The following is a 115,343-nucleotide window of genomic DNA, read 5'->3' on the forward strand; positions in this document are numbered from 1 at the left end:
GCCGCGCATGCTCGTGTTCGGCGCGATCGACTTCGCCGCCGCGATGGCCCGGCTCGGCGCGTTCCTCGGCTACCGGGTCACCGTCTGCGACGCGCGACCGGTCTTCGCGACCCGCAGCCGTTTTCCGGAGGCGGACGAGGTCGTCGTCGCCTGGCCGCACAAGTACCTCGAAGGCGAAGCGTCCAAGCTCGACGAACGCACGGTGATCGCCGTTCTCACGCACGATCCGAAGTTCGACGTGCCGCTGCTGGAAGTCGCGTTGCGACTCAAGGTCGGCTACATCGGAGCGATGGGGTCCCGGCGCACGCACGAAGATCGGCTGGAACGGTTGCGGAAAGCGGGTCTGACCGAATCCGAACTTACGGCGTTGTCGTCGCCTATCGGGCTCGATCTCGGCGCCAGAACCCCGGAAGAGACCGCAGTTGCGATTGCCGCCGAGATCATCTCCTTGCGGTGGAAGGGAACCGGACGCCGCCTCACGGAGATCAACGTACCGATTCACCGGTGATCGGGTTGTTGGACCGGCAACACGGCGAAGGCCGGAGTGGCCCTCGCCACCTAAGCGCCGATCTTCTGGCGCCCCGATCTGTCGTATGCCTGTTCGTCCAGGTGGCCGCCGTGCTTGTGGTGCGTGGTCTTCACCCCGGCGTAGCGTGAGATACACGATCGCATGTGCGGGCGGCTTGCCGTCCGACCGCTCGTCCCGCACGCCCTCACTGCGGCATCGACTGAGCCCGCAGCACCTGGCCGACCACCCGACCAGGTGCGACAGCGACTGAGTAGTTACTTCGGTACGAGCCTTAACTCGCGAGATGCGCGAAGTACGATGATGAACGCTCGCCGCAGCCATCAGCGCACTCCGGCTTCCCAAGGAACGTGGGTCTACATCCCCTTCCACGGGGAACAGTTCCAGTGTGTAACTCCTCGAGTTTCCTTGCAGATTCGGAACCGCCAAATATCTTTGTAGTAGTTATGAGTAGAGCCTTTCACGATTGACCATGTTTCCGTTCTTGAATCATCATTATAGAAGTGAACATGAATAAAGACATCTTGATTATCGTTGCTGCCGTCCCACACCCAAACCCAGCTAGGAGAACCATTACCCGGATTATTGTCAACTTCAGCTTGATCGCCGCTCCAGCTGATGGACTTCCTCCAAACAGCCGATGCCGGAGGGGTAGCAATGCCAGCCGTTGCGATGGCCAATGCGAGCGCGATTGCGAATCGAGCCGCCTTCTTGACACTCAGTATCGTCGACCTCCTCATTCAAGCCCGAACAAACCTCGGGACTCCCGATAGAGCCTGCCCAAATAGGCCACTATTCAACTCCAGCAGCACAGCATCGACACCCAAAAGAAACACAACATAGGTGTTCTTTGGGAACGCGCAATAATACGATACCCAACGGCCGCGTCAATCCACACTAGGAGTGTCCGGCCGGGCACACACTCTTGCCCTTCTACTTCTGACACGGCCATTCGATCAGACCGAAGTTGCGATTGCGGCCGAGATCATCTTCTTGCGGCAGAAGCGAACCGGACGCCGGCTGACTGACCACGACGTGCCGATTCATCGTTGATCGGGTTGTTGAACTCGTAAACAGGCAGGAGGCTGGACTGGCTCTCGACACACAGCGCATCCTCTGGGACGGTTCATGCACATCTCGGTCTCGTCGACGGAGTGACTCACGCCGACGAGGCCGAACCCTTTGGGGTGTCACAACTCTGCGCCGGACCGTTGATCTACGATGATCGTGCACGAATGCTGTACCTGATCTTCGCCCGACTCGCTGCCTGGCTGATCCTGCTCGCCGGGCCTCCGCAACCATGGACGTCGAAATGCTGGCGCCCCGACATGAAGTCGCCGTACCGCGCCGGACCACTCCCCGCCCGCGGCTGGACTGGACCGACCGTGCGGTGCTTGCCGCGCTGGAGCGACTGCTACCAGACTGGCCACGGGACCGCCGGCTGATAACACCAGACACCGTACTGCGGTGGCACCGAAACCTCGTCGCCAAATGGACTTGTCCGAACCCGACTGGCCGCTCGATCAACGCCTCGACGACAAAAATCACAACAGCGGACGCTGGTGACCAGAGCGCGAAAGTGACACGACAAACACGGCAACCCAGACGGGACTGATATCCCGATCAGGCTTTTACCGTTCCCGCCGGAAAGGCTGACAGCCGTCCACGGCAACAGCGTTCCCAGGCGAGTAGCCAAAGAGATCGCCGTGAGGCCCTTCTCCTCTTCCGGGGAGTGCTCACCGGACTGGTGCGGCCGCTTCGCGGCGCCGATCGGTTGCGCCGCCAGGAACCCAATTTACCGGCGGAGTCGATTTTGCTGTCTGCATCCATCGGGTCATGTGGATCATGCGGCGTCGGTGTGCCCGCACCGTTGCCGGCGCATAACCCCTGTACCCAACCACCCCGGTGAAACTCGCCGCGAACGGCGTCAGCGGCCCAGAGATCTCCAACCGCGCACTTGACCACATCATGATCTTTTCTCTTGTCTCTTCCGCAAGAGCCGGGGAAAGTCGCTGCAGGCGGCGAGGATCGCGCTGTGGTCGTGCAACAACAACGAAGGTGCCCTGCACCTCGGGAGCTACCTGGTCAGCCACGGCCGGAACGTGCGGGTGATGATCGACGGCCGACAGCCGGCGTCAGAAGATCTTCAACGACGGTTCCCTGCGGACGGCGTTCGGCGAGCATGTCGAGCGCGTTGTCACCTTGGTCGGAGAGCCGCATGACTTCTGCGAACTGGAAGAGTTGTTCGCCAATGAACTCTGGGCCCGCATCGCGAACGAACTCTGGCCTCGCGAGAACCGGACGCCGTGGACCGCTGCCGGTTTCGAGGCGCACCGCGGTGGCAAGTTCAGCGCGGACGTCCAGGAGATGCCGCAAACCCAGAGCCCGCAGGGGCAGGCGACAAGCCAGCCATGATGGTCGGCTTGGCGCTCTCCCTACGCGGCCCCGACGAGGTACCGCGCCAGCTCCGGGAGGTCTTCCAAGAGCTCTCCGAGTCAGCTGGCTAATATGCGCTTCCCAGCTCGCTCCTGAGAGTCGGATGGACCCCGCCGGCGCTCCAGCATCCGGCTTTTGCGCTGCTCATCGGTCGGAGGCTCTCACTGGTGTCATCCGGCGGGAAGCTTCCACCGCCGGTAGCGCTCCCGCTCGGCGACACCGCACCACCGGCACCCGTTCGGAGCAGTCAGATCCCAGCCACGACCACGCCCGCTACCTGTCATCGGCTCTCCCGAATCCGCTACGCATGTTGTATCGCGCACCACCGACATTTTCGCTCAACCGAGGTGAACCGGCAGCTCAACGACCTGTTCAACCTTGAGGAGTACGCTGCACCATCAGACTGTCGACTCCACCAACATCCGCAGCATCAGCTACGTCGCCACGTCCGCTGTCCTCGAGATGACTTTCAAGAACGGCCGCACCTATAAGTACGACGCCGTCCCGACCGAGGTTCACGTCGCGTTCCTCAACGCTGCCAGCAACGGCAGTTACCACCACGCGAACATCAAGGTCCGGTACCCGCATCGGCAGGTCGGCTGAGCGACAGAGATGCCGACAGTCTTCGGCGGAGTTTCGTGTTGAGGTTGAAGGAGTAGACGACGCCAGCTGGGTCATAGCGGAAGGTGTTGCCGGAAGTCGCTGCTCCCGCGGGAGTCTCCTCTACCTGAAGCGGCGACGCGTCCGCACGACTCAACCGAACCGCCGACGTCCTTGGCATCCAGGTTGGACAAAGTCCCGCGTTGACCGTGGCGCTAAAGGTGTTCGTGGAGCCAGACAGCTTCAGCTTCGTCGGCGTGTCGATGTCAGACGGCGGCCGAACAGGAACCGGGAGCCGGAGCCAGACCTGCTAGAAGCGCGACGTCACAACCAAGATTCCGTGTGACCGTTGGGCTGCCATCGGATCGCAACACCGTGTCGGAGTCTGTTTCGCCTGCGCCTGGCCCGACGCAATCCGCATACTCCTCACCGGCCCCAGCGGCAGCGTTCGCGCTGAAGTTGAGCTGGTCGTGACCGCCCTGGCGGCTGCTGCCCCGACGACCGGACTCAACTGCGTGGCCCGAGTTCGAACGCAGAAGATGCCTGCCGCACTGGCCACAGCCTCCGGCCCGGCGAGCCACCAGCAGCTGGACAGACTGACTTCTGCCACAGCCATGACGCTCCTGCGTGCCATCATGGCCGACGCTGGTGTCCTGTCCGCAGGCGATGAACTGCTGACCAGGCTGGAACATTCCGTGGCACGCCGTATCGCCCGTTTCAAGGACCCGACCAGCCACAGATCCTGCGGAGCCCTTCGCTACCTGGCACCACCTCCAGCAGCTGCGCGAGACCGCCGTCCTCCAACGACTGGCTCGCCATCGACCTTTTCTCCTGATCGCACTGCTTCGTCACCTGGGTGGTCGTACGCGGCCACACCGGCGGCATCGAGATCCCCCGCTTCAGGAACGAGCATCCGCGAAGTCTTTCGCCGACCACTGCGAACGCTGGAACCTGGTCCGAGACTCCTCAACGACGACACGGCCGCGTCGCCGGACTCCCTACTCTGCTCCACGCACAACGCGCCGCGCGCATCACACAACTGACCACCAAGCATGTGATCATCAGCCAGAACGGCGTGGAACTCTCGCTGGCCATCACACCGATCTGGCTACCTCCGATGGTCGGAGACCTGGTCCTGGAACTACTTGCAAGCAGCGATGTCGACCCGCACCTGACCACGAGACCTGGCTCTATCCCGTGCCACGACTCGGCCGGCCGCTCCCTGCACGCGAGCTGCCCGGCCGAGATGCCTGCGCTGTACTCGCCCAACTGCTCGGAATCAGCCTCAAGCAGGCCAGCCGCTGGCTACACGACGCCGGCAACACCTGCCTACGCAGCCGAACTCACCCACCGTCACCGGCCAAGCAGGTGGTTGTTGACGCGCTAGACCAACGTTCTGGACATTTGTCACGATCAGTGGAACCAAACGAGTTGACAGCGAGCGAACGCAAGCTTGCTGAGATCGGCTCGCGGCACACACCTCAACTAGCAATCAAGCTCATTGGACCAAATAGCGCAACAGGGCTTTTTGGGCACGAAAAATGGCAAGATCGGGCATGGCCAGCCGACATCGCGTGATGGTTAGATTCACCCCTACGTCTGAGCCTGGACGCTCCGACGCAAAAGTCGATTAACTCAGAACTGAGGATTACGGTGGCGTTCTCTGTCTTTGTTGTGGTAATCGGCCTCTTATTCATGGGCGGAGGTGCAGCAAAGCTTGCAGGAGTTGCGGTGATGCGCGGGGATGCCAAGCGCTTCGGCTTCAACTACAGCGTCTACCGACTCATCGGCGCTGCCGAGCTTGCCGGCGGGCTGGCATTGTGCGCCGCGCGTTTTGCTCAGCAGCCGCTACTCGGCATCAGCGCGGCTATTGGCTTGACCGCGCTGATGTTCGGCGCGGTTGCGGTGCACATCAAGGCCAAGGACGCTGTGGCCAAGGCGGTACCCGCTGGGGCCTTCGGGCTCGCCGCAGCGGCGATCGCATACTTCTTCGCAGCCAGCTGAAATGTCGTTGCTTCACGCGCGAGCCAGTAGCGGACCCGATGAGCTGGCGTTTTCTGACGAGCATGTTCGTGCCCTGGATCCGATCCACTTTGATCGGTTCCTTCCGGTCGTGTGGCGGGCTAACACTGCTGGCGATGTATCGACGCTGCTCGCATTGATCCGGGAGATCGCTCCCTCGATGGCGGATGTCGAGCGAATGTCCGTTCCGGAGACTCTTGCCACCATGCGCGATCTTGGCATCCTGCTCGGGTCGATAAAGCGGAACGGCACAGAGCCGCTATCTGAGTTCTCCGAACTAGAGGCAGTACTGCGACTGATCGCTCAGCGCAGTGGATTGATTCCTCGCGACACCATCCACCACTACATCAGGTGGAATCCGATGGGGCGTCGGGAGCGGATGTACACCGGCCTGCCGATGGAACGGTTGCTCATGGCGGCGGTGCGGATCAGCTTGCCACGTCTCAGTGACGCCGTCGACCTGTGTGCCGTGCTCGACTCCGCGGAACCGGGTGACCTCACCTTCGCCCTGGCCACCAACGAGCTCGCCGCTTTGGTCGGGTCCATGGAGGACTCGATCGATACGGTCCTCGCCAACGTCACACCGGAGTTCTTCGCCAAGACTATGCGACCGTTCTTCGAGGAGATCCGTGTCGGCGACGAGGTCTACCTCGGCCCAGCCGCAGCACATGTACCCCTGTCCATCGTGGACCTTCTGGTGTGGGCGTGCGATCGCGGCGGAGACGAATACCTCGAGTTCGCTGACGACTCCGTTGTGTACGGCTTGCAGCATTGGAAGCCGTTGCACGGAAAGTGGCGCCGTACTAAGTCGCTCGTTACGCGGGTGACCGACGAACTCCAGCGGTGCTCGGCGGAGGAAGCGCTCCCGCTAGCGATGTACGCGAGCGCGGAGGCGCTGTGTCGCACGGTGCGGTCACTCATGGTGTTCCGGGGCAAGCATCTCACCATCGCGAAGAAGGCGTATGCGACTGACGTCGGGCTGTACGAACTCGGCAGTGGCGGCGGGAGCGTGGCGATGCTTGAAGCGATCACCAACTCGACCAGGGCAATCTCGACGCTGCTTCGACGATCCGTCACCACGCATCTGAAGGACGTGAGCTGATGGCGAGAACGGTGATCGCTGGCGCCGGCATCGGTGGCCTTGTAGCAGCCTTGAGCCTGCACCACAGAGGAATCAACGACATCGTCGTACTGGAGGCGGCACAACACATCGAGCCACTCGGCGTAGGGCTGAACATCCTGCCCAACGCGGTACAGGTGCTACGTGATCTGAACGTGCTCGACCAGTTGCTCCCACAGGCGGTTCAGACTAGCGAACTACGCTACTACAACTGTCATGGCGATCTAATCTGGGCTGAACCCAGAGGCACCGCGGCCGGATACGTGGTTCCACAGCTTTCGATCCATCGTGGCGATCTGCACGGAGTTCTGCTGGCCACAGTCAGGGAACGGCTAGGTTATAAAGCCGTTGTCATCGGGGCGGCGATCACAGATGTTGTCGAAGACGAGGCTGGCGCACACGCACGAGTCGGACACGCCGACGGTACCTTCACCGCCTTCTATGGTGATCTCGTGATCGGTGCCGACGGCATCGATTCCGCGGTCCGCACGGCACTCTGGCCGGACCAAGGCGCACCAGCGCGCAACGGGGTCGTCATGTGGCGTGGAACATCGTGGACAGAACCGTTCCTTGACGGACGCACCATGATCGTCAGTGGCGATGACGTCCGGCGCATCGTGCTGTACCCGATTCGCACCGATGAGAAGTCCGGCCGTGTGATGGTGAACTGGGTTGCAGCTCAACCCTCGCTCGGAGGCACATCCCCTCGGACCGGAGGCCCCTCCGATGTCGGGCGTCTCTCGTCGTCCTTCGCAGTGTGGAACTTCGACTGGCTGGACATCTCGGCGATCATCGCCAAGTCCGAGCAGGTGCACGAGTATCCGATGCAGGACCGCGATCCATTGCCGAGGTGGACGTCTGGTCGGGTGACCTTGCTCGGCGATGCGGCTCACGCGATGTACCCGATGGGCTCCAACGGCGCGACCCAGGCTGTGATGGATGCCTGGGTTCTTGCGACGGCGTTGGCAGAGCACGACTCCCTTGATGGCGCACTGCTCGCCTACGAGACCGAGCGCAGGCCGATAACCACCGAACTGCAGATCAAGAACCGGAGTATGGGGCCGGAAGCAGTGATCACTGTGGCACACGAACGAGCACCACATGGCTTCGCCAACGTGAACGACGTGTTCACGCAGGGAGAGCTCGCTGCCATCTCACAGAAGTACGCACTGGCGGGGAACTTCGACGTCGACTCGGTGAACAGACGAACCGGCCCCGAGATCTCACCAGAAGCGAGGCGCACGAGATGAGCACCAAGATGCCAGAGCACGCGTCGAGTTGGGGCGGTGCCAGCGGGGATCAAGCGATCGCAGTAGTGGGGATGTCCTGCCGTTTCCCAGGCGCCAACAACGTAGCCGCACTGTGGCAGTTGCTGCGGGAGGGGATGGACGCCACCAGCGAAACACCTGCGGAGCGCTACGACGCGAAGGCGATGTACTCGCCGCGTCCTGCACCAGGGAAGGTGATCAGCTTCCGCTCTGGGTACGTCGATGGCATCGCCGATTTCGATGCGGAGTTCTTCGACATGTCGGAGAACGAAGCCCGCAGCCTCGATCCGCAGCAGCGGCTTCTGTTGATGACAGCGTGGGAGGCGTTTGAGGACGCGGGACAAGTGCCTTCCGCGCTCGCGGGCAGCCGAACGGGTGTCTACGTGGGCAGCATGCACCTCGACTACTGGGACCTCGTCGCCAAACGCGGTATCGAAGCGATCAACCCTAGTTCGGTCTACAACCAGCGGTCGGTGCTCTCGGGCCGCCTGTCCTACACGTTCGATCTCCGCGGGCCGAGCGTCACCCTGGATACGGCGTGCTCGTCGTCGCTCGTCGCCGTACATCTTGCTTGTCAGAGCTTGCGTCTGGGCGAGACGAACATCGCGCTGGCGGCCGGCGTGAATCTCAAGCTCATTCCGGACGAGGATGTGCTGCTCTCTCAGGTTCGGATGCTGGCGCCGGATGGCCGGTGCAAGTTCGGGGACGCGTCGGCGAACGGGTTCGCACCGTCGGACGGCGTCGGTGTGGTGGTCCTGAAACGGCTCGCCGACGCACTCGCCGACGGAGATCGGGTGCACGCCGTCGTTCTGGGAAGTGCGGTTACCAATGATGGTGCCAGCAGCGGGTCATTGCTGGCACCATCGGTCGAAGGGCACGTGCAGATGCTGCGGTGGGCCTATGAGAACGCCGGAGTGAGACCCGGTGAGGTCGACTTCGTCGAGGCACACGGCACAGGCACGCCCATGATTGATCCGATCGAGTTCGCTGGATTGAGCGAAGTGCTCGGTGAGGAACGCGACCAAGACAGGCCGCTCCTGGTCGGATCCGTCAAGTCGAACATCGGCCACACCGAAGGTGCGGCGGGCATCGCGGCATTGATCAAGACGGCGCTGTGCCTGCGGCACCGCCAAGTCGTACCGAGCCTGCATCACCACACCCCCAACCCAAAGGTGCCGTGGAGCGAACTGCCGGTGCGAGTGCCGACCGAACCGCACCCGATCGTGCCTGTTGGCCGGCTCGCCATCGCAGGCATTAGCGGTCAGGGAATCTCATCGGTCAACTGCCACCTCGTGGTGGGTGAGGCTGACCCCATGTGGCGACGCGCATCCAAAGCTCACGTCACCCGGACGCTGCCGTTCGCAGTGTCCGCGCGTACGCCCGCAGCACTGGACGACATGCTGCGGCGCTACATCACCTATCTCTCGCCAGGTGGTCAGGGGCGCCAGGAATCTCTCCTCGACGTGTGCTTCAGCGCAGCGACGAGCAGGGAGCACCACGCTCATCGCCTTGTTTTCGACGCCACTACTGCGGATGAACTCGTGGACAGGATGGAGCGACACCTCGCAGGTCAGGCCGATGTGGAGGCCGCGACGGTGACGGCTGCGGTGTACCGCGCGGGCGGTTCTCCCGACTGGGCAGAGGTGTTTGAAGGTGAAGGCCAAGTTGTGTCGTTGCCGCACTACTCCTGGCAGACAATCAACTACTGGCTTGATGACGTAGCGGTGACGTCATGACTCGCGCAGCGGTGCTTGCCGGACTGGGGGCGTGGGCCCCGCCCAATGAGGTGTCCAACGACGAGGTGGCGGGGCTGATCGGTCGCGATGACGAATGGATCCGCGCCCGGACAGGAATCGGCAGCAGGCGGAGGATCTCACCTGGTACATCCACGGGAACGTTGGCTGTTGCCGCAGGCCGGCGTGCGCTGCGTTCCGCCGGAGTCAGGACCGTCGACCACGTCGTTCTGGCAACCACCACTCCAGACCGGATCACTCCAGCCACCGCGCCAGCAATCGCATCCGCGCTGGGACTTTCTGCGCCCGCATTCGATCTCAACGCGGCGTGCACCGGTTTCGTATACGGTCTTGCCGTCGCGTCGAGCCTGATCATGGCCCGTACTGCGGAGAGTGTGCTGTTGATCGGCGCCGACACGCTTTCCTCGATCACTGACCCCACCGATCCGATGACCGCACCCTTACTCGCGGACGGCGCGGGCGCGGTCGTCCTGCGAGCGGGGCACGCGGAGGAACTCGGTGCTCTACACGCGTTCGACTTGCATAGCGAGGGTGAGCACCTCGGATTACTCAAAGCCGAGCACGGGGAATCCGTCGTGATGCAAGGCCGGCAAGTCTTCATGTCTGCCGTGCAGAACATGGCGGCGTCATCGGCAGCAGCTGTTGAGGCTGCCGGCTACGCACTGTCTTCTCTGGACCGAGTCATCGGGCACCAGGCGAACATCAGAATCCTCCAGGCCATCGCCGACCAGCTCGGACTGCCACCAGACCGGCTGGTGACGAACATCGAGCGGTTCGGCAACACCTCCGCCGCGTCAATCCCACTTGCGATGGCGGACGGTGTCACAGCGAGCCAGCTGCACCCTGGCGAGCTCGTTCTGGTAACCGCATTCGGTGCAGGTTTCACCTGGGGATCGACGACGCTGCGATGGCCCGAACTCGCAGTGGAGAAAGTCGACTGAAGTGATCATCGAGGAGTCACCATGAATGAGAAATTCCGCAGATTGACCAGGGTACTGGAGCGTTGGTCCAAAGTGGCGAGCGAAGACATCACACCGCAGTCAGAGATAGATGGCGGTCTGGACATCGACTCCATCACCCGACTGGAGCTGGTACTCGCCATGAACAAGGAGTTCGGGCACACCTTCGACGACGTCGACGTCCTCGACGCAAAGACCGTGTCCGACCTGCTGAAACTCGTCCCGACATCTGACTGAATCGCACCCCTATCGTCCGCAGCGACAAAGGCAGTACTTGGGTTCACGCTCGCACGCCTTGCCCAGACATCCGCCAGCGCGCGCATGTGCGAATCTGCTGAGACTCAGTCTCATCACCCCGGTAGAAGTGTGTTCTGAGCGACGCGATTCCCAGTCCCGGTCAACTCCTCCGCCGACGAATCCCTGCCACATGCTGCTCAGCGCGAAGAATCTCTGAGATAGGTATGCGAATGCCTACGAATGCCTGTTCACACCATTTTCCACCCGCACATGGAGATCGCAGATTGATTTCTGTGAGTTTCCTGAAGCTGCCGAGTCTCGGTCCGACTCGCTTCGCCCGCACCGTGTGTTGACGACTCAACTATCGCGGGATCAGCTTCGCTGACCGGCAAGGCGCTCAGGGATTCCGCGGACAGGACCGTGCGACCGGTGAGGCCCGATCCTGTGCCGCTCGAAAAGTCATCACCGCAGCGTGGCAGCGCATCTCTCTCAGGCTGAGAGCATGCTCGGGTGATCGTGTCCCTGCTGCACAAGGTGACTGGAAGGTGCTGTCCGCCGCGTCGGTGTTGCTCCGCGGTGAGGCAGCGAAGCATGCGGAGCTTCTCGTGCTGCGGCACGAGAAGCCCGTGCTTCGCCGGCAGTTGGCCGGCCCGGTCCGCTACGAGCCGGCGGACCGATTCTGGTTCGCCGCGCTATCCAAGCTGATACCTCCTTCGCGCTGGCGCGAGGTCTTCCCAGTCACGCCCGGCACGGTGCTCGGCTGGCATCGCAGGTTCATCGCCTGGGAGTGGGACTACACCGCGCGACGAACCGGACGCCCATCCACCCGTGCGGCGATCAAGGCGCTTGCGCTTCGGCTCGCAGCAGAGAACCCGCGGTGGGGGCATCGGCGGATCCAAGGCGAGCTGGCCCAGCTCGGTCACCGGATCGCCGCCTCGACGGTCTGGGAGATCTTGAACGCGGCCGGCATTGATCCTGCGCCACGTCGATCCGGCCCCACCTGGCGCGAGTTCCTCACCGCTCAAGCGGAGGGCATCATCGCTGCGAACTTCTTCCACATCGACACCGCGCTCGGCAAGCGCCTGTACGCGTTGGTGTTCCTAGAACACGGCACCAGACGCCTGCACATCACCAGCGTCACCACCCGTCCGACACAAGACTGGGCTGTTCAGCAAGCCAGGAACCTCGTCGCCGACCTCGGAACGCGGATTGAGTCACTGCACTTCCTGCTGCGCGACCGCGACGGCAAGTACAGCGAGGTGTTCGACGCCGTCTTCGAAGCCGACGAACTACGCGTGATCAAGAGCGCGCCGCAAACACCACGGATGAACGCCCACTGCGAACGCATCATCGGCACCATCCGGCACGAGATCCTCGACCACGTCCTCATCATGGGAGAAGCCCACGCACGTCAAGTCCTCGCAGCCTACGAGATCCACTACAACAAGCACCGACCCCACCAAGCGCGCGGCCAGCTACCGCCCGAGGCTCAAGAACAACCCGCCGCCGTGCACGACCTCAAGGCCAGCAGGCTGCTACGCACCCGACTCCTCGGCGGACTCATCAACGAGTACAGATACGCCGCGTGACGTGCAGCGATGACTTTTCGAGCGGCACAAGGTCGATACGGAGAGGTTCGAGCACGTTCACGACTTCGACGTGACCGCCTCCTGCACCGGTCGACCCATTACCAGTCACGGCCCGTTGACCGCAGATGAAGTCAGAACGGGACGGTTGACGCCAGCTCAGCGTCGTTCGGTTCACCCGTTCGTGGTGACCCCATTTGGCGTTAGTCAAAACGAAGGAGCCAGTGCCTCCTTTTTGGCTCCTTCGTCAGCCTGTTGATCATGAAATTGATGATCAATCGAAGATCGTTTCGGGCGCACGAAGAAGCCCGCCGACCTGGGCTTTCAACCCAGAATCAGCGGGCTGATTCAGACCGTCGGGACGACAGGATTTGAACCTGCGACCCCTTGACCCCCAGTCGTGAAACGACCGAGCGGCGTGCTCCGGCCTGTTCTTCCAGGTCAGCTTTCAGTGTGGCCAGCCGAGCAAAGGAGTCTCTGTGGCACAACAACTACCACCCGCATGCAACGTGGCTCCAGACGTCACCCGCAGAGGAAGTACGAGGAAAGCTTGTTGTCGTTCGACCTCGGCCTGGCCAGCGAGACCTTTGCGCCTCGGCGCACGATCCCGTTGAAGTCCTGCCAGCCGAACCCGTTGAGATCGGGATCCACGAACAGGTGCAGGTCCATGCCGGTGTTGTTGATGATCGAGGACACCCGGTCGTCCGCGCGTGGCGGCATCCGGCGGACGATCATCGTGTCGGACACGACCAACCGCCCGGTGTAGTCGGCTCCGTCGTAGAGGCAGTATTTGCCGTCTGGGCAGTTCGGCGTCGCAGCTGCGTTCGGCACCGTCGTGACGGCCACCCCGGCGGCCACGGCCGCAGCCACCACGATGAGGGTTTGTTGTTTCATCACAGCGCTTCCAATCCCTGATGGCTCAGCACGACAACCGGTCTCCTGGCCGGACGTCGAGGATTCCGGTGAACTCGCGGTAGACGCGCACGCGACTGGCCACCTGCGCCGGGTTGCCACCGTTGCACTCGAGAGCGCCGTTGATGCTGCGGATGGTCTCGCCAAAGCCACGACCGCGGACCATTGCCTCGTGCGGCGTCATGCTGCCCGGGCCGTTCTGAGTCATCCAGTACCAGAGCGCGGCGCGCCACGAGAGGGTCGCGTTGGTCTGCAGCAGGTTCGGACGGTGCAGGAGGTCGGCGCCCAGCGCGTCGCCTGCCGCCTGGTAGTTGTAGTTCCAGCTGAGCTGCAGTGGCCCGCGCCCGTGGTACGCGGCGGGACCTTCCGGGCAACCGAACGGGCGGGGTTCGCAGTAGTCACCTCCGGGATTCTGCTCGACCACGAACCGCAGGCCGCCGGTCTCGTGGCTGACGTTCGCCAGGAACGCCGCGAGCTCCTGCCTGCGCGCAGTTCTGTCGTCACCATTGGCGAACGCCGGAAACGTGTTCGTCGCCTGGCGCAGGCTCGCGAACGTGTAGAAGTCGTTGCGCTGAGGGAACATCCGGTCGAACTGGGCCGGCGTGACCATGAACCCGTCGGCCGACGCGGGTGGCGCGACGAGGGAAAAGACCGCCGCCAGCAACAATCCTGTGACACGGAACTTCAGTTGGCCCTCCCCTGTACGGATCGGTAGGCACGGCCCACCTCGTTGGGCGTCGTGCCCTGGTACAGACCGGTGCCGCCGCGGTCGGCCGGGAGCGCGAACCATGCGTAGCGCTCGACGAACGGCAGGCCGTGCATCATCTCCGCGGCGTCGCGGGCGAACGTCGCCAGCTGCCGTTGCGTCGGGTACCTCGGCACCGGTCCGGAGAAGTCGATCAACGCGAACTCGGTCACCCACAACGGTTTCCGATGCTTGTCGTGCGCCGATTTCAGGTAGCCGCGCAACTGGCCGACCGCGGCGGGTCCGAAGTCGGCGCCGTACCAGTGCAGCGGGATGAAGTCCACGCGGAGGTTCCGCGCGCGGGCTCCGGCGAGGAACCGGTCCAGCCAGCCGCCTTCCCGGTCCGCGCCACTCGCCACGGCGGGCGCGCCCAGGCGGTTGCCGGTCGAAGCCAGCCTCGGCCAGAGATCCAGCGCCCGTTCCACTGTCATGTCCGCCTGGCCCGGCAGGTCGGGCTCGTTGAAACCCAGCAGATGCCTGCCCTGCTCCGCCGCCTGGCGGAGCCGTTGCGGTGTCACGTGGTCCGGCCCCCAGATCGTCGGGACGAACTCCACGCCCGGCGGCGGGTCGATGTCACCCCTCGTCGAGTCCCAGTTGTGGAACCAGCCCGCACGCACGTCCTCCAACGCTGCCCTGATGCCGGGCATGTTCCACGTCGCCACCCCCTTCTTCCGCACCGGCGCCGCCTCGGCCGTTCCCAGCGGCAGCAACGGCGCCACCATCGCCGCGGACAGCACAGCACGACGGCTCGGTCCGCGTGTTCCCTTGTCTGACAAGGCTCCCCCAACTAGTGGAACGTCACGGTCAGTTTGTTGCAGTCGCGGCAGCTGAACATCGTGCGATTGCCCGGCTCGGTGTCGTGCTTCGACCAGCTGTACGCCTTCGGGCACGCCCTGGCGATCGCGTTGCTGTACGGCGTCTGCGCGTCCCGGTTGGGGTTGACGCACAACATCGGCTTGCCGGTTTCGGGGTGCCTGCGCAGGTTCGCGTCAGGACACGCGGGCAGTAGCGCTCCTGGACAACCGGCGGTACCGCAGAACTGGCCGTTGGGCGGCGGGCCGTTCGTGGGGTTGATCGTGATGGGGACGTTCACGCCGTTGACGTAGCTGACGTTGTACCAGGGCGCGGGCTCGTCACGCGGGGCGAAGGTGAACTCGGCCAGGCTGGCCGGCTGTTCACCGGTGGTGCAGTGGGACGGCCGCGCGCCGCAGTCCCCCACCAGGCAGTGGAACGTCGAGCCCGGTTCGCCCTTGCAGTGCTGACGGGCGAAGAACTTGCCGCTCCACTCGTTCTTCTGTCCGAGTGGGATGTGCACGCTGACAGACTCGCCCGCCTCGAGTTTCGGCAGTTCGCCGATCTTCACCGATCCCTCGTTCACGCCGCTGCCCACCCAGACCGGGCCGCCGGTCCGGTTGACCAGCTTCACGGTGTACGGCGGAGCGGCCGAGGCCGGTGCGGCGACGAGCGAGCCGGCCAGCGCCAGCAGCAGGACTATCCACAGTGGACGTAGTTGGGTTCTCACACCTCGAAAAGCTAATGAGGCCAACGTCGGCGGGGTACTGCGGTGCTACCCCAGCATTTGCCCGAGCGCCTGGTGGAACGCCTCGCGTTGATCCTTGTCCAGCGACGCGAGCATGCTCGCGTCCACCTTCTGGATGGCGGCCAGCAGGACCATCGCGGCGCCCTGCCCCTCCGCGGTCGCGCTCAGCAGCACCTGCCTGCGGTTGGTCTCGCTGCGTTCGCGGTCGCAGTAGCCGAGTGCGGCGAGCTGGTCAGCGAGGCGGCTCGCGGCCTGCTTGGTCATCTCGAGCCTGCGCGCCAGGTCACCGACGGTGCCCGCCTGGCGGGCCAGCTCGATCGTGAACCAGTAGGCGGTCGGCGGGATCGGCCGGTAGTCCTGCGCCTCCAGCGCGTCCTTCATCGCTTCGCGGTAGCGGCGCAGCACGACCGCCAGCCGCTCGGGCGTGGTCCTGGCACCGCGCTCACCCGTGACGACCTGCGCGTCCGGCGAACCGGCGAACGACCTGGGCTGCATGCCCAGACGATACCCACCAATCGAATAGTCCTACAATGAGACTGTCGCAAGTATTGACAGTCGCACAGTCGCCTCGTACGGTCCCGTCCGTGCTCCGTTACCGCGTGACAACCACGCAGGCACTGTGTGTGAGCGCTCTCGCGATCGTGCTGGCGTCAATGGCGCCGGTCAACGCGACAGCGATCACCGCTGTGCGCGTCGAATTACTCCGGCCGGCCAAGGTCGGCTGCATCAAGATCGTCACGGAGAAGCGGAAGAAACCTCCGCCGCGATGCCGTCCGTGCCCGAAGCCACGCATGGGGAACGCCAAGGCAGTCAACAAGAAGAAGAGGGTGCGACTGCCCAGGCGATGCGTGCCGGTGCCGAATCTCACCGCCCTGCCCGCTGGCGTCGAAAGCCCGCCGGTCCGCAGGCGCCAAGTGCCGACTTGGGGGACCTCAGCATGCGCACGATGCTTCGCCCTGATCGCCGCCGGACCGGCTGTCTCGCCTCGAAGGCCGTCCACCAGACGTTCGGCGGTGCGAACTTCCCCGAGGCCGCGCGTCTCGCCCACGCCGCGCTGGACGCCCGTTCGTGCCGCGATGACCCGGTCTGCGTCTGGCGCGCCATGATCGGTCTCATCGCCTCCGGCGACCTGATCACCGCGGGCGCACACGCGGGACGCCTGCTCGACGACGTGAACCCCGGCCTCGCCGATGAACGCCGCCGGCACACCATGCACGCACAGGTCCGCGGTCAGATCGCGCGGCTGTCCGGCGACCTGACCACGGCGCGTGTCGTGCTGGCGAGCACACCGCCGGCCACGAGTTCCCTGCGACTGCTCTCCGCCGCGCTGCTCGTCGAGGTACTGGTCGACGCGGGCGACGTGGACGAGGCCGAGAAAACGTTGCTGGCCAACGACTTCGATCACGAACTGCGCCAACCGTCGGCGATGCGCCCGATGCTGCTCGCCGCCCGAGCAGCGGTGCACCGCGCGAAAGGCCACCCGCTGGCCGCCTACCTCGACTACCTCATCTGCGGACAGGACTTCCTCGCCATGGGGGTGACGAGCACGGCAATCCTGCCGTGGCGAGGAAAAGCGGCACTCGCGGCACACGCCGCGCAACGCGTCGAGCTCGCCCAGCGACTCGCTGCGGCAGAACTGGCCGCCGCCCGCCGCTGGGGTGAACCCCGCGTCGTCGGCACCGCTCTGTCCACGCTCGGACGGGTGCGCGGTGACGACGGAACGGCACTGCTCGCCGACTCAGCCGACCTGCTGGCCGCAGCGGGCGCACAGCACGAGCTGGCCGCCACCCGGCTCGAACTGGGCCGCAGGCTGACTGCCCGCGGTGACATCACTGCGGCACGCGGCGAGTACGCCTCGGCACACACCTCCGCCACCCGCACCGAGAATCCCGCGCACCTGCGGCAGGCCGCCGAGGCGCTGGCACGGCTGGCCCCGGCGCCCGCACGGGCCTTGACCAGGCAGGAGGACCTGGTCGCCAGGCTCGCCGAAGCAGGGCTCAGCAACCGTGCCATCGCGCAACGCCTGTTCCTGACCGTCCACACCGTCGAGGCCCATCTGTCCAATGTGTACCGAAAGCTCGGCGCCAGTGGTCGCAAGGACCTCTCCGGAGCACTGCGTGCTCGATGAACGCACCGCGCGAGCGGTCCAGCTGACCAACCGGGGCGTGGACCGCGTCACGGCTGTCGCGCTCGCCAGAGATGTCCTGCGGTCGAATCCCTCGGCACGCGATACGCACCACTGCTTCCTCGTGCTGGCCCACGCCGGAGAGGTGGCCGAACCACCGACGCACCACACCGCCGCAGCACGCGCCTCCGCGTTGATCGATGCCGGACAACACGACGAGGCGCTGGAAGTGCTTCTCTCCCCCGACGAGTCCGCCGAACACTTCTTCGCCAGGGGCCGCCTCAACCAGGAACAGGGTCATCACGACCGCGCGTACGCGGACTTCACGGCCGCGGGCCGGGCCGCCGAGGCGAGCGGCGTCACCAATCCCGCGGTACTCCCCTGGCGCTCCGCCGCCGCCCTGAGCGCCCACGACGCGGGCAGACCCGTGGTGGCACGATCGCTGGCCGAGTCCGCACTGGTGGCTGCCCGCCGCTGGGGCGCGTCACCCGCGGTGGGCCGAGCGCTGCACGCGGTGGCACTGACCGGCGACCCGGCCCGCGCCGTCGACCGCCTCACCACAGCCGTCCACCTGCTCAGCGCATCAGGCGCCTGCGTGCTCCCTGCCCGCCACAGCCTCGCACAAGCGCTGGCCACCCAGGGCAGACATGCCGAAGCCGCCCGAACCTGCGCGACCACGCACACCATCGCACGACAACTCGGCAATCCACTGTGGATCCAGCGCACCAGCGAGCTCGGCGAACGGCTCGACCGGCTGAGCCTGCTCACCCCGCAGGAGTCGCGATCGGCCGTGCTGGCCTGCGCCATGAGCAACCGGGAGGTAGCCGCCGAGCTGGGCGTGACCACCAGGACCGTGGAGCTGCACCTGTCCCAGGTCTACCGCAAGCTGCACGTGAAAGGACGGCGTGAACTGAACCGGGTGATTCTCCGGCTCGGCGTCACGCCGCCCTGATCAACGATTTAGCCGCGCACGAACTTCCACTTGACGTTGATGACACCCTGACCAGGGTCGGCCAGCTTCCGGAACGCGGGCAGGCTCAGGTCGACGTGGTCGCGGCCGCAGCCCATGCACTTGTCCTTGACCTTGGCCCTGACCTTCTTGCCGTTGTGCGTCACCTCGACGAAGACGTTGCGGCACAACCGGTCGTTGTTGGGATTCGGTGCGGTCCAGAAGACCGGCGACACCGCGACCAGCACCTCGGTGCTCGCATCGATGTTCTGGCCGCACGCGCCGAGGCCTGCGTCGTCGTAGTAGGTCGCCTTGCCGTCGATCACTCTGCCGAACGGGATGGCGGCACTGGCATCCACCGTCGCCACCAACGAGATCGCCGTGGCCGCACCGAGAACGGTGAGGAACCTTCGCGTGATTGTCATGTCACCCAAGCTATTCACGCTCACCGCCTGCGCCCATCTCGGTGCTACCCCAGAGTTTTCCCTTATGCACCACTACATCCAGGACGTCCCTGCGGGGGAAGCGTGAACAGGGTCACCGAGTGCGCCGGCACAGTCGCGCCGAACGCTTCGGAGCCAACGGATCGGCATGACTCGGACATCCCCACCGCGTTGGGGTTCTCCCTCGTGTTCGCCGACGAGAACCGTTCCGGCGCCACCGTGCGCACGCTCGCGCGTCCGTTGCCGGAGAACCCCCGCAGCACCACCCTGGTGTCGATCGCGTCGCCCGCCACGGGAGAACGGTTCACCACCATCACGTGCACGGTGCCGTCCGGCGCCCGCGTGGCGGTCACGGCGAGCTTGCCGTACCCGTCGCGGCACCGGTCCTGCGGCGTCCCCTGCCCGTCGCACATCTCGGCGTCGTCCGGGTTGCGCTGCGGGTTGCCGGAAAGCGTCTGCCGCACCCGCACGCCAGCGGCGTCGAACATCGGCCGCACGGCCTCCCGGGCCCACGCCTCGGCGGAGTACACACGTCCACGGCCGAGCAACGTGTACATCCCGTCAGAACTCAGGTCGTTGCCCTCGATCCACGGCACACCCAGCTCCAGCCAGTCGGCCCACTGGCTCGCCATGTAGAGCGCGTGCGTCATCGAGTAGGTGTACTCGGGGTACACCCCGCCGCCGTCCGGTCCCCACAACGCACCGAACTCGGAGATCGTCAGGTAGGGGTTACCCGAGGCGTTCCGCCGGACCGAGTCGCGCAGGGCCACGAACTTCTGCCGTTCGTTCAGAGCACCCAGCACGTGCCAGTCGTGCCCCTCGACCTTCGAGTCCCAGTCCGCGGTGTTGCTCCCCCTGAAATGCGTGTACGGGTGCGTGGAGAGGCAGTCGTACCCGCTGCCCGGCGGAATCCCGTTGCCCTTCATGGCTTCGAACTTCGGCACGAACGCGGGCTTCCCCCACGACGCACACACCTCCAGGTCCGGATCGACCGCCCGCATCGCCTCACGAAACTGCACGTATCCCTTGTGGACGGACGTGTAGGACGCAACAACCGCCTGGCCCCTCGGCGGGATCATGCCGCGCTGACCATCGCCGAACGTCACCGAGCCGCGGAACTCGTCGAGCACGTACTGCCTGGCCTGTGGACCGCCCAGCGTCTCCGCGCGTTGCCACACCTCGCCGCCGACGCGCAGCTCGAAGTCGCCGGGCTCCGCGGTCGGGTAGTTGAGGTCGAACACCTGGTTCGCGGTGCCGTCGCTGGGCACGTCCGCGGTGCTGCCACCGCACGCCCCGCCGGGCGTGGACAGCCTGCCCAGCCGTTCGCCGGCAATCCGCCGGGCGCCGCCGCGGATGTACTGCTCGAGTGCCTCGTCCTCGTTCTGCGACATCCAGTACCGCTGACCGGGGTGGAAGTTCTCGTTGCCGAGCTCCCACCGCGTGACGCCGTAGGGCTGGCGGTGGCCGGCGGGCCGAAGCTCGGCCCAGTCCACGCCACCGTTGGGGTTGACGCCGTCACCGGCAGGGGTGTTCAGATACTCCACGAGGTCGGCGGCATCCGCCGCGGTGCCGATCGCCATCGGCACCATGATCTGCGCCTGCGCGCCGAGCGCCGCGGTGAACCGCATGTGCTCGTCGAGTCCGTACGACGGCAGCCTCGCGGACAGCACGTCGTCCGCGGGGTTGCCCAGGTCGCCGAGCTCGATCCGCCCGTCACGCTGGCAACGACGGCCAGCGCCGATCGTGCCCTTCCACTGCGTCGTGTTGGCAACCGTGCCGCCGGGCCAGCGCAGCACCTTCACGCCCGTTGACCGGGCCTTCTCCAGCGCATCGGGTACGGGCCGGTCGTTCGCCGGATCCCACGTGCCGTAGCCGTCGAACGGGTAGCGGTGGTTGACACCGAGAAACGCGCCGGGCACCGGTCCCTCGCTTTCCCCCGTGAACACGGTCAGCTCGGCCGTGCCCGCCGCGCTGCCAGGAACGCTGATGCACGTAGCCACCAGCGCGACCGCGAGTGCGTTGCGCAGTCTCATCTCAGCCTCCCTGCACGTGGGCCGCGGCCCAGCAGTTCTGCCGGCAGCCGGCCAGCTCCCGCAGTGGACCGGCCAGCTGCCCCACCCGCGGTTTGTTCGGATTGTTGTTTTCCTGCAACGGATCCACCTTGAGGTCGTAGTACTCCCTCTCCCCGTTCGAGTACTCGACGTACAGGTCGTTCACGGTGCGGAGCGCCTGGTATGACGGCGTGGCAGCAGCGAGGTCGTCGAAGTCGGGATCTGCCGCGGTTCCCTGTGGCCTGCGATGTTCGACGAGCGCGGTGTTGCGCCAGTTCGGCTGGTCCTGGTTCCGGATCAACGGCAGAAGGCTGCGCCCGTCGCGGTCAGCGGAGCCGGACCCGGCCATGTCGAGGAACGTCGCGAACAGGTCGACGTTCTGCACGATCTCGTTGCGCACGAAGTCACCGCTCCCCGTCCGACCTGGCCGCTTGACCAGAAGCGGCACGTTCACGTCGTGGTCGTACGCCGTGCCCTTGCCGCGGACCAGCCGGTGCTGGCCGAGGTGAAACCCGTTGTCCGAGGCGAAGACGATGAACGTCTCGTCCCGTTCCGCCGCAGTGAGCTTGGCCAGCACCCGGCCGACCATGTCATCGACCGACTGCACCATGCGAACGCGGTTGCGGAAGTCAGTCCGCAACTCGTCGACCACGTTGTCGCCCAACGGTGCGCGCCTCACCCAGCCCGGCTTGTCCGAGGTGTCCTCGTCGAACGACGACAACTCGCGCGCCACATCGATGGTCGGACATCCCGAACCACCGCAGTCGCCCTGCGGGAACTCGCCACCGGGCCGATCACGAGGTGCGGGAGGAAACCGGGGCTCAACCTGACCGGGCTGGTACGGCACGCGCTGGTGCGGCGCGAACGGCGCCACCTGCAAGAAGAACGGCCGGTTGGGGGCCTGCCGCCGCGACCGTTCGATGAAGTCCTCGGCCGTACGCGCCAGCCGGTCGGTCAGATAGGTGTCCGTGTCTCGCTCGAACCGCTTGATGCCCGTCTCACGCACGTAGTCGGTGATGCCGTAGTCGCGCTCGTTGTAACCGGCGCCTCCTACGACGTGCCACTCGTCCCACCCGACCGGCACCTTGAAGTTCTCACCGACCGGATACTCGTTGATGTACTTGCCCATGTACCCGGTGCGGTAGTTCTGCCGGTGCAGCGCGGGCGCGTACGCACGGCCCTCATGCCGTTCGAACGCCGGATACCCACCGTTGTCAGCACCCTCGTTCGTCAACACCCCGGTGTTGTGCGGGTGCTCACCGGTGAACATCGAGGCACGCGAAGGGCAACACAGCGAGTTCGACACGAAGTAGTTGGCGAATCGCGTCCCGTTGTCCGCCAACGACCTGGTGTTGTCCATGTACTTCAGCAGGTCCGACGACAGGTCGTCGACCAAGAAGAAGATGATGTTGGGCCGGGAGGCCTGTGCCTGCAGCGGCGCCGTCGCCGTGACCGTCCCGGCCAGCATCAGCAGCACCAAAAGGAACCGTCTCATACTCCCGGCACGCTAGTGACGCCGACCGATCCCGCACTACTTCGGTGCGACCCCAGGGTCAACTCCCGATCACGGGGCACACCGGCCGGCACCAACTCCACCGCATCACACTGTCAGGACTCAAGGTGTCCGGCGTCCGGGGACAGCCCCAGGACGGCCCATGGCGCACAGGAACAGCCTCTGCTCATCGCCGTGTCAGAGCTTTGTCAGCGCCATGTCCGAGCCTTGTCCAAAGGCACTGCGCTCGCGCTGTCCCCACTGCCAGAACAAAGGGAACGACCATGTCCAAAACAGACACTGCCGCGGCGCTCGCCGTGTCCACCTCCGGGGACGCCACCGCATTGACCGACCAACGGTGTGGCTGACCCGCTGTCCCCTGGCCGCAGGAAACGCACCTCCACGACAAGCCGCACGCACACGATTCCCGGCGCTGGACCGAGGCCGTGGCCGGGCTTTGACCGAACGGAAAGAAACACCGCATGAAGACGAAGATGAAGACCCAGGGCGCCATTGCGGCACTGGCGACCTTCGCTGTCCTGGGCTGCCTGACGTTGAGCGCGACGCAGGCTTCAGCCGTAGCCGCACGGGCGCTGCCGTCCCCGGCCGAAACCGCCGCCGCGCTGCCCGTCGTCAACATGGAAGCCACCGTCCTGGCCGCCCAGATCGATCCCCGGCGCGCCGACGACACGCTGACCCCGGGCGCCAAGGATTCCGTGCTGGCCGTCGAGCGGGCACTCCAGGCACGCAGTCTGCTGAACGCCCGCTGGGTCGACGGCTACTTCGGATCCACGACCATCACGGCGTACGCGGCCTACCAGCGTTCGCTCGGATACACCGGACTGGCCGCGAACGGGCTGCCCGGCGCGAGTTCGCTGGCCACGCTCGGGCAGGGCCGGTTCACCGTCTCCCACGTGATCAAACCAGGCCCGAAGGTTCAGCGTGACGGCTACGTCGTCGACACCCGCACCCAGGCGATGCTCACTGAGACCGAACGGCTGCTGGGGCGTCGCCTCGTGCTGTCGCAGGGCTCCTACAACCCCGGCGGCGACCCGACCTCCGCCGGCACCCACGACGGCGGCGGCGTCGTGGACATCAAGGTCGACGGCATGTCCGCCGACACCCGCACCGCCGTCGCCCGTGCGCTGCGGCAGGTCGGCTTCGCCGCCTGGGTCCGCAGCCCGGCCCAGGGCGACTGGCCGTGGCACATCCACGCTGTGGCGATCAACGACACCGACCAGGCCACCCAGGCCCAGAACCAGGTCGGTGACTACTACCTCGGCTTCAACGGCCTCGCCAACCACCGCCCCGACGACGGGCCCCGGATCCCGATCCGGACGTGGGAGGAATACCAGCGCACGCACTGACCAGAAGCCCAGACACCACCCCGATCATCGACTTCACGAATGATGCGACCGGTGCACTGCGAGAGCGTCGTGCCGACGCCCGCGGTGCGGGTGATCGCCGAGATCGTCTCGTGGAATCAATGCGGCCGCCGCCTGCGAGGCAGGGCGGCGGCCGGCCGGTAGTCCCACGTCTGAAGCCCGCCCGCCCCACGATGAACTCGACGGCAGGTCGCCCACCAGCGTGACGTTCGTCCTCCACCACGCCGGCCGACGCAACCGCACCAACCGCGGGGACGAACAGCGGCATGACGATCACCGCAGGCAGTCGCACTGGCGACGCAAGATGACGGACGCTCTCTGCGATCGACGACCCACTACTCGGAGCACTGGACCAGCTCCCGTTGATCATGCACATTTGACTTCCGGGAAGCGCGCGGCACCCGCATGAGCCTGTTTCCGCAGCAGGGTTTGCACCACCAGACATCGGATCGAGAGTCGGCACTCCACTGCGCCATCAGGCGATGCGGAGGAACCGGACGCCGAGGGCCACGAGAAGGGCGACGGCTCCTACCGCGAGCAGGGCCGCGGACAGGCCACCGAGGGCAGCGGCGAGAGCCAGCACGGCAAGCGGGCAGGCGAACTGGCCAATGAACACGGCAGAGGTCCAGATTCCCGTTCCCCTGCCGCGCTGTTCGAAAGTCAGGGAGCCCAGCGCCCAGGTGAGCAGCGCGGGGAGCATCAGGCCGTTGCCCAGTCCGGCGATCACGGCGCTGACGGCGGCGACCGGCACGGTGCCGGCGAGTGCGAGGCCGAGGATTCCGAGTCCGCAAAGGACGAACGCGGCCGGGACGGTGATCGCCGGACTGAAGCGGGCGGTGCGGGCGTACACGGCGGCGGCGATCGCGGTGGCCAGTGAGCCGATGGCGCTGACCGCGCCGATGGTGGCTGTGGACGTGACGCCGATGCGATCGAGCACATAGGACAGTTCGACGATGAGAACGTAGAACACGAGCCCGCCGACGAGGCTGACGCCGACCGGGACCAGCAGGGTCCGCCACGGCAGTGCGGGCAGCTTCGCTCGCGGCTGAGCAGGCGGCTGCCAGATGTGGCGGGCGGCCAGGAACGCGAGCGGCAGGCTGACCGCATAGAGCCAGAACGGGGTGCGCCACCCGGTCGCGCCGAGCAGTCCTCCCACGGCGAAGAACACCGTCGCCGCGACGGTGGTGTACACGACCTGGAGCCCGAAGTAGCGCTGCCGCTGGGCGCCGTGGAAGTAGTCGGCGAGCAGGGTCGTGCAGCAGGTCATGATCGCGGCCTCGGTGAGGCCGACCAGCACGCGGCTGGCGACGATGAGCGGCAGGGAAGCAAGCCACAGCGGCGCGGTGCCGACGACGGCGTAGACGAGCAGGGCGCCGACGAGCAGCCGCTTGCGCCCGAGGCGGTCGATGATGCGGCCGGCCAGGGGCGCGGTGAGGCCGATGACGAGGGCGGGCACGGTCAGCACGATCGGCGTGAGTGTGGCGACGCCGGGAGTGTCGGCGAAGGCGTTCTGGATGGCGGGGAGAACAGGTGCGAGCAGCACCGCGCCGAGCACCGACAGGCAGCTGGACAGCAGGAGCACCACAGCTTGGGCGGTACCGGCGGGTCTGCCGGTGTTCGGGTCCTGGACAGGCGCGGCGACGGGGTGCGCGGAAAGCGTGTGGTCAGACACGGGCATCTCCGGGGGTAGGCGCCGGTCCTCGATGACCTGCGTCACACCGAAGTGTCGGCAGCCGTGAACGGCCAGGGAAATCACTTCTGCCTAAGTGGACTATCCGTGCCGTCGATGTGGATCTCGTCGCCGATCATGACTGCGGTCGCGCGCACGAAAAGATCGCGCAGGTAACGATGTTCGGGGTCGTCGTCGTGCATCGGGTGCCACCACATGGCCTCCATCAGCGGGCTGACCTCGACCGGACACGGCAGCACGCGCACGCCGAGCTCGGCAGGGACGCGGTCCGCCAGACGCCGCTGGAGCAGGGCGACCCGGCCGGTGTCACGGACCAGACCCGGGACGGTCAGGAACGTCTCGGTGACCACCTGGATGCGCGGCTCGACACCTGACATCCGCATCTGCCGCACAGCGGGCGTGTACGCGGTGGGCCCGTGGTAGGTGACCACCCATGGCATGGTCGCCAGTTGCTCGACGGTGAGGGCATCGCCCACCTCGTCGTTGCCGGCCGCGACGAGGCACACCCACTCGTCGCGGTAGAGGTCGCGGTGGGGCAGGTCCTCGACGAACCCGTGCGGGATGATCATGAGATCCGTGCCGACCAGGGTTCTCGCGGCATCGTCGACCAGCGCAGTCGTGTTGGAGATCATCCGCAGCCTGGTCCGCGGCGCCTCCGCGGCGAGCAGCCCCGCCACCGCCGAACCGAGGGTCGCCACCGCGTAGTCGCTGATCACCACGGAGAACTCGCGGGTCGACGACGCCCGGTCGAAGTCCGGTTCGGCGGCGAACACCCGCTCCGCACCGGACAGCACCTCCCGCACACGTTCCTTGAGCTGGATGGCGAGCGGGGTGAGCCGGTACTGGTTGCCCGCCCGCGCGAGCAGGTCGTCGTGGAAGTGCCGGCGCAGACGAGCGAGCTGGGCCGACACCGCCGGCTGGCTGAGTCCCATCTGCTCGGCGGCACGGGTGACGCTTCGCTGCTGCAGCAGCGCGTCCAGCGCCACCAGCAGGTTCAGGTCCAGGCGCGCGAGGTTCACGACCACAACGGTATCAACGGCAGTGATACGCAGCATCAGTGAATTCGGCTTCCCTGATGTGCACGCTGACAGCGATCGTCTGGTCATGGACCGGAACGATCCCGAGGGCGCGATCGCGGCGGCGGCCAAGCGGTGCTCCAACTGGGGCCGCTGGAGCGCCGACGACGTCCTGGGCACCCTGAACTTCCTCACCGACGCCAAGCGCAGGGAAGGCGCGGCGCTCGTCCGCAGGGGTGCGAGTTTCTCGCTGGCCCAACAGTTCGACGCGAACGGCCCGCAGCGGGGCTGGCGGCGGCGCACCAACCCGGTGCACACCATGCTCGACACCGGCGTGGACGCCGAGCGCGGCACCCAGGGCTTCCCGCACGGCATCGGCGGCGCCGACGACGTGATCTTCATGCCGTTGCAGGCGTCGACGCAGTGGGACGGCCTCGGCCACATCTTCGACCACGGGCTGGCCTACAACGGCCGCCGTGCCGGTGACGTCGTGACCAGCGAGGGCGACCGGATCACCGGCATCGAGACCACGGCCGGGCTGATCGCGGGCCGCGGCGTGCTGCTGGACGTCGGCCGGGTGTTCGGCGTGAACGGTGAGCTGCCCGACGGCTTCGCCATCACCGCCGAGCACCTGGAAACCACGATCACCGCGCACGGGCCCAGCGCACGGGTCGGCCGGGGTGACCTCGTGCTGGTGCGGACGGGACGGCTGACCAGGGCCAGGCGGGAGGGCTGGGGCGACTACGCGGGCGGCGACTCTCCCGGCCTGTCCTTCACCACGCTGGACTGGTTGCACGGCAACGAGATCGCCGGGATCGCGACCGACACGTGGGGCCTCGAGGTGCGGCCCAACGAGTTCGAGGGCGCGTTCCAGCCGCTGCACCAGGTGGCGATCCCGCACATCGGCCTGTTCCTGGGCGAGATGTGGGACTTCGACGCGCTCGCGGCGGACTGCGCCACGGACGGCGTCCACGAGTTCTGGCTGACCGCCGCCCCGTTGCCCGTGACTGGCGCGGTCGGCGCCCCGGTCGCCCCCATCGCAGTCAAGTAGGTCGCAGTCAAGCAGACCGCACGGACGAAGGAGTCCTCATGCCCGCGGTGAACAACGTGCTCGTGATCGGCGGTGGTCTCGCCGGGACGGCCACGGCGATCCAGCTCGCACGCCACGGTGTGGCCGTCGATCTCATCGAGATCAAGCCCGACGTCGCCGCCATCGGTTCCGGGATCACGTTGCAGGGCAACGCCTTGCGCGAGTTGCGGCGGCTCGGGGTGTGGGAGCGGGTCAGCCGGGCGGGATACGCCTACGACAGCCTCGGCCTGCGCGCACCCGACCACGACGGCACCCTGCTCGTCGAGCTGCCGGACGTGCGCAGCGGTGGCCCCGACCTGCCGGCCACGATGGGCATGCCCCGCCCGCTGCTGGCGCGAATCCTGCTGGACCAGGCAGCCGCGAGCGGGGTGAAGACCCGTTTCGGGCTCACCGTGACCGGGCTGGAGCAGGACCGCACCGGCGTCGAAGTCACCCTCACCGACGGCTCGAAGAGCCGGTACGACCTCGTGGTCGGTGCGGACGGCATCCGTTCGGCGACCCGCCGGATGCTCGGCATCGAGCTGGAACCGAAGCCGACCGGCATGGGGATCTGGCGCGTGTTCGGCAACCGCCCGCCGAGCGTGACCCGCACCGACCTGTACTACGGCGGACCGTGCTACCTCGCCGGGTACACCCCGACCGGCGAGGACTCGCTCTACGCCTATGTCGTCGAGGACGCGGGTGACCACAGTGGACTGACACCGGAGCAACGGCTGGCGCGGGTGTGCGAGCTCGCCTCGGCCTACCACGGACCGTGGGACGACATCCGGTCCGCGCTCACCGATCCGAGCCGGGTGAACTACACCAACTTCGAGACCCACCTGCTGCCGGCACCGTGGCACCGCGGCCGAGTCGTGCTCATCGGTGACGCCGCCCACTCGTGCCCGCCCACCCTCGCGCAGGGCGGCGCCCAGGCACTGGAGGACGCGGCCGTGCTGACCGAGCTGCTGATCGAGGCCGATGCCTTGGACGACGACCTGTGGGATGCGTTCACCGCACGCCGCCACGACCGCGCCGCGGAGGTCGTGGCGGCGTCGAACCAGCTCGCCCAGTGGCTGTTCGACCGCGAGCAGGGTGACGCGCCCGGTCTCATCCGCCGCATCGCCGGCCTCGTGTCCAACCCCGCGTGAACGCACTGGAGGAATCACCGTGACCGACCGCCTGATCACCCACCTGAGGCACGTCGACCTCGCCGTGCCCGACCTTGCCCGCCAGCAGGACTTCTTCACCGGCGTCTGGGGGCTGGCCGCCGAGCACGGCGACACCGGCATCTCCTTCCTGGCAGCGGAAGGCTCGCCGGAGCAGTACGTGGTCCGGCTGCGCCAGGCCGCCGACAAGCGGATCGACCTGATCGCGTTCGGCGCCGCCAGCCCCTCCGACGTCGACACCCTCGCCGCACGACTGGCCGTCTCGGGCGTCACGCTCGTCAGCGAACCCGGCGTGCTGCAGACCCCCGGTGGCGGCTACGGGTTCCGGTTCTTCGACAACGAGGGCCGCACCATCGAGGTGAGCGCCGACGTCGCGATCCGCAGGCACCGCAAGGTCGAAGAGGGCGAGTCCGTCCCGGTGCGACTGTCGCATGTGGTCGTCAACTCCGCCGACCCGGAGGGGACCGTCGCGTTCTACGAGCGCCACCTGGGCTTCCGCCTGTCCGACACGCTGATGCACCCGCGGATGGGCGAGATGATGTGGTTCATGCGGGTGAACTCGTGGCACCACAGCATGGCCATCGCCCGCGGCCCGCACCCGTCGCTGCACCACGCGTCCTTCGAGCTGCGGGGCCTCGACGAGTACATGCGAGGCACCGGCCGTCTTCTGCGGGCCGGGGTGGAGAAGATCTGGGGTCCCGGCCGGCACCTGGCCGGCAACAACACCTTCAGCTACTTCCTCGACCCGCACGGCAACACCGTCGAGTACACGACCGAACTGGAACTGGTCGACGAGGACACCTGGCACCCGCACCTCTACGACTTCAGCCGGCCCGAGGTCTCCGACCAGTGGGGCACGGCCAACTCGATGAACGAGTTCGTCGCACAGAAGTCCTTCAACGACCCCGACAAGGGCCTGTTCGTCGCCCCGCCCGTGTGAGGACCCCCGATGCGTTTCGCCACCTACGAACTGGACGGCTCGGTGCACGCGGGCGTGGTCTCGGACGACGGCCTGCACACCCTGCCTTCCGGCACGACCGTCCTCGACCTCGTCCGCGCAGGACTACCGGCGGCACTGACCGCCGGCAGCGCCGCACTCACCGGCCCACCCACGCCCCTCGACCTCGCCCGGCTCCTGCCACCGCTGACACCGCCCACCATCCGGGACTTCGTGGCGTTCGAGGAGCACGTGGAAGGCGTCGTCGCCAGTGTGTCCGGCGGTTCCGGAGTACCTGCGGAGTGGTACGAAGCGCCGACGTTCTACTTCACCAACCCCTACGCGCTCATCGGCGCCCACGACGACGTCCCGGTACCACCCGGCTCGCGGCTGCTCGACTTCGAGCTGGAGGTGGCGGCGGTCGTCGGCCGCGACGGGTCTTCACTGACGCCCGCTCAGGCCAGTGACGCGATCTTCGGCTACACCGTGTTCAACGACTGGTCCGCCAGGGACCTGCAACGCCGCGAGATGAAGGTCGGCCTCGGCCCGGCCAAAGGAAAGGACTCCGCCACCACGCTCGGCCCGTGGCTCGTGACGGCCGACGAACTCGCGCCGTTCCACGACGAGGACGGGTTTCTCGCGCTGGACATGCGGGTTTCGGTCAACGGCGTCGAGGTCGGCCACGACCTGCTGTCGAACATGGGGTGGCCCTTCGCGGAACTGGTCTCCTACGCCTCCCGCGGCACGTGGGTCCGCGCCGGCGACGTGCTCGGGTCAGGCACCTGCGGCAACGGCGGCTGCCTCGCCGAGCTGTGGGGCAGGCGCGGTGAGCAGGACCCGCCGGCGCTGCGGCCAGGTGACGTCGTCGAGATGACCGTCGAGGGCATCGGGACCATCCGCAACCGGGTCGTTCCCGGGATCGAACTGCCCCCGGTCCGCGCTGCCCGTTCCCGGACGCGTGCCCGGTGACGGGCCGGGTGGCCGGGAAGGTCGTGCTCGTCACCGGGGCCGGTCGTGGACTGGGCGCGGCAGTGGCACGTCTGCTCGTCGCGGAGGGCGCCGAGGTGATCGGCGTCGACCTCGACACCTCCGACGAGTCCGATGTGGACTTTCACCGGCTCGACGTCACCGACCCGGACGGCTGGTCCGATCTCATCGCCCACGCCTCCCGGCGGTACGGGCGGATCGACGGCCTGGTCACCAGCGCGGGCATCACCCTGCGCCCGCGGCTGGCCGACCTCGATCCGGCGGACCTCGCCCGCGTCCACGCGATCAACGTCGGCGGCGTGCTGCTGGCCGTCCAGTCCGTGCTGCCGCTGATGAGCGCCGGCGGCTCGATCGTCACCCTCGGCTCGGCGGCGGCGCTGACCGGGCACTACCCGCTCGCCTACACCACCAGCAAGTGGGCCGTGCGAGGACTGACGAAGAGCGCCTGCCTGGAGCTCGGCGGTCGCGGCATCCGCGTGAACGCTGTCCATCCCGGCTACATCGAGACACCGATGACCGCGTCGGCGTCCCCCGCGTTCCGCGACGCCAACATCGCCGAGACACCGCTGGGCCGCACCGGATCCGCCGACGAGGTCGCACCACTGGTGGTGTTCCTGATCAGCGACGACGCCTCCTTCATCACCGGCGCCGAGATCCCCGTCGACGGCGGCCTGACCGCCCACGGCGGAGTGAAGTCGATCAGCGACGCCCTCCGCTCCTGACACCCGCGCGAAAGGATCGACCGTGTTCGAGTACTTCCCCGGCAACTACGTGTGGAATCTGAGCGTCGTGGCCACGCTCAACAGCGGCGGCCTGATCGACGAGGTCGACCGCGCCTGCCGGCCGATCCGCGAGGCCGCGCAACGCGGTGAGGACGCCGGCACCGCCGAGTTCCTCCAGGCGTGGACACAGCTGGCCGACTCCCTGGTCGGCCAGGCGGAGGCAGCCGAGAAGTCCGGCCGGACCCGCAACGCGGGCCGTCTCTGCACACGGGCGACGAACTACCTGGTGCAGGCCGAACGCATGCAAAGCGCGTCCTCCCCCGACCGCATCGCCACCTACGAGCGGTGTCTCGACCTCATGCAGAAGTCCTTCGCGCTGGCGGATCCCCGCACCAGCCGGGTCTCCATCCCCTTCGAGGGCACCACATTGCCCGCGTACTTCACCAAAGCACCCGCGGCCGACCACGGGCCGGCGCCCGTGATGATCATGTGGAACGGCCTGGACAGCACCAAGGAGCACATCTACCTGTCCGGGATCTCCGACGAGCTCGCCGCACGCGGCATCTCGACGCTCATGGTCGACACCCCCGGCTCCGGCGAGGCGCTGCGCCTGGGCGGCCTGACCTCACGGATCGAGACGGAGGCGTGGGCCGCCGCGTGCGTCGACCACCTGGAGACCCGCGACGACGTCGACCCGCGACGAATCGGCCTGGCCGGCTGGTCGCTCGGCGGGTACTACGCCCCACGAGCAGCCGCGTTCGAGAAGCGCCTGGCGCTCGTCGTCGCCTGGGGCGCCAACCACGACTGGGGCGCGGTGCAGCGCCGCCGCGTCGAACGCGAGGGCGAGCGGCCGGTCCCCCACTACTGGGAGCACGTCCTGTGGGTGTGGGGTTTCGACGACCTCGACTCCTTCCTCACCTACGCCGACGACGTGCGCCTCGACGGAGTCGCGGAGAAGATCACCGTGCCGTTCCTGATCTGCCACGGCGAGAACGACCGGCAGATCCCACTCGCCTACGCCCACCGCTCCTACGACCAGGCAATCAACAGCCCCAAACGTGAGCTGCGGATCTTCACCGCCGCCGAGGGTGGTGCGGAGCACATCGGACTGGACCACCTGCCCCACGTCCGGGACTTCGTCGCCGACTGGGTGGAGGAGACCTTCGCGAGCTTGCCGCCTCTCCCGGACTCTGTGAGCAGTGCTGGTCCATCGGAGACGTCACCCACCCCTCTTGCGCGGCTGGGTGAGCACCAGTAGCACCAGCTGCGTGCAGTCGGTGGTGCGAAGTCGCCCGAGTCGAGACTGAGAGACAACTCGTTCCCCGAGACCACGTGACGGGGTGAGGATCGGCGCTCAGGGAGTACCGCGAGCTCCCTGGCCGGTCCCCGGACTTCGCCGCGCGGGCAAAGGCTTTCAGCGCGAGTGTTCACGACATCACCGAACTGTCCGCGTGGATCAAGCGCGTACCACTCGCCCCCGGGCTGCGTACCACGACGCCGGCAGGAGGCCCGACATGACCCCTCCGGTGAATGTGTTACAACGCCCGGCAGGTGCCTTAACTCGCGTCTGCGGCCGGGTAAAGGGGTCTCTCGGACCGAACAACGCCTCGTTCTGGAGGCGGAACCCAAGCGAACAACGACCAATACCGGCGCAACTACCGGAGTAAAGGGATCGATGAGCGGCGTGCTCGACCCGGCAGAACTCGGCAAGATCACAAAAGAGGGCCTCCGCAGCGTCTGAGCTGCGAAGACCCTCTTGGCCGTCGGGACGACAGGATTTGAACCTGCGACCCCTTGACCCCAGCGATCGCCGGACGGCAGAAACACGACGTTCCACACGGTTGAGCGCAGTTGACGGTCGACAAGGTACGTCAACCGCCCTTCGCCGCAGACCCGAAGATCCACTCCTTGCCGGATCCGCCGCGTACTCGAGCCTGTCGGCTACCAGCTGTACCAAGAGCACGCCAGCCGGCCACCATTCCCGCGCACCAAGAACTTCGCCCTACCGGCAGCCGGCCACCAACTCAACCGCACATCGCCCGCTTCTGCATTGGAGAGCCAGCAAGCCGCACCAAACGGCTCCCAGTTCAGCGCCTCGCACTTCTCGACCGCATTGCGAACCGTCTCGGCCGGAGTCCCGGGCCATTCCTCGAAACCGTCGTCACCGATCTCGCCGGCGGCCATCAGACCTCCGAGCACCTGGTACTCGATCACCGCGATCGCGGTGGACCTGAAGTCGCCGCCGTCCTCGGCCGCAACCTCGCGCGCCCAGCCGATCACCGTGTCAGCAGCTCCGGCTCTCGGTCAGCAAGCCGTTGCCCGCCGACGAGTTCGCGGCCTGGTTGCGGGATCGGATGCTGAACGAGCTGACCGCGCCGACGCCCTGACCGATGTCGCGGCGACTGACTGCCGGGACCGGCGGACACCAGTCCCAGCAGCCGCTCACGAGCTACTCGTGAAGTGCCGACCGGACAACGCGACTCAACGCCGTCTTCGCCTCTTGACCGCCGTCCAGGTAGAAGTGGCCGCCGCGGAACCCGCGCACCACCGGAGGGCGTGGCGTGGACGCCTCCCAGCGTTCGACGGCATCCACGTCGAGGTGCTCGTCCTGGCGGCCGTACCAGACGTGGTAGTCGACGTCACCGTCCCACGGCGGAGCGACCACGTAAGTGTCCGCCAGGTGTAAGTCGTGGCCCAGCAACGTGATCGCGTGTTCACGCAGCTCGTCGTCCTCGAACAGCTCCGGCGGGCAGCCGCCGCGTGACTCCAGCTCCGCCAGCAGCTGGGCGCGTGACCGCACCACCAGCGGATCGGCCTCGGCGAGGGCGTCGGTCGGCGAGGTGAAGGCCGACACGACGACGGCGCGCACCAGTTTCCTTTGCTCCGCGGGCAACGAGCTCACCAGGCTGTGTGCGAGCAGGGCGCCGAGGCTGTGTCCGAACACGACGACCGGGCGGTCGACCACCGACACCACGGCGGGCAGCAAGTCATCCAGCGCGGCGCGGAAGTCGCCCGGTGGCGCGACTTCCGGCCGCATGCCGCGTCCGCTCAGCTCGAACAGCACGGGCTCGCACTCCTGCGGCAACGCCCTGGCGAGCGGCAGGTACGACATCGCCGACCCGCCGGCGTGGTGGAACATCAGCAACCTGACCTCGGCGCCTGGACGTTCGACGACGATGTGCGATCCGTTGAACCTCATGCGCTCATCCGGACAGGGAGCCTGGTGATGCCCTGGATGAAGTTCGACCGCAACCGCACGATGTCGCCCGCGAGCTCGAACCGCACGCCGCTGGTCGCGAGCCTGCGGAACAGCATCGGCAGCTCCACCTGCGCCACCACCGAGCCGATGCAGCGGTGGATGCCGACGCCGTAGGTGATGTGCCGGTTCGGGGAGCGGCGCACCAGGAACCTGTCGCCGTCCGGGAAGTGCCGCTCGTCCCGGTTCGCCGACACGTTCCACAACGTCACCGGTTCGCCCGCCCTGATGAGCTTTCCGCCGATCTCCACGTCGCGGGTCGGCACACGCAGCACGTAGGCGTTCGTGGTCGCCCAGCGCAGCACCTCGTTCACCGCGGAGTCGGTCAGGCCGGGGTCGTCGAGCAGCAGCGCGTGCTGGTCCGGGTTGTCGATCAACGCGAGCACGCCCGCGACCGCGCTGTAGGACGACGTCTCGTTGCCGCCGACGGCGACGTTCATGCAGTTGTAGAGGACGTCCTCGTCGGGCAGCCGGCGGCCGTTGACCTCGGCGGTGGCGAGGATCGACACCATGTCCTCGCCGGGATCGCGCCGCCTGGCCCGCAGGAGGTCGGAGAAGAACTCGAAGATCTCCGACTGGATCACCGCGAGCCGCAGGCGTTCGTCCTCGGACGTGTCGACCCAGTTCGGGTCGCGGAAGCCGATCATGCGCCTGGTCATGTCGATCAGCTCGTGCGCCTCGGCGTGCGAGATGCCGACCATGGCCATCAACGCCCCGGCGGGCAGCTCGGGGGCGATGTCGGTGGCGAAGTCGCAGCCGCCGTCGGCCAAAGCCTTGTCCACCGCGCGGTTCACCACCTCGGTGACCTGCTCGGCGACCTTGGCGACGAAGCCGGGGCCGAACACCTTGTGCATCAGCTGGCGCAGCATCCGGTGCCGCGGCGGGTCCGACGCCACCAGCATCCGGTTCGCCGCGGTGTCGACCGCGCCGCTGGAGAACGAGCCGCCCAGCATCGGGCCTCCCGCCGAGCTGAAGGTCGTGTGGTCCAGGTACGCGGCCGAGATGTCGTCGTAGCGGGTGAGCGCCCAGAACCCGCCGGGGTCGCGGAACACCGGCTCGTTCGCGCGCAGCCAGGCGAACATCTCGTGGTGGCGTTGTTCGACGAACGCGTCCACGTTCCTCAGGTCGATCGCCGGCGCGGTCATGCTGTCAGCTCCTCCATACGTGATCGGACCAGCGCCGCCAGTCCTGCCAGTTCACTGTTCGCCAGCACGTCCCGCGGTTGCAGCGGCACGCCGAGGTCCTTGCCGATGCGGCGCTGCACCCGGAAGGCGAGCAGCGAGTTGCCGCCGAGCGTGAAGAAGTCGTCGGCGACGCCGATGTCCTCCACCGCGAGCAGGTCCTCCCAGATCTCGGCGATCCGGCGTTCCACGTCGTCGCGCGGCCCGACCCGGTGCGCCGCCCGCCCGGCGTGCTTGACGACGAGCTCGCGCAGCTTGCCAACGTCGCGCTTGCCGTGGTCGGTGGCGGGGATCTCGGGCACGCTCACGAACGAGGTCGGCACCATGAAGTCCGGCATCCGCTCGGCGGCGTGCTGACGCAGTTCCTTCGGCGAGATCCGGTCATAGGGCACCACCAGCGCGACCAGGTGCTTGTCCTGGCCCTCGCCGCTGACGAGCACAGCGGCGTCGCGGACGTCGGGGTGCGATGCCACGATCCGCTCGGCTTCCAGCGGTTCCACCCGGTAGCCGCGGATCTTCACCTGGTCGTCCGCCCTGCCGACGAACTCCAGCACGCCGTCGGGCCGCCGCCGCGCCAGGTCACCGGTGGCGTACATCCTGCTGCCGTCACCGGCGAACGGGTCGGGCAGGAACCTCTGCGCGGTCAGTGCGGGCCTGCCGAGATAGCCGCGCGCCACCCCGGGACCGCCGATGTGCAGCTCGCCCACCTCACCGGGAGCGACCTCGGCCAGGTCCGACAGCACGTACACGGCGGACCCGGTCAGCGGCAGGCCGATCGGGACGGTGTCGGCGGGATCCGCGTCGACCCTGTGCGCGGTCACCGCCGTCGTGCCCTCGGTCGGCCCGTACAGGTTGTAGAACTCGCCTTCGAACGACCCGGAGAGCAGCTCCCGGCAGGCCGACGGGGAGAGGACGTCGCCGCCCGTGTGCAGCACTCGCAACGACGCGAACGCGTCGATGTCCTCGCGGACCACGTGGTTCACCGCCATCGTCGGCACGAGCATCGCGGTGATCCGGTTCCGGCGCAGCTCCCTGTGCACGTCGCCGCCCAGCAGATCGGGCATCGTCGGCAGCACCACGATCCGGGCGCCACCCGCGAACGCGCACCACGTCTCGAAGTGGAACGCGTCGAACGACAGGCTCGACACGTGGCCGACGCGGTCTGTCGGCAGCAACGGGGGCAGCGCGGGGTTGCGGGCGAAGTGCACGAGACCGCGGTGTTCCAGCACGATCGCCTTGGGCGTGCCGGAGGACCCCGAGGTGAACAGGACAGCGGCCGCATCGCCACCGCCGACCTCGACCGCGGGCCTCGGACCCGGAGCGACCTCGTCCATCACCAGGATCTTGTGTCCTGCCACCGCTTCCGCGTGCGAGACGTCGGTGACCACCACCTCCGCGCCGCTCGCGCTGATCATCAGGTCGCGCCGGGACTCCGGGTACCGGGTGTCGACCGGCACGTACGCCGCGCCCGCCTTGAGAACGCCGAGCAGCGCGGCGAACACCCGCACGCCCCGGCCGAGGTACAGCACCACCCGGTCCTCGTGGCCCACACCGATCTCCCGCAGGTCGCGCGCGACCCCGTCGGACAGCGCGTCCAGCTCGCGGTAGGTCAGCACGCCGGCGGAGTCGCTGACGGCCTCCCTGCCGCCGTGCCGCTCGACGGCGTCGCGGAACAACTCCACCAGCGTGTCCCCGCCCTGCGGTGCGGCGGACGGGAGAGCGTCCCACCGCGCGGCGATCTCGTCGATGCAGGCGTCGCTGTCGCCGGTGAAGCCGGTAGCCTGCCAGCCTCCCGGTATCGGCAGCCGATCCGGCCACAGGCTGAAGTGCTTGTGCGCGTTGGTGACCACTGAATACATCTGGAACCCCCCGAGGTTTCGGCCGTTAACTGTCCACAATGGACACAACGGGTGGTGGTCGTCGGTTAGTCTGCGGAGCAAGGGGCAAGTACAACGCAGGTGGGAGGGATCTTTCGTGATCACGGTCTGGTTGCCGGAACACGAGTCCGAGGAACTGATGGGCGGGCTGCCGGAAGGCGTCCGCGCCGACGTGTGGACCGGCGGCGCGTTGCCGTCCAGTCAGGGGGAAGTCGAGATCGTCATCCCGCCGTTCGACGTCGAGGAGGGCGGGCTCGCGGTGCTGTCCGATCTTCCGAGGCTGAAGCTCGTGCAGCTGGAATCCGTTGGTGTGGACTGGGTGCTGCCCTACCTCCCGGACGGGGTGGCGCTGTGCAACGCCCGCGGGGCGTACGACGCCGCCGTCGCCGAATGGGTCGTGGCGACCGTGCTCACGCGACTGCGCGAACTGCCCAGGTTCGCGCTGGCGCAGCAGGAAGGCCGGTGGGACTACGCCCATTCCGACTCCCTCGAGGGCAAGACGGTGCTCGTCGTCGGCTACGGCTCGATCGGCAGGACGCTGGCCGGCGTGCTGAAGGTGTTCGGCGCCAACGTGATCGGTGTCGCCAGCCGGGCGCGCGACGGTGTCCGCGGCGCCGACGAGCTGCCGGACCTGGTGCCGCAGGCTGACATCGTCGTGCTGCTCGCTCCCGCGACGGCGAGGACCAGGGGCATGGTCGACGCCGAGTTCCTCAAGCGGATGCACGACGGAGCCATGCTGGTGAACGCCGGGCGCGGTGCGCTCGTCGACACCGAGGCGCTGACGGCGGAGCTCAACAGCGGCAGGCTGTTCGCCGCGCTCGACGTGACGGATCCCGAGCCGTTGCCGGAGGGACACCCGTTGTGGTCCGCGCCCGGCCTCGTGCTCACCCCGCACGTCGCCGGGTCGAACGGCACGCCGATGGCCAAGGCGATGGCGCTGGCCAAGGCGCAGTTCGTCCGCTACGCCAACGGAGAACCGCTCGTCAACGTCATCGGGCCCGACGGTTACTAGAAGGTGGGGTGCCGGTGTTCGCCGGCACCCCGCTCCAGTCCTCACAGCCAGCCGGACCGCACGAGCTGCCACTGTCCGTCGACCAGCAGCGGAGCGTCGGGATCCGGTGACACGCCGAGTTCTCCCGCGCGCACCCGCTCGAGCAGCCGGCGCGTGGCGTCCACGATCTCCGGTGCCGCCCGGCGCAGCTCCGCCTCGTCGTCAGGTCCCGCCGTGTCCAAGGGGAACTGTGCGGACGTCAGCAGTTCGCCGAGGTTCGACAGCTTGGACTCGAGCCACGCCAACGGATCCGCGGACAACGCGCGTTCGAAGACCCGGTCGCCGGGGTCCCACCCGGTGAACACCGGGTGGTGGTGCGTGCGGTCGAAGGGCTTGCCGTCCACGTCCTCCAGGAAGTCCGCGCGCCAGATCGGCTGGTCGACCTCGATCGGCGTGGACGCGTAGATCGACTCCTTCAGCTCGCCGCGCTGGATCACCCGCAGCTCCAGGCGGACGCCGCGTTCCGCGCCCTCCTGGCCCTTGAGTGGGTCGGGGTCCACAAAGTACAGATCCCCCAGCACCACGCAGACCTTGTCGAACCCGAAGACGTACAGCATCAGATTCCTCTCCTGTCACAACGAACAACTCTGCCGCCGTGTCCGTGAACACGAACGGCACCAAACCGGTCACCCTCCGCTGCGATGCGCGCTAGGGTTGGGGGACAACGGGTTTCTGCCGACTGGGCAGTGCACGACCCATCTGGGGAACTGGGAGGCTGTTCATGACCGATGCCACCACCGAACCGAAAGCCCTTTCCGACGCACCGGTGGTGCTCGTCGTGGGCAGCGGTTTCCGGCCGTACCGCGAGTACATCCTGCGCTCCGCTTCGAGCCGGTACCGCCTGTGGCTCCTGGATTCCCGTGAGGCCACCTGGCAGCTCCAGTACGTCGTCGGAGCGACCAAGGTGGACACGAAGGACCCGCAGGCCCTGACCGCGGCGGCCCGCGAGGTGTGCGAAAAGCTGCCCGTGGCAGGCGTTTTCACCTACGACGAGTCGCAGGTCGTCTACTGCTCGCTGCTCGCGGAGGAGCTCGGTCTGCCCGGCAGTCCGCCGGACACGATCCGCGCCTGCCGGGACAAGGCGGCCACCCGCGCCCTGCTGGCCAAGGCCGGAGTGCCCCAGCCGCAGTCGCACACCGTTGACACGGTTGAGGAAGCGTGCGCGGCCGCTGACGTCATCGGCTACCCGGTCGTGGTCAAGGCCCGCAGCCTCGCCGGCAGCTACGGCGTCGTCCGCGCGGACGACCAGGCGGCCGTGCGGGCGGCGTTCGCGACCGCCGACGGCGCCGAGTTCTTCGGCCTGCAGCGGCACGAGACGGGCAGGGTCATGGTCGAGGAGTTCCTGACCGGACCGGAGATCAGCGTCGACTCCGTCATCTACAAGGGCGAGGTGATGACGACGGTCATCGCCCGCAAGCACGTCGGCATGGCGCCGTACTTCGAGGAGATCGGTCACGACGTGTCCGCGACCGACCCGCTGCTGTCCGATGTGGACCTTCTCGACCAGCTTCAACGCATTCACCAGACGCTCGGATTCTCCTACGGTGCGACGCACAGCGAGTTCATGCTGACCCCGGCCGGTCCCCGGCTCGTCGAGGTCAACGCGAGGCTCGGTGGCGAGCTCATCCCCTACCTCGGCCAGCTGGCACTGGGCACCGACCCCGTGCTCGCCGCGGTGCAGGTGTCGGTCGGCGAACGGCCTGACACCACCCCGACCGGCGGGAAGGCGGCCGGGGTGCGATTCCTCTACCCGTCCGCCCACGTCGAGACGGTCGAGGTCATCGTGCACGAGGACCGCTTCGGCCCGACCGTTCACGAGACCGGTGTGACCACCTCCGCCGGCGACCGGCTCGCACTTCCTCCCGTGGCGCACCTGAACCGCTACGGGCACGTCATCGCGCTGGGCGACGACCTGGAGCAGGTGGTGGCCGACCTCGCCGACGCCGAACAGCTCGTCGAGTTGGTGGCCACCCCCGTCACGCCGAACGACTGACCTCCGGCACCGCACTGGCCGCGCGGCGCAAGCCGATCCACAACACCGCGGCCAGCGCGGACGCCAGCAACGCCGGGGCGAAGCGGAAGACCTGCTCCGGCAACGCGACCGACCAGCCCAGCAGCAACGACGACAGCGACAGCGCGCCCAGGATGAACGCGCGCATCACCGCGTTCGTCCGGCCGGACACCTCGTCCGGGATCGCACGGAACCGGTACTCGTTCGTCGTCACGTTCATGCCGCCCTCCGCCGCCATCAGGAAGACGAAGCCGGCGATCACCACCGCCTGCACGGGAAGCAGCAGCAGAGCACAGGAAATCGCGCAGAGGGCGAACCACAACCCGATGCGCTTCTCCGGTGTCCTGTCGACCCACACGCGGTCGGCCAGCCACGCACCCAACGCGCTGCCCGCGGCGCCGGCCGCGATCACCAGCCCGGTCCACTTGCTCGACCAGCCCCACGTGCCCTGCACCAGCAGCACCATGACGATCGGTACCGCGCCCGCTCCCAGGTTGTGCATCGACAGCGCGAGCGTGAGCTTCGGGATGCCCGGAATCCGCTTGAAACTGCGGAAACCCTCGACCTGCATCCGGATGAAGCCCCGCTCGACCGGCGGTTGCGGACGCTTGGGCAGCATCAGCGCGACCACAGCGGTCAGCAGGAACGTCCCCGCGTCGATCCACAACGCCACGTACGGGCCCAGCGTCGCCAGCACCACGCCGGCGAGAGCGGGCCCGACGCACCGCGCGATCTCCGTGGTCGCCGCGTACTTGCTGTACGCCCATGTCACCCGATCGGATGGCACGAGCGTGGGCAGCAGGCCGAAGTCGCTGGTGAGGTTCGAGACCACGTTCGCGCAGCTGGCGAGCAGCAACGGCACGAACACCAGCGTGACCTGGCCCGCCATCAGCAGGAACGGGATCATCGCCACCAGGACCGCCTGCGCCAGTTCGGACGCGAGGAAGACCCGGCGGCGCTCGAAACCGTCGATCAGCGTGCCCAGCGCGGGGGAAAGCACGAACGGCAGGTACTGCACGCCCAGGCTCAGCGCGGCCAGCATCGACGATCCCGTGCCCGCGAGGATGGTCAGCGGGATCGCCAGGTGCAGGAACGTGGTGCCGAGCTCGGACGCGGCGGACGATCCGGTCAGCAGCCAGAACGTCCGCAGCGTCGCCGGGGGTTGCTGCTCGGCGGCGACCCCCCGCGACGCGTCCTCGGGTGCCCCCATCAGACCACGTGCTCCGCGATGATCCGCGCGCACTGCAGCGATTCCATGTGGCTGGTGTCGACCTCGACGTCGTAGACCACGCCCTTGTGCACGATCTCCGCCTGCGAGGCCGCCATGCCGACCACCCGGTCACCGCGGGAGATCTCCCGCGCCGCCGCGATCTCCGGCTCACACCGCACGCCGACCCACAGGACGTTCAGGCCCTCCAGGTTCTTGCGCGTGCGTTCCTGCGAAGCGGTACCGCTGAGGAACACGTCGTCGATGATCACGCGCGCACCGGCCCGCACCATCGCCGCGATGCCCTGCATCCACGCGTACTCCAGCTCGTGGAAGCCCTCGCCCAGCTCCACCTCGCCCTGCTGGCCGAACGCCACGCCCGAGCCGGAGTCCACCATGGACGGTGGCAGCCGGTCGATGAGGTCGTCGACGCCGAGGTTGATCCACGGGTTCGGCAGGACGTACTTGAGGCAGCGCGAGATCCCGGACTTGCCGGAGCTCGAACCGCCGTTGAGCACGATGACCTGAGTCGTCACTTGATCGGTTCGCCTTCCAGAGTGATCCGCTCCATCTTCCTGACGTGGGGCCAGTAGTCGGAGACGGCGTAGTGCTGAGTGGCCAGATTGTCCCAGATCGCCACGTCGCCCTCTTCCCACTGGAAGCGGCACTGGAACTCGGGACGCCACGCGGTCAGGTGCACCATGTCGAGGATCCTGCGGCTCTCCGCCTCGTCCAGGCCCTCGATGCGAACACCGGAGACCTTGTTGGAGAACAGGACCTTCTCGTCGGTGAACGGGTGGGTGAGCACGAGCGGGTGCGACTGCGCGGGGTACTTCTCGCGCATCCGGTTCAGACCCTCGTCGTCGTTCGCGAACGCCGGGAAGTAGATCTGCATCCAGTCGTGCACGACGCGCATCTCGTCGAGCTCGGAGCGGGTCGCCTCGCTGAGCGACCGGTACGCCGCGCCCATGTTCGACCAGAGCGTGTCACCACCGCGGGGCGGGATCTGCACGCCGCGCAGGATCGAGCCGAACGTCGGGACCTCGCGCCAGTTCAGGTCGCTGTGCCAGGCGTTCAGGTTCCCGGTGTGCTTCTCGTCGTGGTAGATCCCGGTGATCTCCGGGTACTCGTGGTAGGGCTGGAACGGCGAGATGCCGTGCACGACCGGGTCGTTCTCGGAGATGAACGGGTGCACCTCCGTGCGCCCGATCCGGCGGGCCACCTTCACGAACGTGTGCCGGTCCAGGTGCTGTCCCTTGAAGAAGACCACCTTGTGCTGCAACAGCAACTCGTTCACGAAGTCGCCGAGCGCGGGGTCTGCCGGGTCCAGCCGGAAGTCGTCGAGGACGACGCCGAGGTGCGTCCCCAAGCGCCTGCGTGCCACCATCAGTCTCCTGTCTTGGTTGTGATCGAGTAGCTCGTGGCGATCTTCGCCAGGTCTCGCTCCACCGACTCGGTGGTCTCGCCGGCCACGAAGAAGCGGCCGGCGGTGTTCCAGGTGTCGGGCGGGTCGTTGACGACCTCGCCGACCTCGGGCGTGACGGAGTGCACGACGCTCGCCGGCAGCTCGCCGAGCCCGTTGACCGCGGTCACCCGGCACGTGTCCGGTTCGTTGAGCGGCACGAACACCCAGCCGGACGCGCCGACGCCGGGGAAGTCCACCATCATCGGCGGAACCGTCAGCTCGGACGGCTCGCGCAGACACGCGAGCACCGCCTCCCTGGGCATGTCGACGCCGAACACCTCGCGCAGGTGCACAGGAACGCCGGCGCCGCCGAACCTGTTGCCGATCTCCAGGAAGACGAGCTCGTCGTCCGGCGTGTGGAACATCTCCAGGTGGAAAGCGCTGTCCACCAGTCCCAGCGCGGTGACCACGGATTGGGCGTAGTCGAACATCCGCCGCACCAGCGCCCGGTCGTCCGGCGTCGCGCACACCATCGGCGTGCGCTCGTGCTGGAACGCGTAGGCGGTGGTGACGTACCGGGTGGGGCAGTACCAGATCAGTTCGCCGTCGCGGACGACACCGTCGGAGTGGTAGATCCAGCCGTCGACGAACTCCTCGACCTCGTACCCCTCCTCGATGCCATCGGCCACCGCCAGCGCGAGCAGGTCCTCGGGGGCCTCGAGCACCCGCACGCCCATGCTCGCGCCCTGACTGCGCGGCTTGAGCACCAGGCGTCCCGGCACCGAGCGGGCGAACCGGCCCAGCTCGCCGAGCGAGGTCTCCGGTCCGACGGCGAGGTGCCGCGGTACGCGGACGCCCTGCTCGGCCAGGGCCTCTTTCATCCGCACCTTGTCCCGGCACAGCAACGCCGAGTGCGCGTTCGTGCCCTGGACGCCGAAGTGATCGCGCAATCGTGCCGCGGGCAACGTGGTGTGCTCGTAGAGGCCGATGATCGCGTCCGGCTTCCCGAACTCGTCGACGAGCTGCTGGACCAGGCCGCGCATGGTGTCGATGGCGCGGTCGTAGTTGTCCAGGTCGTCGTTGTCCGGCATGTCCAGCGTCTTGATGTCGGCGAACTTCGCCGCCACGGCCTCCGGCAGCCGTGCGGCACTGCCCTTCGGCATCACGACCGTGACGGTGTAGTTGTCGAAGTCGACCGCGTACGCCTCCGAGGCGTGGAATCCGACGCAGACGACGTGTTTCTTGGTCATGGCTTCAACTCGATCGTCTCGTGCAGGAACAGCCTTTTGGCCGTGCGCCCGCCTTCTCGGACATAGGCGACGAGCTTGTCGCTGTCGATCATCGCCGGGTGCTTCTCGTCGTACTCGACGCACATCACCGCGCCCAGCCACGGTTCCTGGCCCATCGCGTACACGTAGACCGAGTTCGCCCGCAGCGCGTCCACGATCGCCGCGCCCTGCTCGAAGTTGGAACCCTTGAGCCGGCGACCGGCGTCGACCTTGCGCTCCAGCCGTTCGGGGAACAGCGGTCCGTAGAGCCAGCTGACCGGGGCTCCGACGCTCTCCATGCCGATGAACACCGTGTCGACCTGGCCGACCGCCGCGGTCACCTGGGGGTAGAGCTGCGGTGAGACGTTGGTGGAGTCGGCGGCGAAGAGGACCCGCTTGCCGTCGAGGTCGAGCAGCCAGCCGCACTTGGTCCTGATGCGGATGTCCCCGTGCTCACCGAGGAACGGCAGTGCGGTGATCGTGCCGCCGGGCGTCTCGACGGACTCCAGGTCGTCCAGCTCGACCACGTCGTGGAAGCCGAGCACGCGCAGGATCCGCTTGAGGTCGGGATCGACCAGGCTGGAGTTCGCCGACTTCGCGATCAGCACGGTGCCGACCCGGTGCCTGATCTTCAGCAACGTCTCCAGGAGCATGTGGTCCTGGTGGTTGTGCGTGATCATCACGTAGTCGACGCGGTCGGGCAGGTCGTCGAACGTGAACCGGCCGTCGGCCTCGCTCGGGTAGCCGCTGTAGCTGATCACCGGGTCGACGACGAACGAGACGCCCTTGTGCCGCACGTAAACGCAGGCGTGGCCCACGTATTCCATGACGTCGTCGGCCGGTGGCTCCTGGGCGGCGTCCTCCTCGAAGAACGCCTTGAACACCTCGGCCCGCTCGCCCTCGATGCCGAGGTCCGCGGTGACGCGGTCCAGTTCCTCGCGCGTGAGTCCGCCGCGGAACACCACGTCCAGCAGCTCGGAGTCGAGCGGGACGGTGACCAGCACCTGCTCCGGCGTGTACTCCAGAACCGGCGTGGTGAGCGCGAACTTCCGGTCGTCCTCGGCGATCTCGGAGAAGCGGATCTGCTGCAGCGAGCGGTCGAAGTACGGCGAGGAGTACAGCAGCGGCTCGATGAAGCGGTAGTCCGGCGTCCGGTTGTCCCTGTTGTAGAACAGCTCCACCCTGCCGGCCAGTGGTTCTGGCAGCTGCTGGTACACCGACTCCATCGACGCGCCGGTCTGCTCCGGCAGGATCTTGAGCTCCAGCTCGTCGATCGCGTCCGCGAGCTCCAGCAAGGGCGCGTACTGCTCGCGCGTGGTCTCGAACCACTGCGCGACCTTCTCGTACGCGCCCTCGTGCTCCTCGATCACGAACGGGCCGCCCTGGAAGCGTGCCTGCCTGAGTGCCGTGCGGTGCGTCTCGGGGTTCGCGACGAACGACTCCGCGATCGTGCGGTAGTGGTTCTTGAGGTACTTGGCGAGGGTGTGCGGTGGCAGCAGGTACGACCAGGCGTACCACCCGGCGACCGACGGCTCCGCGATGACGTTCTTCTTGAGCGACAGCGTCACATCAGCCTCCGAGCTCGCAGACGTAGTACTGGAACAGGTGATCGCCGGAACGGGCCGTGGTCCGCAGCACGCGCAGTCCGGCATCGAGCAGGTCCGGCACGTCGAGCAGCACGGGGCTGTGACCCAGCAGCACCAGCACACCGCCCGGCCGCAGCGTGGTGACGAGCTTCGGCAGGATCTGCCGCGCCACCGCGGTGCTGACCACCTCGGAGTTCAAGAACCGGCTGAACAGGATGTCGACACTGCCGGGAGTGACCGCCGGGTGCATGGCGTCACCGTGGTGCACCTGCTCGAGGTGGGCGCTCGCGAACGAGACCATGTCCTTGCTGAGGTCCTGGCCGACCGTGCGGATGTGCTTCGGGTTCAGCGACGCGAAGTCCGCGAGGAACCGGCCGGTCGAGCACGCCGGGTCGTAGGCCAGGACGTCCTCGGTCAGGCCGGCGAACCGTTCCGCGAACAACTCGCGGGTGTAGCGGCGGATGTGCTCCTCCCCGATGCCGAGGAACTCCGCGCGTTCGGCGCTGACCTTCCAGCCGTCGGCGGGACTCGTCTTCTCCTTGCCGGGATCGCGTTGCTTGGCGAACGGGTGCACGATCTCGGTCGTCGGCGTGATCGCGTCGAACGCCGCCCTGCGCGCGTCCTCGTCCAGCGGCAGGAACACGATCCTGGCGTCGGAGTCGGACGTGCGGACCGTGTCCACCAGCCCGACGACGTTGAACCAGAACACCTTGCTGCAGAACACCCCCGGCATGTCGTGGTCGACGACCAGGTCGGAGATGGTCTTGCAGCCGGCGTAGGAGCGGCCGTCGGGCAGGCGGAACAGGAACAGCCGCTCCGGGTGCCCGGTCAGCTCCTCGCGCAGCACGAACGCGCCGCCCGGCTGTTCCCAGCGGGTGAAGTCACCGCGAATCAGCTCCGCCTTCGCCTTCGCCTCGGTGTCGACGAACTCGGGGTCGAGCGGTGCGCCCCGATCCCAGGTGAGCTCGGTGTCCACGGTCATTCGCCGATCCTTTGCCGAAGTTCGGAGATGATCTGCCTGCCGGGGGCCGGGACCGGGTGGGCCCAGCCGTCCTCGGTCAGCCAGAGCCGCAGTGCGGCGAGGATGCGGCTGTCCGCACCCCCCTCGGTCACGGTGGTCAGCCACTGCGCCGGCTCCACCACGTCGTCGACGCCGAGTTCCTCTCGCAGCGCGGCGAGGTCGTAGGTCCGGTGCACCAGAACGGTTTTCTCGCCCTCGGTGGTCGTCGCGTCCGCCGCGGTGAGTGCCGCGGTGACGACGTCGCGGACGTCGCAGACCGGCACGAGGCCGGACAGCCGTGGCAGCACGCCGTGTCGCTTCGACAGGCGCAGCAACCAGCTGAAGACGTCCTCGTCGAGGAACGCCTCGTCTGCCGCTGTGTGCCCGTAGACCAAGCCGACCCGCAACAGATCGGACGGGCAGGCGAGCTGCTCGACGTACGCCTCGGCGACGAACTTGGCCTGGGAGTAGGGATCCCCGACCGCGGCGAGCGCCTCCGCGGTGAACCGGACGAACTCCGCGCCCACCGACGCGGCGGACAGGAAGACGAACCTCCGTGCGCTCTGCGCGGCACGAACCAGGGCTCGCGTGGTCGCGACGCTGTTCGCGAGGTGGCGTTCCAGCGGCAGGACGTGGTTGACCTCGAAACCGCAGTGCACCACCGCGCCCCAGCCGTCCTGCGCGGAAAGCTCGTCGTAGCCGAGGAACCGCACGCCGGAGAAGTCCTCCCGCGCTCGTCCGAACCGGGCGAGGTGGCGTTCGACCAGCCGCTCCGGCCGGCTCCTGGTGACGACGGTGATCTCCCGGCCGGCGCCGAGAAGCCGGTCGAGCACGTGCCCGCCGATGAACCCGCCCGCGCCCGTGACGGTGATCGCGCCTTCGGTTGCGGTGGAAGGGATCGGGGCGAGATTCAGGCCGGCGAGGTCGGCAGAGGTCTTGGCGAACACCTCGTGCGCCGGTGAGGCCTGCGGCTCCGCGCCGCCCAGCGCGGCCAGGAAGCCCTCGATCGTGAAGTCGTAGTTGAGCTGGTCGAACGCTTCCTGCACCTCGTCCTCGCCGTAGCGGGCGGCGAGCTCGACCTGGATCTGCACGAGCGTGAACGACGAGGCACCCGCGTCGAACACCGACGTCGCCGGATCGATCTCCTCGCCCAGCAACCTGGTCACGATGCCGCGCACGAACTCCGGGTCGGGGCCCGTCGCATCCGGCGCCGCCGGCGTCGCTCGCGCCAGCTCGCGCACCGCCTCGCGGTCGGCCTTGCCGGACTCGGTGACGGGCAGGGAGTCGAGCCGCACCAGCACGTCCGGGACCTCCCACGCGGGGAGGACCTCGCGCAGCCGGGTGCGCAGCTCGGCCTCGGTGAAGTCGGCACAGGTGTGCGCGAGCACGAGCGAGGCGCCGTCGAGCACCATGGCGACCCGCGAGTCCAGCAGCCGCGACAACCGGCCTTCCAGGTCGGTGAGGCTGATCCGGTGGCCGAGCCGTTTGATCTGGTCATCGATGCGGCCGAGGTAGAAGACCTCGCCGTCGCGCACCTCGGCCTCGTCGCCGGTGTGGTAGGCGGGTTCGCCGTCGACCAGCGTGAACACCGCGTCCTCGCGGCCTTCGTACCCCAGCGCCACACCCGGGCCGACGAGCACCAGTTCGCCACGTCCGCTCGCGTGGTAGCCGGTGCCGTCGAAGGCCCGCGGGGTGTAGCCGTCGATCGGCTTGCCGACCGTGGTGGTGAAGCGGGTCATCTCCGCGACGGAGAAGCACACGGTGCCTTCGGTGGGACCGTAGGCGTTGAGCACCCTGCTGTGCCGCTCGGCCGCGCGGTACTCCACTTCGGACAGTGCCTCGCCGGCGAACACGACCGTGCGGATGCCTTGGCGTGCGTCGTCGTCGAGCCGGGCGTACACCGACGGCGGCAACGTGATCACGTCGCAGCCCTGCTCGCTCAGGTGCGTGCCGACCGCGTTGACCCACGAGCCGCCGTCCCATGCCGGCACGACCAGGGTGCCGCCCGCGTAGAGCGTCACGAGGATCTCGGCGATCGAGGCGTCGAACGACAGCGACGAGAACTGCAGCACGCGGGTGCCCTGCTCGATGCCGAACGCGCGGGTCTGCGCCTGGCACAGGTTCTCGATGCCGCGGTGGCCGACGTTGACGAGTTTGGGCAGGCCGCTCGATCCCGAGGTGAACACCGAGTAGGCGATCTCGTGAACCGGCCAGTCGCCCGGTTGCCCGGCAGGCAGCTCGCCGGGCGTGAGAACGGCGACGTCCTCCTTGCGCAGCACCGCGGCGATGGCGTCCGTGCAGCACAGGACCAGCGCGGGTTCGGCCAGCTCCAGTGCCTCACGCAGGCGTTCGCCCGGCTGGTTCGCGTTGACCGGCGTGTAGATCAGACCGGCGCGCATCACGGCGAGCGCCCAGATCAGCGCCTCCGCGGTGTGCTCGCCGGCGAGCACGACCCTGCCCTCGGGTGCAGCCGCGCGCAGCTGTGCGGCGCGGTCCGCGGTGACCCGGTCGAGGTCGGCGTAGGACCACGTCCGTCCGCCGGACTCGAGTGCGGGACGGTCCCCGCCGGCGCTGAGGTGACGGGCGACGATCGTGGCTAGACCCACGGTGGATCAGTCCTCCTTTCGCTGTGACGCCAGGCGCACTGGCCGGTCGGGGAAGGTCGTCAGCTCGTCCAGCACCTCGGCGTACTCGGCGAGGAGCCGTTGTGCGACAGGGCGGGTGAACACGTTCTCGCTGTAGGGCAGGACGATGACGAACTCGTCGCCCACCTCGTTGATCTCGATGGTCAGGTCGGCCTTCGCGGTGCCGTTGTCGACCAGCTCCGGTGTGCACTCCAGGCCGATGAGCCCCGCCTTGGGGCGCAACGGTCCCTGGTGCGCGAGCACGACCTGGACCAGTGGCTGGCCGGAGGCACCCGGTCGCGCGCCCATCGCGCGGACGATCTCGCCGAAGTCGACGTGCTGGTGTTCCAGCGCCTCCTGCGCGTGGTCGTCCACGTCCGCCAGCAGCTTCAGCGGGATCGGGTCCTCGCCGAACCGCACGCGCATCACGGCGGTGTTGGTGAAGAAGCCGATCACGTCGTCGGCCTCGGGGCAGGGACGGCCCGAGTACGGGGAGCCGATCAGCACGTCGCGTTGCCCGGTGTGGCGTGCGACCAGCACCGCGAGCGCGACCAGGCAGACGGCGAACGGGGTGGCGCCCGCGTCGCGGGCCAGCCGTTCGATCGCCCGGCGCCGCACGGGACCGGTCGCGTAGTCGAGCCGTTCGCCGCGGTGGTTGAAGGAGCCGAGCCGGGTGAACGGCACCTCCGTCGGGGCGCCGTCGAGCAGCTCCTTCCACCTGGCGAGGCCGGCGGTCAGCGCCGGGTGGTCGACGGTGGCGTGCTGCCAGGCGGCGTGGTCGCGCGGCCGCAACCTGTTCAGCGGCAACGGTTCCGGTGCTCGACCTGCACGGCGTGCGGCGTAGCAGTGGGCGAGGTCGGCGTCGATGACGTCGATCGACAGGCCGTCCGCGACGATGTGGTGCGTCACCAGCACGAGCACGTGCTCGTCCGGCCCGACGACGACCAGCACGGCCCTGAGCAGAGGGGCCAGGGCGAGGTCGACCGGCACCGCGCCCAGTTCTGCGGGGTCAGCCTCCCTCACGACGGACAGCTCGACCTCGGCGTGCTCGGCCACCTCGACGTACAACTGCCCGTCTGCCAAGTGGAAGCTGCTGCGGAACGCGTCGTGGCGGTCGGCGAGGTCCTGCACGGCCAGCCGCAACGCCGGCACGTCGAGACGTCCGCGCAGCCGCAGGGCGGAGGTCTCGTTGTAGGCGACCGACGCGGATTGCTTCATCTTGGCGAGCATCCAGAGCCGGCGCTGGTGCAGCGAGGCGGGATGGGTGGCCGGAGCGTCCACTCGGGACAGTGCGGTCAGGCCGGCGCGGTCGCTCGCCGCGATGAGGCCGGCGACGCCGGCGAGGGAGTGCTCGCCGAGCAGTTCCCGCGCGGTCAGCGCGACACCGAACTCGTCGCGGATCCTGGTGAGTGCGCGCACGGCCTGCAACGAGGTGCCGCCCAGCGCGCGGAACCCGTCCGCGGCGCCGATGTTGCCGACGCCGACCACCTGTTCCCAGATCCGCGCGAGCGCCGCCTGGGTGTCGTTCTCGACGCCGCCGGTGCCGCTGTGCGCCACCTCGTGCCTGGCCAGTGCCTTGAAGTCGACCTTGCCGTGCTGGTTGAGCGGCAGTCGTTCCAGCCGTACCACCGCGGACGGCACCATCACGGGCGGAAGGTTCGTGGCGAGCCGTTCGGGCAGCCCGGACTCCACGCCGGGATCGCCGCACACGAACGCGACGAGCCGGGCGTCCGGACCTTCTCCCGTCACGACCACCGCGCACGACCGCACACCGGGGTGCGCGGCCAGCACCGCCTCGATCTCGCCGCGCTCGACCCGCTGCCCGCGCACGTTGAGCTGGTCGTCGACCCGGCCGAGGAAGTCGAGGTTGCCGTCGGGGAGCACACGCACCCGGTCGCCGGTGCGGTAGAGCCGCGCGCCCTGCCTGTCGCTGAACGGGTCCGGCGGGAAGGCCTTCTCGGTCAGCTCCGGCAGGCCCCGGTAACCGCGGGCGATGCCGGTGCCGCCGACGTAGAGCTCACCGGGTTCGCCGGGCGCGACGGGCCGCATGTGCTCGTCGAGAACGTGGATCTCCCTGCCCGGCAGTGGCTTTCCGATGGGAGGTGCCTCGCCGGGCCTGCGCTCGTCGGACGCCGTCGCGGCGACGGTGACCTCGGTCGGGCCGTAGACGTTGACGAACCGCCTGCCCGCGCCCCAGCGTTCGGCGACGTGCGGCAGGCACACCTCGCCGATGTAGGTGAGTGTGTGCAGGCACGGGAGCGCTGGTTCCTCGATGAGTTCGGCGAGCAGCGCGGGCGGCAGCATGGCCGTGGTGATCCGGGCGTCGTGCATGAACTCCACCAGCGCCGGACCTGACGTGTCGACGTCAGCGGGCGGGATGACGACGGTGCCGCCGGACGCGAGCACGGCGAAGATGTCGAGGACCTGGATCTCCCAGGTGAGCGGGTAGAACTGCAGGAACCGCGTGCCGGGGCCCATGTTCAGGTACGGCGTGATGGCGCCGATCAGGTACACCGACGAGGCGTGCACGTGCATGACGCCCTTGGGACGTCCGGTCGTCCCGGAGGTGTAGGTGATGAACGCCAGTCGTTCGGGATCGGCGTCAGGATCCTCGAATGATCCACTGTGGACGGTCAGTTCCGCCGGCGAGACCAGCGGAATCTCGGTCGCGGGCACCGCCTGCCGCAACGACTCCGATACCACCACGAGTCCCGGTGTCGTGTCGTCGAGGATCAGGTTGAGCCGTGCCTCGGGGTACGTGGGATCGAGCGCGACGTAGCTGCCGCCCGCCTTGAGGATGCCGAGCAGCAGCACGACCATCGCGGCTGACCGCTCGACGCACAGGGCCACGAACACGCCCGGCTCGACACCGAGTGCCCGCAACCTGCCGGCGACGGCGTCGGACGCGCGCTCCAGCCCGGCGAAGTCCAGCTGCTCGGCGCCGTGCTCGACGGCGACGAGATGGGGACTCACCTGCGCTCGTGCGCTGACCAGACCGTGAACGGTCGAACCGGTCAAGGCTCGCTTCCTTCCCGAAAAGAATGCACACCAAATAGCCGGAATCACGCAATGCGCGCGTGAACCCGCTATGGCCAGCGATATGTGCGAAAACCCCAGTTCAGTGCCCGAAACAGAGCCGCGTGACGTACGGCTCCGCCCAAAGCGGATGGATCATCACAGTCCCCCTGTGAACAACGCGTGACATCCCCAGTAACGCTAATCGGCACGGACGCTCTCGCCTGCCGACGTCAGTCCACAGTAGCTCACATTCTGGCCCGTTGCGACCTGTTGCGTGAACTATGGGGCGTAGTTACGCTGGCGCCGCTCGACCCGTTGGGCGAGTCAGGGGACCTGGGGATCTTCAACATGCTTTCGGGGGGTTGTGCGCGTGTGTGCGCACCCAAGAGAACGCTCTCATGCACTTTCTGTTGGTCATCGACGCAGCTCAGAAGTGATCTGGGGTTCTTGATTCACTGAACTGGCGGCGTCGGTGCTATCCGCTGTGATAGTCAGTGGAGCAGCGATGCCCGATTCGGGTGATGACTTCGGGAAGCGTCATGAGTGAACGGGTGTGGTCGTCGCGCGACTGCTGACGTGCAGCCCGTTCACAATTGCCTGGGAATCTGTGAAACGTCGAACCTTCACGTTCCGTCAATGCTGCAGACTCAAGGAAAGGAATCAGGTTGCGATGGGCAGTGAGCCTGCCGGTGCCGACCCACGTCCGCTCGACGACGTGGCAATTCCGCTGACTGACTCCGAGCGCGAGGCGATTCGTGGAGGATTCGACCGATTCGCCCGCGCACGCGTGAACGCGGTTCTCGACAGCGAGGAACTGCTCGTCGACGCGGAACTGGCCGGCCGTGCGCTGCCCGACCGGGTGATCAGTGCGCTGCGCCATTTCCGCAGGTACGGCAACGGCGCGGGCGCGCTGCTGATCCGCAACGCGCCTGTCGACACCGATCTGCCCGCCACGCCGCAGGACGGCTACGTCGGGCACTGGAACGAGATCCCCGTCTCGACGTTCACGCAGCTGGCCGTGGCGTCGCAGGTCGGCGACGTGATCGCGTACGCGGACGAGAAGGACGGCAACCTGATCCAGGACGTCGTGCCGATCAAGGGCGCGCGGCAACGCCAGGAGAACTCCGGCACCGTCTACCTGGAGCTGCACACGGAGAACGGGTTCCACCCGCACAAACCGGACTTCATCACCTTGCTCTGCCTGCGGCCCGACCACGACCGGACCAGCCACACCGTGGTCGGCGGCGTGGCCGAGGTGCTGCCGAAGCTGTCCGAGTGGTGCGTGTCCGCTTTGCGTCGCAAGGAGTTCCGCCTGAGGGTGAGCAGCTCGTTCGGTGCGGGAGCCGACCTGGAGACACCGTCGGTCGCGGTGCTGTCCGGCCCCGTGGGAGCCCCGGAGTTCCTCGCCGACTTCCACACCATGGAGCCGCTGACCCCCGACGCGGCCGTCGCGCTGGACGAGCTGAAGCAGGCGCTGCTGACGTCGTTGCGGGGAGCCAAGCTCGACACCGGCGACCTGCTGGTGATCGACAACAGGACCGCCGTGCACGGCCGCACGCCGTTCGCCGCCCGCTACGACGAGACGGACCGCTGGTTGCGCCGCTGCTTCGCGGTGTCGGACCTCCGCCGCTCGCGCGGCATCCGCGCACCGGGCTCCCGCGTGTGCGAGCCGCTCACCGTTGTCGGGCTGTCCTGCACAGTCGCGGAGGAGCTGCGGTGCACCACTTCGTGACGAGCCTGCCGGAGCTGGTCGAGCGACCACCGCAGCACCTGCTGATGCTCTACTCCGGCGGTCTCGACGGCACGTTCCTGCTGCACCGACTGCAGGAGCTGAACGTCGAGGTCACCGCCCTGAACGTGCGGATCGGTGACGCCGAGCCCGCGGAGACCGCACGCCGCCAGGCGGAGCTGTTCGGCGCCCGGTTCGTCGACGTGGACGCGACCGGGGAGTTCTTCTCCGAGTTCCTGCCGGCCGCGATCCACGCGGACGCCTGCTACCAGAACGAGTTCCCGGTCAGTTCCACGCTCACCCGGCCGCTGATGGCCCGCACGGCGGTCCGGGTCGCGGCCGAGCTCGGTTGCGACATGATCGGCCACACCGCCACGTACATGCAGAACAGCTCGATCCGGTTGAGCGGTTCGATCGCCGCGCTCGCGCCGGAGATCGGCGTGGCGGCGCCGTTCCTCGGCTCGGACCTGCCTCGCGCGGACAAGCTCGCCGCGCTCGCCGGCACGGGTGTCACGTTCCCGGAGGGCATTCACAGCATCGACGCGAACCCGTGGGCCCGCGTGATCGAGTGCGGATCGCTGGAGAGCCCGGAGAACCGGCTCGACGAGACCGTGTTCCGGTGGACCCGAGCTGTCGGCGAGGCGCCGGACGAGCCGGTGGAGATCGCGCTGACGTTCGACACCGGCCTGCCCGTCGAGCTGGATGGCGACACGATCTCGTTGCAGGCACTGGTGGAACGGCTCAACGCTCTCGGCGGTGAGCACGCCGTCGGCCGGTCGTCCGGGCTGGAGGACACGCCGTTCGGCGTGAAGAACCACGAGATCCGCGAGGCACCGGCGGCAACGGTGATCATCAAGGCGCACCAGGTGCTCGCCAACGCCGTGCTCACTGGCGCCGAACACGCGGTGCGCGGCGGAATCGCCCGCGAGTGGACGAACGCCGCGGTGCACGGCGGCTGGTTCGGCAACATGGGGGAGAGCCTCGCGCGGTGCCTCGCCGACCTCGACCGCCCGCTGAACGGCACGGTGAAGCTCAAGCTGCACAAGGGATCCATCACCGTGCTGAGCGTCACCTCGCCGCACGGTCTCTACTACACGCGGCTCGGTGCGCAGTTCCACGAATCGATGAACGCCTACGCCTACTCGCCCTGGCTGACCCTCGCCACGTGGCCGGACCGTCTGCGACGAACTGAAACGGTGAAATGAGCAGCAAGCGGAAACTTGTTGACCTGTCCCACGTCGTGCGCCACGGCATGACCACCTACCCCGGGCTGCCGGGACCGGTGATCGAGGACCACATGTCCTTCGTGGACTCCCGGCCGAAGTACTCGCCCGGCACGGAGTTCCAGATCGGCCGCATCACGCTGGTGGCGAACACCGGCACGTACGTCGACGTGCCGTCGCACCGCTTCGACGGTGGCGCTGACCTGTCCGAGGTGCCGCTGTCGACGTTCGTGGACCTCGAAGGCGTTGTGGTGTCCGCGACCGGCAGGGCGGGAATCGGTCCCGAGGTGTTCGAGGGGATCGACGTGACGGACAAGGCCGTGCTGGTGCACACGGGCTGGGACCAGCACTGGGGCACTCCGGCCTACGGCGACGCCGGCCACCCGTTCCTGACGGCGGAGGCCACCGCGTGGCTGGCCGAACGGCGTCCGGCGATCGTCGGCATCGACTCGGTGAACATCGACGACATGGCGGACCTGGGCCGTCCCGCGCACACCGGGCTGCTGCACGCGGGAATCCCGTGCGTCGAGCACATGACGGGGCTGGAGCAGGTGGTGGGCACGCGGTTCCGCTTCCACGCCGCGCCGATCGCCGTCGCCGGCATGGGCACGTTCTCGGTCAGGGCCTACGCGCTCGTCGACGACCAGGGATGACCGACTCCACCACACGAAGGGCGTGAACCAATGGAAAAGCACCACCTCGATCCCCAGACCGTCAAGGAGATCGAAGCGCTCGTCGAGGAGATCGCCGCCCGTGTGACGAGCGTCCACGACGCCGAGTTCCACCGCGCAGCCGCTGTGCTCGCACACGAACTGCCCCGGCCGCTGCGGGAGGCGCTCGTCGACTTCCGCCTGCGTGAGCCGTCCGGCGCGTTGCTGGTCTCCGGTCTCCCTGTGGACGACGACCGGCTCGGGCCGACGCCGTCGCACTGGCACCAGCCCGCCGGCACGCCCTCACCGTCGTTGCGCGAGGAGATCGCGTTCGGTCTGCTGGCGCAGATCCTCGGCGACCCGTTCGGGTACGCGACCCTGCACAACGGGCTGTTGATGCACAACATCATCCCGATCAAGGGGTACGAGAAGGAGCAGATCGCGTTCGGCTCCGAGGAGACGCTGGAATGGCACACCGAGGAGGCCTTCCACGTCAACAGGTCCGCCTACACGGCGTTGATGTGCCTGCGCAACCCGTACGGCGCGCCCACGACCTACGCTGACGTGGCCGACCTGGAGATCTCGCCCGAGGACGCAGAGGTGTTGCGCGGCCCGTGGTTCGAGACGCGGCCGAGTGGTTCGCATTCGGCTCAGCGCAACAACTTCGCCGAGCTGGTGCTGGCGGAGGACCGCGAGCGCTGGGGCCGCAGCTTCGCCGAGACCGACGACATCCACCGCCACCCCGTGGTGCAACCGATCCTGTCCGGGCACGAGGACCAGCCCTACCTGTGCATCGACCCGGACTGCATGACCGCGGTGAACGACGAGGCCGCCGGGGCGCTGGAGCGGCTGTGCGCCGAGGTGAACCGCAAGATCCAGGACGTCACGCTGGCGCCGGGCGACCTGCTGTTCATGGACAACTACCGAGCGATCCACGGGCGCAAGCCGTTCAAGGCTCGCTTCGACGGTTCCGACCGCTGGCTCAAGCGCATGAACATCTCGCGAGATCTGCGGCCGTCCCGTGCCCGCCGGCTCTCGCCGGACAGCCGGATCATCTTCTAGTCGTCACCGCTGTGCAGCAACGGAAAGGCGTCCGCGACGGTCGCCACGACCAGGTCAGGCCGAGGCCCGTCGGCTGGCGTCGGCGCACCGTTGCAGACCCAGATCGTCCGCATGCCGGCGGCGGCGCCACCCGCGATGTCGTGCTTGAGCGAGTCACCGACCATCCAGGCGCCGCCGAGCACGGCCTCGGCCCTGTCCGCGACGAGGGTGAAGGCGGCGAGGTGGGGCTTGCGCTCCTCCTCGTCGTCGGCGTAGCAGACGGCGTCGAACAGGTCGAGCAGACCGTCCAGTTTGGGCAGTTGGTCGACCTCGGTGCCGTTGGTGAGCAGGGCGATGCGCCAACCACTGCGCCGCAACGCTTCCAGTCCCGCGATGGCGCCTTCGTACGGGCGGGCGAGCCGCGGCACCCGGTGGACGAAGATGCCGCGCAGCTCCTCCCACGTCTCCGGCAGGCCGAACTCGGCCACGATCTTGCCGAACGACTCGTGCGGCGGCGCCGGGCTCGCGGCTTCCGCCCGCAGGAACTCCAGCGCGCCGTCGCCGAGCCCGCGTTCCTCCACGAGCTCGGCGAACCACCTGTCGACCGCGGCGGTGCTGTCCACGAGAGTGTCGTCGAGGTCGAACACGACAAATCTGTTCACAACAAAGGAATCTATCCACAACCCGCCGCCGGGCGCAGCGGTTTGCGCCTACTCCCTGGCGCCGACAGGGGCGGGCAACGCGTCCAGTTCCGCCAGCTCGTCCGCAGTGAGCACGAGTTCGGCCGCCGCCGCGTTCTCCTTGAGATAGCGGTAGGTCTTCGTTCCGGGAATGGGGATCACGTGGTCTCCCTGGGCGAGCAGCCATGCCAGTGCGACCTGGGCGGACGTGCCGCCGTGCCGTTCACCGATCTTGCGGACCGTCTCGACCAGGTGGGCGTTCGCGTCCAGCGCGTCCTCGGCGAACCGCGGCATCTCGGCGCGGAAGTCTCCGTCGGCGAGGTCGGCGGGCTTGGCGTAGCGGCCGGCCAGCAGCCCGCCGCCGATCGGCGAGTGGCAGAGGAAGGCGATTCCCTCTGCCGCGCAATGGGGCACCACGTCGCCGAGGAACTCCCGGGTGAAGAGCGAGAGTTCGGACTGCACCGCAGCCACGGGGTGAATCGCCTGTGCGCGCTTGACCTCGTCGAGGGTCATCTCGGAAATGCCGATGGCCCTTGCCTTTCCGGCGGTGACCAGGTCAGCGAGCGCACCCCAGCTCTCCTCGACCGGCACCTCGGGATCGACCCGGTGCAGGAAGTAGACGTCGACGTGGTCGGCGCGCAGGCGGCGCAGGCTCGCGTCCAGTGCGGAGCGCAGGTACTCCGGGCGCCCGTTGAGCGTGAAGTCCGCGCCGTCGAACCGAACCCCGCCCTTGGTGGACAGCACGGCTTCGTCGCGCCGGCCTTGCAGCGCACGGCCGACGAGTTCTTCGTTGGTGAAAGGACCGTAGACGTCGGCCGTGTCGATGAGCGTGACGCCGAGGTCCAGCGCCTCGCGGATGACGCGAGCCGAGGTCTCGTCGTCGCGATTTCCCGGATCGTAGGCGAAGGACATGCCCATCGTGCCCAGCCCGATGCGGCCGCAAACCGGCCCACCGGCCCCCAAGGTAGTGGTAAGCATGACGTCATCCTAGGGGCCTGGCCCGGAACCTGGTCGGCTCTTTCGGCTGTCAAGAGGAACACCTTCCGTTTCCGTACACCGTCCAATCAGGACGATCGAAGCTGGGGATCTACTGTGACACTTCGCGCGATCGGCACACCCGCATGACCGCCACCTCCACGGGGCCTGCCGTCACGGCCGCCGAGGACCAGAAGCTCAAGCGGCACCTGGGATTCTGGAGCCTCACCGGGGTGGCGTTCGGCGGCATCATCGGCTCCGGCTGGCTCTTCGGCTCGTTCTACGGCGCGCAGGCGGCGGGCCCGGCCGCCGTGTTCTCCTGGATCATTGGCGGTGCAGCGCTCACGCTCGTCGCGCTCGTGCTCGTCGAACTCGGTGCGGGCTCACCGGAGGCGGGCGGCCTGGTGCGCTGGCCATTGCTGTCCAACGGACCGCTCGCGGGAACGCTGATCGGCTGGGCGATGCTGCTGGCGGTGTCGAGCACCCTGGCGGCGCAGGCATCCGCCATCATGCAGTACTCGAACCGGTACCTGCCCGGCGTGTTCGGCGAGGACGGGCTGACGCTGCGCGGCAAGGCGTTCGGCGCGGTCCTCCTGCTGGCGCTGGTGGTGCTGAACTGGTTCGGTGTCAGGCTCTTCGCCCGGTTGAACCTGCTCGTCACGTCCATCAAGGTGTTCGTGCCGGTGCTGACGATCGTGGCGTTGCTCCTGTCGAGCCTGAACCCCGGCAACATCGAGGCAGGCGGCGGGTTCGCGCCGTTCGGCTGGCCTGCCGTGCTGACCGCGATCGCGAGCGCGGGCATCATCTACGGCCTGGACGGCTTCGCGGCCCCGATCGAGCTCTCCGCGGAGGCCCGCAACCCGCGCCGCGACATCCCTCGCGCAGTCCTGACCGCCATCGGCCTGTCGATGCTGATGCACGTGGTGCTGCAGCTGACGTTCGTGCTGGCCGTCCCCACTGATCAGCTCGCCGGCGGCTGGCAGGGCCTGAACTTCAGCTCGCCGTTCGGTGAGCTCGCGATCCTGCTGAACCTCAGCTGGCTGGCCACCGTCGTCTACGCCGACGCGGTGTTCTCCCCGTCGGGCTCGACGTTCGTGATCGTCGCGGCCGGCGGCCGGGAAACCTACGCGGTGGCCAAGAACAAGGCCCTGCCACGGCGCTTCGCCCACGTGAGCGCACAGGCCGGTGTGCCGCGCAACGCCATGGCGCTGAACTTCGTGCTCGCGATGGTGTTCCTGCTGCCCTCGAGCGGCTGGCAGCAGATCATCGGCGTGGTCGGCGTGCTCGCGGTGCTGACCTACTCGTTGTGCACGGTGGCGGCGGGCACCTTCATGGTGGCCTCACCGGAGCGGTTGGCGGGGTGGGTGCGAGGGCTGCGCTGGATCGCGCCGACCGGGTTCATCGTGGGCTCCGAACTCATCTACTGGGGGTCGTGGCCGAACCTGCGGATCGCACTGCCGCTGCTGATGGTGGCGGCCGTGCTGTTCGCGGTGCTGCGCCGCCGCGACCTGGATCTGGCGGCCGAACTCCGCACCGGCACGTGGCTCATCTGCTACCTGGCGTGGCTGCTGGCGATCTCCGGTGTCGGCAGCTTCGGCGGTGCCGGGTGGATCGCCGCACCGTGGGACACCGTGCTGGTCGCGGTGGGCAGCCTGCTGACGTACCGGTGGGGAGTGCGGTCGGGCGTGGCGTACCTGCGCCGCTGACGTCGTGGCGGGTGCGTGGACCCCGCGCACCCGCGCCATGTGGTTCTAGCTGTTGTCGATCACCAGACTGGCGGGCGGCGGGACCGCACTTGGCGAAGCAGAGGCGCTGGCCTTCCGGTGACTCGTGGAACCACGACGTGGGTCACCGCGTCAGCATCCAGAGCGCGTGCCGCTCGAAAGTCATCACCGCAGCGCGGCAGCGCATCTCTCCCAGGCTGACAGCATGCTCAGGTGATCGTGTCCTTGCTGTACAAGGTGACTGGGAAGTTGCTGTCCGCCGCGTCGGTGCTGTTCCGCGGCGAGGTGGAGAAGGACGCGCAGCTTCTCGTGCAGCGGCACGAAAATGCCGTGCTCCGCCGACAGTTGACTGGCCAGATCCGTTACGAGCCAGCAGACCGATTCTGGTTTGCCACGCTATCCAGGCTGATACCTCGTTCGCGCTGGCGCGAGATCTTCCCAGTCACGCCCGGCACGGTGCTGGGCTGGCATCGCAGGTTCATCGCCTGGAAGTGGGACTACTCCGCACGACGACGCATCGGACGCCCGCCCACCCGAGCAGCGATCAAGGTACTTGTGCTCCGGCTCGCCAAACAGAATCCGCGGCAGGGGCATCGACGGATCCAAGGCGAGCTGGCCCGACTCGGCCACCCAATCGCCGCCTCAACCGTCTGGAAGATCTTGAACGCAGCGGACAGCGACCCAGCACCACGCCGATCCGGCCCGACCTGGCTCGAGTTCCTCGCCGCCCAGGCTGAGGGCATCATCGCGGCGGACTTCTTCCATGTCGACACCGCGCTCGGCAGACGCCTGTACGCGTTGGCGTTCCTAGAGCATGACACCAGGCGCCTGCACATCACCGGCGTCACCACCCACCCGACGGAGGCCTGGACCGTGCAACAGGCGAGGAACCTCTCCGACGGCCTTGGAACACGGATAGAGTCCCTGCGCTTCCTGTTGCGTGACTGCGACGACAAGTACGGCGAGGTGTTCGACACCGTCTTCGAAGCCGAGGAACTACGTGTGATCAAGAGTGCGCCGCGAGCACCCCGGATGAATGCCCACTGCGAACGCATCATCGGCACCATCCGGCGCGAGGTCCTCGACCACATCCTCATCACCGAAGAAGCCCATGCGCGTCAAGTTCTTGCCGCCTACGAAATCCACTACAACAAGCACCGGCCGCATCAGGCCCGCTGCCAGCTACCGCCCGAAGCTCAAGAGCAACCCGCCGCCGTACATGACCGCAAGACCCGCAAGCCGCTACGCACCCGGATCCTCGGGGGACTCATCAACGAATACAGACACGCCGCATGACGTGCAGCGATGACTTTTCGAGCGGCACACGAGTCGCCGGGTTCTCCGACTCCATGCCGTGACGACCTCACCACCATGCTGTACACGCCGGCGCAGGCCGCAGAGATGTTGTCCGTGAAGGAGAGCTGGCTACGCCGCAAAGCGGGCCGTCGCGCAATACCGTGCACGATCATCGGCAAGCATCTGCGGTTCTCGCTCGCGGACCTCAGAGGCATCGCCGACGGCGGTGCGCAGGCCGTGCATCCCGCACGAGGACGACCTCGTTCCCGCTGATCAGCGTCTTGAGGGCAAGCACGGAAGCGCTTGCCCTCTTGCGTACACAATGCGTCCATATGCCCGTCAAACGTTTGACGGGAGGAAAGATGGCCTGGGTAGAGAAACACGGCAAAGGCTGGCGCGTCCGCTACTGGAAAGACGACGGATCCCTCGGCTCCATCCCCGGCTTCCCCACCAAGAAGGCGGCCACAGACCACTCCGACACCATGGAGGCCGACCAACGCCGCGGCACCTGGATCGACCCCGCCGCCGGGAAACCTGTCCCTCGCGGAGTGGACCGTCGACTGGCTCGACGCACTCGACGTCTCACGCAATACCGAGACCCAGTACCGCAGCCTGCTCAACAATCACATCCTGCCCCGCTGGGGCGAGACCTCACTTGCAGATCGCGGTGGCCGCGTGGGCCAAGAAGGTCCGAGCATCCGGCTACGCCGCCACCACAGTGCAGACGATGATGAAGATCCTGTCGATGCTCCTCGCCGACGCCGCCGACGAGAAACTCATCGCCGCCAACCCCATACGACCCCGACGACGCGGCAGGCGTCAACGCACCAAGATGCGCGAGCGCATGTGGGCCACACCCGAAGAAGCGTTGCGTCTCGCAGACAACGCGGCACTACTTCTTGGCCCCTGGGCCGCGATCCTCATCGCCACGGCCGCGTGGACCGGAGCGCGATGGGGCGAACTCACCGGACTCCAACGCACCAACATCCACCTCGACGACGGATGCTTCGAGATCGACCCCGACATCGGCGCCCTGCACGAGATCAACGGCCACTTCGAACTCGGCCCACCCAAGACCGCCGAGTCCGCCCGCACGATCACCCTCCCGCCGTTCCTGATCGACCTGCTACGCGTCCTGCTCGACAGCCACGACCATCCACACGCGTTCGTCTCCGCCGAAGGCGAGTACCTGCGCCGTTCCAACTTCGGACGTCGCGCCATGCGCCCCGCTGCCGACGGCAACCTCAACCGCAAAGCCCCGCCCGTCTGGATTCAACCCGTCAAACCCGGCCTGACTTTCCACGGCCTGCGACACAGCCACAAGACCTGGATGATCGCCGAGGGCGTCCCCGAAATCGCCCAAGCCGCCCGCCTCGGCCACACCCTCGAAGACAAGATGCAGAAGGTCTAGTCACACATCGCCGCCGAAGTCGAACAACGCCTTCTCCATGGCCTGCAAGCCAGATGGACCGAAGCCATCACGAACGTTGACAGCGGTTGCTCAGCGCCAAGGTGGCGAACGACCGACTTCCATCCACCGCGTGATGGTCACGTGGACCGGCAAACGTAGCGAGGCCGGAGGCCGCTTTTGACGCGGTCAGGCAGCCGTCCACGTTGGGGAATAAGAATTAGTGCGGGACGATCGCGAACAACAGCCACCACTGGAGGTGATCTCCAGAGTGATGCTGACCTGCAGCCAGTAACGCAGCGCGCTGTGGATCCGACACTCCGTTGGCATTCGAACATCAGCTGCGAGGTGCGGATGACTGTCCAGTGGGGTGACGTGGCCGGATGGCTCCAAGGCCTCGGCTCGTTGTCCGCGCTGGGATTCGCTGCCGCTGCGGTGGTAGTCACCCGACGGACGTATCGGATCGAGTCGGAACGCGACCAGGTGAATGCGGCGGCGCGGGAAGCCCGGACAGCGTTCGACCGGCGGGCGCAGGCCGCGCTGGTGTCTGCATGGTGGGGGTCGAACGACGACGGGGTCTGGGGCGCGTTCGTGCGCAACGCGTCCGAGACGCCGGTGTACCAGGTGTACGTGACGGTCGTCGGGGCGGACGACAGGTCGGACGGGCACAAGTCCCACTATCTCGTCGTGCCGCCCGGCACGTCGACCTTCACGCCGATCAACGGTGACACCGTCGCGGCTCCCGCTCGCCGGGTGAAGGTGAGCTTCACCGACGCCGCAGGTGTGCGATGGCAGCGCAATCAGTACGGCCGATTGACCGAGCTGCAGTCGACGTTGTGCATCACCGCGGACCCCCCTCGCGTCGAGGCGCTGAGAGAGTTCAAGGACGACTTTCTGGCCAGCTACGGCGTCACCGTGGAATTCCGCATGAACCCGCCTGGCTATCTGCAGCGGGAGTTCGTGGCGGATATCGAGCGGAACCCAGGAACCGACGCCCTCATCTGTCCACACGACTGGCTCGGTGACCTGATCTCACGCGACCTGATCGAGCCGACGGTGCTCTCCGCCGAGCACCACGCCGCCTGCCCGGAATGGGCGCTCGAAGCACTCACCGTCGACGGCCGCCTCTACGGCTTGCCGACCACGATGGACACAGTGGCGCTGTTCCGCAACACCAGGCTCGCGCCGCAGCCTCCGGCAACGTTCGACCAGCTCATCGCGAGCGGACTGACCTTGCGGAACGCGGGGAGGGTGCGAGAGGTCTTCGCCGTCCGTGTCGGCGAGACAGGCGACCCGTTTCAGATCTGGCCGTTGTTCACCGGTGCCGGCGGATGTCTCTTCGGCCGTCACCGCGGTGGCGGCTGGGATCCGACTCGGATCGGTCTCGCCGCTCCAGGATCCGTGGCGGCCTTTGAAAGACTGCGAGAGCTCGGTGAGGCCGGCACGAAGATGCTACGACGGTCGATCGGCAAGGAGGAGGCACTGGAGCTGTTCGCGACCGGCCACACCCCATACCTGCTGTCCACTTCGGACGCTCTGAAGGTCCTCCGCGAGGCTGCGACCCCGTTCGCGATCAGTGCGGTGCCGCCGTTCGCCGATGGAGCAGAACCGGACCCGTTCACATTGGTGCATGGCCTCGTGATGACAAAGGCAGGCACCAGCAAGATCATCGCGCACGACCTGTTCGCAGACTATCTCACGCATGACCACGTGATCTCAGCACTGGCACAAGGTGTCATCGCACCAGCAGTGCTCCGAGGGTCGCCGGCGAAAGACCCAGACCTGCAGCAGTTCGTGACATTGTGCGAGGCTGGCACACCCATGCCCTCGTTTCCGCAGATGTACGAGACCTGGCGGATTCTCGCGGAAGCCGAGGTCGCCGTGATCGGCGGCGCCTCAGCGGAGGCGACAGCGAAGCACGCGGCGGCGAGGGTGTCGGCTCTCTTCTCCTGAGAGAAAGGCGATGTGGATGGCTGAACCGTGGTGGCGGGACGCAGTGGTGTACCAGGTGTATCCGCGCAGCTTCGCCGCATCGGGTTCGAGCGGAGAAGGTGACTTCCGGGGGATCCGGTCTCGCCTCGGCTACCTCGGCGATCTCGGTGTGACCGCGATCTGGCTCAACCCCTTCTACCCGTCACCGATGCGCGACAGCGGCTACGACGTGGCGGACTACTTCGACGTCGACCCGAGGTTCGGCACCCTGGAGGACTTCGACGCGCTGGTCGACGCCGCGCGAAACCTCGGCATCCGGGTGATCATCGACATCGTGCCGAACCACTGTTCCTCAGCACACCCGTGGTTCCAGGAGGCACTGGCTTCGCCACCCGGCGGCCCAGCACGGGACCGGTTCTTCTTCCGCGACCGGCCGAACAACTGGGAATCGCACTTCGGTGGCTCCGCGTGGACCCAGGTTCCGGACGGCCAGTGGTACCTGCACCTCTTCGACTCGTCCCAGCCCGACTTCGACTGGCGTCACCCGGACGTCGCCGCGATGTTCGAGCGCGTGCTTCGTTTCTGGCTGGACCGCGGTGTCGCGGCCATCCGGATCGACATGGCGAACACGCTCTACAAGGACGCAGGGCTTCCTGACCTCTCGGAGGATGCCGCCACACGGCCGTACTACCACCAGCCGGAGATCCACGCGCTCTATCGATCCTGGCGCGCGATTCTCGACTCGTATTCGGCAGAGGAGTTTCCAGGGCCTCGTGGCGCTGTTGCCGAGATCTGGTTCAACCACCCCGACGAGGTGGTGCCCTACCTGGCGGCGGAAGGGCTGCCACAGACATTCAACTTCAAGCTGATGCGCGTGCCCTGGGCCGCTCGCGAACTGCGCGAGGTGATCGACGAAGCCCTCGGCCTTGTGCGCGGCTCGACGAGTTCGATGCCCTGGGTCCTGGGAAACCATGACATCACCAGACTGGTCAGCAGGCTCGGCGTCGACCAGGACCTGATCCGGGTACCAACGGAGGACTGGCGTCGCGGCACCGCGTCCGTCGACGTGGCGCTGGGTACTCACCGGGCCCGCGCCGCGGCCCTGCTGCTCCTTGCGTTGCCCGGCAGTGCCTACCTCTACCAGGGCGACGAACTAGGCCTGCCGGAGCACTTCACGATCCCCGCCGATGAGCGCGAGGATCCGACGTTTCACCGCACCGATGGGGCGGCGGTCGGACGGGATGGCTGCCGAGCACCTCTCCCATGGTCCGGAAGTGCCGCACCGTTCGGGTTCACCGACCAAGCGGTCCGCACGTGGTTGCCGCAACCCGACTGGTCCGAGCTCACGGTCGAAAGGCAGTCTGCCGACCCCGGATCCATGCTCAACCTCTACCGAGCAGCGCTCCAGCTGCGACACGGGCATCCGGCGCTCGGTGACGGCGGCCTGGAGTGGCTCGACCTCGGCCAGAACGTACTCGCGTTCCAACGGGAACCAGGCTTCATGTTCATGCTGAACTTCGGCGACGCACCCGTTCTGTTGCCGTCGGAACGCCGCGTCGTACTGGCCAGCGGGCCCGTACTGGATGATGCTCTACCTGCCGACACCGCCGTGTGGCTTGATCTCGGCCTGCGGTAGCGCACGTCGCCAGCGTCCAAACGGCCTTCCATGCAGCGGGTGCGCTCGGCTTGCCGTTGCGCGTCCGCCGCGTGGAACCGTTCGGTCACCCGGACCGCGTCGGACTGGAGCAGATCTAGCTGCCGCACCAGTTCCGTGCCCGAATCGCAGGCGGTGACGTACCACCAGGACAGGTTCAGGTAGGTCTGCACGGACGACGGCAGATCGGTGCCGACGAGCCGGGTGACGGCGTGCAGGGCGCGCAGTTCGCGGGCCGGTCCAGCATGCCGCGCAGCACCTCGGCCACCTCCGCGAGCTTCGGGGCGACCTCGGCGGGCACCGGCCGCCGAAGCCGCGCACCCGCCGTAGTAGGCAACTCGTCCGAGTTCATCGGCCGAGGCGCTGGACCACTTGCGCCGGTCCCTCGCCCTGGCCGAACACGCCGATGATCGCGGCGGCCAAGCGCATACCCACTACGTCTTCACTTGGGTCTGGCAGCGTCTGGGCGATGACCAGCAGGCACTTGCTCATGCTCTCCAGGCCTTACAACTGTTCGAAGCCATCGACGATCCGGTGGGGAAAGCCGTTGCGCTCAACGCGACCGGCTGGCACCACGCCCGCCTCGGCAACTACGACCAAGCTCTTGGGTCTTGCGAACAAGCATTGACGCTGGCTCGTCAGCACGACAACGGCGACTGCGAGGCCGACGCTCTGAAGAGCTTGGGCTTTATCGCTCACCACACCGGCCGGAACGCTGATGCGGTTGGCTCATATCGCACAGAGTTACAGATCCGCCAGGACATCGGCGACATGTACGAGGAAGCCAATGCGCTGGATCACCTGGCACAGGCCCACGCCCTCTTGAGCCATCACCGCGACGCAACCCACCTCTGGCGACGAGCGGGTCTGCTGCCGAGCAGATCGGTGACGTCACCACTCAGGCACGCACGCAGCACGCGCTCGCGCAGGCTTGTGAGGCGCGAGGGGACGAAGAACAGGCAGCGGCCCACGCTATCGAATCGTTGCGGCTGCACAGGATGATCGACAACCCGGAGTGGGAAGCTCTCGCTCTGAACTCTGCCGGCTGGCGGATAGCGAAAATCGGGAAGTACGACGTCGCCGTCGAATACTGCCGCACTGCCCTCAAGTTGTACCGGCGGCACAGCAATGAACGCGGTGAGGCAACGACGTTGATGAGCCTTGGATACATCGCGCATCGCACGGGGAGCCAGAACGAGGCGGTTGCGCCCGCCACCGGCCCGAATGCGACAGCGCCCCGACAAGCAGATGCGCGTGCCCGCCCAGGCCCCACGATGCTGACGGGTCCGGCAGCTCGACCCAGTCCCACTGGGTCTCTTCGCCCGCCGGGTGGGTGATGATCGCTACGTCACGGCCATTCGTCACATGACACGGCTCGCAATGCGGGCGCAGCTGGTGACGGCGCAAAGCACGGGTGAATGTCGAGTAGCCGCCCTGGTAACCGAGTTCGCCGATCTCGTCGAGCAGCGTTGACGCCCACAAGTGCGGGTCGTCGGCCAGCCTGGCCCGGCAGTACTCGATGAACGGCTCGAACGGATCGGCCGCCGAGGACTTTCTTCGACCCGGGCATCACCTGACCGCTCAGATACCGGCGGATCGTCTTGCGGTCACGCCCGAGATGACGCGCGATCGCCGACACCGACCAGCCTTGAGCACGCAGAGCTTGAGCCTCCACGTCTTCCTCCAGCGAGAGCATCCACCCTCCAGGAACGGTCCACGGTGACCAACACCGAAACCGTCACCCGAAGGCATCTGACCAGCACAAACGACGCGCCGGAAGGACACCCCAACTGGGGACATTCAGAGAGCAGGACCGGCCCTATTCAGAGAGCGCCATCAGGCGGACGTCGGCGGGATCTGCGTCCTGCTCGATCACGATCAAACGTACGGTGAAACTCGGCCACCGCCGCGAGCATGTCAGGAGAGCGGCGCAAATGTGGGCGGTCCCTGCCAGGGGGTGTTCCTGCCGAGTGCGAACGTCCCTTCCTCGGTGGCCGCGTACTTGAGCAGCAGCGAGCTCAAAGAATGGCCGGCGTGCACCTTGTATCCGAGCACGTCCGGATCGGCTAGCACCGTTCCCCAGGTGTCGGGGTTCTCCTCGGAGGGCAACCAGCCGCAGGTCCAGCCGTCGGCTGTCCGTCCCCACGGGATCATGCCGTTCGGCTCGGGAAACACCTGCACGCACACCTGCGGCAGGCGCATCGGATTGCTCACCGCCTTGCGATAGGTCCGTTCGATCAGACCAGGTAGCTCCTCCGGCGCCACGATCATGATGTCGCAGAACGTCCCAGGCCCGTAGATTTCCATGAACGCGCGATAGTCGGCGGGCAACGCTCCACCGAGTTCTGCCTGCACGACCGCCCAGTCGATGGACCGTCTGGGTGCCGCGGGTGGCACAAGCGCCGTCAACGCCACGATCGCGTGGTGCGGGTGCTCGTCGGTGAAGCCTGGCTGACCCCAGCCAGGTACGGACGGAGCCGGCGCCGCCACCGATTCTTCCGGTGTTGGCTGGAAGAACGGCCCGCCACCGAGATCGATGTCGAACGGCGTGCCGTCGAATCGACCGGACACGATGTCGTCGAGGAAGGCGCAGACCGGGCCCTCGTAGCTCGTCCAGTGCTCGAACCGCTGATCTGCCACCACGATCGGCCATTTGTTCGGATCGTCGCCGTCGGTGAGCCAGAAGAACAGGTCGGCCCGATGCGAAACGCCCCACGGTAGGAGGCCGCCGGGTTCGGGGAAGATCGGGTGAGGGAACCGGGCAGGTTCCTTCTGACGCCAGCCGCGCATGTCTTCGAGACGGTATGCGTAGTAGCCGAGGTACTCGGTGGGCGGTGACTGCACCGCGCCGGGCCGGATGAGCCGGACGAACGCCTGGAAGCGGCCGTCCGGGAAGATCTCCACGAGGTGCTTGTAGTCGTCGGGCAGGGCCCGTCCGATGGACGACTCGACAGCCGCCCAGTCGAACTGGTTGACGGTGTTGTCCTCAAGGCCAAGGCGCGCGGCCAGGACACCCACAGTGCCCATGAGATGTTTCCCTCCACATGGTTCGACCCGGCCAACCTGCGGAGGTCAGGACCTGACCGCCGGGTGTGCCTCGGCTGGTCGACGAGGCAAACCCGGCAATCGACTATTTGTTCAGGACCATTTTTGGTCGATCACGCCACTGGCACTGTAGGCGTAGATGTGCACCGCTGCAGGGACGTACATGTTCGGACCGGTGTGCTGCAGATAGACAGGCGTTACCGCGTGATACACGGTTTCCCCTCCCCCTGATCCGTCGCGCGACCTCGTCCTCGACCTTGCGCATCTCGATGCGGTTGGCGTTGGGATGTAGTGGCACAAAATTCTCGGGCTTGGCGTTGTCGCCACCAAACATGCAGGCGACGAGGTGGCCGAGGTCCATGCCCGGCTTCCAGCCCGGCGGCGTGAAATAGGTTTCCTCGTCGGGTTGAATCCAGCCCTTCAAGCACGCCTCCGCACCCGTTGCGCGATCATGGTGATCCAGGTTGTGGTAGGTGATGAAGCCGACCGCGTTGGCGCTCGCCGCCGCGCAGTCCCGCTGGCCGCGAGCGGTATCGACGCTGCGCTCCTGCCACTGCGGGTCGGTCGACGACCATGTGAGCGTCGTGAGCAGCATGCCCACCCAGCCGGAACTGAGGGGACTCGAACCCTGACCCTCCTGCCAGTACTAGCCCAGCGGCGTAAATGTGATGGAGCCCGACCACGGATTGTCCCGCCCGAGGAAGTACCCGGCCCCACCAGATCTGGCATAGCCCACCAGCAAGGAACTGAACGACTTGTCCCAGGAATACTCGAATCCTTGCAGCGTGGGATCAGCGCACACAGTTCCCCACTTGTCGGGGTCGACGTCAGTCGGCGCCCAGCAACACGTCCACCCGTCGGCCGTCTCGCCCCACGGAATCATCCCGCCAGGCTCAGGATGCACAGGCGCGTCATACGGGAGACGCTCCGCATTGCTCGCCGCCTGCTCGTACTTGCGCCCGATCAACTCCGGCAGTTCAGCCGGAGCCGTGATCGTGATGTCGCAGAACACCCCGGCACCGTAGTGGTCGATGAACCACTGGTAGTCCGCGGGAAGCGGAAAGCCGATCATCCGTTCGATGTCGCCCCAGTCTGACGGCAGCGTGCTCAGTTCCGGCGACCCCAGCAGTTCGACAATGCCCTGGAAGTCGTTCGTCGGCAGATCCTGCCCCCAGCGCTGGTTCAGCCAGAACGTGGCTGGCTCGGGGGGCTTCGGGGCCTCCACCTGGAGTTCCTCGAACATGGCCTCGCCGGAGAGAGCGGCTCCAGACGGACCACCATCGAATCGGCCCGACACCACATCGTCGAGGAAGTCGCAGACAGGATGCTCGTACTTTACCCAGGATCCAAAATCTCTATCCGCTGCCACAACAGGCCAAGCGTTGGGATCAGCAAGCTCGGTCAGCCAGAAGAACAGATCGCTGTTGCGCGATGTGCCCCAGGGCAACAAACCGCCGGGTTCGGGGAAGATGGGAAACGGAAAGCGTGCGGGCTCGTCCTCCCGCCAGCGACGCATGTCCTCGAGGCGGTGAGTGTAGTAGCCGAGAAAGTCGGTCTTCGAGCCGTCAACGTCTCCTGGTCGAATGAGTTCGATAAACCCTTGGAACCATCCGGCAGGAAAGAGTTCCGCAAGGCGCTTGTAGTCGTCCGGCAGTTTCAAGCCCACGGAATGCTCGACAGCCACCCAGTCGAAGCTGTTGTTCGCTTCGACGTCAACACCAAGGCGGCTCGCCAGATCTTCGACGGACCCCATGAGTGACACTCTCCTCACCGTGCCGGCCTGGCAGCCAATCTACGTCATCGACGGTCTCGGGGCCAGGTGCGTCCCGACACGCAGCCGGGACGCACCTGGTTGAAGCCTGGAACAGGCTCAACTATTTGTTCGGCACATAATAGTTCCTACCCCCGTTTGTGCCGGCAACCCAGATGTTCACACCTTGCGGAATGTATCTCTTGTCGCCGGTGTGAAACAGATACACAGGCCTCACTGAATAGTAGATCCGCTCGCCGGCGTTCAGCCTGCGCGCCACCTCGTCCTCGACCGCTCTCATCGTCTTCTGGTTGGCATCCGGGTAGAGCGGAACAAAGTTCTCGGGAATGGTGTTGCTGCCACCGAACATCCGCGCGACCAGATGGCCGCGGTCCATCCCCGGCTTCCATCCCGGTGGAGTGTAATACGCGCTTTCGTCCATTTCCTGCACCCGCCCTTGCAGACAGGCCTCTGCACCTGTGGCACGCCCCTGTTGATCACGGTTCCAATAGATGATGTTCGCGACCTGGCTGCCGGGTGCCGCCATGCAGCCGCGCTCCCGCTCCTTCGCCTTCTCCGGGTTCGTTCGCGGATCTTGTGCCGAGTCACCAGAGGCGAGGAACAGGATCGACACCAGCGATCCTGCGACGCCGAGCAAGCCGCCCGCGATGACCGGAGGCGCAGCAGGCGGCGCTACAGGGGACACCACATATCCGGCCTGCGGTTCCAGTTGGCTTTGCTGAGCGCTGGCCTCCGCTTGGCGATCGGATGCCATCTGTTCGCTCAGCGCGTATGCCTGGTCGGTGGAGCACTCGGCCGAACAGACGTAGCGACATTCCGCGTCGGCGCAGAGCCCGTGACCATCTGCTTCAACGCCGGTGATGGGGTTCCCACCGGCGAAGGCGTATCGGTTGCCGGTGAACGTGTCCGTACCCAGGTTCATATCGGCGAGTGCGCCGTTGTACATGTCTCTGGTCGTAAACCGGTTGAGGCCGGGGTTGTAGTCGCGGAAGCCCATGTCGTACAAGCCAGAGGAGGGGGCGAAGCGTTTGCCGTTGTAGCGGTAGAAGTTGAACGGCTGCTTGCCCGGCTGCTGTACGTCTGGCTTGTCGATGCCGGTGAAAGCCTCCTTGTCATCGGAGCCGTAGGCGGTGTAGCCGTAGGTGGCCCGCGTGTCGCCGTTGTCCTTGGTCACCGTCTCGACGTCGGTATGCGGGTTGTAGCCGTAATACGAGTCCTCGGCCACCTCCGGGCCTGCGCCATCGGTGTCCTTCTTGATCTGCGCCAGGCGCTGCCCGAACGAGTCGTACTGGTATGTGCGCTGCAGCTGACCCGCGATGGTCTCGGAGACGACCTTGTCAGTGAGACCGAGGTAGGCGAAGTCGGTGGTCTCGCTGTTCTCGGTCTTGGCCGTAGTGCGGTCCAGCGGGTCGTAAGCGTAGGTGGTGGTCTCCAGACCACTTTGTCCCTGCTTGCGGTGCTCAATCGTGCGGTCGAAGCCGTCGTACTTGTACGACTCGATGATCTGCCCGGCCGCGGTCACCGTGTCGAGACGTCCGAACGGGTCGTAGTTGTAGGAAGCCGTGACTCCCGCGCTCGTCGCGGAAAGGAGCCGATTGCGGTCGTAATTGAACGAGGTCGCCTTGGCGTCAACGGCCTGGGAGACCACGTTGCTGTTGGCGTCGTGGACGTAGTCCTCGGTCTCCAACACCGCGCCGGCGGCCGACTTCTTGGTGACGTTGCGAATCCGGTCGAGCGGGTCGTAGGCGTACTCGCGCACCTCGTCCAGGTAGGCCGACGCGTTGTCCGCATTCTGGATCTTGGATGCGTCCTTGGTCCGGTGACCGTTGGGGCTGTAGTCGATCGTGTGCTGCGCCACCAGGGAGCCGCCCGCCTTCGACTCCACCTGGGAGGCCAGCGCCCCGTCCTGGTGATAGCCGTGGATCACCTTGTTCCCGTTGGATTTCGTCTCCTGCTTCACCTGACCGCGGTCGGTGTAGGTGTAGGAGGTGATCTTCGGCGTGCCACCGGTCTCGGTGTTCTTGACCTGCTCGATCTGGTCGAGCGGGTTGTAGGTGAACTCCGCTGACTGCTTGTCGTGACCGCGGGTGAGTGGTGCGCCGTTCTCGTTGTAGGAGAACGTGGTTGTGCCCTTGATCGCTGTGCCGAGTTTCTCGTCAACCTTGGTCAGCTGGTTCAACCCGTTGTAGGTCAACGCATACCCGTCGATCTTCGCGCCGGGTGAGGAGTCGGTGAGGCCGGTGAGGTTGCCGTTGACGTCATAGGCCTGACCGAACGTCTTGGACTCGGTGTCCGGCTCCGATGCGTTGTTGCGCACCAGCTTCACCGCGTCGGCGAGCACCGTGCCGTTCGCTTGGTCCGACAGGGTGATCTTGGCGGCGGTGCCTGCGGTGAAGTTGAAACTGCCGATGCTGACCCACTCGCCGCCGCGCTGCGTCTGGTTCACCGCTACCGTGGATGTGAACGTGCCTGTCTCCACCTTGTACGGCGCATTCGACGCCGCACCCGAGACACCCGACGGGTACTTGACAAACACCTCGTACGAGCCGTCCTGCGGGATCACCGGCTTCCACGAGAACGTGGTCGCCCCGCTGCCCTGCGCGGTGGAGCGATAGTCGTATCCCTGGAAGCCCTGGCCGGTGGTCGCCGTGGACCAGTTGCCCGCGAGCTCGATGAAACCGGTGTCGGAGTTGTCGGTCAGCGCGACGTGCAGGCCGACCGGGACACCACTGTCCGAACGCGACTTCAGCTTGCCGTCCGGGAAGTAGTCCCACGTCATCGTCCGGCCCGACGACCCGCCGGCGGACGTGAGTGTGCGCGAAGCCTGCTGGCCCAGCGGGCTGTAGTCATAGGTGGTGACGATGTCCCAAGGGTCGGTTGCGGTGCGGACCCAGCCGTTGTCAAAGTACGAGTACTTCGAGACGTTGCGGATCGCCTGGTTCTGCGACGGAGGGGCACTGACCTCCTTGATCCGGCCCACCGGGTCGTAGACGTAGGTGGTCTTGTCGGGCGTCTTGTACTGCACGTCGTCCTTGTCGAACGGCGTCAGCTTCTCGACTGGCCGGTTCAGCTTGTCGTACACCGTTTGCGCGACGAAGTCGTCCGCGTCGTCGGTGGTCTCCACACCGCGCGGGGTGATCACGCGGGTCTGGTTGCCCGCCTCGTCGTACTCGAACTTCGTCACCGTGGTGAAGCCGATCTTGTGCGGCACTTGTGCCTCGACCAGCTTCGACCGTTGGTCATACACCAGAGTCGTGGTGTTGTTCTCCTTGTCCCGCTTCGTGATGACGTTGCTGTCGCGGTCGTAGCCGACGTGCTCGACCTTGCCCGCGGCGTCGATGGTGTCCACCATGCGGTGGTTGAGGTCGTAGGTGGTCTTGGTGGTGAAGTCCGTGGTGTCCGTGGTGGCGTTCTTGCGTGGGTCCACCACGGTGACGACGTTGCCGACCCGGTCGTACTCGTAGGTGATCTTCTTGTTGTCCGTGTTCGTTGTCGCCGTCAGCTGGTAGATCTCGTCGTAGTCGTACCTCGTGACGTAGTCATTCGGGTCGCTCGTGGTGAGGTTGCCGAGTGGCTGCGTCTCGGTCTTGACGTTGCCGACCTTGTCGTAGGTGAAGCTGGACTTGCGCTCCGGCCCGCTCGGTGTGTCCTTCGGCGCGGTCGACTCGAGCACCTGGTCGGCGTTGTCGAACACTGCCGTGGTCACCGCAGCGTTCGGTGCCGTCGCCTGGGTGATGTTGTCGTTGGCGTCGTATACCGGCGCTGGGACGGTGATGAACTGGCCCGCCGCGTGATCCTTCGGCGTCTTCTGGTCGAGCGGTCGGCCGAAGACGTCGTAGTTGATCGTGGTGGTCTTTCCCAGCGCATCAGCTGAGGTGAGGACGTTGCCTCGCGCGTCATAGACGATGTTGGTCTCGTTGTTGTACGCGTCCTTCGTCTTCTTCGGATAGCCCGTCGGGTCGAATTCGGAGAACGTGGTGGTGTTCTCGTTGGCGTCCGTGGACGCCTGCAACTGCCCGAACGCGTCATAGGCGTAAACCGATTTGTAGTCGTCCGGCGACGGCGTCGGCACGCCCTTCGGGTCGGTGACCGACGTCAGGTTGCCCTTGGCGTCGTACCCGAATGCCCACGTGCGGCCCTCCGGCGACGTCTTCGATCCGAGCTCGGCGACATTGCCGTTGAGCGACGTCTGGTAGGTCATCGTCGAGGCCGGCCAGTTGTTCGCGACGGCCTCGGCATCGCGGTTCGTGGTGGGGTAGCCCGTCTTCGGGTCGTAGGTCCAGGTGGAGATCGCGCCGTTGTCGGCGGTCAGCTTGGTGACGTTGTTGTCGGCGTCCCATTCAAGCTGGGTGGTCTGGTTCTTAGCGTTCGTGGTGCGCAGCGGGCGTCCGTAGCCGTCCAAGCGGTACGTCGTCTGATGGTTCTCCGCGTCGGTGATGGTCGATTCCATCTCCGATCCAGCCTGGCCGTCCGGGTCTGCGTAGGCGAAGGACGTCGTGAAGTTGAGCCGATCTGTGATCGTCTGCAGCTTCCACTTGTCCTTCGGGTCCACCGGTGCCGTGTAGTACGCCAGGCTCGTGTCGTGGTTGCGTGGGTCGGTGACCTTGGCAAGCTTGACGTTCTTGTTGCCCTGTGTGGCGTCGTAGGTGAACTTGAACGTCTTCGGCTGGGTCGAGCCCGAGCCGTCGACGAACTGAGTCAGCAAACCCTTGTCGTCATAGGAGAACGTGACGGTGCGACCCGAGACGTCCTTGAGCGACTGGACGTTGTCGATGATCTTCGGGTTCTGGGTTTCGCCCTTCTCCCAGTAGTCCAGGGTCAGCGTCTGCCGGCCGGCAGGGTCGGTGACGTAGGCAAGGAACTTGCGCGGCTGGTTGTTGGACTTGCGCTCGGTGTAGGTGAACCCCTGCTCGTTGCCGTTGCGATCGCGGACCGCGGTCAGCCAGCCCTCGTCGTCGAACAGGAACTCCGTGCGGTCCGGACGCGTCATCTTCCAGCGCCGCGACTTCTCCGCCGCACCATCGCGCTGCACGTACAGGTGCACGCCCGCCGGCTTGTCGTACGTCCACTGCGCCGCGTCCGTGCTGTTGTGCTTGTTGAGCTCGAAGGTGTGCGACGTGCCGTCACCGTCCGGCAGCGTGATCCGCGACGGGTAGTCCTGCCCCTTCGGATGCAGCTCCAGGTACGCACCCAACCGCGTGAGCCCGGACGCGGCCAGCGACCAGCCCTGCCCCAGCGAGGTGGCCGAGGTGTCCATGCTGTTGTAGGTCAACCTGGTGAATGTGTTCAGGCCGCGACCGGGGTTGCTGAATGCGTCATACGACCAGACAGTGTTGCCGGCGAACTGGTTCACCAGCACGTTCGAGCCCGCACCGGTCGACTTCCCAGCAAAGGAGTAGAACTTCTCCAGCCCCAGTTGGTCGGAGGTCGGGTCCTCAACCGTGACGTTCTGCGGCAGCGCCGGGATCCCACCCGTCGCGGACAGCCAGGTGCCGGTGGTCTTGTTTCGCAGGTCCCAGCTCAGCACGAACTGCTCGCGCTTGTTCCCGGCCTCGGACTGGATCGGTGTCTTGACCTTCGCCGGCACGGTGACGCTGCCACCCGGCGGCACATCCGCCGGCAGCGCCGTTTCGAGGCGGTTGCCGCCGGTCGTGACGTCGGTGCCGTCGGGGAGGTTCCAGCGGTAGGACACGGCCTGGTCCGCGGCACGCCACGTCGACGTGGTCGAGTTCGTGACGGTGACCGGGATCGTGTACTCGTCACCGGGGATCATGCGGATCGACGGGGTGTCCGGCGCGTAGTAGGTCATCTCCGCGACAGGCTGCGTGTAGGTGACCGTCAGCTTGGGTCGCAGATGCGTTTCCGCCGCCTCGTCCGAGAGGAACAGCACCCGCTGCGTCGGGCCGGCCTCGTCGCGCAGCTTGACCGCGTAGCCGTAGTTGGTCGCCGGGTTGTCGACCCAACCCTGCGCGGTCGCGGTCAGGTCCCAGATGTGCCGGTTCGGGTCGTTGGTGATGCTGGAGACGTTGTCGGTCGCCGCTCCGAGGTCACCACCCGGCGCGGTCCAGGCCGTCGCCGTGGACGCGCGGTTCCAGGTGACCTGGTTCTCCACAAAGGACTTCGTCAGCGGATGACCGTCGAAGATCGCACCCGAGCCGACGGTGTAGAAGCCCCACAACGTCATCTCGGCGTTCGCGACCCGCGCACCGGCCGGCAATGCTGATAGGTCGCGGAACCGCACCGCCGCGCGGGTGGTGCCGTAGGTGCCGGAGCCCTTGCCGGCCATCAGCCACGGCTGACCGCCCAGCGTGTCCAGGTTCGTGTTCGGCTGCGTCGAGGACAACGTCGCGTCGTCCGCGCCGCCGCGCAGCACCTGGGTGATGAACCCCGCCTTGGGCAGCCGCACTAGCTGGGTCGGGCCGGGAATGACCTGCCCGTCTTGGGTTCTCACCGCGACCATGTAGTAGTAGGCGTTGCCGAACGGGTCCGGCGAGTCCGCCGGTGTCGGCCGCGCGGTCGTGTCGGTGAATGTGGTCGTGGCCGGCGCGAGAGGTGCGATCAGCGTCGACTCCGACGGCGTGAACGCCTGGGACACCGACCGGTGCACCTGGTACTCCACCGCGTTGTCGGCCGGGTTGCCCGGATCCGGGTCCGGGTAGGCGCCCCAGTTCAGCTCCGCGCCGGTCGCGTAGATCTTCGTCGGGGCCTGCAGGTCCGCGCTCGGCCTGCCGTAGGACAGGATCAGCTTCGGGGTGTTCTCGGTCTCGCCGTTGTAGGCGAACTCCGCGGCCTGGTAGATCGCACCGCCGCGGTTCAGCGTCTCGTCGGTCGACTTGACCATCAGGCCGAAGTTCGACGCGGAACCCGACACCCACTGCTGGGCGATGTTGCGCACATCCCACTCGTGCCAGACATTGCCGACGTTGGCCTGCTTCGTGGCCGTCGACAACCCGGCCTCGGCGAACGCGGTATTGATGCTGTTCCACGTCGCCGTGTCCTCTGACCACCCCTGCGTGACCCGCCGCACCTCGTGCATGTTGCTGTTCACGCCGGTCCACAGTTCGCTGTCGTAGTACAGACGCAGTTTCGCGCCCGTCAGTGCGGTACCCGACGGCACGACGGAGGTGTCGAACTTGATCAGCGTGCGAGCCTTGCCCCACGCATCCGCCCCCACCGACAACTGGTAGCTCGACCCGTCGTTGCGATCCGGGGAGTCCGACCAGATCTGCACGTCCTGACCGGTGATCGGTGTCGGGACCAGCTTGATCGTCGGGTCGATGGTGACCGGGTACTGCCGATCCTTCGACGCCAGCCAGCCCTGATCCGCCTTCACCGTGACCGTGATCTTCGAGCCGTGCTGCTCCACGGTCTGTGTGACCTTGTCGCTCCACGCCTTGCCGTGCGGCGACTTGCGGTCAGCCTTGCTGTCGAACATGAACGGCTTCGGCATCGTGAACACCGGCGGCGCATCCGGGTTGTCGAAGAACCCGATCACACCGTCCGCCAGTGCCCGCGCCGTCACACCCTCAAGATCCAGTGTGAACCGGTACGTCGCGTCCTTCGGCGCCTTCGCGAGAACGATGTTCTCCTTCAACGCCTCCCCCGTGACCTGGTAAACCAGGTCCGTGCCGTCGAACGCGCCGGGATAGGTGACCGTGCCCTTCTCAACCTTCGGCGAGATGCCCCGGACAACACCGTCGATGCCCAGCGCGATCCGCTTGCCCGCCACCTCGAACCGGGCCAGCTTGTCGGTCGACTCACCGAACAGACTCGTGAAACCGTTCGTGTCGTTGACGAACCGGTACCCGTCACGCGGCGTCTCGCGGATGGTCGAGTCGATGTCCTGCCACCGGCCCTGCGCATCCTTGAACACCGTCGGCCGCGGCGACACCTCCGCCTCGACCTGACCGTCCGACATCTGGAACAACCGCACCGACGGAGTCCGCCGCTCGACCAACTCCCGTACCCGCTTCGGCGGCTCGCGCCTCACCTGCTCCTGCTGCGATCTCGGTTCGGCCTCGGCTCTACCGCCGAACCATCCGGCAATCGACTGGAACAGTCCAGAAATGCCCAGCTCGGGCAACCGGCCAGGGCCGTTGATCGGCGGTCCCGCCGGGACTCCGACCAGAGCAAGAACCGTCAGGAAAAATAGAACCAGAAGTTTTTTGGGCAGGCTGAATCCACGCGGCGGTAGCACAAGACCCCCCAGTCTTCGGACACCGAGGGCCGTCACCCCGCAGTGATCAACTAACCGCCCGGTGTCACGCAGACAGGGACGCTAGCTAACGAACAACTCACACCACAGAGCCAAACGGAGGAATCACTGCCGCCGACCTGCCCACCACACACGTACAGTCAGGCCGCGCAAACGAAGCAATCGACACAGAGGCGCGACCCACACCGACCTGCCCTTCACGTAGTCAGCTGCGCACAAGATCATCTGAGACTCGCACCAGGGGATGATCACGAAGAATGGATCACCGTCCTGAACATGGTCGTAACTGGCCACGGACTGTAGATCTGCCCTGCGTTTGTTGTTCAATTTGAGAGACCAACCGTACGTCGAAGTTCGTATATGGGTGTTCGCGCAGAAGTCACTCAACCGGCCGGTTCTGCCGTGATTTTCGCGCGCCAAAGATCCATGCCGGCGGCCCGCCTCTGGCCATGTCGACGTCCGCACTGCGTTGTAAGGCTTGGACTTGATTGCAGCCACGTCACGCGGGGGACTGTAAAACGTTTGGCTCTGGCTCGTAGTCGGTGGTGACGTGGAGTGGCCGTCAGGGCAGGAGGATGCGGTGGCGGAGTAGGTTGAATCCGGCGCGTCCGTGCAGCTGTCTCATGATTCTCTTGGTGCGGGTGTTGACGCCTTCGGTGCGGCCGTTGTGGTAGGGCAAGGTGACGGCACCGTCCACAGCGGACCGGTCGATCTCGATGCCGTTGGTGAGACTGCGTAGATGCGGCAGATCGACGGCGCGAGCCTGCGCGATCCACTCGGTGAGCTTCACATCGTTACCCGCGGCCGGTTTCAGCAGAGCGGCGAAGCCGGATACCAGACTGGCGAGTGCGGTCATCTCTGGGCAGGCTGCGGCGATCTTCTCCAGCAGGGTCGTGTCCTTCGCGCGCAGGTTCGCAGGTTTGGTGAGCAGGAGGCTGCTGGCGTGACGGGAGGTCGTGACGGGGCGGTCGCCTTCGGCGCGGCCTTGGTTGAGGTAGCGGACCAGCAGGTTGGCGCTGCCGGTGTAGCCCAGTTCGCGAATCTCCGCGAGCAGGTGGGTGACCGGGACCGCGGGATCGGCCGCGCGGCGGGCACGCAGATGATCACGGTAGGGGTCGACCAGGGTCGGGCGGTAGGTCGGTGTGATGCGCAGGGCCTGAGGTTCGGGCATGCGTGCGTAGCGTTTGACCGTGTTCAGTGCCACGCCGAGGCGGCGGGAGCAGTCGAGCAGACCGACGCCTTGACCGAGGAGATCGTGGACCTTGTTCCAGCGTTCGCGCGTGGTCTGCTCGTGAACACCACCAGGGCGGGGCGGGTTGACGGTGGCCCAGCATCCGGCGTGCGCGCGGACCTCGAGCAGGACCTTGTCACAGAGATTGCGCCACAGGTGCCATCGGTCACTGACCTGCACCGCGTCGGGCAGAGCGCGGCGGACAGCTTCGGCGTAGGTGGCCGAGCCGTCCCGGCACACGACCTCGACACCGGGATGCTCGCGCAGCCACGACTCCAGGGTGGCCGCGTCGCGACCGGGCAGGACCGCGACACGTCGGCCGGTCTCAGCATCGATGATGATCGTGGCGTAGCGCTGGCGGCGACGCAGAGCGAAGTCGTCCACTCCGATCACCCGCGGAATCTCCAGCCGGGGCAGCGGCAGGCGCCGCAGACGGCGCACTGCGGTGCTGCGGGACACCGGCACAGCGAGCAGGCCGGCCAGGCGTGCCGCCGCCCGACCACATAACTCTTGCGCCACATGGGATATCTGCCGGACAAGCCGCACCGTGCGGCGCTGATGGCGTTCCAGCAGACCGGGAATCTGTTCCCGGAAAGTCTGCCGTCGACAACCAAGGGCCGGGCAGACCAGCCGCCGTACGCGCAGGCGGACGACGACCTGGCGGCCATCGACCGGCACATCCTTCACCGTCCGCTGGTGATACCCGTGCACCTTCGCCGTCTCGGTCCCGCAGACCGGGCACGACACGGCCGCAGCCCGAGTGCGGGCCGTGACCACCACGATGCCGCCGTCCTCCGACACGTTCTCGACAACCAACGCTGACAGTCCAGAGAACACTGTCCCCACAAGGGAATCGACAGTCATCACAAGATCATGATCGCGAACGGTTACTCGACGTCACCACCGACTACGGGCCAGAGCCGTTCGTTGTTTGACAGACCCTCACGCGGCGCCGCGCCAGTTGCTGTCGACGTCGACGGGTGCGTTGATGACGGCTTTGTCCCACCGTTCCTGCAGTCGTTGCAGCAGGCGTGCTTCGACGGTGGCGGCGACGTGGGAGTAAGTCTCCTGGACCTTGTCGGGCATGACGTGGCCGAGGCGGAGTGCTTGGGCGATTTCGGGGATGCCGTCGTCGATCATCCAGGTCTTGTGGCTGTGGCGGGTGCCGTGGAAGGTCAGGCCGGGTTTGACCGGGTGTAGCCGGATCCTGGGGTTGTCGACATGAAGGTTGCCGTCGGCAGCGGGGCGCTGAGCGCGGCGGGCGAAGTTGCTGCGCCGCAGGAGTCCGCCGTCGGGGCCGATGAAGACGTGCGGGTGTTTGTGTGTGGCGAGTTGGATGCGCAGCAGTCGGACGTTGAACGGGGCGAGGCTGATGGTGCGGGCGGAGGCCTCGGTTTTGGGCGGGCCGAGCCACAGCTTGCTGGAGGCGGATTCGTGCAGGGTGCCGGTGTCGGGGTCGATGGCGATGAAGCCGGTGTCGTCGTCGAACAGGTGCACGTTGTGCCGTTGCAGGCCGGTCAGTTCGCCCCAGCGGGCTCCGGTCCATCCGGCGATGGCCTCCGGGCGCCGAGCGCGCCGAGTTGCTGCGCTGTCTGCTGGAGATGAGCCCGGCAAGGGCCGACGCGCACCGCGAACTGGGCATCGCCAGCCGCACCGCGAGGAACCACGCGGACTCCGCGACCTTCTTCGCATCACCCGCACAGCACCACCTTCCGGCGGCGCGCGCAAGCCGCAGCAACGGACGCAAACTGCGCCAAAGCAAGCAGGGCGGGGTCTGCGACTCAAGCTTGTTGGCGGACGGCTACGTCCGTTCACGCCAATTCAGGCCTGTGCAGCAAGTTCACCCGTTCGTGGTGACCCCACTTGACGTTAGTCAAAACGAAGGAGGCAGCGGCTCCTTATTCACTCCTTCATTCTCCTGTTGATCATGAAAAAGATGATCAAGCGAAGATCGTTTCGCAGGCACGAAAAAGCCCGCCGACCTGGGCTTTCACCCAGAATCAGCGGGCTGATTCAGACCGTCGGGACGACAGGATTTGAACCTGCGACCCCTTGACCCCCAGTCAAGTGCGCTACCAAACTGCGCCACGTCCCGGCCACACTCCCGGTTCCCCGGCGTGCAGAAAGAATCCTACAACACCGCGGACAGAGATCAAAAACGGCCCCCGAAACAGGCCACGAGCTGCGGAAATACGGCGGGGACCCGAAGTTCGGGTCCCCGCGTCCCTCGGTCCGACCGATCCCCCGATCCTCGACCGACACCCAGAATCATGCGGTGGCGGCGTCTCGGGCGCCACCTCCGAAAGTCGAGTCTTGTCCGTCAACCTTCGACTTACCGGGCGGTAGGACGGCGCTGACGCTGAAGCCGCCGTCTGCGCGGTACGAGGTGGTGAGGGTGCCGCCGGCCAGGCGGACACGTTCTGACAGGCCGTGCAGGCCCGCGCCTCCTCGGTCGCCTAGGGACGGTAGGTCGCCTGGGCCGTTCACCACTGAGACTCGGACTGGTGAGGCTCGGTCCACGGTTACGGTGACTGCGGCGCCGGGGGCGTGTTTCGTCACGTTCGTGAGGGATTCCTGGACTACTCGGAACAGGGCTCTGGAGACGGCTGGGGAGAGTGGGGTGTCGCCTGTTTCCGAGAGCGTCACGGACACGCCGGCCACTCGGGCGCGGTCGATCAGTTCCTGCAGGGACGGGTACGAGGTGTCGGAGTTCAGGAGGCCCAGGGCCGCTCGCATCTCGGACAGTGATTCCTTTGCCAGGGCACGTAAACGCAGGGCGGTCTCACGGACCGCGGTGTCTGGGGCGGTGGCGGCTAGGGCTGCTGACTCCACGGCTATCAGGGTGGCGTGGTGGCCTACGGCGTCATGGATTTCGCGGGCTATTCGGGCTCGTTCCGCGGCACGGGCTGAGGTCTCCTGTGCTTCCAGTTCTGCGGCTCGGGCTCGGCGGGTTTCGTAGAGCGACTGGGTCAGTTCCTTGCGGGTGGTGATCAGTGCGCCCAGGGCTGTGGGGGCTGCGGCGAGGCCGAAGGCGAACGCGGTGGCCAGCAGCAGTGGGCCCAGGGGGATGGCCTGGGTCATGAGGACCGGGGCGATGGAGGCCACGGTCATCAGCAGGACCCAGAAGACCTGGATCGGGATCGACTTCTCCTTGCGGCCCAAGCGGTATTGGGCGACCAGTGCGGGGGCCCAGCCCAGGCCTCCGGCTACGGCGGGGACGCACAGGAGAGATGCCAGCCACGGCCAGCGCAGGCGTAGGGGCAGGAGTAGCGATGCGGCTATCGCGGTCCACAGTGACCATTCGAACGGGCGGTCCTGGGTCATCAGGACCACTCCCGTGGTGACGGCCACGGTGAGGATTTCGCGCAGGACTGGCTTCACCACACACCGACCTGGTGCGCGACGAGAGCCGCCTGCACCCGGTTCTCCACGCCCAGTTTGGTCAGGACGGTGGAGACGTAGCTCTTCACCGTCGCTTCGGACAGGCAGAGTTCTTCGGCGATCGAGTGGTTCGAACGGCCGCCCGCCACCAGTTCGAGGACCTGGCGTTCGCGGGCCGACAGGGAGTCGAGCTGACGGTTGGCGCGGAAGCCTCGCAGGCGGGGCAGGAGGCGGGCGGTGATGCGCGGGTCCAGGACGGCTCCGCCTGCCGCGAGGTCGATCACGGCGCGGACCAGGGCTTCCGGTTCTGCGTCTTTCAGCAGGAAACCCTGGGCGCCCAGGTCCAGGGCGGTCGCCACGTAGTCGTCCAGGTCGAACGTGGTCAGCACGGCTATCGCGGGCGGGGTGGCCCAGGTGCGCAGACGGCGGACCGCCTCCAGGCCGTCCACGCCCGGCATCTGGACGTCCACCAGCACCACGTCCGGTAGGTGGGCCAGGACCGCTTCGACGAGTTCGGCGCCGTCGGCTGCCTCGCCGACCACCTCGACCCGTCCGTCGGCCTCGAGGAGGACTTTCAGGCCCCGCCGCAGCAGGGCCTCGTCGTCGGCTAGCACCACGCGTACGGCCACTGACCCAACCAACCGCACCCCATGCCAAAGGGCAACCAGATCGGCCGGGTCGTCACCCGGAGAAACCTACTTCTTGCCGGCGCCGGCCTTCTTCTTCTCGCGCACGCGCACGGAGATGCGGACCGGGCTGCCCTCGAAGCCGAACTCCTCGCGGAGCCTGCGCTCGATGAACCGGCGGTACGAAGCCTCCAGGAAGCCCGTCGTGAACAGCACGAACGTCGGCGGGCGGGTCGAGGCCTGCGTCGCGAACAGCACCTTGGGCTGCTTGCCGCCGCGCACGGGCGGCGGGGTCGCGGCGATCAGCTCGGTCAGCCACTGGTTCAGGCGGCCCGTCGGAACGCGGGTGTCCCACGAGTTCAGCGCGGTGCGCAGGGCGGGGGCGAGCTTGTGCACGGCGCGGCCGGTCAGGGCCGAGATGTTGACCTTGTCCGCCCACGGCACGCGCACCAGGCCGCGTTCGAGCTCGCGGACCATCTCGGTGCGGCGGTCCTCGTCGACGAGGTCCCACTTGTTGAACGCCAGCACGCACGCGCGGCCCGACTCGACGACCATCGTCAGCACGCGCAGGTCCTGCTCCGCCAACGGCTCGTGCGCGTCCAGCAGCACGACCGCGACCTCGGCGGTCTCGATCGCGGACTTGGTGCGCAGCGAGGCGTAGTACTCGGCGCCACCGGAGAACTTCACCCGCTTGCGCAGGCCGGCGGTGTCGACGAAACGCCAGATCTCGCCGTCGAGCTCGACCAGCGAGTCGACCGGGTCGACGGTGGTGCCCGCGACCGAGTCGACGACCGAGCGGTTCTCGCCCGTCAGGCGGTTGAGCAGGGACGACTTGCCGACGTTCGGCTTGCCGACCAGCGCCACGCGCCGCGGTCCGCCGTTGCCCGCGCCGAAGTCGTCGCGCGGGGATTCCGGCAGCTTCGAGAGGATCACGTCGAGCATGTCGCCGGAGCCGCGGCCGTGCAGGCCGGACACCGCGATGGGCTCGCCCAGGCCGAGCGACCACAGCGACGCGACGTCGGCCATCAGCCTGTCGTCGTCCACCTTGGACGCGCAGAGGATCACGGGCTTCTTGGACCGGCGCAGGACCTTCGCGACGGCCTCCTCGGTCTGCGTCGCGCCCACCGACGCGTCCACGACCAGCAGGATCACGTCCGCGGTCGCCATCGCGAGCTCGGCCTGCGCGGCCACGGAGGCCTGAAGGCCGACCGCGTCCGGCTCCCAGCCGCCCGTGTCGACCACGGTGAACTTGCGGCCGTTCCACAGCGCGTCGTACGCGACCCGGTCGCGCGTCACGCCCGGCACGTCCTGCACCACGGCCTCTCGGCGGCCGATGATGCGGTTGACCAGCGTGGACTTGCCGACGTTCGGCCGTCCGACCACCGCGAGCACCGGTTGTGGCGGCGCGGCTTCCTCACCGTCTGAGCCGTCGAGGTCGCCGAAGGCTGACCAGTCGGCCTCGTCCTCCCAGGTGCCGTCCAGGTCCGTCATCGTCTTCCCTCACTCATACGAAGTCCATCAAGTTCGGCGACCAGTGTCGCCAGGCGATCACGCACCTGCTCGGTGGCAACGCCCAAAGCAGTCCGGCCCTTCCCCTCGGGAAGGTGGAACGGCTCACCGATCAGCACGTCGACCTCGGGGCGCCAGCCCTTGGCCTGGTAGGTCCCGCGGCAGGCGATCGGCAGCACCATCGCGCCGGACGTCTTGGCCAGCCACGCGGCGCCGTTCTGCGCGCTCGCCACGTCTCCCTCGCCGCGCGTGCCCTCGGGAAAGATCCCGATCACGCCGCCGGCCTTGAGCACGGACTGCGCGGTGACCAGTGCCGTGCGATCGGCTTCGCCCCGTTTGACGGGGATCTGACCGATCTTGCGCAGGAGATGGCCGACGACGCCCTTGAACATCTCCTGCTTGATCAGGAACGTCACGCGCCGGGGCAGCGCCCCGAACAGGATCGGCCCGTCAGACATCGAGCTGTGGTTGGCGACGACGACCACGCCGCCGCTCAAGGGTACGCGGTCGAGGCCGTGCACCCGAATCCGGAACTGCCAGGCGTAGGGAACGCGCCCGATCCAGCGTCCGAGGTCGAACAGCCAGGGCACCGTCCCCGCGGGAACGCTCACCCTGTCACCCGCAGCCCGCGGCCGTCCACGAGCTCCAGCAGCGCTCGGATGGTGCCCGCGAGGTCGAGGTCGGTGTTGTCGAGCTCCACCGCGTCGCCGGCCGCCTTCAACGGCGACACGGCGCGCGACGAGTCGTAGTTGTCGCGCCGCTGCACGTCGGCGAGCGCGGTGTCCACAGTGGACTTGCGCCCGGCGGCGGTGTCCTGTTTGGTCCTGCGCGCGGCTCGCGCGTCCGCCGACGCCGTCAGGTAGACCTTCAACGGGGCGTCCGGCGACACGACCGTGCCGATGTCGCGCCCCTCGACGACGATCCCGCCGACGTGGTCGACGGCGTCCGCGATGATCGCGCGCTGCTGGGCCACGAGCAGTTCCCGCACGTGCCGGGTCGCGGAGACGGGCGACACCGCCAGCGACACCTCGGGCCCGCGGATCTCGGCCGACACGTCGTCGCCGTCGAGCGTGATGCCCGGCCGCTGGGGGTCCGTGCCGACCACGAGCACGGCGTTGTCCGCGACCGCAGCGACCTTGACCTCGTCCTTCGGGTCGACGCCCGCGCGCAGCACCGCCAGCGCGATCGCCCGGTACATCGAACCGGTGTCGAGGTAGCGCGCGTCCAGCGCCGTCGCGACGCGCTTGGCCACGGTGGACTTGCCGGTGCCGGCCGGTCCGTCGAGAGCCACCACACCGCGCAACTGACCCTGGCCCACAGCAGCTCCCTCCGAGACACCCACGGTCCACATTGTGCCTGGTGCGGACGCTCACACCGCAGGCGGGACAGTCCACGACGGCTCCAGCGCGACAACCTCGCCCGTGACGCACCGGAGATCACTCGCCACCAGCGCGGGATCGCCCTCGAACAGCCGGACCTCGATCTCCCCGTAGGTGCCCCGCTGCGCGGCGGCCAGCGCGTCGTGCGGCCCCGCGAGGAACGCCGCGTGGTCGTCGGCCGAACGCCAGAACGCCACGACGTGCGCGATCCCCTGCTCACCCCATCCGCCGCGCTGGCCCAGGAACCCCGGCAGCCCCGCCAGCGCGCCCCAGCCCCGTTGCCCGCGATCGAACGCGGCCGGATCGGTCACCTCGCAGCGCACCCACTTGATCAGCACGGCTCGACGGTATCGATCGGTGGAATCCGCACAAGGCGCGCACGGTCCGCGCCGATCTGGTGGGCGCATCACCGACTTCATGGAGGACTCAGTGACCACCGCTGAACAGCACAGCGCCGTCGAGGCGTTGGTGCACCGCACGCTCGCCGCGCACAAGTCGATGTTTCTCGCCACGGCGGGTTCGGACGGCTCGTGGGTGAGCGGCGTCTACTTCGCCGAGGACGGGCCGCACACGCTCGTGCTCGTGCTGGAGGAGCGCGGCCGGACGCTCAAGGCGATCAAGGAGAACGCCGAGGTGGCGATGGTCGTGTCGACCGGGTCGCCGATGGAGCCGTTCCTGCAGGCCCGCGGCACGGCCGTGGTGGTCGACGGGGCCGAGGACGAGGCTGTGCGGCAGCGGCTCGTGGCGAAGGTGCCCGAGGTCGCGCCGTTCCTCGCCACGCCGATCCGCGCGGTGAAGATCTCCGTGCCGACGTGGCGCGTCACGGACATCCCCAACGGGTGGTTGCCCGGCAAGGACTTCAGCGCCTGAGGTCGCCGGCGTCCCGCTCGTCCGGGCGGGACGCCGCCAGCCGGTGGAACTCCTCCTCGGAGATCGGCAGGGTGCTCTTCCCGAGCAGCGCGTCGATTCGTTGCCAGCCGTCCGGAGTCCACCGCTCGTACTCCAGTTCGTACGGATTCGGCAGCTGCCTGACCAGGTAGAGGACGTTGCCGAAGTCGTAGACGTCGTCGTCGCTGTGGAAGACCGCCTGGTAGTCGTGCGGGCGGCCACGGAACCCGCGCGCCCTCCCCATCATCACGGCGACGTAGCGGCTCGTGCGGAACCCGCGCTCGCTGAACTCCGCCACCCACCAGCCCGGCTCCAATCGCCCGAGCACGTCGGAGGACTGCCAACCGAGGTCGTCGGTGGTCTCGTCGACCGATCCGGTGCGACGAACGAGCACATGACGGTAGAACCCGAGCTCCACGGTGAAGCCGAGCCAGACGTCGAAGTACCTGGTCTCGGCGCTCTCCCTCGCCCGGCTGATCCGTTCGACGTCCTCGCGGCCGACCGGCAACACGTGCTTGCGCCGCGGTTCCTCCCCCGGCACCCATGTCCCCTCGTGCAGGAACATCTCCCATTTCCCGCCGCCACTGGCGGGGCACCGGATCAGGGCGTGCGCGCGGTCGACGTCCACGACGTCGGCAAGCTCGTCGAACTCCGCGAAGTAGTAGTGGCCGTCCACCGGTTCGGCGTGCCGCCGTGCCGCCAGCAGAGCGACGACGCCGGCCGGCTCGCTGGGCGACGGCTGCGGCCGCTCCTGCTGCTGCTCGTCGGTGCGGCGCTTCAGGTACTCCACCTCGGCCGGGCTCGCCTCGCGGTAGTCGGCGTAGGAGTCGCGCTCCGATGACCTCGACAGGCCGATGCTCAACTCCCACCTGCCGTGGCCCTCGTACCGCTCCTCGCGGTACGCGCTGATGGAGCGGTGAAGCCCGGTGGCCCGGCCGATGTCGGACATGTGGCTCTGGCTCTCGAACAACGCGTAGTAGCGGTAGTCGGCCAGATAGGGCTCGAACACGCGATCACCCCCCAGTGATCGCTCGATCTTAGCGGGCGGAACCGGCGTTCGGAACGCACACTGGGCCCTCCGACCTGGAGGCATCCGATGACGCAGCTGCCCCAGCTCGACGCCCCGCTGTTCCTCACCGACGGCGGCGCCGAGACCACACTGATCTTCGACGACGGCATCGACCTGCCCGACTTCGCCGCGTTCCCGTTGCTCGACGATCCCGACGGCCACGCGACGCTCACCCGCTACTTCGAGCGCTACGCCGGCATCGCCGAACGCGACGGTGCGGGCATCGTCCTGGAGACCGCGACGTGGCGCGCCAATCCCGACTGGGCCGCACGACTCGGTTACGACGTGGAACAGCTCGCATCAGCCAACCGCAAGGGCGTCGACCTGCTTCTCGACGTGCGGCAGCGGTTCGCGATCCCGGTGGTCATCAGCGGCTGCGTCGGGCCTCGTGGTGACGCCTACCGGCCTGAGTCGATCATGACCAGGGAGGAGGCGCGCGACTACCACTCCACGCAGATCAGGACGTTCGCCGACACCCCGGCCGACCTCGTCACCGCCATGACGCTGACGAACGTCCCCGAGGCCACCGGCATCGTCGACGCCGCACGAGAAGCGAACGTGCCCGTGGTCATCTCGTTCACCGTCGAAACGGACGGCAGGCTGCCGAGCGGGGACGCGCTGGGCGACGCGATCGAGGCGGTCGACCGCGACACGAACGGCTACCCGGCCTACTACATGGTCAACTGCGCGCACCCGACCCACATCGCGCCCGCACTCGACCCCGAAGCCGCGTGGACGCACCGTCTCCAGGGCATCAGAGCCAACGCGTCGAAGCTCAGTCACGCCGAGCTGGACGAGGCCGAGGCACTGGACCGGGGCGATCCCGAAGAGCTCGCGGACGACTACCGGGCACTCAGAGCGCGCTTCCCCCGGCTGACGGTGCTGGGCGGCTGCTGCGGCACCGACCACCGGCACATCGACGCGATCAGCCGGGCGTTCAGTGGTTGAGGTCGGTCCGCAACGCCGCCGCCCCGCGCAGGTAGACGTGCTTGATCGACGACCGCGGCAGATCCGTCTCCACGTGCGCCAGCAACCGGATCACGCGCGGCATCGAACCGGGCACCGCGATCTCCGTCGCGGAGAGCAGTGGTACGTCGGAGAGTCCTGCCAGGCGTGCGGCGTAGGCGGGGAACTCCGACACGAGATCCGGGGTGGCGGTGAGCACCACGCTGATCAGGTCGTCGGCCGTCAACGCGTTGCACGACAACACCTCCCGCACGAGCTCGGCCGTCGCCTCCAGCAGCAGGTCGCGCGAGTCCGCGTCGATCTGCGTGGCTCCCCTGATCGCTCGTACCGCCATGAGAACGACCCTAGCAGCGTCCTCAGTGGACATCAGTGGTCCAGGACGATGTTGGGGAAGCGCAGGGTCAGGCCGAGCAGGTTCACGACGTAGGCGCCCCAGCCGCCGCCGAGCAGCACCAGCCGCCGCTGACCGAGCACGCCGGCCGTCTCGATCAGCACGTGCAGGCCGCTCGACCCGATGAACGTCAGGCCGCTGAAGTCGATCACGACGTCTCCCGCGCCGTCCCCGAACGAGCAGGCGAGGGCCAGCTCGGAGCGCAGCAGGTCGCTGGTGCTCAGGTCGACCTCGCCGGTGAGCGTCACCACCGCGCCGTGGCGACGTACCTCCAACAGGGCTGGCTGGGATTCCATCGTGGGTGCCTCACGGATCAGGAGACAGCAGATCGCGCACCGCCGCGAGCACACGCAGCGGGTGCGTTGGTTTCGGCAAATAAGCATCGGCGACGTGAGCGGCCGGCTCGATCGCCGAAACGGCTATCACCGGCACGCCGGACGTTCGTGCCGCCGCCGCGAACCTGGTCCCCTCACCATGAGACGTCAGCAGGTCCACGATCGCCAGTGCCGGTGGACTCTGAAGAGCCTCCTGCGCGGCAGGGACTGTCGTCACAAGCGTCACGTCATAACCCTCGGCGTGCAGGAACGCGGCCAGCGACTGGCCGGGGAACCGGTCGCCGTCCAGAAGCAGCACGCGCGGGCGCCCCGGAGGCGCGGGCAGGTCCGGGACGCCCGCACGCGACCAGACCCGCACGAGCGCTCGCACGACCGTGCCGGGCCAGGTCGGTTTGCCGGGCCGCACCTGCACCTCGTCGGCGATGCCGAACAGCAGCCGCAGCCCCAGCGGCCGGGCGGCGGTGCCGGCTTCGAGGTCGAACACGCCGTCGTCCTCGATGGTCAGCAGCACTGCGTGATCGCGCGGCTCCCACGTGACCCCGACGACGGACGCTCCAGAGCGCCGCACCGCGTTGTCCGCCGCCTCGGCCACCGCGAGCAGCACGTCACGCGCGTCGTCGCCGTGCAGCCCGGACTCGCCGGCGAGACCGCGTACGAAGGCCCGGATCTCCGGCAACGACCCTGGTGTCGCCGGAAACCACCGGGTCCGCGCGGTCATCACGCCGCGTGCGACGGGGCCGCCAGCAACGGCGTGATCAGCTCCCGCAACGTGGTCGCACGGCGTCTGCCCGCTTCGGCGTGCAACGGATCGAGCTTCTTGCGCGTGCGGGCGGACATCATGTCGCCGGTCTGCACCACGGCCAGTCCCGCCGTCACCGCCGCCTCGTCCGCGTCCCCTTCCAGGAGATGGTTGAGCGACAACGCGATCAGCGCGAACGTCCGGCTGCGCGCCATGTCGTCGCGATACCCCGTCACGGCCTGCCGCAACGATGTGATGGCCGGCCGTGCGAACCCACGGTCGACGGTGCTCGCGAGAGAGGTGTAAACGGCGCCGGTGATGCCCGCGAGGTCGTGCACGTCGAAGAACGCAGCCCACGGCGCGGCACGGTCAACGTCTGCCCGTGCGAACTCGTCGTGCGCACGCCCCAGCAACGCCAGCGCGGCCACCCGATCCCCCATCTCGGCGTAGCACCACGCCTGGTTCGCGGCCAGGATCGCCTTCGTGTGGTGGCTGTTCGCGACGATCCCCGCGAGCCGGAACATGCCGAGCGCTTCGGCGGGTCCACCGTGGTGCAGGTGGACCCGCCCCATCCGATAGCGGATGTTCGCCACCAGATCCTCGTCCTGGGCGAAGTCGAGGGCGAGAAGGAAGTGGCGGTGCGCGGACCCTCCGAGCCCGGCGTCGAAGGCGGTCCACCCGGCGAGCGCGTGCAGTTCCGCGATGGCGTCCCGGAAGTCGCGGCGAACGGCGGCACTGGCCGAGTGCGCGAAAGCCTTGTCACACCAGGACAACATCGCCTCCACCTGCGTGCGGCACGCCCCACCGCCGTAGCGGTAGTCGACCGCGCGCAACGCCGACGTCATCGCCCTCAGATGCCTGATGTGCACGAGTCCGATCTTGGCGTGGGGCGGCGGCAACGAGGGCGAGGCGTCGTCATGCATTGGACGATTTTCAACGCGTGTTTGATCGGTCACCAGGGCCGAACGAACCCGCCGGGCAGGGCCCTACGGTGACAGGTCGGCCAGCAGAAGTCCGCTCCGCGGCTTGGGGGTGAAATAGGTGCTCTTGCGCGGCATCTTGGTGCCCGCCAGCACCTCCCGCAGCGGCACGGGCGCGATCAGCAGCACCGCCTCGGCCTCCACGGACGGATCCACGACGGCCCGCACGCACGGACTCTCCGGGTCGAGCCCGAGCGCCTCGCCCAGCAGCACCGACTCGACGACGGCGTGGTCGATCCCTTGCCCCGCAGGCAGTTCGACCCGCAGCACCGCGTCCGCGCACCGCACCACGACGACGCCCGGTTCCGGATCGACGACGTACGGCAACGACGACACCGTCAGCCCGACGCGCTCCCACGCCGTCACGAGATCGGACGAGCTGAACCCGGTGCCGACGATCGCGCGGTGGATCGGCCCGACCCGCAGCCCCGGCCCGGACGTGACGAGCGCCAGCAACCCGGCGAGCCCCGCCTCCCGCGCCGCCGCGACCCGGTGGTTGCCGTCCGCGACGAGCAACGGATGCGCGCCCGCCGCCTCGAGGAACCTCTCCTGCGACTCCCCCGGCCCGACCAGCCACACCCAGTGCCGCCGTCCGCCCGAGTCCACAAGAGACACGGCCGGCTCCCCTGTCATGCCGAGCACCAGGTCCGTCAGCGCGTCGTGCGGGGTGACCGGGACGAGCATCGCCGCGCTCGTCGCGATGCCCAGCGAGGCCAGCACCTGACCGCGTTCGGCGACGACGTCCGGATAGACGTCCTCGGTGTGCGCGATCCCGTCCGGGTCGACCAGGCACAGCAGACCGCACGCCGTCCCGTCCGGCCCGTCCACCCGATACGGCGCGACGACGTCGGTGACCTCGGTGTACGCCCGCCGGATCAGCGCCGCGAGCTCGGCGCGGGCGTGCGGCAGCGCGTCGAGCAGCCCGGTGCCCGCGGCCAGGGCGGCCGGCGTGCGATGGGGGTGCTGGACGGCCAGCAACGTGCCGTGCGGGGCTCTCGCGAGCGCCCCGATCACCTGGCCGGGCTCGGCGAACTCGTCGACGTCGGGGCCGGGCACGCGCTCACGCACCACCCAGCCGCGACGCACGGGGCGTACTCGCAGCGTCATCACCTCCTGGGACATCCACGTATCATGATCTGTGTGAACGTAGAGATCACGCCCCTGCCGGGCATCGGGACGCGCCAGGACTTCATGATCCGCGCCGGACGCCGCGTCGGCGTGATCACCTACCGGGACGGCCGGTTCGAGCTCATCCTGTCCAAAGCGACGGACCCCGACTCCTGCGCCGCCTCGATACCCCTCTCGCCGGAAGAGGCGAACACGCTCGCGGGCCTGCTCGGCGCGCCGCAACTCGTCGCCCACCTGCGCGAGGAGCACCGCGACATCACGGGCATCACGACCCGTCAGCTGCCGGTGACCGCCTTCGCGAGCCACTCGCTCGGCGAGACCGCTCTGCGCACGAGGACCGGTGCGTCCATCGTGGCCGTCGTGCGCTCGGGCAACGCGCATCCGTCGCCCGGCCCCGACTTCCTCTTCGAGAACGGTGACCTCGCGGTCGTCGTCGGCACCGCGGAGGGCCTCGACGCCGCCGCTGAGATCCTCCACGGCGGTTAAGCACAGTGCACGAGACAACAATGGCCATGATCCAGCTCGGCGCGGTGTTCTTCGGCCTCGGTCTGCTGGGTCGGGTGGCTCGGCGTGCCGGAATCTCCCCGATCCCGCTCTACCTGATCGGCGGGCTCGCGTTCGGGCACGGCGGCTTCGTCCCGTTACAAGGCATCCAGGAGTTCACGCACATCGCCAGCGAGATCGGCGTCGTGCTGCTGCTCCTGCTGCTCGGCCTGGAGTACTCGGCGTCCGAGCTCACCACAGGGCTGAAGAAGTCCTGGATGGCCGGCGTGCTCGACCTGGTGCTGAACTCGGCGCCGGGCGCGATCGCGGCGATCCTGCTCGGCTGGGGCACGGTCGGAGCGCTGGCGATGGCGGGCGTCACGTACATCTCGTCGTCGGGCATCGTCGCGAAGGTGCTCGGCGACCTCGGCCGTCTCGGCAACCGCGAGACGCCGGTCGTGCTGTCCGTGCTCGTGTTCGAGGACCTGGCGATGGCCGTGTACCTGCCGGTGCTCACCGCCGTGCTGGCGGGCGTGAGCTTCCTCGGCGGACTCACCTCGGTCGGCATCTCGCTGTTCGCGATCACCGTCGTCCTGGTGGTGGCGTTGAAGTACGGCCGGTTCATCTCGGCCATTGTGGACAGTCCGGACCACGAGGTGTTCCTGCTCAAGCTGCTCGGCTCGGCACTGCTCGTCGCGGGCATCGCGTCGCAGCTGCAGGTCTCCGCGGCGGTCGGCGCGTTCCTGCTCGGCATCGCGATCTCCGGGTCGACCGCCGAGAACGCCACCCGCCTGCTGGAGCCACTTCGCGACCTGTTCGCCGCGATGTTCTTCGTCGTGTTCGGACTGAACACCGACCCGCGCTCGATTCCACCCGTCCTGGGAATCGCGGTGGCGCTGGCCGCCGTCACGACCGCGACGAAGGTGTTCACGGGCTGGTGGGCGGCGCGCAGGCAGGGCATCGGCAAGATGGGCCGCATGCGTGCGGGCGCGGCGCTGGTGGCGCGCGGCGAGTTCTCCATCGTCATCGCCGGGCTCGCCGTGGCGTCCGGTCAGGTCTCCGACGAGCTGGCGGCGCTCGCGACCGCATACGTGCTGCTCATGGCCATCCTCGGGCCCATCGCGGCCAAGTACGTTGAGCCAATCGGTGAATTCTTTCAGCGCAGACGGCAAATGGCCTGAAACAACTGCGCCGATGTGACGACTCTCTAGTGAGGGCTAGACGGAGAGTAGGGGCGAATCGTCATGACCGAACCCGCGGAAGTGGAGACCACCGGCAGGTTCCTGGTGCTGTTGCAGGAAGACGCCGTAGAAGAGGGCCTGGCCGAGCTCGGCGCGATCGCCGGGTTCAACCCGAACACCGGCGCCATCGGCTCGGACACGCTGCAGGTGTTCCCGGAACTCGGCGTCGCCGTGGTGTCCGGCGACCCGAACCTGCTGGGCGAACTGAACGGTGCCGCGGAGGGTCCCGGCGCGGTGCAGATCGTCGAACCGGAACGCGTCGTGCACGTGTTCGCCGCACCAGTGGAAGAAGAGCCAGAGGCCGCGGCCGACGAGTCAGTGCTGACCTGGGGGCTTCAGGCGGTCGGCGCGGACGTCAGCACGGCCACCGGCAAGGGCATCAAGATCGCCGTCCTGGACACCGGCTGGGAGAACAACCACCCGGACTTCGCGGGCCGCACCATCACCACGAAGTCGTTCATCGCCGGCGAGGACGTGCAGGACGGCCACGGCCACGGCACGCACTGCATCGGCACGTCCGCGGGCCCGCGCAAGCCCGCCACACTGCCCGGCTACGGCGTCGCGTACGAGGCCGAGATCTTCGCGGGCAAGGTCCTGTCGAACGCGGGCTCCGGCTCCGACGGCGGCATCCTCGCGGGCATCGACTGGGCGGTCGCGAACGGCTGCGCGATCATCTCGATGTCACTGGGCGCCGACGTCCCGGCGGGCACGCCGTACTCGCAGATCTACGAGACCGTCGCCCAGCGCGCGATGGCCAAGGGCACGCTGATCATCGCCGCGGCGGGCAACGCCTCGACGCGCCCGGCCCGCATCGCGCCGGTCGGCCACCCCGCACGCTGCCCCAGCATCATCGCCGTGGCCGCGATCGACGTGAACCGAGCGATCGCGTCGTTCTCCTCGGGCTCGGCGGACAGGATCGGCCAGATCGACGTGTGCGCGCCCGGCGTGGACGTCTACTCGTCCTTCAAGCTCCCGGAGAAGTACCGCCGCCTGCGCGGCACGTCGATGGCGACCCCGCACGTGGCCGGCGTGGCGGTCCTGATCGCGGAGAGGACCGGCGCCCGCGGCTTCGAACTGTGGGCCCGCCTGGCCGGCACCGCCCTGCGCCTGCCGCTGGCGTCCACCGACATCGGCACCGGACTCGTCCAGGCGCCATGACCGCTTCGGTGGACCAGGTGATGGTCTCCGTGACGGACGGCAGCCTCCCGCAGGTCCTCGACGACCTGCGGGAGGCGGGCCTGGTGGTCGACACGGTCCTGGAAGCGCTGGGCGTGGTCACCGGCACCGCCGAGGTCAGAGCCATCCCGGCACTGCAGGCGGTACCCGGAGTCATCGACGTAGAACGACAGTGGCGCGTGCAGCTCCCGCCGTACTGACTAGTCTCTGTGCTGACCCCATCGACGGCTGATCGAACAAGTGTTCTATGCTGTGTGCGGGGTCACGTCGTTGCGGAGAGAGGAAACCTGATCGTGTCGGACACGCTCACCGAGGTGCAGGCAGTCGAGGAGACCGTCGTGGAGGAGACTCCGGCGTCGGCCCCAGTGGCCGAGAAGGCCGAGGCGCCGAAGCCGGTTGAGGCGCCGAAGGCCGAGGCTCCCAAGGTCGAGGCGGCTTCCAAGGCGGAGAAGCCGAAGGCAGGCCGCCCGAAGAGCACGGCGAAGAAGACCCGCACCGTGGAGCTCACGCTCACGGTGACCGGTACCGCCGAGGGCGAATGGCAGGCCGACCTGGTCCACGGCACGCAGCGCGTCGTGTCGGGCCTGGTCATCCCGGCCATCGCCGTCGCCAAGGCGGCCAAGGAACTGCACGTGGACATCGCGGAGGGCATCGAGTCGGTGCTCGAGGCGGCACGCGACCAGCACCGCACCCGCATGGAGGAGCTGGAGGCTGAGCTGGCCAGGGTGAAGGCCCAGCTGGCCGAGCTCTCCGAGTAGGACCAGAAGCTCCAGCAAGACGCAGAAGGGCGGCCCGCACAACGCGGGCCGCCCTTTCGCATGCAGACACTGTTAATCGCAGGATTACTGGTTCGAGCCAAGGCACCACCAGCGCACCACCCCGCCCGCGAAGCCGAAGGCGAGCCGTCCTTACCAGGCGGGCCGGGCGGTGGGGTCCCGTCACGAGTCGCGCCACAGCTCTTGCTGCATCAGGTCAGGGGTGTCAACTCGACACGCTTTTCGTCGAGTTGACACCCCTGACCTGATGTGGCCCGCTCTTGGCTCGGCTCGTGACGGGACCCCACCGCCAACGCACCCCTCAAAGCAACCGGCGGCCGCCCAAAGCAACAGGCGTGCTATCAACCCGCAGGCGGCGCTACCCCCCGATCAGATTGCCGGGGGTCTGGGGGCAGAGCCCCCAGGGGGAAGCACGCAACCGCAGGCCCGCCAACGCAAGCCGGGGACGCTACGAACTAGCGAGACGGGTCCAGCAACAACTTTCCAGCAGTCCGACGAGACCGAAGGTCCTCGTGCGCCTGCCGAACCTCCCCCATCCCATACTCCCCACCGGGAACAGCCCGGACCTTCCCATCCACAACAAGCTGGAACAGCTCAGCCATAGCCCGATGAGCAAGGGTCCCGAACTCAGAATCCCGAACCCTCAACGCGTGCGGCAACCACATACCCGCAACGGTCGTGGAGTGCACCAGCAACGCCCCGAGGTCAACCGGCTTCGGCCTTTCCCGCGAGGCCATGCCATAAAACGCAAGCCGCCCAAAAGGACCCAACGCCACAACCGACTGATCAGTGACCGCTCCCCCAGTCATGTCGAGCACAACATCAACCCGCCGCCCACCGTTGGCCTCGATCAACGCCGCGGTCATGTCCTCGGAACGCGAGTCGATCGCGACATCAGCCCCAAGATCCAACGCCAGCTTCCGCTTGTCATCAGAGGAAGCGGTAGCGATGACCCGCCCAGCCCCCCACAACTTGGCCAGCTGAACGGCGATCGTCCCCACACCACCAGCAGCGGCATGCACGACCACCGACTCACCGGCCTCCATGTGAGTCGACTTCCGCAACAGCAACCAGGCCGTAGCCCCCTGAACGATCAACGACAACGCAGTCAGATCGTCCACACCATCAGGAACGTCGAAGGTGGTGAGAGCAGGCGCGACAGCCTTCTCCGCATACCCACCGGAGTTCTTGGTCAACGCGACAACCCGGCGTCCATCCGCAGTCGTCCCCACAACCTCGCCGCCAGGAACCAGCGGCAGCGACATCTTCGCCAGGTACGAGTTCTCCGCCTGGTGCGTGTCGGCGTAGTTCAGGCCGGCACGCGAGACGTTGATCAGCACCTCGCCCTCGCCCGCAATCGGGTCGGGCAGCTCCACCTGCTGGAGCACCTCGGGCCCGCCGAACTCGGTGATCTGAATGGCACGCACGTCAGTTCTCCTTGAGCGCGATCGAAACGGGGTCCAGGGAGGCGGCACCGACGCGCGAGCCGTCAGCGGCACGAGGCCCGGGCGGGTTGCGGAAGCCGAACGGCTCCGACGAACGACCTGCCTGGACAAACCACGCCTCGCCGGTCCCCGAACCCTCCACAATGGACATGAACGTGTCCACCACGGCCGACACGGGCAGGATCGGCATGCCGATCTCGTCCAGGGTCGAGCGCAGCGGGACGATGATGTTGGTGTCGGCGAACGCGGGGCACAGCGCGTTCACGCGCACGTCGGGATAGGCGCCGCCAAGAGAGCGCACGAGACCGACGACGGCGGCCTTGTTCGCGCCGTAGACGGGGTCGCCCGGCATCGGCATGAGGCCGGCCATCGACGCCGTGGCGATGATCTGGCCGCCGCGCTTGCGGACCTCGGGCAACGCGTAGTGCGCGCCGTAAACGACACCGTCGAGGTTGATGGCCATCGCGCGCCGATACACCTCGACGTCGAAGTCATCGCCCAGCGAGCATCCGGTGCCGATGCCGGCGTTCAGGAACGCGATGTCCAGCCCGCCGAACTCGCGCACGGCGAGAGCGACAGCCTCGGCGGAGTCCGAAGGCACCGTCACGTCGCAACGCACGAACACGCCGCCGATCTCATCGGCGACGGCTTTGCCCTGGTCGACGTCCACATCGGCGACGACAACGCGCACGCCGAGTGACGCCAGACGCCGGGCGGACGCGGCGCCGATGCCGTTGGATCCGCCGGTGATGAGCGCGACCTTGCCGGTGAGTTCCACTGGCACCTGCCTCCTCGAATTGCCACATTCCGACCAGTCGGTATGGTCGTCCGCACAGGCCTGGACGTCAAGCGGACTGATAGGTACGTTACTAAGCGCTTGCTTAGCTCACCATCCCCTCACCGAAGGAGGACCCGTGGCCGACAGGGTTGCGATCGTCACCGGCGCGGCTCGTGGCATCGGTGCCGCGGTCGCGCAGCGTCTCGCCGCGGACGGCCTGGCCGTCGCGTTGCTCGACCTCGACGAGCAGGGCGTGCTGGACGGCGCCGACAAGATCGTCGCGAGCGGTGGCCGCGCCATCGGCCTCAAGGTCGACGTCGCCGACGAGGAGCAGGTCAACGCCGCCGTCGCGAAGGTCGCCGAGGAGCTCGGCGCGCCGACCGTGCTGATCAACAACGCCGGCGTGCTGCGCGACAACCTGCTGTTCAAGATGACGTCAGCGGACTGGGACACGGTCATGAACGTGCACCTGCGCGGCGCGTTCCTGATGAGCAAGGCCGTGCAGGCGTTCCAGACGAAGGAAGGCTTCGGCCGCGTCGTCAACCTGAGCTCCACGTCCGCTCTCGGCAACCGCGGCCAGGCCAACTACTCCGCGGCCAAGGCCGGTCTGCAGGGCTTCACCAAGACCCTCGCGATCGAGCTCGGCAAGTTCGGCGTCACGGTCAACGCGATCGCGCCCGGTTTCATCGCCACCGAGATGACCAAGGCGACGGCCGAGCGCATGAAGATCCCGTTCGAGGACTTCCTCACCGGTGCGGCGCAGGCGATCCCGGTCGCGCGCGTCGGCCAGCCCGAGGACATCGCGCACACCGCGTCGTTCCTCGTGAGCGAGGGTGCCGGGTTCGTGTCCGGCCAGGTCATCTACGTCGCCGGCGGACCGAAGGACTGAGGACTCCCACCATGCGCGCTTTCGAGAACATCGACGAGCTGGTCGCCGCCAAGGGCGAGCACCTCGGGTTCGGCGAGTGGCACGAGGTCACGCAGGAGCAGGTCAACCTGTTCGCCGACGCGACGCTGGATCACCAGTGGATCCACATCGACGTCGAGAAGGCGAAGAAGGGCCCCTTCGGCGGACCGGTCGCGCACGGCTACCTGACGTTGTCGCTGGTGCCGTACCTGGTGCGGGACGTCTACACCGTCAAGAACATCAAGATGGGCGTGAACTACGGCAGCAACAAGGTCCGCTTCCCGCAGCCGGTGCTGGTCGGCGCCAGGGTGCGCGGCGGGGTCGAACTGCTGGACGTCACCGACATCGCGCTGGGCAAACAGCTCGTGACCAAGGTCGTCATCGAGATCGAGGGCAGCGACAAGCCCGCGTGCGTCGCCGAGATCGTCAGCGTGATTGTGCCGTGAGGCTGTGGATCAGCAGATCCGCGTAGTGCTCCGCCAGCCGCCCGGCCGGGATGTCCCCGTCCGGGCGGTACCACGTGCCCAGCTGGTGCAACGACCCGAAGAAGTAGTACGTGGCGACGTCGGCGGGCACGTCGTCGCGGAAGGTCCCGTCCCGCTGGCCCTCCTCGATCAGGCCGCGGAACTTCTCGTGGTAGCGCCGCCGTTCCGCCCGCACCTCCTTCTGCTTCTCCGCGGAGAGGTGGTTCATGGAGCGGAAGAACACCTTGGCGGCGTCGAAGTCCTCGATGCTCGTGACGATCACGTCGATCGCGGCCTCGCGGAGGCGCTCGGTGACCGGGCCGGTGCTCGACGCGATCTTCTCCAGGTGTTCGGTCTGCAAGCGCAGCAACCGCCCGTAGATCTCGTGCAGCAGGTCGTCCTTCGACCCGAAGTAGTGGTACATGGCGCCTTTGGTGACGCCTGCGTGTTCCACGATCTCCTGCACGGCGACCCGCTCGTACCCCTTGTCCGCGAACAGGCGGGTAGCGGCGTCGATCAGTCTTTCAGGCACGGTCACGACCGGAGCGTACCTTCCGAGCTAGGAGAATCCAGGCAATGACCACTCGCTGGACCGTGGTCGTCGACCGCGACGACCTCACCAAAACCGAAGTGCTGCACGACGAACTGCCTGAACTGCCCGAGCTGTCCGACTGCGAGGTGCTTCTCCGCACCAGCCGGGTCGGACTCACCGCCAACAACGTCACGTACGGCGTGATCGGCGACCTCATCGGCTACTGGAACTTCTTCCCCGCCGGCGGCCCCGGCCAAGGCGTGATCCCGCTCTGGGGCTTCGCGGACGTTGTCGAGTCCACAGTGGACGCTCTGCCCGCCGGCACCCGCGTCTACGGCTACCTGCCGATGGCGAGCCATCTCGTCGTGCGCGCCAAGCTGACCTCGGCCGGTTTCGTCGACGCGAGCGACCACAGGGTCGAGCTCCCCGCCGTCTACAACAGCTACCTCGTCACCACCCAGGATCCCGCCTACGACGAGCGGCTCGAAGACCTCCAGGTGCTGTACCGGCCGCTGTTCCTCACGTCGTTCCTGCTGGCAGACCAGCTGGTGGACAACGACTTCCACGGCGCCAAGACCGTCGTGATCTCCTCGGCGTCCAGCAAGACGGCGTTCGGCACCGCGCAACGCCTTCGCGGTCAGGGCGTACGGGTCGTGGGGCTGACTTCACCGCGCAACGTGGAGTTCACGCAGAGCCTGGGCCTCTACGACGCGGTGCTCCCCTACGACGCTTCGGTGGACGTCGAACCGAGCGTGTACCTGGACTTCAGCGGGTCGGCCGACGTGCGTTCGGCGCTGCACTCACGGCTCGGCGCCGAGCTGAAGAAGGACATCTCGATCGGCCTGACCCACCAGGCGGCCTCGCAGGACTCGCGCTCCGAGTTCTTCTTCGCCCCGGACCAGCTGCGCAAGCGCACGGCGGACTGGGGCGCGGACGGGCTGGCCCAGCGCTTCGGCGAGGCGTGGCGGGGCTTCACCGCTCAGGCGGGTGACTGGGTCGGGGTCGTCCAGCACAGCGGTCCGGACGAGCTGATCGACGTGTGGCAGGCCGTGCTGGCGGGCAAGGCGAACCCGGCCAGCGCCGACGTGATCACCTTCTGAACTGGTCCTCGCCCTTGACCATGGCGAGGAACGAACCCCAGGCGGGCGCCGCGACAGTGGCGTCCGCCCGGCCCTTGGAGTCACGGATGCGGGCGGCGGAGCCGTCCAGAGCGATCTCCACGCAGGCGGCGTTCTCGCCACCGCCGGTGCGACTGCTCTTGCGCCACACAGCAGACACCTTGATCCCCTACCTCCCGGCAGCCAACCTCCCGATCCACTCGGCCGACTCGTCCGGGGTCAGTGCCAGCTTCGAGAGGTGCTTGAAGACCAGTCTACTGGGCTTCACCCGCTCGGCTTCCTCGATGTAGGTCGCTCCAGCGGGATGCTCGACGTAGAGCACCGACATCTCGCCGGGACAGGCGAAGTCCAGCACGATGAACGAGCCGAGTTGCCCAGCGGTCGGGCCTGCGGAGTCCTGCAGCACCTGCACCGTCACGTTCGGCAGTTCCGACACCTCGCGTATGTGCCGCAGCTGCTCACGATCCGCCAGCCGAATGGCGGCCTCGGCAATGATCGCTTGGTACTCAAGCGGATCATCACCCGACAGGCGCTCCTGGCGCCGCATCCGCACAGCGATCTGATTGTCGATCCACTTCCGCGAACGCTGCACCTGGAAACCCAGGAACACGGCACGCATGTAGCTCTCGACCTGGAGCAGACCGGGAATGTAGCCGAGCTGGAACTCGCTCACCCGGACCGCGTCGTGCTCAAGACTGATGTAGCCGTGGTCGTCGAGACGATAGGGATGCCACCAGCCCTTCTCGCTCGCGCGTTCCCACATGTCGATGTACGGAGCCTCCTCCGACACAAGTACGCCGTAGAGGTCGAGCATCGCGCGCATGCCGTGGAACTCCGGCAGCTGACCGTTCTCGATGCGGCTCAGCTTCTGGTAGTTGTAGCGGAGCCGGTACGCCGCCTCGCGCTGGCTCAGCCCGCTCCGTTCGCGCAGCCTCTTCAGCGCCTCACCAAGGCGCACCTGCCGGAACGTGGGGTCGGACATACCCCAAACGTTAACGACGAGATCTGACATTCGTGAATCACGGTGACGGAGTCTGTTGAGGACCGTCCACGTCATGGAGTACGTCCACAGCATCCAGTACCACCGGCGCAGCCAGAACGGCCGGCTCACTCTCGCCTACGTCGAGTCCGTGCAGGATCATGGTTGGTACATAAGGAAAGGCGCCGACTGGAAGTCCCACTACACGGTCGCCTGCGCGACCGAATACCTCACGCGAGTGTCAGCGGACGCGGGCACCTTCGCCATCACGGTGTGGAGGGACGTCACGCGAGTCTGCACGGTCGGGATCGACTGGAATCCTCCGAACAGGTGATCTCACCGCCGAATCAGCCCGGACAGGAGCCCAGCGATGTTGAACGCGTCGTCGTGGCCGCGGTGGTGCGTGCCGTCGAGCCTCTGCCCGGCGAGCCGCACCGCCTCAGCCATCCCGACCTCCCGGGGCAACGCGTGCACCAGCGCGAACAACGTCTTGACGTTGACGTGTCGCGGCCCGAACGGATACCGGACTCCGAAGTCGGCGCACTGCCGTTCGAACATCTTGCGGTCGTAGTCGCCGTAGGAAGCCCACACCCGCCGATCCGACCGGAACTCCTTGCGCAGCAGCGCACAGGCTTCAAGGAACGAGACGCCACCCTCAACTTGTTCGGCGGTCAACGTCGTGAGCTGAGTGCAAAAAGGACTGACGGACGACCGCGAAGGCCGCACCAGCACCGATCGCCGCTCACCCCGGACCCCGGTCGCCACCGCGACCGGGCAGATCCCGATCTCGATGATCTCCGAGACCTCACCGGGCGGCGGCGAGTCCTCCCAACAGGTCGACTCCACGTCGACCACCAGCACCTCGTCCAACGAAACAATCACGCGCTGATCGTCCCCTGCCCGTCTACTGGAATACGACGACCGGCAGCACGACGATCTCGCCGGTCGCCGCGTTCCACGACTGGACCTTGCCGAGACAGCGCGCGTTGAACTGGCCTGGCGGCAGCGTGTCGCGCAGGCTCGCCCGGTCGCACTCCACCCGCACCCGATGCTCCCCCACGGGCGCGATCAACACCGCAGCGCCGTCGCCGTCACCGACCTCGAACCGGCCGTGCAACGACACGTAGTCGCGGATGTCGTTGAGACGCCGGGCTTTTCCTCGCCGCCACGACTCGTCGGCCGTGATGGTCCGCGTCGTCAGGTCGACGTCGACCACGCCGTGGCCCGCGCGCAGGCCGGCCAGCACGACGCCGATGACGTCGATCTCCGTGGCCGGTTTCTCGTAGGTGTCGGTGTTCTGCTCGACCACCGAGCCGTCCACGCCGATGCCGAACTCGCTGGGGCCGACCTGGAGCTTGCCGTTCTTGGTGACGGTGATCTGCTTGACGAACTGCCGGGTGACCGCGTCGTCGTACCGGCCGACCTTGCACAGGTTGATCATGCGCTGGCCGTGCACGTAGAACAGCAGGCCCGGCACCTCGGGTTCCGGTTCGCGGCGCCGCAGCCACCGCCACCCGAGAGCGACGACCACGACCAACGCGATCAGCGTGGCGACCCACAACAGGATCCAGCCCCACGAGACGGACCACCAGAGTGCTCTATCGACATCCACGGATCTCTCTCACCGCCTCCAGCAACGACTTCGCGCCGGCCTCCACGAGACGGCCGCCGCTCGCCTGCGCCACTCGGTCCAGTTCCGCCGTCGAGGCCTCGCCGAACCGGATCGGGAACACGGGCACCTCTCCCCGCCCGACCCTCAGGAACTCGTTCACCGACGGCCCCGCGTTGTTCTCGCCATCGGTCATCAGCACGACCGCCGTCTCGCCGCGGGCCAGGCGGAGCGCGTGGTCCAGCGCGGCCCAGATCGCCGTGTTGTCCTGGAGGTCGTCGGACGCGACGACGGCCAGCAGCGCGTCGAGGTCCTGCTTCCCGCGCACGGTGATCGAACGTTCCTCCAGCACGGTGCCCGCGAACCGGACGATCGTGACCGTCTCGCCGACGTAGAAGCGGTCGAACCCGTTGAGGGACGCGAACGCCTCCCGCAGCCCGGCGAGCCGCGGGCCCCGCATGGACGTCGAGTAGTCCAGCACGAAGATCACCTGACGGCCTTCGCCCGCGCGGTCGTGGAACAGCAGCAGCCGGTCGAGCACCTCCTGGCTGTCCGGGAAGTAGAGCGCGGTGCCGAGGTCGGCACGCAGTTTCTCGTCGCGCACCACGGAGGGTTCGACGGGCCGGCGCCAGGTGCGCTCGGCGATCATCTGCTGCGCTCCCGGCGACTTCAACCACTCGACGACCCGGTCGTAGGCGGCCCGGTGTGCGGGCTCGACGAGCATCAGCGGGTAGTCCGACAGGACGATCCCGTCGCGCGGGTACACGATCTCCAGTGGCGTGGACAGGCGACCGGAAGCGTTCAAAGCCATCAACTCCGACTCGTGCGCGACCAGTCCGTCCACATCGGACCGGCGCGCGAACTCGCCGACGGGGTCCGGCACGTCGAACGCGCGCCCCGCGAGGAAACCCTGCAACCGGTCGCAGCTCACGTCCTCTGGCCGCAGTGGCGCGCCGGTGCCCGCGGCCGCCGTCGCGACCCCGATCAGCGCGGCCATCCCACCACCGGACACGCGTGGATCGGCCATGCCGTAACGGAACTGGCCCAGCGCGGCGCGGTCGGCGACGTCGGCCCACGTCGGCCGATCCCCCAGCACGGCCCTGCTGGCGGGTTTCACCCCGAGCACCACCGGGGACGTCATGATGCTCGATGCCAGCTCGGGGTCGGCACCGCGCAGCCGCAGGAACCTGTTGGTGGACAACCAGGCCAGGTCGAAGCCCGCGAGCGACCTGCTGGCCTCGACCGTGCCGCGGTGCTCCACCACCAGCTCGACACCGGTGGCCTTCTTCAACTCCGCCAGCACGGGTCCGAGATCGGCCAGTTCCGTGCTCGCCAGCATCTTCAGCCGGACCGCGGGTGTGCTCGGCGTGCACGCGGCCAGCACCAGCAGCAGAACCGCTGCCAGCACTCTCATTTGCAGTCGCCGACGACGTCGAGCATGCGCTCGAAGAGTTCCGCCTTGGGCAGCTGCACCCTGCCCGCCTCACCGGCCGGCGGCTCCGGCAGACCGCGGCCCGCGATGTAGGTGCCGAAGTCGTCGGCGGACTCCCCGTTCCAGCTCAGCGAGTGAAACCCCAGCTCGACCGCGCGCCTGCGCAGGTCCGGGTCGTTCATCATCAGCTCGCCGATCCGGTCGCCCTCCGGCGTGAACGAGATCAGCTCGGGCGTGCTCTGGTGCTGTTTGGTCGGGTAGAGCAGCACGCGTTCGGTGTCGACGCTCTTCTGCCGCAACTGATACGCGATGTACTGGTGCTCGTAGATCACCGCGATGACGGCGTGCGTCCGCCCCTCCGGCACGAAGTACTTGGGGGCCATGTCCTCGCCGGCCTGGCCCTGCGCGTCGACGTACGGCTTGACCTCCAGCGCCAGCTTCTCCGCGGCATCGATGGTCTGCGGCGGTTCGTCACCGAAGGCGGTGGCGAAGAACCCGACGAGCGTCGCGCCCGAGTAGGCCTTGCACGGGTCCGGCGACTGCACGATGACCCGGTTGCCGTTGGTCAGGCCGAGTTCGTCCCACCGCTTGCCCACGTCGGCCAGCCCTTTGAGCTTGGCCATGTCGAGGTTGTAGTAGAGCGGCTTCTCACCCTGACCGTGCGGTGTCGCGACCCCCTCCTTCCGCAGTGCCTCGGCGTACTCGCGGAACGTGGCGAGCACGACCGGGGTGAAGAACGGCCGGTACGGCACGACGTGCTTGCCCGCACGGCGGGTCTTCACGTGCTCGTTCGCCACGTGCCCCGACGGGAACACGAAGTGGTACGAGTCGAGGTCGGGTTTCTCGGCCAGGTCGCGGGAGCCGACCGGCGTCACGTGCACCTGGTAGCCGCGCGCCATCAGGATCCGCTTGACCTGCTCGTCCTGGAAGAAGTCCCGCTTGGAGGCGAACAACGCGCGCACCACGGTGACAGAACGGAACGGGCCGGTGATGTGCCCCGAAACGAGCAGCACCACCAGCCCGGTCACGAACACCGTCAAAGGCGGGACGAACCACAGCAGGAACCGTCTTCGCGGGTCGATGACCTTGAACTCGGGCTCCCGCACGGCTCCCCCTGGAGTCAGACGATCACGGCACCACCGTCGACGACGAGCGTCTCGCCAGTAACGTAACCGCCCGCGGGTGAGGCCAGGAAGACCACGGCGGCGGCGAGTTCCTCGGGGTCGCCGATGCGACCGGCGGGCAGCGCCGCCCGCATCTTCTCCAGGTACCCCGGCGGGTACTGGTCGGTCATCTCCGAGGAGAAGAAACCGGGGCAGATCGCGTTGACGCGGATGCCCTTGCGCCCGGTCCACTGCTGCGCCAGGTCCCGCGTGAGTCCGAGCAGACCGGCCTTCGACGCCGAGTACGCGGCCTGTGGAATACCGCCGGTCACGAGGCCGAGCACGCTGGAGATGTTGATGATCGAGCCACCGGACTTCATGACGGCCGCGGCCGCCTGAGCCATCCAGTAGGCGCCGTTGAGGTTCACGTCCATGACACTGAGGAACTGCTCCGGCGTCTCCCGCGAAGCCGGCACCGCCGACGCGACACCGGCGTTGTTCACGAGCACCGCCACCGTGCCGAACTCAGCCGCCGCACGAGCCACCTCACGGCAGTCGTCGGGCTGCGACACGTCGGCCTGCACGACCAGGGCGCGCCGACCGGCGGCCTCGACCAGCGCGGCCGTCTCCTTCAGCTTGTCCGCACGGCGGGCCGCGAGCACGACGTCCGCGCCGGCCTCCGCAAGCCCCTTCGCGAAGGCCACACCCAGGCCCGAGGAGGCGCCGGTGACGATCGCGACTTTCCCGTCGAGACGGAACTTGTCCAGGATTCCCACTACGAAAGCCTCTCCAGGATGATCGCCATGCCCTGACCGCCGCCGACGCACATCGTCTCCAGGCCGAACTGGGCGTCGCGGGCCTGCATGCCGTTGATCAGCGTCGTCATGATCCGCGCACCGGTCGAGCCGAACGGGTGGCCCAGCGCGATGGCGCCGCCGTGCACGTTGAGCTTGTCGATGTCGATGCCCAGCGCTCGCTGCGAACCGAGCACCTGGACGGCGAACGCCTCGTTGATCTCCACCAGGCCGATGTCCGAAATGGACAGACCGGCGTGACCCAGCGCCTGCTTCGTGGCGTCCACGGGGCCGAGGCCCATGATCTCCGGTGACAGGCCGGAGACACCCGTGGACACGATGCGCGCCAACGGGGTCAGGCCCAGCTCACGTGCCCGCACGTCGCTCATGATCACGACAGCGGCCGCACCGTCGTTCAGCGGGCAGCAGTTGCCGGCCGTGATCGTTCCCTCGGGCCGGAAGGACGGCTTCAGCGCGGAGACGGCTTCCAGCGTCACCCCGGCACGTGGGCCGTCGTCAGCCGACACGACGGTTCCGTCGGGCAGCACGACCGGAGTGATCTCGCGGGCGAAGAAACCGTCCGCGATGGCCTTCTCCGCGAGGTTCTGCGACCGCACGCCGAACTCGTCCTGATCGTGTCGCGAGATGCCCATCTGCGTCGCGACGTTCTCGGCCGTCTGGCCCATCGCGATGTAGTAGTCGGGCAGCTCGCCGTCGAGCCTCGGGTCGGTCCACGCCGCGTTGGAGGCGGCCGTGTCCAGGGTCCGCTGCTGCGCCTGCGCGAACAGCGGGTTGAACGACGGCGCGCCCGCGTGCATGTACCGCGAGACGCACTCGACGCCGGCCGAGATGAACCCGTGGCCCTCCCCCGCCTTGATGGCGTGGAAGGCCATCCGCGCGGTCTGCACCGAAGACGCGCAGAACCGGTTGACCGTCGTGCCCGGCAAGTTGTCGTAACCGAGCTGCACGGCGACGCGGCGCGCGATGTTCTGACCGTGCTCGTCCTGCGGCTCGGCACAACCGAGGTGCAGGTCGGTGATCTCGGACGCCGGAATGTCGCCCAGCGCCGCCGAGATCACCTGCGCGGCCAGGTCGTCCGGCCTCAAAGACACAAGGGAACCCTTGCGGGCACGGCCGATCGGCGACCGGGCGGTGGAGACGATGACTGCCTCAGCCATGGAAAACCTCCTACAGGCCCAGGTCGCGGCCGATGAGTTCCTTCATGATCTCGTTGGAACCCGCCCAGATCTTCGTGACGCGGGCGTCCATCCAGGCGCGGGCCACGCGGTACTCGGTCATGTAGCCGTAGCCGCCGTGCAGCTGCACGCAGGCGTCGATGACCTCGTTCTCGACGTCGGCGCTCCAGTACTTGGCCTGCGCCGCCTCGACGGGGCTCAGTTCGCCGCGCACGTGCTGCATGGTGAGCGTGTCGATGAACGCCTGCGAGACGTCCAGCTTGGTGCGCAGCTCGGCGAGCAGGAACTTGTTGTGCTGGAACTTGCCGATGGCCTGCCCGAACGCCTTGCGCTCCTTGACGTACTCCAGCGTCTCGTCGAAGACGCCCTGCGCGTGCGCCAGGTTCGAGATGGCGCCGCCGATCCGCTCCTGCGGCAGGCGTTCCATCATGTAGATGAAGCCCTGGCCCTCCGCGCCGATCATGTGCTCGGCGGACAGGCGCACGTCGGAGAAGAACAGCTCCGCGGTGTCGGACGGGTGCTGGCCGACCTTGTCGAGCTTGCGGCCGCGCTCGAAGCCGGGCATGCCGGTCTCGACGGCGAACAGCGTGATGCCGCGCGCTCCCTTGGACGGGTCGGTGCGGGCCGCGACGACGATCATGTCGGCGGTGTAGCCGTTGGTGATGAACGTCTTGGAGCCGTTGAGGATCCAGTCGTCACCGTCACGGACGGCGTTGGTCCTCAGCGCGGCGAGGTCGGAGCCGCCGGACGGCTCGGTCATCGCGATGCCGGTCTTGATCTCGCCGGTGCACATGCCGGGCAGCCAGCGCTGCTTCTGCTCCTCGGTGCACAGGTCGACGAGGTAGGGCGCCACGACGTCGCCGTGGATGCCCAGCGACGACGCGACGGCCGCGTTGACCCGGCACAGCTCTTCGGCGAACACCGTGTTGAACCGGTAGTCGTTGGCGCCGCTGCCGCCGTACTCCTCGGGGATCTCCAGCCCGAGCAGGCCCTGGCGACCGGCCTCCAGCCACACGTCCCGGTCGATCACCCGCTGCTCGATGAACTTCTCGACGTTCGGCGTGATCGTGCGCTCGACGAACGCCTTCGCCGACTCCCGGAACGCGGCGTGATCCTCGTTGAACAGCGTCCGCTGCACGACTACCTCCATACTAAGCGGTTGCTTAGCGCTAAGCGCTCGCTTAGCGTGCAGTACGATCCATCACCTGTCAACACGCGAGGAGCCGCCCGATGACGACGACCGGACTGGAAGGGTTCTCGCTGCTCGACGAGACCTGGCGCGCCGTCACCCCGGACGCCGCCCGCCGGATGCTCATCGCGGCCGCCCACGCGTTCGCAGGCAAGGGATATCACGCCACGACGACCAGGGACATAGCCTCGCTGGCCGGAATGTCCCCCGCGGCCGTGTACATCCACTACCGGTCCAAAGAGGAGCTTCTGTTCAACATCTCGCTCGTCGGCCACGAGACGTCGCTGACGCTGCTGTCGGGCATCGAGGGCACCGGCGCGGTGGAGCGGCTCAGGAACGCGGTGGCGGCGTTCGCGGGATGGCACGCGGAGTTCCACACGACGGCGCGGGTGGTGCAGTACGAGCTCGGCGCGCTCTCTCCCGAACACCACGCGGAGGTGGCGGAGCTGCGCCGGCAGATCGAGCAGCGGATGCGGGCCTACATCGCGGACGGCATCAAGGAGGGCGTGTTCGACGTCCCCGACCTCAAGGGCGCGACCCTGGCCGTGCTGTCGCTGTGCATCGACGTCGCCCGCTGGTACCAGCCGAGCGGGAAGCGGACCCCGGACGAGATCGGCGCGCTGTACGCCGACCTCGTCCTGAGGATGGTCCGACCTAACTGACCGACTTCCTGCCGTACACACCGGCCACGAGCGAAACACCGATCGCGGCGACGACGATCTGCACGATCACCTCGATCCAGTCGATGCCCGCCGTGTCCTCCACGCCCAGCAGCCGCGCGATCCACGACCCGATGAACGCGGCCGCGATGCCGACCAGCAGGGTCAGCCAGATCGGGATGGCCTGCTTGCCCGGTGCGAACAGCTTGCCGAGCAAGCCCAGGATCAGACCGATGATGAGCGCGCCGAGAATGCTCTCGATGGTCACGGACGCCTCCTCCCGCTACACCCCGATGCACTCGGGGATCTCGGAGAAAATCATCCCGTTGATCGTGGCCGTCCGCAGCGCGAGAACTACCAGCGGCTACCGGAGACCTGGCTCATCCACTGGTTGATCGTCGCGGTCCAGTCCGTGCCGACCGCCTGCTGGTGAGACACGGCGAAACGGCCGTACGCGTCGCCGCCCGCACGGAGCAGTCCGGCGCGCTTGTCGGCCTCCAGGATCACGTGCAGCTCGCCCGGCGTCGTGACGAACGTCAGCTCGACCTGCTTGACACGGCTCGCGAACTGCGGCGGCGGGTAGAACTCGATCTCCTGGTAGAACGGCAGCTGCTGCGGCACGCCGTGGATGCGGCCGCGCTCGTTGTCCGCCTTGGTGAAGCGGAAGCCCATGTGCCCGAACGCCTGAAGGACGGCGTCCTGGGACTGGAGCGGGTGCACCCAGATCGGGTCGAGGTCACCGGGGTCGACGGCGCCGCGGACCTCGAGCTCGGTGCGCAGACCGAGCTGCATGCCGTGCAGCTGCTGGCCGCCCACGACGTTGATCGGGCACTCGAACGGCACCGGGACCTGGAACGGGAGCGACAGGTTCTGGTGCGGCTGAACCAGGATCCGCTGTCCCACGGAGAACTTGTGGAACTCCATGTTGGTGTTGTACTCGTTGTCGCCGCTCTCGACCTCGACGCGGGTGAGCAGCGCCAGAGTGACGTGGTCGATCTCGGCAGGGTGGTCGCCGCCGGCGATGCGCACCTCACCGGACAGCACCTCGCCAGGCCTGACGTTGGGGTTCGTCAGCACCGTGTCGACAGTCGGCCCGCCCACACCGAACGCGCGCATCATCCTCTTGAACACCACTGCGGCCTCCTGAAGCCCTTGCATGTTTGCGGGGAGTCTGCCAACTGGATCGCCCGTTTGCGGCGAAGTGTTCCGTTGACGCCTCAGCCCCACGATCGGTTCCGTATGGACTTCCGTTCACTTCAGATGGCAACATGCGACCGCCGTCACATACTAAGCGGTCGCTCAGGAGGTTGTCTTGCTGCTCGTCGCCAACCGGGGTGAGGTCGCCGTGCGCGTCCTGCGCGCAGCGGCTGACCTGGGGATACGCACCGTGGCGGTGTACGCGGAGGACGACGCTTCCTCGCTCCACGTGACGCTCGCGGACCGTGCCGTGGCACTACGTGGGCCGTCGCCGTACCTGGATGTGGATCAGCTGCTGGACGCCGCCGAGGGGTGCCAGGCCGTGCATCCGGGGTGGGGATTCCTGTCCGAGAACGCCGCGTTCGCTCGGGCGTGTTCCGAGCGCGGACTGGCCTTCGTCGGGCCTTCCGCTGACGTTCTGGAACTGCTCGGTGACAAACGGCGAGCACGGGAGCTGGCCTCCTCGCTGGGGATCCCGGTGCTGGACGCGCTGCCCGGCGAGTTCCCGGTGATGGTGAAGGCGGTCGCCGGCGGTGGCGGCAAGGGCATGCGGGCGGTGTACGGGCCTTCGGAACTCGACGCCGCGGTCGAGGCGTGCCAGGCGGAGGCGCTGGCCGCGTTCGGCGTCGGGGACGTCTACTTCGAACGGTTGATGCCCTCCGCCCGGCACATCGAGGTGCAGCTCGTCGGGACGACCGTGATCGGCGACCGCGACTGCTCGCTGCAGCTGCGGCACCAGAAGGTCGTGGAGATCGCGCCCGCTCCCCTGCTGGATCCCCTGCTGCGCAAGACTTTGCACGAGGCGGCTGCCGCTTTGGCCGTCGCGGCGGGCTACACCGGCGTCGGCACCGTCGAGTTCCTGGTGTCCGGGGACTCGTTCGCGTTCCTGGAGGTCAACCCGCGGCTCCAGGTCGAGCACACCGTCACCGAGATGGTGTCCGGAGTGGACCTCGTGCGCACCCAGCTGCTGCTCGCCTGGGGCGGCGACGTGGACTTCACGCCTCATGACCGCGGCGCGGCCGTGCAGGTGCGGCTGAACCAGACCTCGGGCGGCGTGCTGTCGTCGTTCGGACTGC

Annotated in this window: 105 protein-coding genes and 1 tRNA gene (1 of these 106 running past the window's edge); 46 read left to right on the forward strand and 60 right to left on the reverse strand. The window is 67.4% G+C overall.

Annotated features, from left to right (window positions below; translation table 11 throughout):
- The 10 genes from BM417_RS39055 to BM417_RS39110 form a co-directional block, all read left to right on the forward strand.
- Window positions 1–508: XdhC family protein (locus BM417_RS39055; RefSeq protein WP_177320853.1), on the forward strand; the 508-nt coding region annotated here is incomplete at its 5' end.
- Window positions 509–2,728: 2,220 nt separating this feature from the next.
- A complete protein-coding gene (locus BM417_RS39065) occupies window positions 2,729–2,941 on the forward strand; it encodes a hypothetical protein (RefSeq protein ID WP_093604984.1) in 213 nt (70 codons plus the stop codon).
- Window positions 2,942–3,340: 399 nt separating this feature from the next.
- A complete protein-coding gene (locus BM417_RS50000) occupies window positions 3,341–3,565 on the forward strand; it encodes a KTSC domain-containing protein (protein WP_093604986.1) in 225 nt (74 codons plus the stop codon).
- Between the two features lie 1,650 nt (window positions 3,566–5,215).
- Entirely contained in the window at window positions 5,216–5,566 is a 351-nt protein-coding gene (locus tag BM417_RS39080; protein ID WP_143138996.1) for a DoxX family protein, read from the forward strand.
- 1 nt (window position 5,567) lies between these two features.
- Complete coding sequence (locus BM417_RS39085; protein ID WP_093604990.1) at window positions 5,568–6,686, forward strand: monodechloroaminopyrrolnitrin synthase PrnB family protein; 1,119 nt, start codon at window positions 5,568–5,570, stop codon at window positions 6,684–6,686.
- Complete coding sequence (locus BM417_RS39090) at window positions 6,686–7,954, forward strand: flavin-dependent oxidoreductase (RefSeq protein ID WP_093604992.1); 1,269 nt, start codon at window positions 6,686–6,688, stop codon at window positions 7,952–7,954. Before BM417_RS39085 ends, BM417_RS39090 begins: the two co-directional genes overlap by 1 nt.
- Complete coding sequence (locus BM417_RS39095; RefSeq protein WP_245822576.1) at window positions 7,951–9,708, forward strand: type I polyketide synthase; 1,758 nt, start codon at window positions 7,951–7,953, stop codon at window positions 9,706–9,708. The genes BM417_RS39090 and BM417_RS39095 overlap by 4 nt, the downstream gene beginning before the upstream one ends.
- On the forward strand, window positions 9,705–10,667 hold the full coding sequence (locus BM417_RS39100; RefSeq protein WP_177320854.1) for a beta-ketoacyl-ACP synthase 3: 963 nt from the start codon (window positions 9,705–9,707) through the stop codon (window positions 10,665–10,667). The genes BM417_RS39095 and BM417_RS39100 overlap by 4 nt, the downstream gene beginning before the upstream one ends.
- 21 nt (window positions 10,668–10,688) lie before the next feature.
- Entirely contained in the window at window positions 10,689–10,922 is a 234-nt protein-coding gene (locus tag BM417_RS39105; protein ID WP_093604996.1) for an acyl carrier protein, read from the forward strand.
- Window positions 10,923–11,467: 545 nt separating this feature from the next.
- The gene (locus tag BM417_RS39110) at window positions 11,468–12,511 is read left to right on the forward strand and encodes an integrase core domain-containing protein (protein WP_177320855.1); all 1,044 of its coding nucleotides are present in this window, start codon (window positions 11,468–11,470) and stop codon (window positions 12,509–12,511) included.
- A gap of 519 nt (window positions 12,512–13,030) precedes the next feature.
- Here the strand turns inward: BM417_RS39110 and BM417_RS39115 are convergent.
- From BM417_RS39115 to BM417_RS39135, 5 genes are read right to left on the reverse strand one after another with little or no spacing between them, the layout of a single operon-like run.
- A complete protein-coding gene (locus BM417_RS39115; protein WP_093604998.1) occupies window positions 13,031–13,402 on the reverse strand; it encodes a peptidase inhibitor family I36 protein in 372 nt (123 codons plus the stop codon).
- A gap of 25 nt (window positions 13,403–13,427) precedes the next feature.
- Window positions 13,428–14,084 carry a chitinase gene (locus BM417_RS39120; protein ID WP_245822577.1) on the reverse strand — a complete coding sequence of 219 codons (657 nt, stop codon included), beginning with the start codon at window positions 14,082–14,084 and terminating at the stop codon, window positions 13,428–13,430.
- A 20-nt stretch (window positions 14,085–14,104) separates the two neighbouring features.
- Window positions 14,105–14,941, reverse strand: a complete 837-nt coding sequence (locus tag BM417_RS39125) for a glycoside hydrolase family protein (protein WP_245822578.1) — start codon at window positions 14,939–14,941, stop codon at window positions 14,105–14,107.
- Between the two features lie 11 nt (window positions 14,942–14,952).
- Entirely contained in the window at window positions 14,953–15,687 is a 735-nt protein-coding gene (locus tag BM417_RS39130; RefSeq protein WP_093605002.1) for a thaumatin family protein, read from the reverse strand.
- 45 nt (window positions 15,688–15,732) lie between these two features.
- The gene (locus tag BM417_RS39135) at window positions 15,733–16,200 is read right to left on the reverse strand and encodes a MarR family winged helix-turn-helix transcriptional regulator (protein WP_093605004.1); all 468 of its coding nucleotides are present in this window, start codon (window positions 16,198–16,200) and stop codon (window positions 15,733–15,735) included.
- A gap of 442 nt (window positions 16,201–16,642) precedes the next feature.
- On the opposite strand from BM417_RS39135, the gene BM417_RS39140 reads away from it, so the two are divergent.
- Window positions 16,643–17,833 (forward strand): helix-turn-helix transcriptional regulator, encoded by a 1,191-nt coding sequence (locus tag BM417_RS39140; protein WP_143138997.1) that lies wholly within the window; start codon window positions 16,643–16,645, stop codon window positions 17,831–17,833.
- Window positions 17,823–18,782, forward strand: a complete 960-nt coding sequence (locus BM417_RS39145; RefSeq protein WP_177320856.1) for a helix-turn-helix transcriptional regulator — start codon at window positions 17,823–17,825, stop codon at window positions 18,780–18,782. Before BM417_RS39140 ends, BM417_RS39145 begins: the two co-directional genes overlap by 11 nt.
- Window positions 18,783–18,790: 8 nt before the next feature.
- Here the strand turns inward: BM417_RS39145 and BM417_RS39150 are convergent, their stop codons facing one another.
- From BM417_RS39150 to BM417_RS39160, 3 genes are all read right to left on the reverse strand, one after another.
- Window positions 18,791–19,204: a cysteine/serine endopeptidase inhibitor gene (locus BM417_RS39150; protein ID WP_093605010.1), complete on the reverse strand. Its 414-nt coding sequence runs from the start codon at window positions 19,202–19,204 to the stop codon at window positions 18,791–18,793.
- Window positions 19,205–19,266: 62 nt separating this feature from the next.
- Complete coding sequence (locus tag BM417_RS39155; protein WP_093605012.1) at window positions 19,267–21,255, reverse strand: hypothetical protein; 1,989 nt, start codon at window positions 21,253–21,255, stop codon at window positions 19,267–19,269.
- A gap of 1 nt (window position 21,256) precedes the next feature.
- On the reverse strand, window positions 21,257–22,768 hold the full coding sequence (locus BM417_RS39160) for a sulfatase family protein (RefSeq protein WP_093605014.1): 1,512 nt from the start codon (window positions 22,766–22,768) through the stop codon (window positions 21,257–21,259).
- Window positions 22,769–23,247: 479 nt separating this feature from the next.
- On the opposite strand from BM417_RS39160, the gene BM417_RS39165 reads away from it, so the two are divergent.
- Window positions 23,248–24,132 carry a peptidoglycan-binding domain-containing protein gene (locus BM417_RS39165; protein ID WP_093605016.1) on the forward strand — a complete coding sequence of 295 codons (885 nt, stop codon included), beginning with the start codon at window positions 23,248–23,250 and terminating at the stop codon, window positions 24,130–24,132.
- Window positions 24,133–24,171: 39 nt separating this feature from the next.
- On the forward strand, window positions 24,172–24,294 hold the full coding sequence (locus BM417_RS50005) for a hypothetical protein (RefSeq protein WP_281251400.1): 123 nt from the start codon (window positions 24,172–24,174) through the stop codon (window positions 24,292–24,294).
- A gap of 331 nt (window positions 24,295–24,625) precedes the next feature.
- On the opposite strand, the gene BM417_RS39170 is transcribed toward BM417_RS50005, so the two are convergent.
- Entirely contained in the window at window positions 24,626–25,822 is a 1,197-nt protein-coding gene (locus tag BM417_RS39170; protein WP_093605327.1) for an MFS transporter, read from the reverse strand.
- 80 nt (window positions 25,823–25,902) lie between these two features.
- Window positions 25,903–26,859, reverse strand: coding sequence for a LysR family transcriptional regulator (locus tag BM417_RS39175; protein ID WP_093605329.1), 957 nt, complete (start codon window positions 26,857–26,859; stop codon window positions 25,903–25,905).
- Between the two features lie 85 nt (window positions 26,860–26,944).
- Here BM417_RS39175 and BM417_RS39180 point away from each other — a divergent pair, with 85 nt between their 5' ends.
- From BM417_RS39180 to BM417_RS39205, 6 genes are read left to right on the forward strand one after another with little or no spacing between them, the layout of a single operon-like run.
- Window positions 26,945–27,907, forward strand: a complete 963-nt coding sequence (locus BM417_RS39180) for a cyclase family protein (RefSeq protein ID WP_093605018.1) — start codon at window positions 26,945–26,947, stop codon at window positions 27,905–27,907.
- 38 nt (window positions 27,908–27,945) lie between these two features.
- The gene (locus BM417_RS39185; protein ID WP_093605020.1) at window positions 27,946–29,076 is read left to right on the forward strand and encodes an FAD-dependent oxidoreductase; all 1,131 of its coding nucleotides are present in this window, start codon (window positions 27,946–27,948) and stop codon (window positions 29,074–29,076) included.
- Between the two features lie 19 nt (window positions 29,077–29,095).
- Entirely contained in the window at window positions 29,096–30,034 is a 939-nt protein-coding gene (locus BM417_RS39190; RefSeq protein WP_093605022.1) for a VOC family protein, read from the forward strand.
- A 9-nt stretch (window positions 30,035–30,043) separates the two neighbouring features.
- Complete coding sequence (locus BM417_RS39195) at window positions 30,044–31,000, forward strand: fumarylacetoacetate hydrolase family protein (RefSeq protein WP_093605024.1); 957 nt, start codon at window positions 30,044–30,046, stop codon at window positions 30,998–31,000.
- A complete protein-coding gene (locus BM417_RS39200) occupies window positions 30,997–31,740 on the forward strand; it encodes an SDR family NAD(P)-dependent oxidoreductase (RefSeq protein ID WP_245822579.1) in 744 nt (247 codons plus the stop codon). Before BM417_RS39195 ends, BM417_RS39200 begins: the two co-directional genes overlap by 4 nt.
- A gap of 22 nt (window positions 31,741–31,762) precedes the next feature.
- Window positions 31,763–32,998 (forward strand): alpha/beta hydrolase family protein, encoded by a 1,236-nt coding sequence (locus BM417_RS39205; protein ID WP_093605026.1) that lies wholly within the window; start codon window positions 31,763–31,765, stop codon window positions 32,996–32,998.
- Window positions 32,999–33,681: 683 nt separating this feature from the next.
- On the opposite strand, the gene BM417_RS39210 is transcribed toward BM417_RS39205, so the two are convergent.
- From BM417_RS39210 to BM417_RS39225, 4 genes are all read right to left on the reverse strand, one after another.
- Window positions 33,682–34,020 carry a hypothetical protein gene (locus BM417_RS39210; protein ID WP_093605028.1) on the reverse strand — a complete coding sequence of 113 codons (339 nt, stop codon included), beginning with the start codon at window positions 34,018–34,020 and terminating at the stop codon, window positions 33,682–33,684.
- Between the two features lie 169 nt (window positions 34,021–34,189).
- Window positions 34,190–34,939 (reverse strand): thioesterase II family protein, encoded by a 750-nt coding sequence (locus BM417_RS39215; protein ID WP_093605030.1) that lies wholly within the window; start codon window positions 34,937–34,939, stop codon window positions 34,190–34,192.
- Window positions 34,936–36,141, reverse strand: coding sequence for a cytochrome P450 (locus BM417_RS39220; protein WP_093605032.1), 1,206 nt, complete (start codon window positions 36,139–36,141; stop codon window positions 34,936–34,938). Before BM417_RS39220 ends, BM417_RS39215 begins: the two co-directional genes overlap by 4 nt.
- Complete coding sequence (locus BM417_RS39225) at window positions 36,138–38,036, reverse strand: amino acid adenylation domain-containing protein (RefSeq protein WP_177320857.1); 1,899 nt, start codon at window positions 38,034–38,036, stop codon at window positions 36,138–36,140. The genes BM417_RS39220 and BM417_RS39225 overlap by 4 nt, the downstream gene beginning before the upstream one ends.
- Before the next feature lie 115 nt (window positions 38,037–38,151).
- Here BM417_RS39225 and BM417_RS39230 point away from each other — a divergent pair, with 115 nt between their 5' ends.
- Window positions 38,152–39,066 carry a 2-hydroxyacid dehydrogenase gene (locus BM417_RS39230; protein ID WP_218164712.1) on the forward strand — a complete coding sequence of 305 codons (915 nt, stop codon included), beginning with the start codon at window positions 38,152–38,154 and terminating at the stop codon, window positions 39,064–39,066.
- A 41-nt stretch (window positions 39,067–39,107) separates the two neighbouring features.
- Here the strand turns inward: BM417_RS39230 and BM417_RS39235 are convergent, their stop codons facing one another.
- Window positions 39,108–39,662, reverse strand: a complete 555-nt coding sequence (locus BM417_RS39235; protein ID WP_093605034.1) for a hypothetical protein — start codon at window positions 39,660–39,662, stop codon at window positions 39,108–39,110.
- 164 nt (window positions 39,663–39,826) lie between these two features.
- Between BM417_RS39235 and BM417_RS39240 the strand changes: the two genes are divergently transcribed.
- Window positions 39,827–41,098 (forward strand): ATP-grasp domain-containing protein, encoded by a 1,272-nt coding sequence (locus tag BM417_RS39240; protein WP_093605036.1) that lies wholly within the window; start codon window positions 39,827–39,829, stop codon window positions 41,096–41,098.
- On the opposite strand, the gene BM417_RS39245 is transcribed toward BM417_RS39240, so the two are convergent.
- From BM417_RS39245 to BM417_RS39280, 8 genes are read right to left on the reverse strand one after another with little or no spacing between them, the layout of a single operon-like run.
- Window positions 41,082–42,326: an MFS transporter gene (locus BM417_RS39245; protein WP_093605038.1), complete on the reverse strand. Its 1,245-nt coding sequence runs from the start codon at window positions 42,324–42,326 to the stop codon at window positions 41,082–41,084. The genes BM417_RS39240 and BM417_RS39245 overlap by 17 nt on opposite strands.
- A complete protein-coding gene (cpt, locus tag BM417_RS39250) occupies window positions 42,326–42,859 on the reverse strand; it encodes a chloramphenicol phosphotransferase CPT (RefSeq protein WP_093605040.1) in 534 nt (177 codons plus the stop codon). The genes BM417_RS39245 and cpt overlap by 1 nt, the downstream gene beginning before the upstream one ends.
- Entirely contained in the window at window positions 42,856–43,710 is an 855-nt protein-coding gene (locus BM417_RS39255; RefSeq protein WP_093605042.1) for a TauD/TfdA dioxygenase family protein, read from the reverse strand. Before BM417_RS39255 ends, cpt begins: the two co-directional genes overlap by 4 nt.
- On the reverse strand, window positions 43,710–44,978 hold the full coding sequence (locus BM417_RS39260; RefSeq protein ID WP_093605044.1) for an ATP-grasp domain-containing protein: 1,269 nt from the start codon (window positions 44,976–44,978) through the stop codon (window positions 43,710–43,712). Before BM417_RS39260 ends, BM417_RS39255 begins: the two co-directional genes overlap by 1 nt.
- Complete coding sequence (locus BM417_RS39265) at window positions 44,975–46,564, reverse strand: MBL fold metallo-hydrolase (RefSeq protein ID WP_093605046.1); 1,590 nt, start codon at window positions 46,562–46,564, stop codon at window positions 44,975–44,977. Before BM417_RS39265 ends, BM417_RS39260 begins: the two co-directional genes overlap by 4 nt.
- 1 nt (window position 46,565) lies before the next feature.
- A complete protein-coding gene (locus tag BM417_RS39270; RefSeq protein WP_093605048.1) occupies window positions 46,566–47,564 on the reverse strand; it encodes a class I SAM-dependent methyltransferase in 999 nt (332 codons plus the stop codon).
- Window positions 47,561–50,188 (reverse strand): AMP-binding protein, encoded by a 2,628-nt coding sequence (locus BM417_RS39275; protein ID WP_093605050.1) that lies wholly within the window; start codon window positions 50,186–50,188, stop codon window positions 47,561–47,563. The genes BM417_RS39270 and BM417_RS39275 overlap by 4 nt, the downstream gene beginning before the upstream one ends.
- 6 nt (window positions 50,189–50,194) lie before the next feature.
- Complete coding sequence (locus tag BM417_RS39280; protein WP_143138998.1) at window positions 50,195–53,179, reverse strand: non-ribosomal peptide synthetase; 2,985 nt, start codon at window positions 53,177–53,179, stop codon at window positions 50,195–50,197.
- A 715-nt stretch (window positions 53,180–53,894) separates the two neighbouring features.
- Between BM417_RS39280 and BM417_RS39285 the strand changes: the two genes are divergently transcribed.
- From BM417_RS39285 to gntD, 4 genes are read left to right on the forward strand one after another with little or no spacing between them, the layout of a single operon-like run.
- Complete coding sequence (locus tag BM417_RS39285; protein WP_093605054.1) at window positions 53,895–54,956, forward strand: TauD/TfdA family dioxygenase; 1,062 nt, start codon at window positions 53,895–53,897, stop codon at window positions 54,954–54,956.
- The gene (locus BM417_RS39290) at window positions 54,941–56,158 is read left to right on the forward strand and encodes an argininosuccinate synthase domain-containing protein (protein WP_093605056.1); all 1,218 of its coding nucleotides are present in this window, start codon (window positions 54,941–54,943) and stop codon (window positions 56,156–56,158) included. The genes BM417_RS39285 and BM417_RS39290 overlap by 16 nt, the downstream gene beginning before the upstream one ends.
- Window positions 56,155–56,829: a cyclase family protein gene (locus BM417_RS39295; protein ID WP_093605058.1), complete on the forward strand. Its 675-nt coding sequence runs from the start codon at window positions 56,155–56,157 to the stop codon at window positions 56,827–56,829. Before BM417_RS39290 ends, BM417_RS39295 begins: the two co-directional genes overlap by 4 nt.
- A gap of 30 nt (window positions 56,830–56,859) precedes the next feature.
- Window positions 56,860–57,888 (forward strand): guanitoxin biosynthesis L-enduracididine beta-hydroxylase GntD, encoded by a 1,029-nt coding sequence (gene gntD / locus BM417_RS39300; protein ID WP_093605060.1) that lies wholly within the window; start codon window positions 56,860–56,862, stop codon window positions 57,886–57,888.
- On the opposite strand, the gene BM417_RS39305 is transcribed toward gntD, so the two are convergent.
- On the reverse strand, window positions 57,885–58,529 hold the full coding sequence (locus tag BM417_RS39305; RefSeq protein WP_177320859.1) for an HAD family hydrolase: 645 nt from the start codon (window positions 58,527–58,529) through the stop codon (window positions 57,885–57,887). The two genes, gntD and BM417_RS39305, sit on opposite strands and share 4 nt — an antisense overlap.
- A gap of 48 nt (window positions 58,530–58,577) precedes the next feature.
- Complete coding sequence (locus BM417_RS39310) at window positions 58,578–59,525, reverse strand: aldo/keto reductase (protein ID WP_093605064.1); 948 nt, start codon at window positions 59,523–59,525, stop codon at window positions 58,578–58,580.
- A 143-nt stretch (window positions 59,526–59,668) separates the two neighbouring features.
- Here BM417_RS39310 and BM417_RS39315 point away from each other — a divergent pair, with 143 nt between their 5' ends.
- The 6 genes from BM417_RS39315 to BM417_RS39340 all read left to right on the forward strand — a co-directional run bounded on the left by BM417_RS39315 (window position 59,669) and on the right by BM417_RS39340 (window position 67,518).
- A complete protein-coding gene (locus BM417_RS39315; RefSeq protein ID WP_093605066.1) occupies window positions 59,669–61,228 on the forward strand; it encodes an APC family permease in 1,560 nt (519 codons plus the stop codon).
- Window positions 61,229–61,459: 231 nt separating this feature from the next.
- The gene (locus tag BM417_RS39320) at window positions 61,460–62,542 is read left to right on the forward strand and encodes an integrase core domain-containing protein (protein ID WP_093605068.1); all 1,083 of its coding nucleotides are present in this window, start codon (window positions 61,460–61,462) and stop codon (window positions 62,540–62,542) included.
- A gap of 75 nt (window positions 62,543–62,617) precedes the next feature.
- Complete coding sequence (locus BM417_RS39325) at window positions 62,618–62,815, forward strand: helix-turn-helix domain-containing protein (RefSeq protein ID WP_245822580.1); 198 nt, start codon at window positions 62,618–62,620, stop codon at window positions 62,813–62,815.
- Between the two features lie 454 nt (window positions 62,816–63,269).
- Window positions 63,270–63,953, forward strand: a complete 684-nt coding sequence (locus BM417_RS49550) for a tyrosine-type recombinase/integrase (protein WP_245822581.1) — start codon at window positions 63,270–63,272, stop codon at window positions 63,951–63,953.
- A 351-nt stretch (window positions 63,954–64,304) separates the two neighbouring features.
- On the forward strand, window positions 64,305–65,903 hold the full coding sequence (locus BM417_RS39335; RefSeq protein ID WP_093605072.1) for a sugar ABC transporter substrate-binding protein: 1,599 nt from the start codon (window positions 64,305–64,307) through the stop codon (window positions 65,901–65,903).
- Window positions 65,904–65,919: 16 nt separating this feature from the next.
- The gene (locus BM417_RS39340) at window positions 65,920–67,518 is read left to right on the forward strand and encodes a glycoside hydrolase family 13 protein (protein WP_093605333.1); all 1,599 of its coding nucleotides are present in this window, start codon (window positions 65,920–65,922) and stop codon (window positions 67,516–67,518) included.
- 175 nt (window positions 67,519–67,693) lie between these two features.
- Here the strand turns inward: BM417_RS39340 and BM417_RS47260 are convergent, their stop codons facing one another.
- Window positions 67,694–67,888 carry a hypothetical protein gene (locus BM417_RS47260; protein WP_143138999.1) on the reverse strand — a complete coding sequence of 65 codons (195 nt, stop codon included), beginning with the start codon at window positions 67,886–67,888 and terminating at the stop codon, window positions 67,694–67,696.
- Between the two features lie 20 nt (window positions 67,889–67,908).
- On the opposite strand from BM417_RS47260, the gene BM417_RS39345 reads away from it, so the two are divergent.
- On the forward strand, window positions 67,909–68,538 hold the full coding sequence (locus BM417_RS39345) for a tetratricopeptide repeat protein (protein ID WP_177320860.1): 630 nt from the start codon (window positions 67,909–67,911) through the stop codon (window positions 68,536–68,538).
- A 346-nt stretch (window positions 68,539–68,884) separates the two neighbouring features.
- Here the strand turns inward: BM417_RS39345 and BM417_RS39350 are convergent, their stop codons facing one another.
- From BM417_RS39350 to BM417_RS39415, 14 genes are all read right to left on the reverse strand, one after another.
- Window positions 68,885–69,232, reverse strand: a complete 348-nt coding sequence (locus tag BM417_RS39350) for a helix-turn-helix domain-containing protein (RefSeq protein WP_245822582.1) — start codon at window positions 69,230–69,232, stop codon at window positions 68,885–68,887.
- A gap of 221 nt (window positions 69,233–69,453) precedes the next feature.
- On the reverse strand, window positions 69,454–70,563 hold the full coding sequence (locus tag BM417_RS39355) for a hypothetical protein (protein ID WP_093605076.1): 1,110 nt from the start codon (window positions 70,561–70,563) through the stop codon (window positions 69,454–69,456).
- 103 nt (window positions 70,564–70,666) lie between these two features.
- The gene (locus tag BM417_RS39360; RefSeq protein ID WP_245822612.1) at window positions 70,667–71,176 is read right to left on the reverse strand and encodes a DNA/RNA non-specific endonuclease; all 510 of its coding nucleotides are present in this window, start codon (window positions 71,174–71,176) and stop codon (window positions 70,667–70,669) included.
- Window positions 71,177–71,227: 51 nt separating this feature from the next.
- Complete coding sequence (locus tag BM417_RS39365) at window positions 71,228–72,334, reverse strand: SMI1/KNR4 family protein (protein ID WP_093605080.1); 1,107 nt, start codon at window positions 72,332–72,334, stop codon at window positions 71,228–71,230.
- A gap of 121 nt (window positions 72,335–72,455) precedes the next feature.
- On the reverse strand, window positions 72,456–80,549 hold the full coding sequence (locus BM417_RS39370; protein ID WP_093605082.1) for a DNRLRE domain-containing protein: 8,094 nt from the start codon (window positions 80,547–80,549) through the stop codon (window positions 72,456–72,458).
- A 580-nt stretch (window positions 80,550–81,129) separates the two neighbouring features.
- Window positions 81,130–82,662, reverse strand: coding sequence for an ISL3 family transposase (locus BM417_RS39375; protein WP_177320861.1), 1,533 nt, complete (start codon window positions 82,660–82,662; stop codon window positions 81,130–81,132).
- Window positions 82,663–82,740: 78 nt separating this feature from the next.
- Window positions 82,741–83,295 (reverse strand): site-specific integrase, encoded by a 555-nt coding sequence (locus BM417_RS39380; protein ID WP_245822583.1) that lies wholly within the window; start codon window positions 83,293–83,295, stop codon window positions 82,741–82,743.
- 524 nt (window positions 83,296–83,819) lie between these two features.
- Window positions 83,820–83,893 (reverse strand) — tRNA-Pro (locus BM417_RS39385).
- A gap of 173 nt (window positions 83,894–84,066) precedes the next feature.
- Window positions 84,067–85,182, reverse strand: coding sequence for a sensor histidine kinase (locus tag BM417_RS39390; protein WP_245822584.1), 1,116 nt, complete (start codon window positions 85,180–85,182; stop codon window positions 84,067–84,069).
- Window positions 85,176–85,808, reverse strand: coding sequence for a response regulator (locus BM417_RS39395; protein WP_245822585.1), 633 nt, complete (start codon window positions 85,806–85,808; stop codon window positions 85,176–85,178). The genes BM417_RS39390 and BM417_RS39395 overlap by 7 nt, the downstream gene beginning before the upstream one ends.
- A 66-nt stretch (window positions 85,809–85,874) precedes the next feature.
- Window positions 85,875–87,296 (reverse strand): ribosome biogenesis GTPase Der, encoded by a 1,422-nt coding sequence (gene der, locus BM417_RS39400; protein ID WP_093605088.1) that lies wholly within the window; start codon window positions 87,294–87,296, stop codon window positions 85,875–85,877.
- Complete coding sequence (locus tag BM417_RS39405) at window positions 87,293–87,925, reverse strand: lysophospholipid acyltransferase family protein (RefSeq protein ID WP_093605090.1); 633 nt, start codon at window positions 87,923–87,925, stop codon at window positions 87,293–87,295. The genes der and BM417_RS39405 overlap by 4 nt, the downstream gene beginning before the upstream one ends.
- Complete coding sequence (gene cmk, locus BM417_RS39410; protein ID WP_177320877.1) at window positions 87,922–88,608, reverse strand: (d)CMP kinase; 687 nt, start codon at window positions 88,606–88,608, stop codon at window positions 87,922–87,924. Before cmk ends, BM417_RS39405 begins: the two co-directional genes overlap by 4 nt.
- A 75-nt stretch (window positions 88,609–88,683) precedes the next feature.
- A complete protein-coding gene (locus BM417_RS39415; RefSeq protein WP_177320862.1) occupies window positions 88,684–89,031 on the reverse strand; it encodes a DUF4937 domain-containing protein in 348 nt (115 codons plus the stop codon).
- A gap of 91 nt (window positions 89,032–89,122) precedes the next feature.
- Here BM417_RS39415 and BM417_RS39420 point away from each other — a divergent pair, with 91 nt between their 5' ends.
- Window positions 89,123–89,563, forward strand: a complete 441-nt coding sequence (locus tag BM417_RS39420; protein WP_245822586.1) for a pyridoxamine 5'-phosphate oxidase family protein — start codon at window positions 89,123–89,125, stop codon at window positions 89,561–89,563.
- Here BM417_RS39420 and BM417_RS39425 read toward each other — a convergent pair.
- Window positions 89,553–90,590: a hypothetical protein gene (locus BM417_RS39425; protein ID WP_093605098.1), complete on the reverse strand. Its 1,038-nt coding sequence runs from the start codon at window positions 90,588–90,590 to the stop codon at window positions 89,553–89,555. The genes BM417_RS39420 and BM417_RS39425 overlap by 11 nt on opposite strands.
- An 87-nt stretch (window positions 90,591–90,677) precedes the next feature.
- On the opposite strand from BM417_RS39425, the gene BM417_RS39430 reads away from it, so the two are divergent.
- Window positions 90,678–91,598, forward strand: a complete 921-nt coding sequence (locus tag BM417_RS39430; RefSeq protein WP_093605100.1) for a homocysteine S-methyltransferase family protein — start codon at window positions 90,678–90,680, stop codon at window positions 91,596–91,598.
- On the opposite strand, the gene aroH is transcribed toward BM417_RS39430, so the two are convergent.
- The 5 genes from aroH to BM417_RS39455 all read right to left on the reverse strand — a co-directional run bounded on the left by aroH (window position 91,588) and on the right by BM417_RS39455 (window position 95,168).
- Window positions 91,588–91,950, reverse strand: coding sequence for a chorismate mutase (gene aroH, locus BM417_RS39435; protein WP_093605103.1), 363 nt, complete (start codon window positions 91,948–91,950; stop codon window positions 91,588–91,590). The genes BM417_RS39430 and aroH overlap by 11 nt on opposite strands.
- 32 nt (window positions 91,951–91,982) lie before the next feature.
- Entirely contained in the window at window positions 91,983–92,282 is a 300-nt protein-coding gene (locus BM417_RS39440; RefSeq protein ID WP_245822587.1) for an STAS domain-containing protein, read from the reverse strand.
- Between the two features lie 31 nt (window positions 92,283–92,313).
- On the reverse strand, window positions 92,314–93,060 hold the full coding sequence (locus BM417_RS39445) for an ATP-binding protein (RefSeq protein ID WP_143139000.1): 747 nt from the start codon (window positions 93,058–93,060) through the stop codon (window positions 92,314–92,316).
- The gene (locus tag BM417_RS39450; RefSeq protein WP_093605109.1) at window positions 93,060–94,004 is read right to left on the reverse strand and encodes a tetratricopeptide repeat protein; all 945 of its coding nucleotides are present in this window, start codon (window positions 94,002–94,004) and stop codon (window positions 93,060–93,062) included. The genes BM417_RS39445 and BM417_RS39450 overlap by 1 nt, the downstream gene beginning before the upstream one ends.
- A gap of 63 nt (window positions 94,005–94,067) precedes the next feature.
- Window positions 94,068–95,168 carry a DUF1015 family protein gene (locus BM417_RS39455; RefSeq protein ID WP_093605336.1) on the reverse strand — a complete coding sequence of 367 codons (1,101 nt, stop codon included), beginning with the start codon at window positions 95,166–95,168 and terminating at the stop codon, window positions 94,068–94,070.
- Window positions 95,169–95,201: 33 nt separating this feature from the next.
- Between BM417_RS39455 and BM417_RS39460 the strand changes: the two genes are divergently transcribed.
- The 5 genes from BM417_RS39460 to BM417_RS39480 all read left to right on the forward strand — a co-directional run bounded on the left by BM417_RS39460 (window position 95,202) and on the right by BM417_RS39480 (window position 98,847).
- Window positions 95,202–95,675, forward strand: coding sequence for a cation:proton antiporter regulatory subunit (locus tag BM417_RS39460; RefSeq protein WP_177320864.1), 474 nt, complete (start codon window positions 95,202–95,204; stop codon window positions 95,673–95,675).
- A 20-nt stretch (window positions 95,676–95,695) separates the two neighbouring features.
- The gene (locus BM417_RS39465; RefSeq protein WP_407656205.1) at window positions 95,696–96,853 is read left to right on the forward strand and encodes a cation:proton antiporter; all 1,158 of its coding nucleotides are present in this window, start codon (window positions 95,696–95,698) and stop codon (window positions 96,851–96,853) included.
- 63 nt (window positions 96,854–96,916) lie between these two features.
- Window positions 96,917–98,071, forward strand: a complete 1,155-nt coding sequence (locus tag BM417_RS39470) for a S8 family serine peptidase (RefSeq protein ID WP_093605115.1) — start codon at window positions 96,917–96,919, stop codon at window positions 98,069–98,071.
- The gene (locus BM417_RS39475) at window positions 98,068–98,289 is read left to right on the forward strand and encodes a hypothetical protein (protein ID WP_245822588.1); all 222 of its coding nucleotides are present in this window, start codon (window positions 98,068–98,070) and stop codon (window positions 98,287–98,289) included. The genes BM417_RS39470 and BM417_RS39475 overlap by 4 nt, the downstream gene beginning before the upstream one ends.
- Window positions 98,290–98,382: 93 nt before the next feature.
- Window positions 98,383–98,847 (forward strand): DUF6319 family protein, encoded by a 465-nt coding sequence (locus BM417_RS39480; RefSeq protein ID WP_245822589.1) that lies wholly within the window; start codon window positions 98,383–98,385, stop codon window positions 98,845–98,847.
- 473 nt (window positions 98,848–99,320) lie between these two features.
- Here BM417_RS39480 and BM417_RS39485 read toward each other — a convergent pair whose 3' ends face one another.
- Together BM417_RS39485 and BM417_RS39490 are read right to left on the reverse strand one after the other, a co-directional pair.
- Window positions 99,321–100,292, reverse strand: coding sequence for a quinone oxidoreductase family protein (locus BM417_RS39485; protein WP_093605117.1), 972 nt, complete (start codon window positions 100,290–100,292; stop codon window positions 99,321–99,323).
- 1 nt (window position 100,293) lies between these two features.
- The gene (locus BM417_RS39490; protein ID WP_093605119.1) at window positions 100,294–101,094 is read right to left on the reverse strand and encodes an SDR family NAD(P)-dependent oxidoreductase; all 801 of its coding nucleotides are present in this window, start codon (window positions 101,092–101,094) and stop codon (window positions 100,294–100,296) included.
- 130 nt (window positions 101,095–101,224) lie between these two features.
- Between BM417_RS39490 and BM417_RS39495 the strand changes: the two genes are divergently transcribed.
- Both BM417_RS39495 and BM417_RS39500 read left to right on the forward strand, forming a co-directional pair.
- Window positions 101,225–101,977 carry an SDR family oxidoreductase gene (locus tag BM417_RS39495; protein ID WP_245822590.1) on the forward strand — a complete coding sequence of 251 codons (753 nt, stop codon included), beginning with the start codon at window positions 101,225–101,227 and terminating at the stop codon, window positions 101,975–101,977.
- 11 nt (window positions 101,978–101,988) lie between these two features.
- Window positions 101,989–102,441 (forward strand): MaoC family dehydratase, encoded by a 453-nt coding sequence (locus tag BM417_RS39500; RefSeq protein WP_093605121.1) that lies wholly within the window; start codon window positions 101,989–101,991, stop codon window positions 102,439–102,441.
- Here the strand turns inward: BM417_RS39500 and BM417_RS39505 are convergent.
- Window positions 102,422–102,997, reverse strand: coding sequence for a TetR/AcrR family transcriptional regulator (locus tag BM417_RS39505; protein WP_093605123.1), 576 nt, complete (start codon window positions 102,995–102,997; stop codon window positions 102,422–102,424). The two genes, BM417_RS39500 and BM417_RS39505, sit on opposite strands and share 20 nt — an antisense overlap.
- Window positions 102,998–103,035: 38 nt before the next feature.
- Here BM417_RS39505 and BM417_RS39510 point away from each other — a divergent pair, with 38 nt between their 5' ends.
- Window positions 103,036–104,091, forward strand: a complete 1,056-nt coding sequence (locus BM417_RS39510; protein ID WP_093605125.1) for a DUF2855 family protein — start codon at window positions 103,036–103,038, stop codon at window positions 104,089–104,091.
- Here BM417_RS39510 and BM417_RS39515 read toward each other — a convergent pair.
- Both BM417_RS39515 and BM417_RS39520 read right to left on the reverse strand, forming a co-directional pair.
- Window positions 104,081–104,269, reverse strand: coding sequence for a DUF397 domain-containing protein (locus BM417_RS39515; RefSeq protein WP_218164713.1), 189 nt, complete (start codon window positions 104,267–104,269; stop codon window positions 104,081–104,083). The two genes, BM417_RS39510 and BM417_RS39515, sit on opposite strands and share 11 nt — an antisense overlap.
- 9 nt (window positions 104,270–104,278) lie before the next feature.
- Window positions 104,279–105,091 (reverse strand): helix-turn-helix domain-containing protein, encoded by an 813-nt coding sequence (locus tag BM417_RS39520; protein ID WP_177320865.1) that lies wholly within the window; start codon window positions 105,089–105,091, stop codon window positions 104,279–104,281.
- Window positions 105,092–105,164: 73 nt separating this feature from the next.
- Between BM417_RS39520 and BM417_RS39525 the strand changes: the two genes are divergently transcribed.
- Entirely contained in the window at window positions 105,165–105,422 is a 258-nt protein-coding gene (locus tag BM417_RS39525) for a hypothetical protein (protein ID WP_093605131.1), read from the forward strand.
- Window positions 105,423–105,424: 2 nt separating this feature from the next.
- Here the strand turns inward: BM417_RS39525 and BM417_RS39530 are convergent, their stop codons facing one another.
- From BM417_RS39530 to BM417_RS39560, 7 genes are read right to left on the reverse strand one after another with little or no spacing between them, the layout of a single operon-like run.
- Entirely contained in the window at window positions 105,425–105,970 is a 546-nt protein-coding gene (locus BM417_RS39530; protein WP_093605133.1) for a 3'-5' exonuclease, read from the reverse strand.
- Between the two features lie 22 nt (window positions 105,971–105,992).
- Window positions 105,993–106,700: a hypothetical protein gene (locus tag BM417_RS39535; RefSeq protein ID WP_093605135.1), complete on the reverse strand. Its 708-nt coding sequence runs from the start codon at window positions 106,698–106,700 to the stop codon at window positions 105,993–105,995.
- Window positions 106,687–108,111, reverse strand: coding sequence for a vWA domain-containing protein (locus BM417_RS39540; RefSeq protein ID WP_093605137.1), 1,425 nt, complete (start codon window positions 108,109–108,111; stop codon window positions 106,687–106,689). Before BM417_RS39540 ends, BM417_RS39535 begins: the two co-directional genes overlap by 14 nt.
- A complete protein-coding gene (locus BM417_RS39545; protein ID WP_093605139.1) occupies window positions 108,108–109,235 on the reverse strand; it encodes a hypothetical protein in 1,128 nt (375 codons plus the stop codon). The genes BM417_RS39540 and BM417_RS39545 overlap by 4 nt, the downstream gene beginning before the upstream one ends.
- A gap of 14 nt (window positions 109,236–109,249) precedes the next feature.
- The gene (locus BM417_RS39550; RefSeq protein WP_093605141.1) at window positions 109,250–110,008 is read right to left on the reverse strand and encodes an SDR family NAD(P)-dependent oxidoreductase; all 759 of its coding nucleotides are present in this window, start codon (window positions 110,006–110,008) and stop codon (window positions 109,250–109,252) included.
- Window positions 110,008–111,204 carry an acetyl-CoA C-acetyltransferase gene (locus BM417_RS39555; RefSeq protein WP_093605143.1) on the reverse strand — a complete coding sequence of 399 codons (1,197 nt, stop codon included), beginning with the start codon at window positions 111,202–111,204 and terminating at the stop codon, window positions 110,008–110,010. Before BM417_RS39555 ends, BM417_RS39550 begins: the two co-directional genes overlap by 1 nt.
- Before the next feature lie 10 nt (window positions 111,205–111,214).
- The gene (locus BM417_RS39560; RefSeq protein ID WP_093605340.1) at window positions 111,215–112,360 is read right to left on the reverse strand and encodes an acyl-CoA dehydrogenase family protein; all 1,146 of its coding nucleotides are present in this window, start codon (window positions 112,358–112,360) and stop codon (window positions 111,215–111,217) included.
- A gap of 92 nt (window positions 112,361–112,452) precedes the next feature.
- Between BM417_RS39560 and BM417_RS39565 the strand changes: the two genes are divergently transcribed.
- The gene (locus BM417_RS39565; RefSeq protein ID WP_093605145.1) at window positions 112,453–113,073 is read left to right on the forward strand and encodes a TetR/AcrR family transcriptional regulator; all 621 of its coding nucleotides are present in this window, start codon (window positions 112,453–112,455) and stop codon (window positions 113,071–113,073) included.
- On the opposite strand, the gene BM417_RS39570 is transcribed toward BM417_RS39565, so the two are convergent.
- Window positions 113,066–113,338, reverse strand: a complete 273-nt coding sequence (locus tag BM417_RS39570; protein WP_093605147.1) for a GlsB/YeaQ/YmgE family stress response membrane protein — start codon at window positions 113,336–113,338, stop codon at window positions 113,066–113,068. The two genes, BM417_RS39565 and BM417_RS39570, sit on opposite strands and share 8 nt — an antisense overlap.
- An 86-nt stretch (window positions 113,339–113,424) precedes the next feature.
- The gene (locus BM417_RS39575; RefSeq protein WP_093605149.1) at window positions 113,425–114,204 is read right to left on the reverse strand and encodes a sporulation protein; all 780 of its coding nucleotides are present in this window, start codon (window positions 114,202–114,204) and stop codon (window positions 113,425–113,427) included.
- A 178-nt stretch (window positions 114,205–114,382) separates the two neighbouring features.
- On the opposite strand from BM417_RS39575, the gene BM417_RS39580 reads away from it, so the two are divergent.
- Window positions 114,383–115,343, forward strand: the 5' end (the start) of a protein-coding gene (locus BM417_RS39580) for a carboxyl transferase domain-containing protein (protein WP_093605151.1). Its footprint extends 1,964 nt past the window's final position; 961 of the gene's 2,925 nt are visible here — the first part of the coding sequence; its start codon is at window positions 114,383–114,385; its stop codon lies beyond the right edge, outside the window.

The organism is Lentzea waywayandensis, from assembly GCF_900115955.1.
In the GTDB taxonomy this organism is placed as follows: Bacteria; Actinomycetota; Actinomycetes; order Mycobacteriales; family Pseudonocardiaceae; genus Lentzea; species Lentzea waywayandensis.

What these genes read in the sequence shown, in the direction of transcription:
- BM417_RS39085 (WP_093604990.1), top strand. Translation starts at nt 5,568, where the DNA reads ATGTCGTTGCTTCACGCGCGAGCCAGTAGCGGACCCGATGAGCTGGCG.
- BM417_RS39090 (WP_093604992.1), top strand. Translation starts at nt 6,686, where the DNA reads ATGGCGAGAACGGTGATCGCTGGCGCCGGCATCGGTGGCCTTGTAGCA.
- BM417_RS39095 (WP_245822576.1), top strand. Translation starts at nt 7,951, where the DNA reads ATGAGCACCAAGATGCCAGAGCACGCGTCGAGTTGGGGCGGTGCCAGC.
- BM417_RS39100 (WP_177320854.1), top strand. Translation starts at nt 9,705, where the DNA reads ATGACTCGCGCAGCGGTGCTTGCCGGACTGGGGGCGTGGGCCCCGCCC.
- BM417_RS39105 (WP_093604996.1), top strand. Translation starts at nt 10,689, where the DNA reads ATGAATGAGAAATTCCGCAGATTGACCAGGGTACTGGAGCGTTGGTCC.
- BM417_RS39115 (WP_093604998.1), bottom strand. Translation starts at nt 13,402, where the DNA reads ATGAAACAACAAACCCTCATCGTGGTGGCTGCGGCCGTGGCCGCCGGG.
- BM417_RS39135 (WP_093605004.1), bottom strand. Translation starts at nt 16,200, where the DNA reads ATGCAGCCCAGGTCGTTCGCCGGTTCGCCGGACGCGCAGGTCGTCACG.
- BM417_RS39140 (WP_143138997.1), top strand. Translation starts at nt 16,643, where the DNA reads ATGCGCACGATGCTTCGCCCTGATCGCCGCCGGACCGGCTGTCTCGCC.
- BM417_RS39150 (WP_093605010.1), bottom strand. Translation starts at nt 19,204, where the DNA reads ATGACAATCACGCGAAGGTTCCTCACCGTTCTCGGTGCGGCCACGGCG.
- BM417_RS39155 (WP_093605012.1), bottom strand. Translation starts at nt 21,255, where the DNA reads ATGAGACTGCGCAACGCACTCGCGGTCGCGCTGGTGGCTACGTGCATC.
- BM417_RS39160 (WP_093605014.1), bottom strand. Translation starts at nt 22,768, where the DNA reads ATGAGACGGTTCCTTTTGGTGCTGCTGATGCTGGCCGGGACGGTCACG.
- BM417_RS39165 (WP_093605016.1), top strand. Translation starts at nt 23,248, where the DNA reads ATGAAGACGAAGATGAAGACCCAGGGCGCCATTGCGGCACTGGCGACC.
- BM417_RS50005 (WP_281251400.1), top strand. Translation starts at nt 24,172, where the DNA reads ATGATGCGACCGGTGCACTGCGAGAGCGTCGTGCCGACGCCCGCGGTG.
- BM417_RS39180 (WP_093605018.1), top strand. Translation starts at nt 26,945, where the DNA reads ATGGACCGGAACGATCCCGAGGGCGCGATCGCGGCGGCGGCCAAGCGG.
- BM417_RS39185 (WP_093605020.1), top strand. Translation starts at nt 27,946, where the DNA reads ATGCCCGCGGTGAACAACGTGCTCGTGATCGGCGGTGGTCTCGCCGGG.
- BM417_RS39195 (WP_093605024.1), top strand. Translation starts at nt 30,044, where the DNA reads ATGCGTTTCGCCACCTACGAACTGGACGGCTCGGTGCACGCGGGCGTG.
- BM417_RS39215 (WP_093605030.1), bottom strand. Translation starts at nt 34,939, where the DNA reads ATGAGGTTCAACGGATCGCACATCGTCGTCGAACGTCCAGGCGCCGAG.
- BM417_RS39220 (WP_093605032.1), bottom strand. Translation starts at nt 36,141, where the DNA reads ATGACCGCGCCGGCGATCGACCTGAGGAACGTGGACGCGTTCGTCGAA.
- BM417_RS39225 (WP_177320857.1), bottom strand. Translation starts at nt 38,036, where the DNA reads ATGTATTCAGTGGTCACCAACGCGCACAAGCACTTCAGCCTGTGGCCG.
- BM417_RS39235 (WP_093605034.1), bottom strand. Translation starts at nt 39,662, where the DNA reads ATGCTGTACGTCTTCGGGTTCGACAAGGTCTGCGTGGTGCTGGGGGAT.
- BM417_RS39240 (WP_093605036.1), top strand. Translation starts at nt 39,827, where the DNA reads ATGACCGATGCCACCACCGAACCGAAAGCCCTTTCCGACGCACCGGTG.
- BM417_RS39245 (WP_093605038.1), bottom strand. Translation starts at nt 42,326, where the DNA reads ATGGGGGCACCCGAGGACGCGTCGCGGGGGGTCGCCGCCGAGCAGCAA.
- BM417_RS39255 (WP_093605042.1), bottom strand. Translation starts at nt 43,710, where the DNA reads ATGGTGGCACGCAGGCGCTTGGGGACGCACCTCGGCGTCGTCCTCGAC.
- BM417_RS39260 (WP_093605044.1), bottom strand. Translation starts at nt 44,978, where the DNA reads ATGACCAAGAAACACGTCGTCTGCGTCGGATTCCACGCCTCGGAGGCG.
- BM417_RS39270 (WP_093605048.1), bottom strand. Translation starts at nt 47,564, where the DNA reads ATGACCGTGGACACCGAGCTCACCTGGGATCGGGGCGCACCGCTCGAC.
- BM417_RS39285 (WP_093605054.1), top strand. Translation starts at nt 53,895, where the DNA reads ATGGGCAGTGAGCCTGCCGGTGCCGACCCACGTCCGCTCGACGACGTG.
- BM417_RS39295 (WP_093605058.1), top strand. Translation starts at nt 56,155, where the DNA reads ATGAGCAGCAAGCGGAAACTTGTTGACCTGTCCCACGTCGTGCGCCAC.
- gntD (WP_093605060.1), top strand. Translation starts at nt 56,860, where the DNA reads ATGGAAAAGCACCACCTCGATCCCCAGACCGTCAAGGAGATCGAAGCG.
- BM417_RS39310 (WP_093605064.1), bottom strand. Translation starts at nt 59,525, where the DNA reads ATGCTTACCACTACCTTGGGGGCCGGTGGGCCGGTTTGCGGCCGCATC.
- BM417_RS39315 (WP_093605066.1), top strand. Translation starts at nt 59,669, where the DNA reads ATGACCGCCACCTCCACGGGGCCTGCCGTCACGGCCGCCGAGGACCAG.
- BM417_RS39325 (WP_245822580.1), top strand. Translation starts at nt 62,618, where the DNA reads ATGCTGTACACGCCGGCGCAGGCCGCAGAGATGTTGTCCGTGAAGGAG.
- BM417_RS49550 (WP_245822581.1), top strand. Translation starts at nt 63,270, where the DNA reads ATGATGAAGATCCTGTCGATGCTCCTCGCCGACGCCGCCGACGAGAAA.
- BM417_RS39335 (WP_093605072.1), top strand. Translation starts at nt 64,305, where the DNA reads ATGACTGTCCAGTGGGGTGACGTGGCCGGATGGCTCCAAGGCCTCGGC.
- BM417_RS39340 (WP_093605333.1), top strand. Translation starts at nt 65,920, where the DNA reads ATGGCTGAACCGTGGTGGCGGGACGCAGTGGTGTACCAGGTGTATCCG.
- BM417_RS47260 (WP_143138999.1), bottom strand. Translation starts at nt 67,888, where the DNA reads ATGAACTCGGACGAGTTGCCTACTACGGCGGGTGCGCGGCTTCGGCGG.
- BM417_RS39350 (WP_245822582.1), bottom strand. Translation starts at nt 69,232, where the DNA reads ATGCTCTCGCTGGAGGAAGACGTGGAGGCTCAAGCTCTGCGTGCTCAA.
- BM417_RS39355 (WP_093605076.1), bottom strand. Translation starts at nt 70,563, where the DNA reads ATGGGCACTGTGGGTGTCCTGGCCGCGCGCCTTGGCCTTGAGGACAAC.
- BM417_RS39360 (WP_245822612.1), bottom strand. Translation starts at nt 71,176, where the DNA reads ATGCTGCTCACGACGCTCACATGGTCGTCGACCGACCCGCAGTGGCAG.
- BM417_RS39365 (WP_093605080.1), bottom strand. Translation starts at nt 72,334, where the DNA reads ATGGGGTCCGTCGAAGATCTGGCGAGCCGCCTTGGTGTTGACGTCGAA.
- BM417_RS39375 (WP_177320861.1), bottom strand. Translation starts at nt 82,662, where the DNA reads ATGACTGTCGATTCCCTTGTGGGGACAGTGTTCTCTGGACTGTCAGCG.
- der (WP_093605088.1), bottom strand. Translation starts at nt 87,296, where the DNA reads ATGACGGACCTGGACGGCACCTGGGAGGACGAGGCCGACTGGTCAGCC.
- BM417_RS39430 (WP_093605100.1), top strand. Translation starts at nt 90,678, where the DNA reads ATGACGCAGCTGCCCCAGCTCGACGCCCCGCTGTTCCTCACCGACGGC.
- aroH (WP_093605103.1), bottom strand. Translation starts at nt 91,950, where the DNA reads ATGGCGGTACGAGCGATCAGGGGAGCCACGCAGATCGACGCGGACTCG.
- BM417_RS39445 (WP_143139000.1), bottom strand. Translation starts at nt 93,060, where the DNA reads ATGACCGCGCGGACCCGGTGGTTTCCGGCGACACCAGGGTCGTTGCCG.
- BM417_RS39450 (WP_093605109.1), bottom strand. Translation starts at nt 94,004, where the DNA reads ATGCATGACGACGCCTCGCCCTCGTTGCCGCCGCCCCACGCCAAGATC.
- BM417_RS39455 (WP_093605336.1), bottom strand. Translation starts at nt 95,168, where the DNA reads ATGACGCTGCGAGTACGCCCCGTGCGTCGCGGCTGGGTGGTGCGTGAG.
- BM417_RS39465 (WP_407656205.1), top strand. Translation starts at nt 95,696, where the DNA reads ATGGCCATGATCCAGCTCGGCGCGGTGTTCTTCGGCCTCGGTCTGCTG.
- BM417_RS39470 (WP_093605115.1), top strand. Translation starts at nt 96,917, where the DNA reads ATGACCGAACCCGCGGAAGTGGAGACCACCGGCAGGTTCCTGGTGCTG.
- BM417_RS39475 (WP_245822588.1), top strand. Translation starts at nt 98,068, where the DNA reads ATGACCGCTTCGGTGGACCAGGTGATGGTCTCCGTGACGGACGGCAGC.
- BM417_RS39500 (WP_093605121.1), top strand. Translation starts at nt 101,989, where the DNA reads ATGCGCGCTTTCGAGAACATCGACGAGCTGGTCGCCGCCAAGGGCGAG.
- BM417_RS39510 (WP_093605125.1), top strand. Translation starts at nt 103,036, where the DNA reads ATGACCACTCGCTGGACCGTGGTCGTCGACCGCGACGACCTCACCAAA.
- BM417_RS39520 (WP_177320865.1), bottom strand. Translation starts at nt 105,091, where the DNA reads ATGTCCGACCCCACGTTCCGGCAGGTGCGCCTTGGTGAGGCGCTGAAG.
- BM417_RS39525 (WP_093605131.1), top strand. Translation starts at nt 105,165, where the DNA reads ATGGAGTACGTCCACAGCATCCAGTACCACCGGCGCAGCCAGAACGGC.
- BM417_RS39540 (WP_093605137.1), bottom strand. Translation starts at nt 108,111, where the DNA reads ATGAGAGTGCTGGCAGCGGTTCTGCTGCTGGTGCTGGCCGCGTGCACG.
- BM417_RS39555 (WP_093605143.1), bottom strand. Translation starts at nt 111,204, where the DNA reads ATGGCTGAGGCAGTCATCGTCTCCACCGCCCGGTCGCCGATCGGCCGT.
- BM417_RS39565 (WP_093605145.1), top strand. Translation starts at nt 112,453, where the DNA reads ATGACGACGACCGGACTGGAAGGGTTCTCGCTGCTCGACGAGACCTGG.